The 111,245-nt window shown below is 69.2% G+C and carries 105 protein-coding genes (2 of these 105 only partly in view); 70 read left to right on the forward strand and 35 right to left on the reverse strand.

All coding sequences use genetic code 11. The features are described from left to right. From L632_RS0107670 to L632_RS0107715, 10 genes are all read left to right on the forward strand, one after another. On the forward strand, positions 1–646 hold the 3' portion of the coding sequence (locus L632_RS0107670) for a TRAP transporter large permease (protein ID WP_028716574.1). It extends 659 nt beyond the left edge of the window; 646 of the gene's 1,305 nt are visible here — the last part of the coding sequence; the start codon falls outside the window, past its left edge; the stop codon is at positions 644–646. A 179-nt stretch (positions 647–825) separates the two neighbouring features. Further along, positions 826–2,229, forward strand: coding sequence for an NADP-dependent phosphogluconate dehydrogenase (gene gndA, locus L632_RS0107675; RefSeq protein WP_028716575.1), 1,404 nt, complete (start codon positions 826–828; stop codon positions 2,227–2,229). Positions 2,230–2,685: 456 nt separating this feature from the next. After that, positions 2,686–3,828 carry an ABC transporter substrate-binding protein gene (locus L632_RS0107680; protein ID WP_028716576.1) on the forward strand — a complete coding sequence of 381 codons (1,143 nt, stop codon included), beginning with the start codon at positions 2,686–2,688 and terminating at the stop codon, positions 3,826–3,828. A gap of 64 nt (positions 3,829–3,892) precedes the next feature. Further along, positions 3,893–4,804: a branched-chain amino acid ABC transporter permease gene (locus L632_RS0107685; protein ID WP_028716577.1), complete on the forward strand. Its 912-nt coding sequence runs from the start codon at positions 3,893–3,895 to the stop codon at positions 4,802–4,804. Between the two features lie 3 nt (positions 4,805–4,807). Continuing rightward, positions 4,808–5,800, forward strand: a complete 993-nt coding sequence (locus L632_RS0107690) for a branched-chain amino acid ABC transporter permease (RefSeq protein WP_084648068.1) — start codon at positions 4,808–4,810, stop codon at positions 5,798–5,800. After that, complete coding sequence (locus L632_RS0107695) at positions 5,793–6,557, forward strand: ABC transporter ATP-binding protein (protein ID WP_028716579.1); 765 nt, start codon at positions 5,793–5,795, stop codon at positions 6,555–6,557. The genes L632_RS0107690 and L632_RS0107695 overlap by 8 nt, the downstream gene beginning before the upstream one ends. Continuing rightward, a complete protein-coding gene (locus tag L632_RS0107700; protein WP_028716580.1) occupies positions 6,554–7,243 on the forward strand; it encodes an ABC transporter ATP-binding protein in 690 nt (229 codons plus the stop codon). The genes L632_RS0107695 and L632_RS0107700 overlap by 4 nt, the downstream gene beginning before the upstream one ends. After that, entirely contained in the window at positions 7,244–8,071 is an 828-nt protein-coding gene (locus tag L632_RS0107705) for an alpha/beta hydrolase (RefSeq protein WP_036697608.1), read from the forward strand. 110 nt (positions 8,072–8,181) lie between these two features. Then, entirely contained in the window at positions 8,182–8,796 is a 615-nt protein-coding gene (locus L632_RS0107710; protein WP_028716582.1) for a hypothetical protein, read from the forward strand. A gap of 3 nt (positions 8,797–8,799) precedes the next feature. Then, on the forward strand, positions 8,800–10,044 hold the full coding sequence (locus L632_RS0107715; protein WP_028716583.1) for a hypothetical protein: 1,245 nt from the start codon (positions 8,800–8,802) through the stop codon (positions 10,042–10,044). Between the two features lie 66 nt (positions 10,045–10,110). Here L632_RS0107715 and L632_RS0107720 read toward each other — a convergent pair whose 3' ends face one another. Then, positions 10,111–11,172: a substrate-binding domain-containing protein gene (locus tag L632_RS0107720; RefSeq protein ID WP_371255969.1), complete on the reverse strand. Its 1,062-nt coding sequence runs from the start codon at positions 11,170–11,172 to the stop codon at positions 10,111–10,113. A 96-nt stretch (positions 11,173–11,268) separates the two neighbouring features. On the opposite strand from L632_RS0107720, the gene L632_RS0107725 reads away from it, so the two are divergent. The 4 genes from L632_RS0107725 (at position 11,269) to L632_RS0107740 (ending at position 16,241) form a co-directional block, all read left to right on the forward strand. Beyond that, positions 11,269–12,618: a uracil-xanthine permease family protein gene (locus L632_RS0107725; RefSeq protein ID WP_028713029.1), complete on the forward strand. Its 1,350-nt coding sequence runs from the start codon at positions 11,269–11,271 to the stop codon at positions 12,616–12,618. Next, entirely contained in the window at positions 12,618–14,015 is a 1,398-nt protein-coding gene (locus L632_RS0107730) for an amidohydrolase family protein (RefSeq protein WP_028713028.1), read from the forward strand. The genes L632_RS0107725 and L632_RS0107730 overlap by 1 nt, the downstream gene beginning before the upstream one ends. Beyond that, positions 14,012–14,722 carry a sulfite exporter TauE/SafE family protein gene (locus tag L632_RS0107735; RefSeq protein ID WP_028716585.1) on the forward strand — a complete coding sequence of 237 codons (711 nt, stop codon included), beginning with the start codon at positions 14,012–14,014 and terminating at the stop codon, positions 14,720–14,722. Before L632_RS0107730 ends, L632_RS0107735 begins: the two co-directional genes overlap by 4 nt. A 103-nt stretch (positions 14,723–14,825) precedes the next feature. Next, complete coding sequence (locus L632_RS0107740; RefSeq protein WP_028713026.1) at positions 14,826–16,241, forward strand: amidase; 1,416 nt, start codon at positions 14,826–14,828, stop codon at positions 16,239–16,241. 263 nt (positions 16,242–16,504) lie between these two features. Here L632_RS0107740 and L632_RS0107745 read toward each other — a convergent pair whose 3' ends face one another. Next, entirely contained in the window at positions 16,505–17,569 is a 1,065-nt protein-coding gene (locus L632_RS0107745; RefSeq protein WP_028713025.1) for a 3-deoxy-7-phosphoheptulonate synthase, read from the reverse strand. A 733-nt stretch (positions 17,570–18,302) separates the two neighbouring features. Here L632_RS0107745 and L632_RS22200 point away from each other — a divergent pair. Together L632_RS22200 and L632_RS0107755 are read left to right on the forward strand one after the other, a co-directional pair. Continuing rightward, a complete protein-coding gene (locus L632_RS22200; RefSeq protein WP_036697611.1) occupies positions 18,303–18,989 on the forward strand; it encodes a 5-formyltetrahydrofolate cyclo-ligase in 687 nt (228 codons plus the stop codon). A gap of 134 nt (positions 18,990–19,123) precedes the next feature. Continuing rightward, the gene (locus tag L632_RS0107755; RefSeq protein WP_028716586.1) at positions 19,124–20,557 is read left to right on the forward strand and encodes an NAD-dependent succinate-semialdehyde dehydrogenase; all 1,434 of its coding nucleotides are present in this window, start codon (positions 19,124–19,126) and stop codon (positions 20,555–20,557) included. A gap of 10 nt (positions 20,558–20,567) precedes the next feature. Here the strand turns inward: L632_RS0107755 and L632_RS0107760 are convergent, their stop codons facing one another. Beyond that, positions 20,568–21,146: a cupin domain-containing protein gene (locus L632_RS0107760; RefSeq protein ID WP_028713022.1), complete on the reverse strand. Its 579-nt coding sequence runs from the start codon at positions 21,144–21,146 to the stop codon at positions 20,568–20,570. Positions 21,147–21,289: 143 nt separating this feature from the next. Here L632_RS0107760 and gabT point away from each other — a divergent pair, with 143 nt between their 5' ends. Next, positions 21,290–22,570 carry a 4-aminobutyrate--2-oxoglutarate transaminase gene (gene gabT, locus L632_RS0107765; protein WP_028716587.1) on the forward strand — a complete coding sequence of 427 codons (1,281 nt, stop codon included), beginning with the start codon at positions 21,290–21,292 and terminating at the stop codon, positions 22,568–22,570. A gap of 14 nt (positions 22,571–22,584) precedes the next feature. Here gabT and L632_RS0107770 read toward each other — a convergent pair whose 3' ends face one another. Beyond that, a complete protein-coding gene (locus L632_RS0107770; RefSeq protein WP_198021803.1) occupies positions 22,585–23,493 on the reverse strand; it encodes a LysR family transcriptional regulator in 909 nt (302 codons plus the stop codon). A gap of 84 nt (positions 23,494–23,577) precedes the next feature. Between L632_RS0107770 and L632_RS0107775 the strand changes: the two genes are divergently transcribed. Together L632_RS0107775 and L632_RS0107780 are read left to right on the forward strand one after the other, a co-directional pair. Further along, positions 23,578–24,789 (forward strand): acyl-CoA dehydrogenase, encoded by a 1,212-nt coding sequence (locus tag L632_RS0107775; RefSeq protein ID WP_028716589.1) that lies wholly within the window; start codon positions 23,578–23,580, stop codon positions 24,787–24,789. Beyond that, on the forward strand, positions 24,789–25,934 hold the full coding sequence (locus L632_RS0107780; RefSeq protein WP_028716590.1) for a CaiB/BaiF CoA-transferase family protein: 1,146 nt from the start codon (positions 24,789–24,791) through the stop codon (positions 25,932–25,934). Before L632_RS0107775 ends, L632_RS0107780 begins: the two co-directional genes overlap by 1 nt. Positions 25,935–25,937: 3 nt before the next feature. Here L632_RS0107780 and L632_RS0107785 read toward each other — a convergent pair whose 3' ends face one another. Beyond that, positions 25,938–26,894 carry a helix-turn-helix domain-containing protein gene (locus L632_RS0107785; RefSeq protein WP_028716591.1) on the reverse strand — a complete coding sequence of 319 codons (957 nt, stop codon included), beginning with the start codon at positions 26,892–26,894 and terminating at the stop codon, positions 25,938–25,940. 294 nt (positions 26,895–27,188) lie between these two features. Between L632_RS0107785 and L632_RS0107790 the strand changes: the two genes are divergently transcribed. From L632_RS0107790 to L632_RS0107830, 9 genes are all read left to right on the forward strand, one after another. Beyond that, positions 27,189–28,937, forward strand: a complete 1,749-nt coding sequence (locus L632_RS0107790) for a hydantoinase B/oxoprolinase family protein (protein WP_028716592.1) — start codon at positions 27,189–27,191, stop codon at positions 28,935–28,937. A 94-nt stretch (positions 28,938–29,031) separates the two neighbouring features. Further along, the gene (locus L632_RS22205) at positions 29,032–31,155 is read left to right on the forward strand and encodes a hydantoinase/oxoprolinase family protein (protein ID WP_028713015.1); all 2,124 of its coding nucleotides are present in this window, start codon (positions 29,032–29,034) and stop codon (positions 31,153–31,155) included. Between the two features lie 86 nt (positions 31,156–31,241). Beyond that, entirely contained in the window at positions 31,242–32,564 is a 1,323-nt protein-coding gene (locus L632_RS0107800) for a cytosine permease (protein WP_028716593.1), read from the forward strand. Positions 32,565–32,655: 91 nt separating this feature from the next. Beyond that, positions 32,656–34,515 (forward strand): ATP-binding protein, encoded by a 1,860-nt coding sequence (locus L632_RS0107805; RefSeq protein ID WP_156933632.1) that lies wholly within the window; start codon positions 32,656–32,658, stop codon positions 34,513–34,515. Beyond that, positions 34,512–35,858 (forward strand): sigma-54 dependent transcriptional regulator, encoded by a 1,347-nt coding sequence (locus tag L632_RS0107810; protein ID WP_028716595.1) that lies wholly within the window; start codon positions 34,512–34,514, stop codon positions 35,856–35,858. The genes L632_RS0107805 and L632_RS0107810 overlap by 4 nt, the downstream gene beginning before the upstream one ends. Positions 35,859–36,054: 196 nt before the next feature. Beyond that, entirely contained in the window at positions 36,055–37,029 is a 975-nt protein-coding gene (locus L632_RS0107815; RefSeq protein ID WP_028713011.1) for a tripartite tricarboxylate transporter substrate-binding protein, read from the forward strand. 63 nt (positions 37,030–37,092) lie between these two features. Next, positions 37,093–37,557 carry a tripartite tricarboxylate transporter TctB family protein gene (locus L632_RS0107820; RefSeq protein ID WP_028713010.1) on the forward strand — a complete coding sequence of 155 codons (465 nt, stop codon included), beginning with the start codon at positions 37,093–37,095 and terminating at the stop codon, positions 37,555–37,557. Between the two features lie 12 nt (positions 37,558–37,569). Then, positions 37,570–39,078 carry a tripartite tricarboxylate transporter permease gene (locus tag L632_RS0107825; RefSeq protein WP_028716596.1) on the forward strand — a complete coding sequence of 503 codons (1,509 nt, stop codon included), beginning with the start codon at positions 37,570–37,572 and terminating at the stop codon, positions 39,076–39,078. A gap of 22 nt (positions 39,079–39,100) precedes the next feature. Further along, on the forward strand, positions 39,101–40,066 hold the full coding sequence (locus L632_RS0107830; protein ID WP_028713008.1) for a tripartite tricarboxylate transporter substrate binding protein: 966 nt from the start codon (positions 39,101–39,103) through the stop codon (positions 40,064–40,066). A 58-nt stretch (positions 40,067–40,124) separates the two neighbouring features. Here the strand turns inward: L632_RS0107830 and L632_RS0107835 are convergent, their stop codons facing one another. Continuing rightward, the gene (locus tag L632_RS0107835) at positions 40,125–40,946 is read right to left on the reverse strand and encodes a FadR/GntR family transcriptional regulator (RefSeq protein WP_028713007.1); all 822 of its coding nucleotides are present in this window, start codon (positions 40,944–40,946) and stop codon (positions 40,125–40,127) included. A 164-nt stretch (positions 40,947–41,110) separates the two neighbouring features. Between L632_RS0107835 and L632_RS0107840 the strand changes: the two genes are divergently transcribed. The 4 genes from L632_RS0107840 to L632_RS0107855 all read left to right on the forward strand — a co-directional run bounded on the left by L632_RS0107840 (position 41,111) and on the right by L632_RS0107855 (position 45,938). Beyond that, the gene (locus tag L632_RS0107840) at positions 41,111–42,550 is read left to right on the forward strand and encodes an FAD-linked oxidase C-terminal domain-containing protein (protein WP_371255970.1); all 1,440 of its coding nucleotides are present in this window, start codon (positions 41,111–41,113) and stop codon (positions 42,548–42,550) included. Then, complete coding sequence (locus tag L632_RS0107845) at positions 42,547–43,680, forward strand: FAD-binding protein (RefSeq protein ID WP_028713005.1); 1,134 nt, start codon at positions 42,547–42,549, stop codon at positions 43,678–43,680. Before L632_RS0107840 ends, L632_RS0107845 begins: the two co-directional genes overlap by 4 nt. 1 nt (position 43,681) lies before the next feature. Next, entirely contained in the window at positions 43,682–44,986 is a 1,305-nt protein-coding gene (gene glcF / locus L632_RS0107850) for a glycolate oxidase subunit GlcF (RefSeq protein ID WP_028713004.1), read from the forward strand. 409 nt (positions 44,987–45,395) lie between these two features. Then, positions 45,396–45,938, forward strand: coding sequence for an NADPH-dependent FMN reductase (locus L632_RS0107855; RefSeq protein ID WP_028713003.1), 543 nt, complete (start codon positions 45,396–45,398; stop codon positions 45,936–45,938). Positions 45,939–46,087: 149 nt separating this feature from the next. On the opposite strand, the gene L632_RS0107860 is transcribed toward L632_RS0107855, so the two are convergent. Beyond that, entirely contained in the window at positions 46,088–46,390 is a 303-nt protein-coding gene (locus L632_RS0107860) for a GNAT family N-acetyltransferase (protein ID WP_028713002.1), read from the reverse strand. A 690-nt stretch (positions 46,391–47,080) separates the two neighbouring features. Between L632_RS0107860 and L632_RS0107865 the strand changes: the two genes are divergently transcribed. Genes L632_RS0107865 through L632_RS0107880 form a run of 4 tightly spaced genes read left to right on the forward strand, consistent with a single transcriptional unit; the run spans position 47,081 to position 51,663 of the window. Continuing rightward, positions 47,081–47,575: a spore coat U domain-containing protein gene (locus L632_RS0107865; protein WP_198019345.1), complete on the forward strand. Its 495-nt coding sequence runs from the start codon at positions 47,081–47,083 to the stop codon at positions 47,573–47,575. Between the two features lie 14 nt (positions 47,576–47,589). Continuing rightward, entirely contained in the window at positions 47,590–48,300 is a 711-nt protein-coding gene (locus L632_RS0107870) for a molecular chaperone (protein ID WP_036697653.1), read from the forward strand. Then, a complete protein-coding gene (locus L632_RS0107875) occupies positions 48,278–50,680 on the forward strand; it encodes a fimbria/pilus outer membrane usher protein (RefSeq protein ID WP_051416234.1) in 2,403 nt (800 codons plus the stop codon). Before L632_RS0107870 ends, L632_RS0107875 begins: the two co-directional genes overlap by 23 nt. Further along, positions 50,677–51,663 carry a spore coat U domain-containing protein gene (locus L632_RS0107880; protein ID WP_051476394.1) on the forward strand — a complete coding sequence of 329 codons (987 nt, stop codon included), beginning with the start codon at positions 50,677–50,679 and terminating at the stop codon, positions 51,661–51,663. Before L632_RS0107875 ends, L632_RS0107880 begins: the two co-directional genes overlap by 4 nt. A gap of 33 nt (positions 51,664–51,696) precedes the next feature. On the opposite strand, the gene L632_RS0107885 is transcribed toward L632_RS0107880, so the two are convergent. Then, the gene (locus L632_RS0107885) at positions 51,697–52,170 is read right to left on the reverse strand and encodes an Lrp/AsnC family transcriptional regulator (protein ID WP_028712997.1); all 474 of its coding nucleotides are present in this window, start codon (positions 52,168–52,170) and stop codon (positions 51,697–51,699) included. Between the two features lie 141 nt (positions 52,171–52,311). Between L632_RS0107885 and L632_RS22210 the strand changes: the two genes are divergently transcribed. Further along, positions 52,312–52,578 (forward strand): hypothetical protein, encoded by a 267-nt coding sequence (locus L632_RS22210; protein WP_230378813.1) that lies wholly within the window; start codon positions 52,312–52,314, stop codon positions 52,576–52,578. Further along, complete coding sequence (locus L632_RS0107895; protein ID WP_028712995.1) at positions 52,562–52,882, forward strand: hypothetical protein; 321 nt, start codon at positions 52,562–52,564, stop codon at positions 52,880–52,882. Before L632_RS22210 ends, L632_RS0107895 begins: the two co-directional genes overlap by 17 nt. On the opposite strand, the gene L632_RS22215 is transcribed toward L632_RS0107895, so the two are convergent. The 5 genes from L632_RS22215 to L632_RS0107925 form a co-directional block, all read right to left on the reverse strand. Further along, complete coding sequence (locus L632_RS22215; RefSeq protein ID WP_036697617.1) at positions 52,868–54,307, reverse strand: FAD/NAD(P)-binding protein; 1,440 nt, start codon at positions 54,305–54,307, stop codon at positions 52,868–52,870. The genes L632_RS0107895 and L632_RS22215 overlap by 15 nt on opposite strands. After that, positions 54,304–54,987 carry a 3,4-dihydroxy-2-butanone-4-phosphate synthase gene (gene ribB, locus L632_RS22220; RefSeq protein ID WP_051476395.1) on the reverse strand — a complete coding sequence of 228 codons (684 nt, stop codon included), beginning with the start codon at positions 54,985–54,987 and terminating at the stop codon, positions 54,304–54,306. The genes L632_RS22215 and ribB overlap by 4 nt, the downstream gene beginning before the upstream one ends. A gap of 208 nt (positions 54,988–55,195) precedes the next feature. Beyond that, positions 55,196–56,323, reverse strand: a complete 1,128-nt coding sequence (gene ssuD, locus L632_RS0107915; protein WP_028716598.1) for an FMNH2-dependent alkanesulfonate monooxygenase — start codon at positions 56,321–56,323, stop codon at positions 55,196–55,198. After that, the gene (locus tag L632_RS0107920; RefSeq protein ID WP_028712991.1) at positions 56,320–57,777 is read right to left on the reverse strand and encodes an LLM class flavin-dependent oxidoreductase; all 1,458 of its coding nucleotides are present in this window, start codon (positions 57,775–57,777) and stop codon (positions 56,320–56,322) included. Before L632_RS0107920 ends, ssuD begins: the two co-directional genes overlap by 4 nt. A gap of 15 nt (positions 57,778–57,792) precedes the next feature. Continuing rightward, complete coding sequence (locus L632_RS0107925) at positions 57,793–58,350, reverse strand: NAD(P)H-dependent oxidoreductase (protein ID WP_028712990.1); 558 nt, start codon at positions 58,348–58,350, stop codon at positions 57,793–57,795. Between the two features lie 262 nt (positions 58,351–58,612). Here L632_RS0107925 and L632_RS0107930 point away from each other — a divergent pair, with 262 nt between their 5' ends. From L632_RS0107930 to minE, 4 genes are all read left to right on the forward strand, one after another. Beyond that, on the forward strand, positions 58,613–59,896 hold the full coding sequence (locus tag L632_RS0107930; RefSeq protein WP_028716599.1) for a solute carrier family 23 protein: 1,284 nt from the start codon (positions 58,613–58,615) through the stop codon (positions 59,894–59,896). Positions 59,897–60,101: 205 nt separating this feature from the next. Next, complete coding sequence (minC, locus tag L632_RS0107935) at positions 60,102–60,860, forward strand: septum site-determining protein MinC (protein ID WP_028712988.1); 759 nt, start codon at positions 60,102–60,104, stop codon at positions 60,858–60,860. A 23-nt stretch (positions 60,861–60,883) separates the two neighbouring features. Then, positions 60,884–61,705: a septum site-determining protein MinD gene (gene minD / locus L632_RS0107940; protein WP_084637825.1), complete on the forward strand. Its 822-nt coding sequence runs from the start codon at positions 60,884–60,886 to the stop codon at positions 61,703–61,705. 2 nt (positions 61,706–61,707) lie between these two features. Next, positions 61,708–61,986, forward strand: a complete 279-nt coding sequence (minE, locus tag L632_RS0107945; RefSeq protein ID WP_028712986.1) for a cell division topological specificity factor MinE — start codon at positions 61,708–61,710, stop codon at positions 61,984–61,986. A 57-nt stretch (positions 61,987–62,043) separates the two neighbouring features. Here minE and L632_RS0107950 read toward each other — a convergent pair whose 3' ends face one another. From L632_RS0107950 to L632_RS0107965, 4 genes are all read right to left on the reverse strand, one after another. After that, a complete protein-coding gene (locus L632_RS0107950) occupies positions 62,044–63,624 on the reverse strand; it encodes a GMC family oxidoreductase (protein ID WP_028716600.1) in 1,581 nt (526 codons plus the stop codon). Between the two features lie 12 nt (positions 63,625–63,636). Next, a complete protein-coding gene (locus L632_RS0107955; protein ID WP_028712984.1) occupies positions 63,637–64,179 on the reverse strand; it encodes a twin-arginine translocation pathway signal in 543 nt (180 codons plus the stop codon). Between the two features lie 50 nt (positions 64,180–64,229). Next, positions 64,230–64,625: a VOC family protein gene (locus L632_RS0107960; RefSeq protein WP_028712983.1), complete on the reverse strand. Its 396-nt coding sequence runs from the start codon at positions 64,623–64,625 to the stop codon at positions 64,230–64,232. Between the two features lie 121 nt (positions 64,626–64,746). Further along, complete coding sequence (locus L632_RS0107965) at positions 64,747–65,061, reverse strand: ribbon-helix-helix domain-containing protein (RefSeq protein ID WP_028712982.1); 315 nt, start codon at positions 65,059–65,061, stop codon at positions 64,747–64,749. 127 nt (positions 65,062–65,188) lie between these two features. On the opposite strand from L632_RS0107965, the gene L632_RS22225 reads away from it, so the two are divergent. Next, positions 65,189–65,902: an adenosylcobinamide amidohydrolase gene (locus tag L632_RS22225; RefSeq protein WP_051416238.1), complete on the forward strand. Its 714-nt coding sequence runs from the start codon at positions 65,189–65,191 to the stop codon at positions 65,900–65,902. Between the two features lie 136 nt (positions 65,903–66,038). Beyond that, entirely contained in the window at positions 66,039–67,055 is a 1,017-nt protein-coding gene (locus tag L632_RS0107975) for a GSU2403 family nucleotidyltransferase fold protein (protein WP_028712981.1), read from the forward strand. On the opposite strand, the gene L632_RS0107980 is transcribed toward L632_RS0107975, so the two are convergent. Next, entirely contained in the window at positions 67,052–68,398 is a 1,347-nt protein-coding gene (locus L632_RS0107980) for a sigma-54 dependent transcriptional regulator (RefSeq protein WP_028712980.1), read from the reverse strand. The genes L632_RS0107975 and L632_RS0107980 overlap by 4 nt on opposite strands. Further along, positions 68,395–70,080, reverse strand: a complete 1,686-nt coding sequence (locus tag L632_RS0107985; RefSeq protein ID WP_028712979.1) for an ATP-binding protein — start codon at positions 70,078–70,080, stop codon at positions 68,395–68,397. Before L632_RS0107985 ends, L632_RS0107980 begins: the two co-directional genes overlap by 4 nt. Before the next feature lie 204 nt (positions 70,081–70,284). On the opposite strand from L632_RS0107985, the gene L632_RS0107990 reads away from it, so the two are divergent. Beyond that, complete coding sequence (locus L632_RS0107990; protein ID WP_028712978.1) at positions 70,285–71,652, forward strand: dicarboxylate/amino acid:cation symporter; 1,368 nt, start codon at positions 70,285–70,287, stop codon at positions 71,650–71,652. 52 nt (positions 71,653–71,704) lie between these two features. Here the strand turns inward: L632_RS0107990 and L632_RS0107995 are convergent, their stop codons facing one another. Beyond that, the gene (locus tag L632_RS0107995; protein ID WP_028716601.1) at positions 71,705–72,715 is read right to left on the reverse strand and encodes a LacI family DNA-binding transcriptional regulator; all 1,011 of its coding nucleotides are present in this window, start codon (positions 72,713–72,715) and stop codon (positions 71,705–71,707) included. 96 nt (positions 72,716–72,811) lie between these two features. Here L632_RS0107995 and L632_RS0108000 point away from each other — a divergent pair, with 96 nt between their 5' ends. From L632_RS0108000 to L632_RS0108020, 5 genes are read left to right on the forward strand one after another with little or no spacing between them, the layout of a single operon-like run. After that, the gene (locus L632_RS0108000) at positions 72,812–73,864 is read left to right on the forward strand and encodes a sugar phosphate isomerase/epimerase (RefSeq protein WP_028716602.1); all 1,053 of its coding nucleotides are present in this window, start codon (positions 72,812–72,814) and stop codon (positions 73,862–73,864) included. Further along, positions 73,861–74,955, forward strand: coding sequence for a Gfo/Idh/MocA family protein (locus L632_RS0108005; RefSeq protein ID WP_028716603.1), 1,095 nt, complete (start codon positions 73,861–73,863; stop codon positions 74,953–74,955). Before L632_RS0108000 ends, L632_RS0108005 begins: the two co-directional genes overlap by 4 nt. Beyond that, a complete protein-coding gene (locus L632_RS0108010) occupies positions 74,952–76,436 on the forward strand; it encodes a sugar ABC transporter ATP-binding protein (protein ID WP_028712974.1) in 1,485 nt (494 codons plus the stop codon). The genes L632_RS0108005 and L632_RS0108010 overlap by 4 nt, the downstream gene beginning before the upstream one ends. Beyond that, entirely contained in the window at positions 76,433–77,401 is a 969-nt protein-coding gene (locus L632_RS0108015) for an ABC transporter permease (RefSeq protein WP_028712973.1), read from the forward strand. The genes L632_RS0108010 and L632_RS0108015 overlap by 4 nt, the downstream gene beginning before the upstream one ends. 18 nt (positions 77,402–77,419) lie before the next feature. Further along, positions 77,420–78,379, forward strand: coding sequence for an ABC transporter substrate-binding protein (locus tag L632_RS0108020; protein WP_024843906.1), 960 nt, complete (start codon positions 77,420–77,422; stop codon positions 78,377–78,379). Here L632_RS0108020 and L632_RS0108025 read toward each other — a convergent pair. The 3 genes from L632_RS0108025 to L632_RS0108035 all read right to left on the reverse strand — a co-directional run bounded on the left by L632_RS0108025 (position 78,358) and on the right by L632_RS0108035 (position 80,943). Further along, positions 78,358–79,239: a sigma-70 family RNA polymerase sigma factor gene (locus L632_RS0108025; RefSeq protein WP_028712972.1), complete on the reverse strand. Its 882-nt coding sequence runs from the start codon at positions 79,237–79,239 to the stop codon at positions 78,358–78,360. The two genes, L632_RS0108020 and L632_RS0108025, sit on opposite strands and share 22 nt — an antisense overlap. Beyond that, positions 79,229–79,702 (reverse strand): carboxymuconolactone decarboxylase family protein, encoded by a 474-nt coding sequence (locus L632_RS0108030; protein ID WP_028712971.1) that lies wholly within the window; start codon positions 79,700–79,702, stop codon positions 79,229–79,231. The genes L632_RS0108025 and L632_RS0108030 overlap by 11 nt, the downstream gene beginning before the upstream one ends. Positions 79,703–79,800: 98 nt before the next feature. Next, on the reverse strand, positions 79,801–80,943 hold the full coding sequence (locus tag L632_RS0108035) for an alpha-D-ribose 1-methylphosphonate 5-triphosphate diphosphatase (RefSeq protein WP_028716604.1): 1,143 nt from the start codon (positions 80,941–80,943) through the stop codon (positions 79,801–79,803). A 95-nt stretch (positions 80,944–81,038) separates the two neighbouring features. Here L632_RS0108035 and L632_RS0108040 point away from each other — a divergent pair, with 95 nt between their 5' ends. Next, a complete protein-coding gene (locus tag L632_RS0108040) occupies positions 81,039–81,719 on the forward strand; it encodes a DUF1045 domain-containing protein (RefSeq protein ID WP_028716605.1) in 681 nt (226 codons plus the stop codon). Here L632_RS0108040 and phnN read toward each other — a convergent pair. Genes phnN through phnG form a run of 7 tightly spaced genes read right to left on the reverse strand, consistent with a single transcriptional unit; the run spans position 81,701 to position 86,663 of the window. Beyond that, positions 81,701–82,234 (reverse strand): phosphonate metabolism protein/1,5-bisphosphokinase (PRPP-forming) PhnN, encoded by a 534-nt coding sequence (gene phnN, locus L632_RS0108045; RefSeq protein ID WP_028712968.1) that lies wholly within the window; start codon positions 82,232–82,234, stop codon positions 81,701–81,703. The genes L632_RS0108040 and phnN overlap by 19 nt on opposite strands. Beyond that, entirely contained in the window at positions 82,231–82,914 is a 684-nt protein-coding gene (phnL, locus tag L632_RS0108050) for a phosphonate C-P lyase system protein PhnL (RefSeq protein WP_028712967.1), read from the reverse strand. Before phnL ends, phnN begins: the two co-directional genes overlap by 4 nt. Before the next feature lie 3 nt (positions 82,915–82,917). Continuing rightward, complete coding sequence (gene phnK, locus L632_RS0108055) at positions 82,918–83,700, reverse strand: phosphonate C-P lyase system protein PhnK (protein ID WP_028712966.1); 783 nt, start codon at positions 83,698–83,700, stop codon at positions 82,918–82,920. Beyond that, complete coding sequence (locus L632_RS0108060; protein ID WP_028712965.1) at positions 83,697–84,569, reverse strand: alpha-D-ribose 1-methylphosphonate 5-phosphate C-P-lyase PhnJ; 873 nt, start codon at positions 84,567–84,569, stop codon at positions 83,697–83,699. Before L632_RS0108060 ends, phnK begins: the two co-directional genes overlap by 4 nt. Beyond that, the gene (locus L632_RS0108065) at positions 84,566–85,648 is read right to left on the reverse strand and encodes a carbon-phosphorus lyase complex subunit PhnI (protein ID WP_028716606.1); all 1,083 of its coding nucleotides are present in this window, start codon (positions 85,646–85,648) and stop codon (positions 84,566–84,568) included. The genes L632_RS0108060 and L632_RS0108065 overlap by 4 nt, the downstream gene beginning before the upstream one ends. Continuing rightward, positions 85,648–86,214, reverse strand: coding sequence for a phosphonate C-P lyase system protein PhnH (gene phnH, locus L632_RS0108070; protein WP_028712963.1), 567 nt, complete (start codon positions 86,212–86,214; stop codon positions 85,648–85,650). Before phnH ends, L632_RS0108065 begins: the two co-directional genes overlap by 1 nt. Beyond that, positions 86,211–86,663, reverse strand: coding sequence for a phosphonate C-P lyase system protein PhnG (phnG, locus tag L632_RS0108075; protein WP_028712962.1), 453 nt, complete (start codon positions 86,661–86,663; stop codon positions 86,211–86,213). The genes phnH and phnG overlap by 4 nt, the downstream gene beginning before the upstream one ends. A gap of 118 nt (positions 86,664–86,781) precedes the next feature. Between phnG and phnF the strand changes: the two genes are divergently transcribed. The 3 genes from phnF to L632_RS0108095 all read left to right on the forward strand — a co-directional run bounded on the left by phnF (position 86,782) and on the right by L632_RS0108095 (position 90,175). Further along, positions 86,782–87,498, forward strand: a complete 717-nt coding sequence (gene phnF / locus L632_RS0108080) for a phosphonate metabolism transcriptional regulator PhnF (protein ID WP_028712961.1) — start codon at positions 86,782–86,784, stop codon at positions 87,496–87,498. A gap of 349 nt (positions 87,499–87,847) precedes the next feature. Continuing rightward, positions 87,848–89,086 (forward strand): aromatic ring-hydroxylating dioxygenase subunit alpha, encoded by a 1,239-nt coding sequence (locus tag L632_RS0108090; protein WP_028712960.1) that lies wholly within the window; start codon positions 87,848–87,850, stop codon positions 89,084–89,086. 3 nt (positions 89,087–89,089) lie between these two features. After that, positions 89,090–90,175 (forward strand): hybrid-cluster NAD(P)-dependent oxidoreductase, encoded by a 1,086-nt coding sequence (locus L632_RS0108095; protein WP_028712959.1) that lies wholly within the window; start codon positions 89,090–89,092, stop codon positions 90,173–90,175. A gap of 161 nt (positions 90,176–90,336) precedes the next feature. Here L632_RS0108095 and L632_RS24275 read toward each other — a convergent pair whose 3' ends face one another. Together L632_RS24275 and L632_RS0108105 are read right to left on the reverse strand one after the other, a co-directional pair. Next, positions 90,337–90,486 carry a hypothetical protein gene (locus L632_RS24275; protein WP_156929471.1) on the reverse strand — a complete coding sequence of 50 codons (150 nt, stop codon included), beginning with the start codon at positions 90,484–90,486 and terminating at the stop codon, positions 90,337–90,339. Continuing rightward, positions 90,483–91,433 carry a GntR family transcriptional regulator gene (locus L632_RS0108105; protein WP_084637824.1) on the reverse strand — a complete coding sequence of 317 codons (951 nt, stop codon included), beginning with the start codon at positions 91,431–91,433 and terminating at the stop codon, positions 90,483–90,485. Before L632_RS0108105 ends, L632_RS24275 begins: the two co-directional genes overlap by 4 nt. A 5-nt stretch (positions 91,434–91,438) precedes the next feature. Between L632_RS0108105 and L632_RS0108110 the strand changes: the two genes are divergently transcribed. The 15 genes from L632_RS0108110 to L632_RS0108180 all read left to right on the forward strand — a co-directional run bounded on the left by L632_RS0108110 (position 91,439) and on the right by L632_RS0108180 (position 105,672). After that, the gene (locus tag L632_RS0108110; RefSeq protein ID WP_028712957.1) at positions 91,439–92,392 is read left to right on the forward strand and encodes a GlxA family transcriptional regulator; all 954 of its coding nucleotides are present in this window, start codon (positions 91,439–91,441) and stop codon (positions 92,390–92,392) included. Positions 92,393–92,523: 131 nt separating this feature from the next. Next, on the forward strand, positions 92,524–93,105 hold the full coding sequence (locus tag L632_RS22230) for a TetR/AcrR family transcriptional regulator (protein ID WP_051476396.1): 582 nt from the start codon (positions 92,524–92,526) through the stop codon (positions 93,103–93,105). Between the two features lie 13 nt (positions 93,106–93,118). After that, on the forward strand, positions 93,119–94,222 hold the full coding sequence (locus tag L632_RS0108120; protein WP_028712956.1) for a mandelate racemase/muconate lactonizing enzyme family protein: 1,104 nt from the start codon (positions 93,119–93,121) through the stop codon (positions 94,220–94,222). Positions 94,223–94,237: 15 nt separating this feature from the next. Further along, a complete protein-coding gene (locus L632_RS0108125) occupies positions 94,238–94,972 on the forward strand; it encodes an SDR family NAD(P)-dependent oxidoreductase (protein ID WP_028712955.1) in 735 nt (244 codons plus the stop codon). Then, a complete protein-coding gene (locus L632_RS0108130; protein ID WP_028716607.1) occupies positions 94,969–95,703 on the forward strand; it encodes an SDR family NAD(P)-dependent oxidoreductase in 735 nt (244 codons plus the stop codon). The genes L632_RS0108125 and L632_RS0108130 overlap by 4 nt, the downstream gene beginning before the upstream one ends. A 568-nt stretch (positions 95,704–96,271) precedes the next feature. After that, positions 96,272–97,036 (forward strand): GntR family transcriptional regulator, encoded by a 765-nt coding sequence (locus L632_RS0108135; RefSeq protein ID WP_028716608.1) that lies wholly within the window; start codon positions 96,272–96,274, stop codon positions 97,034–97,036. Between the two features lie 62 nt (positions 97,037–97,098). Continuing rightward, positions 97,099–98,274, forward strand: a complete 1,176-nt coding sequence (locus L632_RS0108140; RefSeq protein WP_028713823.1) for an ABC transporter substrate-binding protein — start codon at positions 97,099–97,101, stop codon at positions 98,272–98,274. 84 nt (positions 98,275–98,358) lie between these two features. Then, positions 98,359–99,213 carry a branched-chain amino acid ABC transporter permease gene (locus L632_RS0108145; RefSeq protein ID WP_028713822.1) on the forward strand — a complete coding sequence of 285 codons (855 nt, stop codon included), beginning with the start codon at positions 98,359–98,361 and terminating at the stop codon, positions 99,211–99,213. 12 nt (positions 99,214–99,225) lie between these two features. Then, positions 99,226–100,260 carry a branched-chain amino acid ABC transporter permease gene (locus tag L632_RS22235; RefSeq protein ID WP_051476397.1) on the forward strand — a complete coding sequence of 345 codons (1,035 nt, stop codon included), beginning with the start codon at positions 99,226–99,228 and terminating at the stop codon, positions 100,258–100,260. After that, positions 100,257–101,009 carry an ABC transporter ATP-binding protein gene (locus L632_RS0108155; RefSeq protein ID WP_028713821.1) on the forward strand — a complete coding sequence of 251 codons (753 nt, stop codon included), beginning with the start codon at positions 100,257–100,259 and terminating at the stop codon, positions 101,007–101,009. Before L632_RS22235 ends, L632_RS0108155 begins: the two co-directional genes overlap by 4 nt. Then, the gene (locus tag L632_RS0108160) at positions 101,002–101,721 is read left to right on the forward strand and encodes an ABC transporter ATP-binding protein (RefSeq protein ID WP_028713820.1); all 720 of its coding nucleotides are present in this window, start codon (positions 101,002–101,004) and stop codon (positions 101,719–101,721) included. Before L632_RS0108155 ends, L632_RS0108160 begins: the two co-directional genes overlap by 8 nt. Next, positions 101,718–102,908: a cytochrome P450 gene (locus tag L632_RS0108165; protein WP_028713819.1), complete on the forward strand. Its 1,191-nt coding sequence runs from the start codon at positions 101,718–101,720 to the stop codon at positions 102,906–102,908. Before L632_RS0108160 ends, L632_RS0108165 begins: the two co-directional genes overlap by 4 nt. Positions 102,909–102,917: 9 nt before the next feature. Then, positions 102,918–104,102, forward strand: a complete 1,185-nt coding sequence (locus L632_RS0108170; protein WP_028713818.1) for a cytochrome P450 — start codon at positions 102,918–102,920, stop codon at positions 104,100–104,102. Between the two features lie 28 nt (positions 104,103–104,130). Beyond that, entirely contained in the window at positions 104,131–104,451 is a 321-nt protein-coding gene (locus L632_RS0108175) for a 2Fe-2S iron-sulfur cluster-binding protein (RefSeq protein ID WP_036697625.1), read from the forward strand. A 9-nt stretch (positions 104,452–104,460) separates the two neighbouring features. Further along, positions 104,461–105,672, forward strand: a complete 1,212-nt coding sequence (locus tag L632_RS0108180) for an NAD(P)/FAD-dependent oxidoreductase (RefSeq protein WP_028716609.1) — start codon at positions 104,461–104,463, stop codon at positions 105,670–105,672. Between the two features lie 178 nt (positions 105,673–105,850). Here L632_RS0108180 and L632_RS0108185 read toward each other — a convergent pair whose 3' ends face one another. Continuing rightward, entirely contained in the window at positions 105,851–106,057 is a 207-nt protein-coding gene (locus L632_RS0108185; protein WP_028713815.1) for a hypothetical protein, read from the reverse strand. A gap of 739 nt (positions 106,058–106,796) precedes the next feature. Between L632_RS0108185 and L632_RS0108190 the strand changes: the two genes are divergently transcribed. Next, a complete protein-coding gene (locus L632_RS0108190) occupies positions 106,797–108,356 on the forward strand; it encodes a BCCT family transporter (protein ID WP_028713814.1) in 1,560 nt (519 codons plus the stop codon). A gap of 134 nt (positions 108,357–108,490) precedes the next feature. On the opposite strand, the gene L632_RS0108195 is transcribed toward L632_RS0108190, so the two are convergent. Together L632_RS0108195 and pcaF are read right to left on the reverse strand one after the other, a co-directional pair. Then, positions 108,491–110,536 carry a catalase gene (locus L632_RS0108195; RefSeq protein ID WP_028713813.1) on the reverse strand — a complete coding sequence of 682 codons (2,046 nt, stop codon included), beginning with the start codon at positions 110,534–110,536 and terminating at the stop codon, positions 108,491–108,493. Positions 110,537–110,701: 165 nt separating this feature from the next. Beyond that, positions 110,702–111,245: the end of a 3-oxoadipyl-CoA thiolase gene (pcaF, locus tag L632_RS0108200; RefSeq protein WP_028716610.1), read on the reverse strand. Its footprint extends 656 nt past the window's final position; 544 of the gene's 1,200 nt are visible here — the last part of the coding sequence; its start codon lies beyond the right edge, outside the window — the gene reads right to left on this strand; it ends in the stop codon at positions 110,702–110,704.

Here is a 111,245-nt window from a genome sequence, read left to right on the forward strand (position 1 = left end):
CGCCCTGCGGGATCTCGGCCCGGTCATGTTCCTGATCCTCTGCGTCCTGGGCTCGATGTATGGCGGGTTGGCGACCCCTTCCGAGGCCGCGGCGCTGGGTGTGGTCGGCGCCTTCCTCGTGTCGCTGTCGCAGGGCGCGCTGAACCTGCGGGCGCTGCGCGACATCATCCTGGGGACGGTGCAGACCTGCTCGGTCATGGGCATCATCATCCTTGGCGCATCGGTGCTGGGCAACATCACCTCGACCCTTGGCATCCCTGCCGCGGTTGCAAATGTCGTGACGGACTGGAACCTGTCGCCGATGCTGCTGATCGTGGCGCTGATCGTGCTCTATCTCGTGCTCGGGACCGCGCTCGAGGGCTTTTCGATGATCGCGACCACCCTGCCGGTGGTGCTGCCGCTGGTCGAGGCCGCGGGTTTCGACAAGATCTGGTTCGGCATCTTCATGGTCCTGGTGGTCGAGATGGCGCAGATCACGCCGCCGGTGGCCTTCAACTTCGCCGTGATCCAGAACATCACCGCCCGAAGCACGGCCTATATCGCAAGGGTCACCTTCCCCTTCCTGATGATCATGATCGGCTTTGCGATCATGCTGGCGCTGTTCCCGGGGATCGTCACCTTTCTGCCCGATCTGCTGCTGGGCTGATCCCGCCCGCAGGCGGCGTCCCGGTCCCTTCACGCCGGGGCGCCTTGCGGGACAGGTTTGACTGCCTGTCCCGTTAGCGTTATCAGATGCCTCCGTGCCACGGGTCCGTCGCGCAGCTGCATTTCGATCATCATTCGGCGTCCCTCGCGGGGACGCGTTGTCCAGAGCAAAGAAGAATAATGAACACTGACACTAGGATCGGCCTGATCGGCCTGGGGACGATGGGTGCGGCGCTGGCGCTGAACATCGCCGAGAAGGGCTTTCCCATCGCGGTCTGGAACCGCACGGCCGAAGTCACCCGCCGCTTCCATGCCGAGGCCGGGGCGCTGGCGGAGCGCGTGGTCCCGACCGAAAGCCTGGCCGAACTGGTCGCCGCCATCGCGCCCCCTCGCGCCATCATCCTGATGGTCCCCGCCGGTCAGGCCGTCGACGACCAGATCGCCGCGCTGGCGCCGCTGCTCGGCCCCGAGGATCTGGTGATCGACGCCGGCAACGCCAATTTCCACGACACCAACCGCCGCGCGAATGCCGGCCTGCCGATGCGCTTCCTGGGCATGGGCGTCTCGGGCGGCGAAGAGGGCGCGCGCCACGGCCCCGCCATCATGGGCGGCGGCGCCCGCGCCGACTGGGACCGCGTCGCCCCGGTCATGCAGGCCATCGCCGCCCGGGCCGAGGACGGCACCCCCTGCGCCACCTGGATGGGCGAGGCCGGCGCCGGCCATTTCGTCAAGACCGTGCATAACGGCATCGAATATGCCGACATGCAGATGATCGCCGAGGTCTACGGGCTGATGCGCGACGGGCTCGGCCTGCCCGCCGCCGCCATCGGCGAGACCTTCGCCGGCTGGAACGGGGGGGCGCTGAAATCCTATCTGGTCGAGATCTCGGCCGCCGTCGCCGGGGCCGCCGATCCGCTGACCGGCCAGCCGATGCTGGACGTGATCCTGGACGCCGCCGGGCAGAAGGGCACCGGGCGCTGGACAGCGATCGAGGCGCAGCACCTCGCCGCGCCGATTCCGGTGATCGAGGCGGCGGTGGCGGCGCGCAACGTCTCGGCCCGGCTTGCCGAGCGCAAGGCGGGCGAGGCGCGCTTCGGCGCCGCTCCGCAGGCGCTGGACCTGGCGCTCGGCCAGCTGGAGCAGGCGCTGATCGTCGGCAAGATCCTGTGCTATGCGCAGGGTTTCGCGATGATCGAGGCTGCCGGCCGCGCCTTCGGCTGGCAGCTCGACCTGCCGGGGATCGCGCGGGTCTGGCGGGCGGGCTGCATCATCCGCTCGGCCATGCTGAACGACATGGCCACGGCGCTGGCCGAGGATCCGTCGCGCAACCTGGCGCTGGCGCCCTTCTTCGCCGAAAGGCTCGAGGCCGCGATGCCGGCGCTGCGGGCGGTGGTGGCGCAGGGGATCATGGCCGGCCATGCGCTGCCGGCGCTGGCCTCGGGGCTGAGCTGGTTCGACATGATGCGCACCGGCCGCGGCACCGCCAACATGATCCAGGCACAGCGCGACTTCTTCGGCGCGCATGGTTTCGACCGCCTGGACGGACAGGACCGCCATCACGGGCCATGGGGCAAGCCGGGCTGAGCGGCCTTCAGCCCCGGGCGGTGACCGCGCCGGGCTGCCGGAAGGTCGCCCGGTCCGGCACAAAACCATGCGCCGCGACCTGCCGATGCCGGCGGGGCACATGCGGGCTTGTCCCGAGGGCGATGGGCGGCGCCCGCCGACAATCGCCCGGAGCTGACGCCTCGGGCGCGGAACAGGCATTTCCCGTCACCGCCTCCTGCCGGCCGGCAAGCCAGGCGCAGACCGGCCCCGGACGCCTGGGGGCGGGGTCTGCCCATCGAGTCCGGCCCTGCCGCGCCGGCTGACCCGCCGCTTCCCGGCAGGAGCGGCAAAGCCTCCCCTCCGCCCCCTTTCCGCAGTCCTTGCCGCGCAAAACAGCAGCCGGATCGCCGCCCGATGTGCGAAAGCCGTTGCGGCCCGGCGGCGCATCATCAAAACATGCGCAGGAACGATTGCGCCTCAAACAGGGAGTTTGCCATGAACCCGAAAAGCCTGCTGATTGCCGGCGCCAGCCTTGCCCTTGCCGCGGCCGCGCAGGCCGAAGGCGTCAAGGTCGGGATGATCACCACGCTGTCCGGCGGCGGGGCCGGGCTGGGCGTCGATACACGCGACGGCTTCCTGCTGGCGCTGAAGAACGCGGGCGAGGCGGGCCAGGCGGTCGAGCTGGTGATCGAGGACGACCAGCAGAAACCCGATGTCGCGGTGCAGATCGCCGACAAGATGATCCAGTCCGACAAGGTCGATGTGTTGACCGGCATCGTCTGGTCGAACCTCGCCATGGCGGTGGTGCCGGCGGCGGTGGCGCAGGACAAGTTCTACCTGTCCACCAATGCCGCGCCCTCGCAGCTGGCCGGGGCGGGCTGCAATCCGAAATATTTCTCGGTCTCCTACCAGAACGACAACCTGCACGAGGCGGCGGGCGCCCATGCCACCGAGGCCGGCATCGGCAAGGTCTTCATCATGGCGCCGAACTATCCCGCCGGGCAGGATTCGCTGGCGGGCTTCAAGCGTTACTACAAGGGCGAGGTGGTCGGCGAGATCTATACCCAGGTCGGCCAGACCGATTACGCCGGCGAGATCGCCCAGATCCGCGCCAGCGATGCGGATGCGGTGTTCTTCTTCCTGCCGGGCGGCATGGGCATCGCCTTCATGAAGCAATATGCCGAATCCGGCGTCGGCAAGCCGGTGATCGGCCCGGCCTTCAGCTTCAGCCAGGACATCCTGCCCGCCGTGGGCGATGCCGCGCTGGGGGTCAGGAACACCGCGCAATGGTCCAAGGATCTTAAGAACGATGCGAACGCCGCCTTCGTCGAAACCTTTCAGGCCGAATACGGCCGGCTGCCCTCGCTTTACGCGGCGCAGGCCTATGACACGGCGAACCTGCTCCTCTCGGCCATCGCCAAGGCCGAGGTGGGCGATGCCGACGCCTTCCGCGCGGCGCTGGCCGAGGCGGATTTCCCCAGCGTGCGCGGCAAGTTCCGCTTTGGTCCGAACCAGCACCCGATCCAGGACTATTACGTGCGCGAGGTGGTCAAGGAAGGCGACGTGCTGACCAACAGGATCGTCGGCCCGGCCCTGGCCGACCATGGCGACGCCTATGCCGAGCAGTGCGGCATGTAAGCCGCGCTGATGCGGGCCGGCCGCGACCGGCCCGCATCGGGGCAAACCGGGAGAGAGAACGGTGATGCTTCTGGCCGAGCAGGCGCTGAACGGCCTGCAATACGGGATGATGCTGTTCCTGATGGCGGCCGGGCTGACCCTGGTCTTCGGCGTCATGGGGCTGATCAACCTTGCGCACGGCTCGCTCTACATGACCGGGGCCTTCGCCTGCGCGGCGGTGGCGGCGGCCACCGGCTCGTTCTGGCTGGGGCTGGCGGCCAGCCTCGCGGCCGCCGCCGCGGCCGGCGCGCTGGTCGAGATCGCGGTGATCCGCCGGCTTTACGCCCGCGATCACCTGGACCAGGTGCTGGCGACCTTCGCGCTGATCCTGGTGTTCTCCGAGGGCACGCGCTGGCTCTTCGGCTCGTTCCCGCTTTACCTCAAGCTGCCGCCCTCGCTTTCCGGTGCGGTGGTGCTGCCGGGCGGGCTGCATTATCCGCTGTTCCGGCTGGTGATCATCGGCTTCGGCGCGGCGGTGGCCCTGGGTCTGTGGTGGCTGATCACCCGCACCCGGCTGGGCATCCGCATCCGCGCCGGCGAGGCGGATCGCGAGATGATCGGCGCGCTGGGGGTGGACATCGCGCGGCTCTACACCTTCGTCTTCGCGCTTGGCGCGGCGCTCGCCGGGCTGGCGGGCGCGCTGGTCGGCACCATCCAGTCGGTGCAGGTCGGCATGGGCGAGCCGGTGCTGATCCTGGCCTTCGTCGTGGTGGTGATCGGCGGCATCGGCTCGATCAAGGGTGCCTTCGTCGGCGCGTTGCTGGTCGGCATGACCGACACGCTGGGCAAGGCGCTGCTGCCGGGGTTGTTCGCGCGGGTATGGGACGCCTCCAGCGCCAATACTGTCGGCGCCTCGCTGGCCTCGGTGCTGATCTATGTGCTGATGGCCGTGGTGCTGATCCTGCGGCCGCAGGGGCTGTTCGGGGCAAGGGGCTGAGCGATGCGCGAGATGCTGAACCGCGACACCGCGATCAACCTGGCGATCCTGGCCCTGCTGGTCGCTGCCGCCGTCGCCGCGCATCTGCTGGGCGAGGGCTTTGCCGTCACGCTGGCGACCAAGGCGGCGATCTTCGGCCTGGCCGGGGTGGGGCTGAATCTGGCGCTTGGCTATGGCGGGCTGATCTCGTTCGGCCATGCCGCCTTCTTCGGCATCGGCGGCTACGTGACCGCGATCCTGGCCAGCCATGCCGCAGCGGGCACGCCGGTCGCCACGCTGCCCGTCACCGTCATGGGCAGCAACGAGATGCTGGGCATCTGGCCCATGGCGATGCTGGCGGCGGGGCTGGCGGCGCTGGCCATCGGGGCGCTGTCCTTGCGCACCTCGGGCGTCTATTTCATCATGGTGACGCTGGCCTTTGCGCAGATGCTTTATTACTTCGCCATCAGCTGGCCGCGCTATGGCGGCGAGGACGGGCTGAGCTTCTATGTCCGCAACAGCTTTCCCGGCCTGAACACCTTTGCCCCGATCCAGTATTTCGCCGTCTGCGCCGTGCTGCTGGCCGTGGCGCTGGCCTTTACCGCCGTGGTCACGCAGTCGCGCTTTGGCCTGGCCTTGCAGGCGGCGCGGCAGAACAGCCAGCGCACCGTCGCCGTCGGCATCCGCCCCTATGCCATCCGGCTGACGGCTTTCGTGCTGTCGGGGATAATCGTCGGGCTGGCAGGGTCGCTTTACGCCGATCTGAACCGTTTCGTCAGCCCGGCCATGCTGTCCTGGCACATGTCGGGCGAGATCATGGTCTTCGTCATTCTGGGCGGCGTGGGGCGGCTTTGCGGCCCGGTCGCGGGTGCGGCGATCTTCATCCTGCTGGAGCATGTGCTGGGCGGCATCAGCGATTACTGGCAGGCGCTGCTGGGCCTTCTGCTGCTGGCCATCGTTCTATTCGCGCCGGGCGGGCTGATCGGCATTGTCACGCGAAGGGGCCGCCATGCCTGAGCCGAAGCTCAACGAACCCATCCTGGAGATCCGCGGCCTGCGCAAGTCCTTCGGCGCCTTGCTGGCGACCGACGATGTCAGCCTGGACCTGCGCCCGGGCGAGATCCACGCCCTGATCGGCCCGAACGGCGCCGGCAAGTCCACGCTGATCAAGCAGATCGTCGGCGAGATCCGGCCCGACGCCGGTTCCATCCGCTTCGAGGGGCAGGTGATCGACGGGCTGGACGCGGCGGCGCGGGCGCGGCTGGGGCTGGCGCGCAGCTTCCAGGTGTCCTCGGTGATCCCGGATTTCACGGTGCTGCAGAACGTCATGCTGGCGGTGGCCGGGGCCAGCGGCGCGGTGTTCCGCTTTCACCTGCCGGCGCTGGCCGACCGCAAGCTGACCGAACCCGCCCTGTTCCATATCGAGCAGGCCGGTCTGGCCGGGCGGCATCTGGTCCCCGCTGCGACACTGTCGCATGGCGAGCGCCGCAAGCTGGAAATCGCCATGGCGCTGGCGCTGCGCCCGCGCGCCTTCCTGCTGGACGAGCCGATGGCCGGCATGGGGCTGGAGGGCGGGCGGCAGCTGACCGCGATCCTTTCGGAGCTGCGCGCCGAGGCGCCGATCCTGCTGGTCGAACATGACATGGACGCGGTCTTTGCGCTGGCCGACCGCATCTCGGTGCTGGTCTATGGCCGGATCATCGCCACCGGCAGCGTGGCCGAGATCCGCGCCAATCCCGAGGTGCGGCGCTCCTATCTGGGAGAGGAGGCATGACCCGGCTTCTGGAACTGCGCGACGTGACCGCCTCTTACGGCCCGGTGCAGGCGCTGTTCGGCATCACCCTCGACCTCGATGAGGGCGAGGTGGTGGCGCTGATGGGCCGCAACGGCATGGGCAAGACCACGACGATCCGCTGCATCAGCCGCCTGATGCCGCATTCCGGCGGCAGCCTGCGCCTTGCCGGCTGCGATGTCGCCGGGCTTTCGGCGCCCAAGGTGGCGCGGCTGGGCGTCGGACTGGTGCCCGAGGGGCGGCGCTGCTTCGCGCCGCTGACCGTGGCCGAGAACCTGACCGTCGCCGCCCGGCCCGGTCCCTGGGACATGGCCCGCGTCTGCGCGCTGTTTCCCCGCCTGCAGGAACGCATGGGCCAGGTCGCGCGCACCCTGTCGGGGGGCGAACAGCAGATGCTGGCCATCGGCCGGGCGCTGATGACCAATCCGCGCCTGCTGGTGCTGGACGAGGCGACCGAGGGCCTTGCCCCGGTGGTGCGGCAGGAAATCTGGGCCGGCGTGCGGCGGCTGAAATCCGAGGGGCTGTCGATCCTGCTGGTGGACAAGTCGCTGCGCGAGATTGCCTTGGTCGCCGACCGCGCGGTGATCGTCGAACGCGGCGCGACGGTCTGGCAGGGCGGCATCGCCGGACTGACCGCCGACCTGACCGACCGCTATCTGGGGGTGTGAATGGCGACGGCGATCTATCGCGGCATGACCCGGCAGGAACTGGACACGGCCTACAGCAATACCGGCAGGCTTGCGGATTTCCCGGGGCTGATGCGGGATTTCCGTGCCCGCAGCGATGCCTTCTACGCCGCGCGGGAGGTCCGGCGCGACCTGCGATACGGCCCCGGCGCGCGCCAGACCTATGACTGGTTCCTTTGCGGCCGGTCGGATGCTCCGGTCTTCGTCTTCATCCACGGCGGCTATTGGCAAAGCTGCGTCAAGGAGGATTTCGCCTTCTGCGCCCAGGGTCCCATGGCGCGCGGCCATGACGTGATCCTGGCCGAATACACCCTGGCGCCCGAGGCCTCGATGACGCAGATCGTGGCCGAGATCGGGCGCCTGCTCGACCATCTGGCGGCGGAGCTGGCCGGGCGGCCGCTCTGCCTGGCCGGGCATTCCGCCGGCGGGCATCTGGCGGCCATGCATCGCGGCCACCCGGCCGTGGGCTCGGTGCTGGCGATCAGCGGGCTGTTCGACCTGCTGCCGATCAGCCTCGGGCAGCTGAACGACAAGCTGCAGCTGACCGCGGCCGAGATCGCCGCCCTGAGCCCGATGCGCAACATCGCCCGGGGCGCGCCCATGCTCGTCTCGGTCGGGGCGGAGGAGCTGCCCGAGCTTGTCCGGCAATCGGACGACTATGCCGCGGCCTGCCGGCGGGCGGGCGAGCCCGCGGCGCTGCTGCACGTCCCTGGCTGCGATCATTTCCGGGTGCTGGACGATCTGGCCGATCCCGAAGGGGTGCAGCTGGCCACACTCGCGGGCCCGGTCCTCGGGGCCGGGCCGGGATGAGGCCGGGACAGGCGCATCGACGGCACCGCGCCGCCGTCCTATACCAGCGGCGCTGGCGGTTGCCGCTGCGCGCCTGGGCGGCAGTATCCGGCGGGGAAGGCGGGTAGGGGATGATGCAGGACAGGGGTTCGCAACCGGGAAAGCCCGGTGCCGCAGCGGGGGCGCTGGCCGATCTGGCCTCGATCCATCTGGATCCTTGCGTTGCGCCGCCCGGGCCGCTGTCCGGGCTGACGGCGCGCGGGGCCTGGCGGGCGGCGCTTGCCGAATGCGCCCTTGCCGGCGGCGCGCCGGGGCGGATGACCGCCGAGGGGCTGGAGATGCGCGGCTATATCCTGCGCTGGACCGGCCGCCGCGGCCCCGCGGCCCGCGTCACCCTGCTGGCCGACGCGACGCGCCACGGCGTTCTGGGGACGGGGCGGGCGACGCTGCTTGCGGTCAACCCGCACCTGCCGGTCTGTGCGCTGCTCTTGCAATATGACCGCAGAGGCTTGCGGGTGATCGGACCGGGCGGGCTGCAGATGCTGCTGGCGCCGATCGGCGGCTTCGGCGACCGCCAGACCGTCGGCTGCGAGCTGGACCTGGCCGAGGGCCGGCTGAGCGTCGTCGAGGCGGATGGCGAAACCCGGCAATCGCCGCTGCAGGTCCCGGCCTTCGCGGTGGAGCGCGTCGAGATCGGCCGGGCCTGTCTTGGCGTGCTGCATGCCGCCGCCGTCATCGTGGAGTAGCGGATGCGCCTGCAATCGCTCTGGAGCCAGATGAGCGGCCTTGCCCCCGCCCGGCTTGCGGCCGGAGCGCAGATCGTCATCATCGACGGGCAGTCGCTGGCGCTGGGTTGCAACGCCTCGCCCGAGGAACGCCGCGCGCATTCCCATCACGCCCGGGCGGCGGTTCGGCAGCTGGACGGGCTTTGCCGCCCGGACGGGGTGGCGGTGCGGCTGCACGGCCCCGGCTCGCTGGGCTATGACGCGCGCCATGCGACCGGCCATTCCGCCGCCGTTCCGCTGGCGAACGTTCCGGCCGCCTTCAGCTTCAGCCAGGCGCTGGACCTGTGGCGCAGGCGGCTGGGAATCGCGCGGCACCGCATGTTCGTCGGCTGCCACAGCATCGCCGGCACCTCGATCCACGAATTCGACCGCGACCCGGCCCATGGCCGGCTGGGCACGACGATCCGCGACAACCATGCCCGCTGGCTGCAAGAGGCGCTGCGCATCGCGCCCGGCGCCCGGCCCCTGGTCTATGGCATGATCCAGGGCGAGGCGAATATCGCCATGTCTGGGCCGGCCTATCGCGCCGCGGCCGCCCGGGCCTATGGCGACGCGCTGGACGATATCGAGGCGCTGACCGGCATCCGCCCGCCGCTGATGCTGTGGCAGACCGGCGGCTATGTGAACGCCGCCGCGGCGCGGCCCTATGGGCCGGTGCTGGCGCAGCTGGATCTGGTGCGGGATTTCGACGCCATCTTTGCCGGGCCGCTTTACCCGGTGCTGACCTTCGACAACGCGGTGCATCCCGATCTGCCGTCGCAGCTGATCCATTGCGAGATCGCCGCCTATGTCTTTGCCCGGCGCGAGCAGGGCCGGAACGTCAACCTGCTGCCCGGCAGGCCGGTCTGGCAGGGCAACACCCTGCGCATCCCCTTCTCGACCGAGGACGGCAAGCCGCTGATCTTCGATCCCGACAGCGAATATCCGGCCTATGGCGGGCTGGCCGATCACGGCGTCGAGGCGGCAGGCGCCCGCATCACCGATGTCGCGCTGGACGGCAATGCGGTGGTGGTGACCTGCGACGGCCCGATGACCCGGGTGCAGATCGCCCTGCAGGCGGCCGACATGTCCGCCCATGCGGACGCCCGGGGCAGGAACCACGGTGCGCATCGCTGCGACATCATCGAGGCGGATCCGCCCGACAGCCTGCTGCTGCCCGGCCGCAAGCTCAAGCGGTTCATCCCCAGCTGCCGGTTCCAGCGTCCCTGACCCCCGCCCGTCCGCGGCCGGGAGGTGCGGCCTTTCCGGCACGGTCCCTGCGGCGGGCCGGGCGGCTCAGGCCCCGGACAGCGAGGACCGCCGGGCGATCAGATCGGGCAGGGCGGCGACCGCGCTTCCCGACCTGCCCTCGATCAGCGCCAGCAGCAGATCGACCGCCGCCTCGGCGATCTGGGGCAGGTGCAGGTCCACCGCCGTCATCGGCGGCTGGGACAGCTTCGCCCGCAAGCCATCGTAGCGAGTGGCGATGCGCAGCCGGTCGGGAACGGCGCGGCCAAGCGCGCGCGCCGCCCGGACCGCACCGCTGGCGAAGGCGTCGACCGAGGCATAGAGCCCGTCGATCGAGGGGTTTTCCGCCAGCAGGCGCAGGGCCTCCTGATAGCCCAGCTCTTCCCCCCCGGCCTCGTCCAGATGCAGCAGCACCGGCGCCATGCCGTGCCGCGCCGCGAAATCCAGATAGGCCTGTCCGGTCTCGGCATGGCTGGTGCGCGGGCTGGCGCCGGTCAGCACCGCGATATGCCGGCTGCCCTGCGCGGCCAGATGGTCCAGCAGCAGAAAGGCCGTCTCGCGCGAGCGCAGGTCGACCGCGGCGATGTCCGGGCGGCCCGGGACGGTCCCGATCGAGACGATGGGCGTCTTGCGCGATTCGAAATGCGCGACCAGCGGATCGTCGCGCGTCGGCTCGACCAGGATCACGCCGTCGAATCCCGCCCGACCATGGCCCTGTCCCGAGGGATGCGGCGGAATCAGGCACAGCGCGATGTCGCGGGTCAGCGCTGACATGGCGGCCGAGGCGGCGATCTCCATCAGGAAGCCCAGCCGCGAGGGACCGGCCGCGACCGCGAAGGGCATCGAGGAGGCCAGCGCGATGATCCCGGTCCGGCCGCTGCGCAGCCCCTGGGCCAGGCTGCTGGGGTGATAGCCGATCTCGCGCGCCAGCCGGTGGATGCGCTCGCGCGTTTCGGGGTCCACGTGCCGCCGGCCGCTGAAGGCATGCGACACCGTCGTCGGGGAAACCCCGGCGGCTTTGGCCAGGTCTGAAATCGTCGGTCTGCCCAAGGTCTTGCTCGTCCATGCAGGATGCCCCGGCAGCTTAGCGCGTTCCGACCACCGTTGCAAAACGATTTGCAAGAATCGGAATCGGTGCTATTCAGGAAGCTGGCAAAACGATTTGCATAAAAGCAAACACCCCTTTCACCAACAGGGAACACGAGGATGAACCATCAAGAATCAAGGATAGATCCGGTCGACGAGGTGCTGCCGCTGAAAAGCCTGGTGCTTTACGGGATGCAGCACGTGCTGGTGATGGCGGCCTCGCCGATCACCGCGGTGTTTCTGGTCGCCCAGACGCTGGGCTTCGACATGGCGCTGACCGTGGCGATCATCAGCGCGACCTTTCTGGTCTGCGGGCTCGGCTCGATCCTGCAAAGCTTCGGGCCGGGCGGATTCGGGGCGCGGCTGCCCTTCATCATGGTCCCGGGCGGTGCGCCCATCGCCATCTTCCTGGCCATCGCCGTCCAGACCGATGTGCAGACCGCGGTCGGCGCCGTGCTGCTGACCTCGGTGTTCTATTTCCTGGCGCTGCCGGTGTTCAGCCGGCTGCTGCGCTTTTTCCCGCCCATCGTCGTCGGCACCATGCTGCTTCTGGTCGCGGTCAACCTGGTCAAGATCTATGGCGGCACCATCACCGGCAAGCCGGGGTCCGAGCATTTCGCCGATCCGGTCAATGTCGGGCTGGCGCTGGCGACCATCGCGCTGACGGTGCTGTTCTCGCGCATCTTCACCGGCACCTTGCAGCGCATCTCGGTGATGCTGGGTCTGATCGCTGGCACGGCGCTGGCGGCGGCGCTGGGGCGGCTTGACCTGACCGGGGTGATGACCGGGCCGCTGATCGCGGTGCCGCAGCCCTTTCCCTTCGGCATGCCGAAATTCGACCTCATCGCCTCGCTGCCGCTGATCGTCTTCTCGGTGATCTCGATGGCCGAGGCCACCGGCCAGACCATCGCCACCGCCGAGATCGTCGGCCGCAAGGGCGATGCCCATCCCATCGTGCCGCGCACCATCCGCGGCGACGCGGTGGCCTCGCTGCTTGGCGGCATGCTGGGCACCTCGCTGATCATCACCTCGGGCGAGAATGTCGGCATCGTGCGCGCCACCGGCGTCCGCTCGCGCCATGTCACCGCCATGGCCGGGGTGATCCTGGTGCTGATCGCGCTGATCGCCCCGGTGTCGCGGCTGGCCAGCGTCCTGCCCGGCCCGGTCGTGGGCGGCACCGCGGTCATCGTCTTTTCCATCATCGGCGTCATCGGCATCCATGTGCTTTCCCGCGTCGATCTGCGCCAGCACAGCGCCATGTTCACCCTGGCCTCGGGGCTGGCGATGGGGCTGATGCCGATCCTGGTGCCGGGGGTCTACAGCCAGTTCCCGCAATGGTCGCAGATGATCCTGGGCAACGGGCTGGCCATGGGCACGATCACCGCCGCGCTGGTCAACGCCCTGTTCCAGGTCCGCGCCGCGCCCGCCGACCCCGCCGCCAAACCCACCCCGCAAGAGGAACATGCCTGATGACCGACCTGCGCCAGACCTTCGCCGATGCCGAGCGGCTGATCGTCGCCCCCGGGCGCCTGCTGCTGGGCAACGGCCCGCAACCGGGCAAGGCCGTGCTGCTGCAGGGCGGCCGCTTTGCCGAGATCGACGAGGTGGGCGCGCTATGCGCCCGCCATCCCGGCCTGCGGCGGGTCGACCTGCCGCATCACCTGATGATGCCCGGCTTCATCGACACCCATACGCATCTGACCCAGTCGCTGGGCAAGTCGCTGGTCTTTGGCGAACCCTCCGAGATCTTCCGGCGCATCTGGGTGCCGCTCGAGGGCAGCCTGGACGAGCATATGGTCTATCTGTCCTCGAAGCTGGCGGCGCTGGAATGCCTGCGCGGCGGCTTCACCGCGGCGGTGGATGCCGGCACGCGCTCGGCCGGGCATATCGGCCGGCTGGTCGATGCGGCCCGCGAAACCGGACTGCGGCTGGTGGTGGCGCAGATCTGCAACGATCTGGGCGGCGCGGCCCAGGTCCCCGAGGCCGACGAGATCCTGCGCCGCGCCGCCGCGCATCTCGCGGCCTATCAGGGCGACGCGCTGATCCATCCCTCGCTTGCCATCTCGATCCCCGAGGCGGCGACGGACGGGATGCTGCAGCGCATCTCGGCCCTGGCGGCCGAGGCGGGGGCGGTGTTCCAGACCCATGTCAACGAGCATCTGGTCGCGGTCGAGCGTTCGCTGGTCGCGCATGGCCGGCGCCCGCTGCAGCACCTGGCCCATATCGGGGCGCTGGGGCCGCAGGCGCTGATCGCCCATTCCACGCTGATCACCCCCGAAGAGCTGATGATCCTGCGCGATACCGGCACGGCGGTGGCCTATAATCCCGTCGCCTCGGTCTGGAAGGGGAACGCCATCGTGCCGGCCCTGCAGATGCAGGCCCTGGGCATCCGCTTCGGCCTTGGCACCGACGGCACCCGCTCGGACGGGTTCCGCCTGATGGACGCGGCGGAATCGCTGCAGCGCGCCGGCTACGGGCTGGCCTCGGGTGACAGTTCCTGCGGCGGCGGCTGGCTGTGGCTGGAGGCGGCGACCGGCATGGCGGCCGAGGCCAGCGGGCTGGGCCGGCTGACCGGGCGGATCGCGCCCGGGCTGGCCGCCGACTTCCTGCTGGTCGATCTGGACCGGCCCGAATTCACCCCCTCGCACGATCTCAGCTGGGAGTTGGTGCGCTATGGCAACCGCGACCAGATCGACGCGGTCTTCACCGGCGGCCGGCTGCGGCTGGTGCAGGGCTGGCCGGTCGACTGGGACGCCCGCGCCCTGCTGGCCGAGATCCGCGAGCTGACCGCCCCGGCCATCGCCGCGGCGCCGATCCAGCGCATCCATGCCACCGCGGACAGCGCCCTTGCCATGAGGCCGGCGTGAGTCTCGCCGCCTTTCTTCTGCTGTCGCTGGCGGTGCTGGGCTCGGCCTTCGTGCAGGGTGCGGTCGGCATCGGCTTTGCGCTGATCATGGCGCCGATCTTCGGGCTGGTGGACGCGGCCTATCTGCCGGTGACCCTGCTGATCCTGATGCTGCCGCTGAACTTCCACGTCGCCTGGCGCGAGCGCCAGACCATCGACCGCCGCGGCGCCAGCTGGATCACCCTGGGGCGGTTCTTCGGCACCTTCCTGGGCATGGCGGTGCTGATCGCGCTGTCCGTCCGCCAGCTTGAGATCGCAGTCGGCCTGTTCACGGTGCTGGCGGCGGGGATCGCGCTGCTGGCGCCGCCCTTTTCGCCGGGCCGCTCGGCCTCGCTGGGGGTGGGGCTGTTCACCGGCGTCACCGAGACGGCGACCGGAATCGGCGGCCCGCCGCTGGCGCTGCTTTACCAGCATGCGCCGGGCCCGGTGCTGCGCGCGACCGTCGCCACCTGCTTCCTGGTCGGAGAGGTGATCTCGCTGATCCTGCTGGCGGTGGCGGGGCGGCTGCATGTCGACCAGATGCTGGCGGCGCTGTATCTGGCGCCGGCGGTGGTGATCGGCACGGGCCTGTCGCGCCTTGCCCATGCCCATGTCAACGGGCCGGCGCTGCGCCTGGCGGTGCTGGGCTTCTCGATCGCCAGCGGGCTGTTCCTGATGCTGCGGGGCTGAGCGTCCGCCGCGCCGTCCCCCGCCGGCGGCTCTGGACTTTGCCCGAGGATGCGGCACTCTGCCCCGGACGAGGACCGCAGGGACGACAAGGGAAGGGGGCCGCATGAACGATCCGACCGCGATGACGGCGCAGGGGCTGGCGCAGGCCATGGCCGCAGGACGGCTCAGCGCCGAGGCGGTGATGGCCGCGCATCTCGACCGGATCGAGGCGCTGAACCCGGCGATCAACGCCATCGTCAGCCTGCGCCCGCGCGACGCCCTGCTGGCCGAGGCGCGCGCCGCCGACCGCGCCCCGCGCAAGGGCTGGCTGCACGGCCTGCCGGTGGCGGTCAAGGATCTGGCGGCGGTGCGCGGGCTGCGCACCACCTGGGGCTCGCCCCTGTTTCGCGACCATGTGCCCCCGGCCGACGACCTCGTGGTGGCGCGGATGCGCGCGGCGGGCGCGATCTTCATCGGCAAGACCAACACGCCGGAATGGGGCCTGGGCTCGCACAGCTTCAACGAGGTTTTCGGCGTCACCCGCAATCCCTATGACCGCAGCCGCAGCGCCGGCGGCTCGTCGGGCGGGGCGGCGGCGGCCCTGGCGGCGCGGCTGGTGCCGGTCGCGGACGGCTCGGACATGATGGGCAGCCTGCGCAACCCGGCGGCCTTCTGCAATGTCTACGGCTTTCGCCCCAGCTGGGGGCTGGTGCCGGGCGATCCGGTCGGCGACGGCTTCATGGCGACCCTGTCCACGCTGGGACCGATGGCGCGCTGCCCCGAGGATCTGGCGCATCTGCTGGCCGTCATGGCCGGTCCGGACCCGGCCGTGCCCTTCGGCCGCCCTGCCGAGGATTTCGCCGCCGGCCTTGCCGGTCCGGTGGCGGGCACGCGCATCGGCTGGCTGGGCGATTGGGGCGGCGCCTATCCCTGCGAGCCGGGCATCCTGCCGCTGGCCGAGGCGGCGCTGGCGCAGCTGGCCGATCTGGGCTGCGAGATCGTGCCCCTGCCGCCGCCCTTCCCGGCCGGGCGGCTCTGGCGGGCCTGGACGGTGCTGCGGGCCTTTCTGAACGCGGGCGCGCGGCGCGGGCTTTACGACGACCCCGCCGCCCGCGCGCAGCTGAAGCCCGAGGCGGTCTGGGAGATCGAGCAGGGCCTGGGCCTGCCGGCGCAGGAGGTCTACGAGGCCAGCGTGATCCGCAGCGAATGGTATCGCCGGCTGGCGCGGCTGTTCCGGCAGCTCGATGCCATCGCGCTGCCCTCGGCGCAGGTCTGGCCCTTTCCGGCGGAATGGCGCTGGCCCCGGCAGGTCGGCGGGCGCGAGGCGGACAGCTATCACCGCTGGATGGAGATCGTGGTGCCGGTCAGCCTGGCCGGGCTGCCCTGCCTGTCGGTCCCCATCGGCTTCGGCGCGCAGGGCTTGCCGATGGGCCTGCAGCTGGCCGGTCCGGTCGGCGGCGATGCGGCGATCCTGCGGCTGGGGCAGGCATGGCACGAGGCGACGGATTGGCCGGGCCGGCGACCGCCGCCGCCGGCCTGAGGGCGACGGCGGAAAGGACCGGCGGAGGGGCTGCGTGACCGGGACGAAAGACGGCCCGACATGGCGGCGGCGGGCGCCCCCGCCGGCCCCAAGCTCTCGCAGCGCACAGGGGCGGGGCCGCTTGGGGCGGCCGGGGCGATGCCCGGCACCACCGGCCCATGCGCCTTGCGCAGGGGTCCGGCGGCTGCGGAATCGCGGGCCCCGCCCAAAAGCCGCCGAACCCCGGGCCAGGGACGGTTGCCCTATCCCGGCCCGGCGCGCGTTCAGGCGGCGAGGCGCTGCCGGCTCGCGGCGGTCTCGGCCAGGTCCAGCAGCAAGACGCGGGTGTTCTCCCAGCCGAGGCAGCCGTCGGTGATGCTCTGGCCATAGGTCGGCAGCCGACCGGGAACCAGATCCTGCCGGCCGGCGACCAGGTTGCTTTCCAGCATGACGCCGCGGATGCGCGCCTCGCCCGCGCGTATGCGCGCCGCGATATCGGCGATGACCGCCGGCTGGCGGGCCGGGTCCTTGCCGCAATTGGCATGGCTCGCGTCGATGACGATGCCGGGATCGATGCCGGCCCGCGCCGCCGCTTCGGCCAGCGCATCGACATGGCGGGCGCCGTAGTTCGGCCCGCCATGGCCGCCGCGCAGCACCACGTGGCAGGCGTCGTTGCCGGTCGTGGTGGCGATGGCCGCACGCCCGTCGGCGGTGATCGCCGGGAAGCTGTGCGACCCGGCGGCCGAGCGGATGGCGTCCAGCGCCACCTGCACCCCGCCATCGGTGCCGTTCTTGAACCCGACCGGGCAGGACAGGCCCGAGGCCAGCTGCCGGTGGATCTGGCTTTCCGTGGTGCGCGCCCCGATGGCGCCCCAGGCGATCAGGTCGGCGAAATATTGCGGCAGGATCGGGTCCAGGAACTCGGTCGCCGCCGGCAGGCCCATGCGGTTGATTTCCAGAAGCAGGCGGCGGGCCAGCGGCAGCCCGTCCTCGATGCGGTCCGAGCCGTCCAGATGCGGGTCGTTGATCAGCCCCTTCCAGCCCACGGTGGTGCGGGGCTTTTCGAAATAGACCCGCATAACGATCTCCAGCCGGTCGGCAAGGCTCCGGCGCAGCTCGGCCAGCCGCGCGGCGTAATCCAGCGCCGCCTGCGCGTCGTGGATCGAGCAGGGGCCGGCGATCACCAGCAGCCGGTCGTCGCGGCCGGCAAGGATGGCGCGGATGGCGGTGCGGCTGTCCGCCACGATGCGCGAGATGGCCTCGTCGCGCGGCAGGCTGGCGGCCAGCGCGGCGGGGGCGGGCAGGGGGCGGAGCGTGTCGATATGCAGGTTCTCGGTCTGGGTCAGCATGGCTCTTGCTTTCTGGAAGAGGCCGGACCGGACGCGCATCGCAAGAAAAAAGCCGCCGGTCTGGCCAGCGGCTTCGGGGATCGCTATCGCGCCTATGCGCTACACGGCAACCCGGTCCCGCTGGATGCAGCGGAACCAATAAAACGAGGCAGTGTAGAACATCTGTTGCGACATGCGCCCTGCATAGCGGCTGCGGCGGCGCTTGTCACCCGGATTCTTGCGCCGGCGGCGAATGGGTGCGCGATTGGCCAGAGTGCTGCGGACTTGCCGCCGTTGCCGTCCTTGCCCTGCGCCTCCGTAAGCGCCGGCGAACGGGCTTGCGCGGTGCGTCCGGCTGTTCGACGCCGGAGGCATGGACGTTTGCGCGCCGCAATCGGCGAACGGCTTGCCGCGGATTGGCATGGCTCGCCGGGCGGTCTAGGCTGTCAGGCAGGCCCGACGCCGGCGCCGTTCGGACCTGCGGCGGGGGCGGGACGAGGCAAGGAAAGGCCGGAAAGATGAGCGAAACGCAGCTTGCCGGGGCGCCCTCGGCGCGGATCGGACGGTGCCGGGCCTGGGCGCCCGGACGGTTGCGGGACGTCGGGGCCGCGCGGCGGATCGCCATGGCGTCCCCGGCGCGATGCCTTCGGCGCATCGGCGGCGATGTCGCGGGCGCCTTCGCGCAGATCATGACGGCGGCTCGGATTGCGGTCCGGCCCGGCGCTTCCCCGGCGCAGGGCGGGGGGTGCGGCGTATGAGCGGCAAGGACAGCCCGGCCTCTCCGCCCTGCCTGGCGGCCGAGATCGCGCCGGATTATTTCGACCCGCTCGCCGTCGAGCCGCAGCAGGCCCGCGACGTGGCGCGCTGGCGCAAGGCGCGGCGCGAGGAGTTGCTGGGCCGCCGCGCGGCGCTGAGCGTCGCCCAGCGGCAGGCAGTGGCCGAGGCCATCGGCGGCGCGCTGGACGCGCTGCTGGCCGCGCGGCTGCCGGAGCTGCGCGGCCGGGTGGTCGCCGGCTATTGGCCGATCCGGTCCGAGCCGGATCTGCGCCCCTGGCTGGCCCGCCTGCACGACCGCGGCGCCGTGCTGGCCCTGCCGGTGGTCGAGCGCCCTGCCAGCCCGCTGGCCTTTCACCGCTGGAGCCCCGGGGCGCCGATGCGCCGCGGCCATTGGAACATTCCGGTCCCCGCCTCGGCCGAGACGGTGGAGCCGGACGTGGTGCTGGCCCCGCTGGTGGGCTGGGACGGCCGGGGCTATCGGCTGGGCTATGGCGGCGGCTATTTCGACCGGACGCTGGCGGCGCGGCGGCCGCTGGCGGTCGGCACCGGCCTGCAATCCGCCCGCCTGGCGACGATCTATCCGCAGCCCCATGACATCCCGCTGGCGGCCATCGTCACCGAAACCGGCCTGCAATACGACGGCGCTGCCCCGGCGGGCCGCTGACCGCCAAATCGCAAAAGGTCTTGTTCAGGATATTGAGCAAGGCCGATTGAAAACCCCGCTGCCTTGCCCTATGGCTTTCCGGGCCGGCCGCAACAGCGGCGCAGCACCGGCGCAACTCCAGCAGGTGGGACAAGATGAGCTATCCGGATACGCAGCTTTTGATCGACGGAATCTGGCGCCCGGCGCGGGACGGGCGCAGCCTGCCGGTGCTGAACCCGGCCACCGGGGCCGAGATCGGCCGTGTCGCCCATGCCGGTATCGCCGATCTGGACGAGGCGCTGGCCGCCGCCGGCCGCGCCTTCGCGGATTGGAAGCGCAGCTCTCCGCTGCATCGCTCGGACCTGATGCGCAAGGCCGCGGCGCTGCTGCGCGAGCGGGCCGAGCCCATCGCCGCGCTGATGGTGGCCGAACAGGGCAAGCCGCTGGCGCAGGCGCGGATCGAGACCCTGGCCGGGGCCGAGATCATCGAGTGGTTCGCCGAAGAGGCGCGCCGCACCTATGGCCAGGTCATCCCGCCCCGCGTGCCGGGCGTCACCCAGCTGACCGTCAAGGAACCGCTGGGCCCGGTCGCCGCCTTCACCCCGTGGAATTTCCCGATCAATCAGGCGGTTCGCAAGGTTTCCGCCGCGCTGGCGGCAGGCTGCACCATCATCGTCAAGGCGCCCAAGGAAACCCCGGCCTCGCCGGCCGAACTGATCCGCTGCTTTGCCGATGCCGGCCTGCCGGCGGGGGTGGTGAACCTGGTCTATGGCGATCCGGCCGAAATCTCGGGCTACCTGATTCCGCATCCGGTGATCCGCAAGGTGTCCTTCACCGGCTCGACGGCGGTGGGCAAGCAGCTGGCGGCGCTGGCGGGGCTGCACATGAAGCCGGCGACCATGGAGCTGGGCGGCCACGCGCCGGTGCTGGTCTTCGACGATGCCGATGTCGATGCGGCGGTGGCGGCCATGGCGGCCGCGAAACTGCGCAATGCCGGGCAGGTCTGCATCTCGCCCACCCGCTTCCTGGTGCAAGAGGCGGTGGCGGACCGCTTCACCGAAGGTTTCACCGCCGCACTGGCAGCCGCCAAGGTAGGGCCGGGCATGGACTCGGACAGCGCCATGGGGCCGCTGGCCAACGAGCGCCGAATCCCCGCCATCGAGCGGCTGATCCGCGACGCGCTGGACCGCGGCGCGCGACTGGCGACCGGCGGGGCGCGGATCGGCAACGAGGGCTGGTTCTTTGCCCCGACCGTGCTGACCGATGTGTCGGCGGATGCGGCGGTGATGAACGAGGAACCCTTCGGCCCCATCGCCGTGGTCAACCGGTTCCGCAGCGACGACGAAGCCTTTGCCGAGGCGAACCGGCTGCCCTATGGCCTGGCCGCCTATGCCTGGACCGGCAGCTCGGCCCGGGTGCAGCGGTTGCAGGACGAGATCCAGGCCGGGATGCTGACCATCAACCATATCGGCCTGTCGCTGCCGGAATTGCCCTTCGGCGGCATCGGCGATTCCGGCATGGGGACCGAGGGCGGCTCCGAGGCGATCGGCGCCTATCTGCAGACCCGCTTCGTCACCCGCAGGGGTTAGAAATCAGGGGCTAGAGATAGGGCGGCGTGCAGGCCGAGACCACCACCGCCTCGCGGTCCGAGATGTTGCGGAAGCGATGCGGCTGGGTCGAGGCGAAAAGATAGCTGTCGCCGGCCTTCAGCACCCGGCTCTGGTCGGCCACGGTCAGCTCGATCTCGCCGGCGATGACGATGCCGCCCTCGCTGCCGTGATGGGCCAGCATGGTCTCGCCGGTATCGGCGCCCGGCTCATAGCGTTCGTGCAGGATCTGCAGGTTGTGCAGCCGCGCGTCGCCGACCTGGCGCAGGGTCATGCGCCCGACCGGCCCCTGCGCGGCGGAATAAAGCCGCGAGGTCAGGTCGCGCAGCTCGGCCGGGGTGAAAAAGGGTTGCGGGCTTTGCGGCAGGTCCGGCTCGAAGAACTCGGACATGGTGACGCCCAGCCCGCCAAGGATCTTGCGCAGCGAGGCGACCGAGGGGCTGGAGCGCCCGGTCTCGATCATCGAGATCTGGCCATGCGGCACGCCCGAAGCCTCGGCCAGCTGCCGCTGCGACATGTTTGCCGCGCTGCGCAGCTCTTTCAGCCGCGCGCCCACGTCGAAATCGCTCATCCTTGCCCCGATGCCGTTTTGCGGCAGGTTATCAGGGCCGGGGGTTGCGCACCAGTTCCGCATCCTGCCGCAGATCGAAGAAAGTCATTGCTCAATATATTGAGCATCGTGTAAGCCGATTCCATCAGCATGGAGGTCTGCACATGGAATCGAAGCAGTTGATCGAGCGGCGCAAGGCGGCGGTGGCGCGGGGTGTCGGCACGCGGGACATCTATGCCGTCCGGGCCGAGAATGCCGAGCTCTGGACCGCCGAGGGCCGGCGGATGCTGGATTTCGCCGCCGGCATCGCGGTGAACAATACCGGCCATCGCCATCCCCGGGTGATCGAGGCGGTGCAGCGCCAGATGCAGGACTTCACCCATACCTGCTTCCATGTCGCGCCCTATGAATCCTATGTCGCCCTGGCCGAGCGGCTGAACGCGCTGACCCCGGGCGATTTCGCGAAAAAGACCATGTTCGCCACCACCGGCGCCGAGGCGGTGGAAAATGCGGTGAAGATGGCGCGGGCCTTTACCGGGCGCTCGGGCGTGATCGCCTTCAACGGCGCTTTCCATGGCCGCACGCTTCTGGGCATGGCGCTGACCGGCAAGGTGGCGCCCTACAAGGCCGGTTTCGGCGCCATGCCGCCCGAGATCCACCACGCGATCTTCCCCAACGCCATGGCCGGCGTGTCGGTCGCGCAGGCGATTGCGCATCTGGAGACGCTGCTGGCCTCGTCCATCGACCCCCGGCGGGTGGCGGCGATCGTCGTCGAGCCGGTGCAGGGCGAGGGCGGCTTCAACGTCGCCCCGCCCGAATTCCTGGCCGCGCTGCGCCGCATCTGCGACAGCCACGGCATCGTGCTGATCGGCGACGAGATCCAGGCCGGCATGGCCCGCACCGGCCGCATGTTCGGGTTCCAGCATTCCGGCGTCGCGCCCGACCTGGTGACCATGGCCAAGGGGCTGGCCGGGGGCTTTCCGCTGTCCGCCGTCACCGGCCGGGCCGAGATCGTGGACGCGCCCGCGCCGGGCGGGCTGGGCGGCACCTATGCCGGCAACCCGCTGGCCATCGCCGCCGCGCTGGCGGTGCTGGAGGTGATCGAGGACGAAGACCTTTGCGCCCGCGCCGAGGAAATCGGCTCGGCCATCCGCGCGCGCCTGCAAAAGCTGGCGGGGAGCTTCCCGGCCATCGGCGATGTGCGCGGCCTTGGCGCGATGAATGCCTTCGAGCTGGTGCAGGCCGGCGACCGCAGCCAGCCCGACGCGCAACTGACCGCCGCCATCGTGGCCGAGGCCGAGGCGCGCGGGCTGATCCTGCTGTCCTGCGGCACGCGCTACAACGTCATCCGCCTGCTGCCGCCGCTGACCATTCCCGACGCGCAGCTGTCCGAGGCGCTGGAGATTCTGGAAGCGGCCATCGAGGCGGCGCTGGTCCCGGCCTGAAGGCGGGACGGCCCCTATCCCATGCCGTCCTGCGCCATGCGGGCGGCGAGCCAGTCGCAAAAGGCGGCCAGCGGCTTCAGCCCGGCCTTGCGCGCCGGCCAGGCCAGCCAATAGGCGCCGCTGCCCGGCACGCCCTGCCGCAGCACCGGCGCCAGCCGGCCCTCGGCGATCTCGACCCGGGCCAGGTAATCGGGCAGAAGCGCGATCCCCAGCCCCGAGATCGCCGCCTGGATCATCATCGAGAACTGGTCCATCATCATCCCGTCCAGCGGCGCCGGCGGCTCGGCCCCTTGTCCCCGGAACCATGCCTGCCAGGCGTCCGGGCGGGTCGGCAATTGAAGCAGCACCATTCCCGCCAGATCGGCGGGCGCCGTTACAGGCCGCCGGGCCAGAAGATCGGGCGAAGCGCAGGCGGTGAGGCGTTCATCGAACAGCTTCAGGTGCTCGGCCCCCGGCCAGTCGTCCCGGCCGTAAAAGATCATCGCGTCAAAGGGTTCCTCGTCGAAGCTGAAGCGGCGGAAGCGGGTGGTCAGGTTGATCGACACCCCCGGATGGGCCGACAGGAAATCCGGCAGCCGCGGCGCCAGCCAGCGCGTGGCAAAGGTCGGCAGCACGGCCAGGTCCAGGCTGCCGCCGTCGGGATTGGCGATCAGCGACATGCTGCCGCGCTGGATCAGGTCGAGCGCGGCGGAAATGTCGCGGAAATACCGCTCGGCCGCCTCGGTCGGGGTCAGGCGCTTCTTGTGGCGGATGAACAGTTCCTGCCCCAGCTGCGCCTCCAGGCTTTGCAGCAGCCGGCTGACCGTGCTTTGCGTCAGCCCCAGGTCCTGCGCCGCGCCGGTGACCGAGCCGGTGCGCATCACCGCGTCGAAGGCCAGCAGCAGGCTGAGGTTCGGAAGAAAGCGCCTGTGCCGCAAGAACATTCACCCCGTGCATGAAGTAATGAGGATTATCCATTTTCCGGCCTGGTTTGAAAGCGGTAATGAATGATCCGACAGCATCAGCGCATGAGGCATAACGTGACGACGAAATCGCACAAGGGCAGCCCTTTCTCGTGGTCCGACCCGTTCCTGCTTGAGGATCAGCTGACCGAGGAAGAGCGGATGATCCGCGACACCGCCGCGGCCTTCGCCGCCGACCGGCTGGCGCCGCGCGTCGAGGCCGCCTATCTGAACGAGGAAACCGATCCCGAGATATTCCGCGAAATGGGCGCCTCGGGCCTGCTGGGCGTCACCGTGGACGAGGCCTATGGCGGCGTCGGTGCCTCTTACGTCGCCTATGGCCTGGTCGCGCGCGAGATCGAGCGCATCGATTCGGGCTATCGCTCGATGGCCTCGGTGCAAAGCTCGCTGGTGATGTTCCCGATCGAGGCTTATGGCAGCGAAGAGCAGAAGCAGAAATACCTGCCGAAACTGGCCTCGGGCGAGTTCATCGGCTGCTTCGGCCTGACCGAGCCCGACGCGGGCTCCGACCCCGGCGGCATGCGCACCGTGGCCCGCAAGACCGGGGGCGGCTATGTGCTGAACGGGTCCAAGATGTGGATCTCGAACGCGCCCATCGCCGATGTCTTCGTGGTCTGGGCCAAGTCCGAGGCGCATGGCGGCAAGGTGCGCGGCTTCGTGCTGGACAAGGGCACGCCCGGCCTTTCGGCGCCCAAGATCGAGGGCAAGCTGAGCCTGCGCGCCTCGATCACCGGCGAGATCGTGATGGAGAATGTCGAGGTCGGCGAGGAGGCGCTGCTTCCGAACATCGAGGGCATGGGCGGTCCCTTCGGCTGCCTGAACCGCGCGCGCTACGGCATCAGCTGGGGCGCCATGGGCGCGGCCGAGGATTGCTGGTTCCGCGCCCGGCAATACGGGCTGGATCGCCACCAGTTCAACCGCCCGCTGGCCGCGACGCAGCTTTACCAGAAGAAGCTCGCCGACATGCAGACCGAGATCGCCCTGGGCCTGCAAGCCAGCCTGCGCGTCGGGCGGCTTTTCGACGAGGGCAAGTTCGCGCCCGAGATGATCTCCATCGTCAAGCGCAACAATTGCGGTAAGGCGCTGGACATCGCCCGCCAGGCCCGCGACATGCATGGCGGCAACGGCATCCAGATCGGCTATCACGTCATGCGGCACGCGCAGAACCTGGAGACGGTGAACACCTATGAGGGCACGCATGACGTGCATGCGCTGATCCTCGGCCGGGCGCAGACCGGCATCCAGGCGTTCGCGTGATGGATCAGCCGGCGCTGAAGGGGCTGCGCGTCGTCGAACTGGCGCGCATCCTTGCCGGGCCGTGGATCGGCCAGACGCTGGCCGATCTGGGCGCCGAGGTGATCAAGGTCGAGGCGCCCGAGGGCGACGACACCCGCCGCTGGGGCCCGCCCTTCATCGAGCGGCCGCGTGCAGACGGCACCACCGAACGGGTCGCGGCCTATTTCCACGCCGCCAATCGCGGCAAGCGTTCCGTCACCTGCGACTTCAATGACCCCGCCGACCTGGAGCGGCTGCGGGCGCTGATCGACCAGGCCGATGTGGTGATCGAGAATTTCAAGCTGGGGGGGCTGCGCAAGTTCGGGCTGGACTACCAGACGCTTTCGGCGCGCAATCCGCGGCTGGTCTATGCCTCGATCACCGGCTTCGGGCAGGACGGGCCGCGCGCGGCGCAGCCGGGCTATGATTTCCTGATCCAGGGCATGTCGGGCATCATGGACCTGACCGGCGATCCGCAGGGCGAGCCGCAAAAGGTCGGCGTGGCCTGGATCGACATCTTCACCGGCCTTTACGGGGTGATCGCCGTGCAGGCCGCGCTGGCCGAGCGGGCGCGGTCGGGTCTGGGCCAGCATCTGGACCTGTCGCTTCTGGATTGCGGGGTGGCGGTGCTGGCCAATCAGGCAACGAATTACCTGCTGGGCGGCGCGGTGCCGCATCGGCTGGGCAATGCGCATCCGAATATCGTGCCCTATCAGCTTTTCCCGGCCTCGGACGGGCATCTGATCGTCGCCTGCGGCAATGACCGGCAATTCGCGGCGCTGTGCCGGGTGCTGGAAATGCCCGAGCTGGCGGCAGAGCCGGATTTTGCCACCAACCCCGCCCGGGTGGCGAACCGCGCGCGGCTGGTGCCGCTGCTGGCGCAGGCCACGCGCCGCTTTACCCGCGCCGCGCTGATCGCTGCGCTGGAAGGGGCGGGGGTGCCCGCGGGCCCGGTCAACGACGTGGCCGAAGCCCTGGCCGAACCGCAGGTGCAGGCGCGCGGCCTGCGCATCGCGCCCGAGGGCATCGCCGGGCTGCGCAGCCCGCTGCGCTTCTCGCGCAGCCCACTGGTGACGGAACGCGCCGCCCCGGCGCTTGGCGAGGGCGACTGGCGCTTTCAGGGCTGAACCCTAGCCCTGCCGCCCCGCGCGGCAGGCGGCGCGATAGCCGCTGGGGGTCTGGCCGAACATGGCCCGGAACAGCCGCGAGAACTGCGCCTGGTCGCTGAAGCCGAAGCGATAGGCGACGGCGGCCAGCGACAGGTCGCCCGGCATCTGCAGCATGTCCCGCGCCGCCTTCAGCCGCGCCTCGCGGATGAATTGCGCCACCGTGGTCCCGGTATCGCCGAACAGGTCGTGCAGATAGCGTTTCGAGATGCCGCAGGCCGCCGCGACCGTCTCGGGCGACAGGGCCGGATCGGTCAGGTTGCGTAGGATCGCGTCCTGCGCGCGCTTCAGATGCGCGGCGCGGACCGCCGTGGCGGCGCCGCCGTCGGTTTCCGCCTGCCGGTCCAGCGCCAGAGCCAGCAACTCGATCAGGTGCCGGCCCAGCACGTCTGCCGCTGCGGAATCGGCGGGCATGGCATGGGCGCGGCGCACCGTCTCGGCGAACAGACCGCCCAAGCCCTCGCGCCCGTCGAAGACCGTGGCGCAAAGCCGGTCCGGCTGGCGCAGCCTTTCGGCCAGCGCGCTGCGGGCGATCTTCATCACCAGCAGGTCGTTGCGCGCCTGATAGGCGAAGCGATAGGGCTCGTCGCCGCGCTCGATGAGGAAGCCGCCGGGGGCGCAGGTGATGTCGCGGCCCAGCTGGCGGAACAGCACCGGCGCGAGGCTGGGAATGGTGACCAGGTATTCCTCGGCCTCGCCCTGCCGGATCAGCCCGGGCACCCGTTCATAGCGCGCCGGTTCGGTGCGCAGCCGCGACAGCGACACCGGCCCGGCGCTGCGCCGCTCCAGCCGGCCCTGGAAGGTGGCGGGATCGCGATAGCTCAGCTGCAGCGGGAAATAGGTATCCGCGATGATGGCCGACCAATGCGCCGCGCGTTCGGGCGGCGCGGTCGCGGCGGTGCTGTAGCTTTCCAGGGTCATGATGCGCCTCCCCGCATCGCTTGGGCGATTCGTAGCCTGCCGCGAGCAATCGGGCAAAAGAAAACTGGCGCGAAGGCCGGCGGGCGCCAGATCCTGCCGCGCGGATCGGCAAGCCTGCACGGAACGACAAGTTTCTCCGCACCCAGCGCCAAGACCGGGCGCCGCTGCCGCCGCACCATGGTCCGACCGAAAAGATGCCGCGCCAGGCGGCACGCCGCAGGGAGAAGACCATGACCAGCCGATTCCCGGCTGCCCTGCTGCGCGCGCCCATGCGGCCCAGACAGGGAAAGAGCCATGACCAGACCCAAACCCGACCCCATCACGCTTTCGGTGGTGCGCGGCGTGCTCGAGACCACGCAGCGCGAGATGACGCTGACGCTGGAACAGACCGCCCGCAGCTCGGTCTTCAACCTCGCGCATGATTATTCGACCGCGCTCTTCAATCACACGCCCGAGATGATCCTGCAGGGCCAGGACATCCCCATCCACCTCGGCAGCCTGATCCCGGCGATGAAATCGGTCGCGAGCTTCTTTCAGGGCGACATCCACGAGGGCGACCTGATCCTGCACAACGACCCGGCCTATGGCGGCAGCCATATCATCGATACCTGCATGTATTACCCGGTCTTCTACCAGGGCGAGCTGGTGTTCTGGACCGTCTGCAAGGGCCACCTGACCGATGTCGGCGGCCCGGTCCCCGCCGGCTACAACCCCAACGCGACCGAGATCTATGCCGAGGGGCTGCGCATCCCGCCGGTCAAGCTCTGGGACCGCGGCAAGCCGCGCCACGACGTGATGAACCTGCTGCTGACCAACATGCGCGCGCGCCGCGATCAAGAGGGCGACTTCAACGCCCTGATCGGCGCCTGCCAGGTCGGCGCCCGCAACCTGGTCCGCCTGATGGACAAATACGGCAAGCAGGTGGTGCAGGACTGCATCGCCGAACTGCTGGACATGGCCGAGGCGCATATGCGCAAGCTCATCGCGCAGGTCCCGGACGGCACCTATACCGGAACGGCGGTGCTCGAGGATGCTGGCCACGGCTTCGGCGACATGGACATCACCGCCACGGTGACGATCCGGGGCGACGGCTGCCACATCGCCATCAGCTCGCCGCCGCAGGTGCCCTATTTCATCAACAGCTACGAAGGCAACAGCCATTCCGGCGTCTATCTGGGCCTGATGATGTTCGCGCAATTGCCGCCGCCCTATAACGAGGGGCTCTATCGCTGCGTGACCACCGACATGGGCCCCAAGGGCACGCTCTGCAACGCGAAATCGCCCGCGCCGCACATGAACTGCACCACCACGCCGATGGAGACGCTGACCGACGCGGTACGGCTGGCCTTCGAACAGGCGGCGCCGGCCAAGGTCTCGGCCAGCTGGGGCCATGCCAATGGCTGCAACATCGCCGGCTGGGACAAGCGCCATGACGAGGAATATGTGACCATGGTGCTGGCCTCGATCATCTCGGGGGCGGGGGCCACGGCCAGCCAGGACGGCTGGCATGCCTGCGGGCCGGAATGCTGCTTCGGCGCGCTGACCTCGGGCGATATCGAGATGCTGGAGCACAGCTATCCGATCATCATCCACCGCTATTCCCTGATGCAGGATTCGGGCGGCGCCGGCCAGTTCCGCGGCGGCTCGGGCACCTGCTGGGAGGTCGAGCCGCTGGACAGCCCGATGACGCTCGTCACCTTCGGCGAGGGCCGCCGCATCCCGGCCATGGGCGCGGCCGGCGCCCGCTCGACCCTGATCCCGCCCAAGGTCGGCCGGCTGGAAGTGACGCGGGGCGGCGAGACGCAGGTCATCACCGAAAACGTCATTGAGACCATCCAGCCCGGCGAGCGCGCCGCGAACCGCAATCCCGGCGGCGGCGGCTACGGCGACCCCTATGCCCGCCCGGTCGAAAAGGTGGTCGAGGATGTCCGAAACGGCCTTGTCAGCCTCGAGGGCGCGCGGCTCGACTATGGCGTCGTCATCGCCGATGCCGCGACCCTCGCCGTCGATCACGCCGCCACCGCCGCCCTGCGCGCCGCATAAGCCCTTCTCTGTTTTCCAAATACCCCGCGGGGGTCCGGGGGCGCGAAGCCCCCGGCGCCGGACCCGCGAACCGCAGCCAAAGATGGAACCCGCCATGAAACACCAATATCGCCTTGGCATCGACGCCGGCGGCACCTTCACCGATTTCATCCTCGCCGACCGCGAGGGGGGCTTGCGCATCTTCAAGGCGCTTTCCACCCCGCAGGACCCGACCCTGGCCATCAGGAACGGCCTGGCCGTGATCGAGGAGGAGACGGGCATCGGCCCGCGCGACCTCGTCTCGAACGCCGACCTGTGCATCAACGGCACCACGGTCGGGCTCAATGCGCTGATTACCCATAGCGGCGCCAGGACCGGGCTGATCGCCACCAAGGGCCACGAGGACAGCATCGAGATCCGCCTCGGCCACAAGGAGGACGGCTATCGCTACGACCCGGACTATCCGCCCGCGACCATGCTGGTGCCGCGCTACCTGCGGCGCGGGATCAGCGAACGGGTGATCTCGACCGGCGCCGTCCACACGCCGCTGAACGAGGACGAAGTGCGCGAGGCCTGCCGGCATTTCCTGCGCGAGGGCGTCGAATCGGTGGCCATCAGCTTCGTCTGGTCGGTGCTGCACCCCGATCACGAACTCCGCGCCGCCGAGATCGTGCGCGAGATGATGCCCGAGGCGCGCCTGACCGTCGGCAGCCAGCTCTATCCGCAGGTGCGCGAATATACCCGCACCTCGACCGCCATCGTGAACGCCTATCTGGCGCCGATCCTGTCGCGCTACGTGCAGGCGGTGGACGGCTATTTCCAAGGCCTCGGCGCGCGTCAGCCGGTGCGCTATTTCCAGTCGAACGGCGGGCTGGCGCTGGGGTCGGTGGTCTCGGACCAGTCGGTCTATGCGATCAATTCCGGCCCCGCCTCGGCGCCGCGCGCGGCGCTCTATCTGGGCGAACCCTACGGGCTTTCGGACATCATCACCGTGGACATGGGCGGGACCAGCTTCGACATCACCCTGACCCGCGACGGGCAGGCCAATGTGTCAAAGAACATCGACTTTCTGCGCTATCGCATTGGTATCCCGATGATTCAGGTGGAAACCCTGGGCGCGGGCGGCGGATCGATCGGCTGGATCGACTCGATGGGGCTGATGCAGATGGGGCCGCAATCGGCGGGCTCGGAACCCGGTCCGGCCTGCTATGGCAAGGGCGGCGAAAGGCCGACCACGACCGACGCGAACCTGGTGCTGGGCTACCTGAATCCCGAGGGCCTGGTCGGCGGCCGCCTGCCGCTCAGCGTCGAGAAGGCGCGCGAGGCGATCCGCAAGCACCTGGCCGAGCCCCTGGGCATCAGCGTCGAGACCGCGGCCTACGGCATGTTCACCATCGTCAACAACAACATGGTGAATGCGATCCGCAGGGTTTCAGTCGAGCGGGGCTACGATCCGCGCGACTTCGTGCTGAACTGCGCCGGCGGCGCCACGGGCGCGCATATCACGGCGCTGGCGCGCGAGATGGGCATCGGCAAGGTGCTGGTCTCCAAGCTCGCCTCGGGGCTTTGCGCCTTCGGGCAGATCATCTCGGACGTGAAATACAACTACATGGCCCCCATCGCCGCGCGGCTGGAAGGGGCCGAGGCGGCCAGGCGGCTGGACGAGACCTTCGCCCGGCTGGAGGAGAAGGGCCGCGCCGACCTGCTGGCCGACGATTTCGCGCCCGACCGGATCGGCATCCGCCGCAGCCTGGACATGCGCTATGTCGGGCAGGTGCATGAATGCACGGTCAGCGTCGATCCCTTCCCGATCGACGAGGCGGCGCTGGAACGCCTCAAGGCCGCCTTCCACGCCCGCCACGAGGAGCTTTACACCTATGCCGAGCCGCACAGCCCGGTCGAGGTGGTGAACGTGGAAAGCGCCATTTCGGGCGCGGTCGAGCGGCCGGCGCGGATGCGCATCGCGCAGGGCGCAGGCGCCCATGCGGCGCTGTCCGGCACGCGCGAGATGATCTTCGACGCCTCGGGCCGCAAGCATGAGACCCCGGTCTATGACGGCGCGAAGCTGGGCGCGGGCGACGTCGTCACCGGCCCGGCGGTCATCCAGGAGGTGACGACCACCATCGTCATCGAGCCGGGCTGGGTCGCAGAACTGGACGGCAACGGCGTCTATGTCGTGACCGTGGCCAGCGCCGCCGGCGCTGCGCCCGAAAGGGCCGCGGCATTGACCGAGGCCTGACCAAGGCCTGACTAAGGCCGCGGCGGGGCCGCGCGAGGCCCCGCCCATCCCAACCAATCACAAGAACCAAACAGGGAGCTTCAGCCATGGCTGGATCTTTGGACAATTCGGAAGACCTGGAATTCTCGGACCGGCCGGTGCCGCGCGACCGGCGCATGGGCCGGCTGCCGCTGACCATGGCCTGGTGGTCGGTCTGCTCGGCCATGTTCTACCTGGTCATCGCCGCCTCGCTGGCGCTGGCCTATGGCACAAGGAACGCCATCATCGGGCTGGTGCTGTCGGTCCTTGCCTATGCGGCGGTGAACGCGGTGCTGGTGCGGCACGCGATCCGCACCGGGCTCAGCGTCTCGCTGTTCTCGCGCCTCCTTCTGGGCCGCAGCGGGGCGGCGGTGGCGACGCTGATCTTCTTTGCCACCGCCATCTATTACGCGGTGTTCGAGGGCTCGGTCATCGCCGTCGCCCTGCGGGAATATGCCGGCATCTCCTATCCGCTGGCGGCGCTGGTGGTGGCGGTCTATTCGGTGGCGCTGATCTTCGGCTCGATCCAGAACTGGCTGGATAAGTTCAACGGCGTGCTGCTGCCCTTCTACCTGCTGGGGCTGGTTGCCGCGGTGGTGCTGGCGGTGGCGGAATACGGCTATTCGGACGCCTGGCTGAACCTTGGCCCCGAGGGCGGCACGCCCGCCGGCGGCTGGTGGGACTGCTTCACCGCCTATATGGGCGTCTGGATCCTGATGATGTTCACCTATGACTATGCCCGCTTCGGCCGGCCCGAGGATGCGCGCTTCCACGCCATTATCAACTTCGGCGCGCCCTTCTATGCCGTGGCCTTCCTGCTCAACGGCCTTGTCGGCATCTTTCTGGCTGCCAGCTTGCCGACCGAGGGCGGGGTCTCCGAGGTCTCGGTCGTCTTCGCGCTGGTGCAGCTGATGGGCGTGGCGGGCCTCGCCTTCGTCTGGATCTCGCAGACCCGGATCAACACCGCGAACTATTACCTCGCCGCGGTGAACATGGAGAGCTTTGCCGAGACCGCCTTCCGCCTGCACCTGCCGAAATGGGTCTGGGCCTGCGTGGTCGGCGCCATCGCCTATGCGCTGATGCTGGCCGATGTCTTTGCCTATATCCTGCAGGCGCTGGCCTATCAGGGCATCTTCGTCGTGGCCTGGGTCGGCATCGCGCTGGTCCATATCGCGACGGATCGCGGCGCGGGCGACGCCGATCCGGCGCAGGCGCGGGCGGTCAATCCGGCGGGGCTGGGGGCCTGGCTGCTGGCCTCGGGCGCGGGGCTGGCGCTGCATTTCGCCGGCGGCACCGCGGCCTCGCTTTCCGCACCGGCGACCTTCCTGGTCGCGGGCGCCGCCTATGGCGCGCTGGCCGGCCGGGTGGCGGCGCGCCGGGCGCTGTCCTGACGGGGGCACGGGCCGGTTGCGCGCAGCCGGCCTTGCTGTCAGATTCCGCACCAGAGGATGGCGCAAGGGGCAGCGGGATGCGGGGGGCCAGATGCGGATAGAGCCGGCGGCGCACCGGCCGGGGATGGATCGCTGGCGGCTGGCTGCCGGTCTGGCCTGCGTGGCGGCCGTCCTGTGGCTGGGCGCGCAACTCGCCTATCAGCATTATTTCCGCGAGGGCCATGCCCGCGCTGCCACCGCGCTGCGGCTGACGGTGAACGCGCTCAACGCCGATCTGGCGCGCTACGAGGTGGTGCCGCAGCTGGTCGGCGATCTGGACCTGATCCACCAGCTTGCCGCCGATCCCGGCAACGCCGCCCTGCGGCAGGAAACCAACCAGTGGCTGGCCGAGCAGAACGAGGCGGTGCAGGCCTCGGACATCTACCTGATCCTGCCGGACGGCGAGACCATCGCCCATTCCGGCTATCTTGGTCCCTCCAGCTTTGTCGGGCAGAATTTCAGCTATCGGCCCTATGTCATCGACGCCATGGCGGGCCGGCAGGGGCGGTTCTACGGCATCGGCACCACTTCGGGAGTGCGGGGTTATTTCTTCTCGGCCCCGGTGCAGGACGATGCGGGCCGCATCACCGCCGTCGTCGCGGTCAAGATCGGCGTGGACCGGATCGAGGCCTCCTGGCGCGGCAACCAGTATCGCGTGCTGGTGACCGACCCCGAGGGCGCGGCTTTCCTGTCCTCGGAACCGAGCTGGCTTTACCACAGCATCCGGCCGCTGACGCCGGAACGGCTGGCGCGGACCGAATCCTCGCGCCGCTATGCCGGCACGCCGCTGGCCGAGTTTCCGATGCAGCGGCTGGAGCTGCACGGCGTGCCGGTCTTTCGCCTGCCGCCGGCGCTTGGCGACGAGGCCGGGGGCGGCCACGATTATATCGTCGCCTCGGAAGAGATGCCGGGCGCGGGCTGGACCGTGCATGTGCTGCTGGACAGCGCCGAGCTGCGGGCCGAGGCGCGGCTGGCGGTGCTGAGCCTCGCGCTGCTCTTGTCGGTCGCGGGCTTCGGGCTGATGATGTGGCGCCAGCGTCGCGCGCAGGCGGCCGAGCGGCTGGCCATGCAGCAATTCGCCACCGCCGAGCTGGAGCGCCGCGTGGTCGAGCGCACCGCCGATCTGGCGCGGGTGAACGATCAGCTGGAACAGGAAATCGCCGAGCGCCGCGCCACCGAGGCCGAGCTGCGGGCCGCGCAGGCCAGCCTGGTGCAGGTCGGCAAGCTGGCGGCGCTGGGACAGATGTCCGCCTCGCTCTCGCATGAGATCAACCAGCCGCTGGCGGCGGCGCGCAACTATGCCGACAGCGCGGCAATCCTGATCGAGCGCGGCGAACACGCCCGCGCGCGCGAGAACATCGCCCAGATCCTGCTGCTGGTGGACCGGATGGCCGCCATCGGCAAGCATCTGCGGCACGCGGCAAGAAAGCCCGACGATGTGCTGGGCGCGGTGGCGCTGGCCGGGCTGCTGGAGGAGACGCGCACCATCGCCGCCGCCCGGCTGGCCAGCAGCGGCGCGACGCTCGAACTGGACGTGCCCGCCGACCTGCCGCCGCTGCGGGCGGGGCCGACGCGCTTGCAGCAGGTGCTGGTGAACCTGATCACCAATGCCGCCGACGCGGTCGAGGGCGGCGCGGATCGCCGCATCACGCTTTCGGCGCGGGCCGAGGGCGGGCGCATCGCCATCCGGGTGCGCGACCGCGGGCCGGGCGTGCCCGATGCCATCGCCGCGCGCATCTTCGACCCGTTCTATACCACCAAGGGCATGGGGGCGGGGCTGGGGCTCGGCCTGTCGATCACCGCCAATATCGTGCGCGATTTCGGCGGCGAGATCGCCTGCCGCAACATGGACCCCGGCGTCGAGTTCCGCGTGATCCTGCCCGCCGCCGGCGCCGCCGAGGCCGCCGCATGACCCCGCGCGTGCTTCTGGTCGAGGATGACGAGCAGATGCGCAGCTCGACCGCGCAGGCGCTGGAACTGGCGGGCTTCACCGTCGAGGCGCTGGCCTCGGGCGAGGAGGCGCTGGCGCTGGCCGGTTCGGGCTTTGCCGGCGCGGTGGTCAGCGACATCCGCATGCCGGGCATGGACGGGATGACGCTTCTGGGCCGGCTGCACGAGGTCGATCCCGAGATCCCGGTGATCCTGGTCACCGGCCATGCCGAGGTGCCGCTGGCGGTCGAGGCGATCCGCGGCGGCGCCTATGACTTCATCGAAAAGCCCTTCGTCGTGCAGGAACTGGCCACGGTGATCCGCCGCGCCATCGACCACCGCGGGCTGGTGCTGGAAAACCGCCGGCTGCGCGCCGTCGCCGGCAAGCGCGACGATGTCGAGGCGCGGCTGCCGGGCCGCACCCAGGTCATGGTCGACCTGCGCTATCGGCTGCGTGCCATCGGCGCCTCGGATGCCGATACGCTGATCATCGGCCCGACCGGCGCCGGGAAAGAGGTGGTGGCGCGCACGCTGCACGACATCTCGGCCCGCGCCGGCCGGCCCTTCATCGCCATCAACTGCGCCGCCCTGCCCGAGGCGCTGATCGAATCCGAGCTGTTCGGCCATGAGCCGGGCGCCTTTCCCGGCGCGCTGCGGCCGCGATACGGCAAGTTCGAACATGCGCGCGGCGGCACCGTGCTGCTGGACGAGATCGGCTCGATGCCGCCGGATCTGCAGGCCAAGCTGCTGCGGGTGCTGCAGGAGCGGACGATCACCCGGCTCGGCTCGAACGACCCGGTGGCCCTTGACGTGCGCTTCGTCGCCGTCAGCAAGGTCGATCTGGAGGAGCTGGTCGCGCAGGGCCGTTTCCGCGAGGACCTGTTCTGGCGGCTGAACGTCGCGGTGCTGCATGTCCCGCCGCTTTCGGCCCGGCGCGAGGACATTCCGCTGCTGTTCCTGCAATTGCTGCGCGAGGCGGCCGCGCGCCACAACATCCCCGAGCGCGAGGCGCCCGCCGCCTTCCTGTCGGGCCTTGCCGCCAAGGAATGGCCGGGCAATGTGCGCGAGCTGCGCAACCTGGCCGAGCGTTTCGTGCTGGGGCTGGAAGGGGCCGAGATCGGTCCCGCGCAGGGCGCGCGCCTGTCCGACCGGGTGGCCGAGTTCGAGCGCAGCCTGATCGCCGGCACCATCGCCGCCCATGGCGGCAAGCTGCGCCCGGTCTACGAGACGCTGGGCATCTCGCGCAAGACGCTCTACGAGAAGATGCAGAAATACGGGCTGGACCGCCGCCTGATCCTGGACACCGCCGAGGACGATGCCGGTTGAACGGGCATATGGGTGGAAATCTACCCATCATTCGCGCGCCATGTTACCTTTTCCACCCATTTTTGACCCATCCGTGCGATTATCGCGAGGTGCGGTTCGTTTTTGATTTGTGCCAGAGGCGCAAGCGATCGCACCTTTTGTCCAGTGGCCGCGTCGAGGAGGACGTCGGCCGAAGTCAGAATTCTTGGGAGGGGATATGGCTTATCCAAAGCTTCTCGGCGCGCTTTGCGCCACGACGATGCTGATCGCGCCGGCCTTTGCGCAGGACTGGCCGCAGCGCCAGATCACCATGGTGGTGCCTTTCGCCGCCGGCGGGCCGACCGATACGGTGGCGCGCATGGTGGCCGAGCGCATGTCGGCCGACCTGGGCCAGCAGATCATCGTCGAGAATATCGGCGGCGCCGGCGGCACGCTGGGCGCCGGCAACGTCGCCAAGGCCGATCCGGACGGCTATACGGTGCTGCTGCACCATATCGGCATGGCGACCTCGGCCACGCTTTACCGCAACCTGGCCTATGACACGCTGAACGCCTTCGACTATGTCGGCCTTGTCACCGAGGTGCCGATGGTCGTCGTCGCCCGCAAGGATTTCGAGCCGGACGACTTCACCGCCTTCATCTCTTACGTCAAAGACAATGCCGACAACCTGACGCTGGCCAATGCCGGCATCGGCTCGGCCTCGCATCTGTGCGGCATGATGCTGATGTCGGCGCTGGAGGCGCCGCTGGTGACGGTCCCCTACAAGGGCACCGGCCCGGCGATGACCGACCTGCTGGGCGGGCAGACCGACATCATGTGCGACCAGACCACCAACACCACGCAGCAGATCAAGGGCGGCACGATCAAGGCCTATGCCGTGACCACGCCCGAGCGGCTGGAGCTGTTCCCGGACCTGCCCACGGCGATGGAAAGCGGGCTTGAAGGCTTCGACGTCTCGATCTGGCACGGCATCTATACCCCCAAGGGGACGCCGGCCGAGGTGAACGAGCGGCTGTCGCAATCGCTGCAATCGGCGCTGGCCGACGAGGGGGTCGTGAAGGCCATGGCCGACCTGGGCACGTCGCCCTCGCCGGCCGAGGATGCGACGCCCGCGGCGCTTCAGGCCAAGCTTGAGGCCGAGATCGCCCGCTGGAAGCCGGTGATCGAGGCCGCGGGCGTCTACGCCGACTGAACCGGCGCGCGCCCCGCCGCCCGCGATGCGCGGCGGGGCCTGCTGCAAGCAGGGGGGAAACACATGTCCACGAAACCCAAGGACGGGACCGATATCGCCGCCGGGCTGCTCTTGATGGCGGCGGCGGGGTTCTTCGGCTGGCAGACGACGGGGCTGGAGATCGGCACATCGCTGCGCATGGGACCCGGCTATTTCCCGATGGTGCTGTCGGGGATCCTGTTCCTCTTGGGGCTGATCGTCTTTCTGCGCGCCTTCGGCCGCGAGGATGACGAGCCCTTCGGCAAGGTCGCCTGGCGCGGCATCCTGTTCATCCTGCCGGCGCCGATCTTCTTCGGCCTGACCGTGCGCGGCCTGGGCTTCGTGCCGGCGCTGTTCCTGACCACGCTGATCGCCTCGCAGGCCTCGGTGCGGATGCGGCCGCTGGCGGCGCTGATCCTGGCGGTGGCGGTGACACTCCTGTCCACGCTGATCTTCAGCTACGGGCTCGGCCTGCCGTTCCGGCGCTTCGGCCCCTGGGTCCAGTTCTAGAAAGGGGGCGGCATGGATCTTCTCAGCAATCTCGCGCTCGGCTTCTCGGTCGCCTCGTCGCTGGCGAACCTGGCCTTCTGCCTGATCGGCGTGCTGCTGGGCACGCTGATCGGGGTGCTGCCGGGCATCGGCGCCACGGCGACCATCGCCATGCTTTTGCCGATCACCTTCCAGCTTGAGCCGGTCAGCTCGCTCATCATGCTGGCGGGGATCTATTACGGCGCGCAATACGGCGGCTCGACCACGGCGATCCTGATCAACATGCCGGGCGAAAGCTCGTCCGCCGTGACCGCCATCGACGGCTACCAGATGGCGCGCAAGGGCCGCGCCGGCACGGCGCTGGCCACGGCGGCGCTGGGGTCGTTCTTTGCCGGGACCGTCGCGACCTTCCTGGTCGCGATCTTCGCCCCGCCGCTGACCGCGGTGGCGCTGAAATTCGGCGCGGCCGAGTATTTCAGCCTGATGGTCATGGGCCTGGTCATGTCGGTGGCGCTGGCGCATGGCTCGGTCCTGAAGGCGCTGGCCATGGTGGTGCTGGGTCTGCTTCTGGGCATCGTCGGCACCGACATCTATACCGGCGCGCCGCGCTTCACCCTGGGCATCACGCAATATGCCGACGGGCTGAACTTTGTCGCCGTCGCGGTGGGCGTCTTCGGCATCGCCGAGATCCTGCGCAACCTCGAGGACGAGCATGACCGCGAGGTGATGACCAAGAACATCAGCCGCCTGTTCCCCACCCGCGAGGAGTTCAGGCAGATGATCGGCCCGGTCCTGCGCGGCACCGGTGTCGGCTCGGTCCTGGGCATCCTGCCGGGCGGCGGCGCGATCCTGGCCAGCTTCGCCTCATACACGATCGAGAAGAAGGTCTCGGCCCGCCCCAAGGAGTTCGGCAAGGGCGCGCTGGCCGGCGTCGCCGGCCCGGAAAGCGCCAACAATGCCGGGGCGCAGACCTCGTTCATCCCGCTGCTGACGCTGGGCATTCCGGCGAACCCGGTCATGGCGCTGATGATCGGCGCCATGATCATCCAGGGCATCGTGCCGGGGCCGAACGTGGTCAGCGAACAGCCGGCGCTGTTCTGGGGGATCATCGCCAGCATGTGGATCGGCAACCTGATGCTGGTGATCCTGAACCTGCCGCTGATCGGGCTGTGGGTCAGGCTGCTGACCGTGCCTTATTATGTGCTGTTCCCGATCATCATGGCAATGTGCTCGATCGGGGTCTATTCGGTGGCCTCGAACACCTATGACCTCTATGCCGTCGCCTTCTTCGGGCTTCTGGGCTATGTCATGTCCAAGCTGCGCTGCGAGCCGGCGCCCCTGCTGCTGGGCTTCGTCCTGGGCCCGCTGCTGGAAGAGAACCTGCGCCGGGCGATGATCCTGTCGCGGGGCGATCCCATGACCTTCCTGACCCGTCCGATCAGCGCCACCCTGCTTGGCCTGTCGCTGGTCGTGCTGGTGCTGGTCTTCCTGCCGCAGATCCGCAAGCGCCGGGACGAGGTCTTTACCGAAAGCGATGCGTAAGACATTCAACAGAGAGGAAACCATGACCGCATCCATCACCCGCCGCCTGCTGCTGGGCGCCGCCATGGCGCTTGGCCTCGCAGGTGCCGCCGCCGCCGAATACCCCGAGCGGCCGATCACCCTGGTGATCCCCTTCGCCGCCGGCGGCTCGACCGACGTGGTCGGCCGCATCGTCGCCGACCGCATGAGCCAGGAACTGGGCCAGCAGGTCATCGTGCAGAACGTCGGCGGCGCCGGCGGCAGCCTGGGCGCCGCCCAGGTCGCCAAGGCCGACCCGGACGGCTATACGATCCTGATGGCGACGGTCGCCACCCATGCGCTGAACCCGCTGATCCTGAAGCAGAAACCCTATGACCCGGTCGCGGACTTCGCGCCGGTCTCGCTGCTGGTGCTGGTGCCGAACGTGCTGGCGGTGAACCCCGAACTGCCGGTCAATACCGTGCAGGAGCTGATCGACCTGTCCAAGACCGAGCCGCTGGCCTATGCCTCGTCCGGCAACGGCACGCCGCTGCACCTGTCGGGCGAACTGTTCAAGGCCATGGCCGGGATCGAGCTGACGCATATCCCCTACAAGGGCTCGGGTCCGGCGCTGACCGACGTGCTGGGCAACCAGGTGCCGATCATCTTCGACAACCTGCCCTCGGCCTCCGGCCATATCGCCAGCGGCAAGCTGCGGGCGCTTGGCGTGACCACGGCGGAACGCGCGCCCAGCTTCCCCGACATCCCGGCCATTGCCGAGACCCTGCCGGGATACGAGACCTATACCTGGAACGCGCTTTTCGCCCCTGCCGGCACGCCGCCCGAGGCCATCGAGGCGCTGAACAAGGCCGCGCTGGCCGCCATGGCCGACCCGGCCGTGGCCGAGCGGATGAAGGAGTTTTCCGCCACCATCGTCGCCTCGACGCCCGAGGAACTGGCCGAGCACGTCACGGCCGAGATGGCGAAATGGGAGCCGGTGGTGCGCGATGCCAATGTAACCCTGGACTGACGGACCATCGAAAAGGGGATCAAAAGGCCGGGCCGCGACCCGGCCTTTTTCGCGCGGCCTAGCTGCCCGCTGCGGGTGCGGATTTCCGTACGCCCGCCGCGCCGGCCGCCCGCGTGCCGGCGCCGCCGCCGTTCAGCCGGCGCAGCGACAGGTCCAGCCGCGCCTCGGCCTCGCGGATCTCGCGGCTGGCCTGGCGCAGATAGCCGATATGCTCCTCGGCTGCCCGCCGCGCCGCGCCGGCATCCCGGGCGATGATGGCTTCGGCAATGGCGCGGTGCTGCCGGCGCAGCAGCTCGCGGATGGCCGGCACCGCGAACAGCCGGCTGCGGTTCTGCATCACGTCCGAACGCAGCACCCCCGCCAGCGCCTGCATGATCTGGAGCAGCGTCAGGTTGTGGCTGGCCTCGTAGATCAGCAGATGCAGCTCGGCATCCGCCTCGGCCTCTTCCTCGGCATCGGCGCGGGCATGGGCGTGGTCCATGCGGTCGAGGCAGTCGCGGATGCGCGCCAGCTCCACCTCGGTGGCGCGCCCTGCCGCCAGTGCCGCGGCGGCGCTTTCGACGATGCCGCGGAACTCAAGGTAATCGTCGGCGGTCTCGGCATGGCGGGCCAGCATGGCGATCAGCGGATCGGCGATCGCCACCGCGCCAAGCTGTGCCACCTTGGTGCCACGCCCGCCGGCGCTGGTCAGAAGCCCGCGTTCCTCCAGGATCTTCAGCCCGTCGCGCAGGGTCGAGCGCGAGACGTTCAGCCGCTCGGCCAGCTCGCGCTCGGGCAAGAGCCGCTCCTCGGGACGCAGCGACCCTTCGAGGATCAGCGATTCGATATGCTGGGCCACGGCCTCGGCGGCGCGTTGGGATTTCACGGAAGCGTCGGTCATGGGCGCTCATGCGGTTGTCGGACTTGCGCCATGTAAGCATAGGGCAGGCTGTCGGTCCAGAAAAATACCGATTGACGAATATGGTCTGAAAATTATACCAAGAAGAAGAGGCAGGCCCCGCGCCTGCCGCCTGACCAAGGGAGGAGAGCTTGTCCGGTATCGCCATGCCCCAGCCCGATGCGGGCATCATTGCGCGCGCGCCGCAGATCGTCGCGGCCCTGCGCGAGGTGCTGCCCGCGGATGCCGTGATCTGGGACCCCGAGGAGACGCGCGCCTATGAATGCGACGCGCTGACCGCCTATCGCTGTCCGCCTTTGGCGGTGGTGCTGCCGCGCACGACCGAAGAGGTCGCTGCCGCCATGCGCATCTGCCACGAAATGCGCGTGCCGGTGGTGCCGCGCGGCGCGGGAACCTCGCTGGCCGGGGGGGCGCTGCCCACGGCGGATTCGGTCATCATCGCCACTCTGCGCCTGCGCGAGGTGCTGGAGATCGACACCGCGAACCGCTTCATCCGCGTGCAGACCGGCGTGACCAACCTGTCGGTCAGCGCCGAGCTGGAGCCGCAGGGCTTCTTCTATGCGCCCGACCCGTCCTCGCAGCTGGCCTGCACCATTGCGGGCAATATCGCGATGAACTCGGGCGGGGCGCATTGCCTGAAATACGGCGTCACCACCAACAACCTGATGGGCGCCACGGTGGTGCTGCCGACCGGCGAGGTGGTCGAGCTGGGCGGGCCGGAAATGGGGCCGACGGGCCTGGACCTGATGGGGCTTCTGTGTGGTTCGGAAGGCCAGCTCGGCATCGTGACCGAGGCCACCTTGCGTATCCTGCCGCGGCCCGAGGGCGCGCGCCCGGTGCTGATCGGCTTCGACGGCGCCGAGGTGGCGGGGGAATGCGTGGCGCGGATCATCCGCTCGGGCGTGCTGCCGGTCGCCATCGAATACATGGACGATGTCTGCCTGCGCGCGGTCGAGGCCTTTGCCCATGCCGGCTATCCCGATTGCGCCGCGGTGCTGATCGTCGAGGTCGAGGGCTCGCCCGCCGAGATCGACCACCAGATCGCCCGCATCCGCGAGATCGCGGGTGCCCTGAACCCGGTCGAGTTCCGCGAAAGCCGCAATGCCGACGAGGCCATGGCGATCTGGAAGGGCCGCAAATCGGCCTTTGGCGCCATGGGCCGGCTGGGCGACTATATCTGCCTGGACGGCACCGTGCCGGTCGGGCAGCTGCCCTATACGCTGAAGATGATCGGGGAACTCTCGCGCCAGCACGGGCTGGAGGTCGCGAATGTCTTTCACGCCGGCGATGGCAACATGCACCCGCTGATCCTGTTCAACGCCAACAAGCCCGGCGACCTGGAACGCGCCGAGGCTTTCGGCAACGACATCCTGCGGCTTTGCGTCGATGTCGGCGGCTGCCTGACCGGCGAGCATGGCGTGGGCATCGAAAAGCGCGACCTGATGGGCAAGCAATATGACGACCCCGACCTGGAGATCCAGATGGCGGTCAAGGACGTTTTCGACCCGCGCTGGCTGCTCAATCCGGCCAAGGTCTTCCCGCTGGATGCAAGCCGGCCCTGGCGCGAGGAGGCAGCCACCCGATGATCCCCGAGACCCCCAGCCGCGCGGGGCTGAACCCCGCCAGCGAGGCCGAGCTTGGCGCCCTGATTGCCGAGCGTTTCGCCGCCCGCCAGCCGCTGCGCCTTGCCGGCGGCGGCACGCGGGTCGAAACCGGGCATCTGCCGGGCGACACCCTCTCGACCGCCGCGATCTCGGGCGTCGTGACCTATGAGCCGGGCGAGATGACGCTGATCGCCCGCGCCGGCACGCCCTTGGACCAGATCGAGGCGATGCTGGCCGCCGAGGGCCAGGCGCTGGCCTTCGAGCCCGCCGACATGCGCGGCGTGCTGGGCTGCAATGGCACGCCGACCATCGGCGGCGTGGTCGCGGCCAATGCCAGCGGGCCGCGCCGGATGCTGGCCGGGGCCTGCCGCGACCACCTTCTGGGCCTGCGCTTCGTCGACGGGCAGGGCAGGGTGCTGAAGAACGGCGGCAGGGTGATGAAGAACGTCACCGGCCTCGATCTGGGCAAGCTCTTTTGCGGCGCGCATGGCACGCTGGGCGTGCTGACCGAAGTGGCGCTGAAGACCCTGCCGCATCTGCCCGACCGCTGCACGCTGGGCTTGCACGGCGTCACGGTCGAGGAGGCGGTGGCGATCTTCTCGGCCGCGCTGGCGACCCCTTTCGAGGTCTCGGGCGCGGCCTTCCGCGACGGCACCGCCTGGCTGCGGGTCGAGGGGCTGGGGCCGCAGATGGATTATCGCCGCGACCGGCTGCTGGCGCTGCTGGCACCGCGCGAGACCGAGCTGCTGGATGCCGAGGCCACCCTGGCCCTGTGGCGCGACCTGCGCGATCTGGCGCACTTCGCCGGCTCGGACGCGCCGCTCTGGCGGGTGCTGGTCAAGCCCACCGACGCACCGGCGACAGTGCGGGCCCTGCAGGCGCTTGGCGGCGAGGCGTCGCTGGACTGGGGCGGCGGGCTGGTCTGGTATTGCGGGCCCGGCGGCGCGCAGGCGGTGCGGCAGGTCGCCCCCCATGCCACGCTGGTGCGGCGCGGCGGGCTCACCGGCCCGGCCTTCCCGCCCGAGGCCCCGGCCGTCGCCCGGCTTTCGGCCGGGCTGCGCCAGAGGTTCGACCCCGCCGGCATCCTCAATCCCGGCCTGATGGATCAGTGACATGCAGACCAATTTCACCGCAGAGCAACTGGCCGATCCCGGCACCGCCCGCGCCAACGAGATCCTGCGCAGCTGCGTCCATTGCGGCTTTTGCACCGCGACCTGCCCGACCTACAAGGTGCTGGGCGACGAGCTGGACAGCCCGCGCGGCCGCATCTACCTGATCAAGGACATGCTGGAGAACGGCAAGGTTCCCGACGCCAAGACCGTCGGCCATATCGACCGTTGCCTGTCCTGTCTGTCCTGCATGACCACCTGCCCCTCGGGCGTGCATTACATGCATCTGGTCGATCACGCCCGCGAATATATCGAGAAGACCTATCGCCGTCCCCTGGGCGAGCGGGCGCTGCGCTGGCTTCTGGCGCGCATCCTGCCCTATCCGGGCCGCTTCCGGCTGGCGCTGATGGGCGCGAAGCTCGCGCGGCCGTTTCGCCGGCTGGTGCCGGATGCGCGGCTGCGGGCCATGCTGGACATGGCGCCCCGCGACATCCCGCCGCCCAGCCTGAACGACCGCCCGCAGGTCTTTGCCGCCGAGGGGCCGCGCCGCAAGCGGGTGGCGCTGCTGATCGGCTGCGCGCAAAGGGCGCTGAACACCGACATCAACGACGCCACCATCCGCCTGCTGCGCCGGCACGGCTGCGAGGTGGTGATCCCGCGCGGCCTGGGCTGCTGCGGCGCGCTGACCCATCACATGGGCAAGACCGACGAAAGCCACGCCATGGCCGCCGCCAATATCCGCGCGCTGATGGCCGAGGTGGCGGGCGAGGGGCTGGACGCCGTGGTCATCAACACCTCGGGCTGCGGCACCACGATCAAGGATTACGGGCATATGTTCGCGCATGACCCGCTGGCGGCCGATGCCGCGCAGGTCGCGGCCTTGGCCAGGGACATCACCGAGGTCATGGCCGATCTGGGCCTGCGCGAGCCCGGCCATGCCGAGCCCTTGCGCGTCGGCTATCACGCCGCCTGTTCGCTGCAGCACGGCCAGCAGATCCGCGCGACGCCGAAGGAGCTGCTGGCCGCCGCCGGCTTCACCGTGCTGGAGCCCAGGGACGCGCATATCTGCTGCGGCTCGGCCGGCACCTACAACCTGATGCAACCGGCGATCTCGGCCGAGTTGAAGCGCCGCAAGGTCGAGACGCTGGAGGCGCTGACCCCCCAGGTCATCAGCGCCGGCAATATCGGCTGCATGATGCAGATCGGCTCGGGCACCGGCGTGCCGGTGGTTCATACGGCCGAGCTGCTCGACTGGGCGACCGGCGGGCCCAAGCCGCGGGCGCTGCAGGACCGGGACGGGGGCGCCTAGCGCAGCGCCTCGACCACCGGCGCTTGCAGCAACAGGTCCGACAGGCAGAGCTGCATGGCCTTCTCCGAGCCCGATGGCCCGGAGGGGGGACGAATTGTCCGGCCTCCAAACGGCGCCTGGCAGGTCAAGCAGTGCGAGGGCGAGGATGCCTTGCCGCCGCTCTGGCGAGCCGGTCTCATAGCGCAGCTCGCGGATGGCGACGGTCGTGCCTTCGCTAGCGGATGTCGCGCAGGCGGAGACAGCTGAAGAAGCCGGTCCGAACCGGCTGGCGACGCGGATCAGACCGGTATGGCCCTTACCTCGGCCGGCTGCCGCATATAGGCCGCCGAAAAATATTCCCCGCCGGGGCGACGATCCGCGGCCCGGCGGCGTTGAGCGGCTGACCGCATCACCTGGGAAAGGAAAAGCGATGACCAAGACCATTCTGGGCCTCGGCGGCAGCCTGCGGCGCGCCTCGTTCAATGCCGGCCTGTTGCGCGCCGCGGCCGAGCTTGCGCCCGAGGGGGTGGAGATCCCGATCGGCGCGATCCGCGACGTGCCGCTTTACGACGGCGACCTGGAGGCCGCATCGGGCCTGCCCGGGCCGGTCCGCGCCCTGCAATCGCAGCTTGCGGCGGCGGACGGGCTGTTGCTGGTCACGCCGGAATACAACAACGGCGTGCCGGGCGTGCTCAAGAACGTCATCGACTGGATGTCGCGCGGCGAGGGGCTGGCGATGTTCGTCGGCAAGCCGGTGGCGGTGATCGGCGCCTCGCCGGGCGGCTTCGGCACCATCCTGGCGCAGAACCACTGGCTGCCGGTGCTGCGGACGCTCAAGACCGAGCTGTGGACCGCCGGGCGGCTGATGGTGTCGCGCGCGGAATCGGTCTTCGACGATCAGGGCAACCTGACCGACGACAAGACCCGCGGACAGCTGCGCAAATTCCTTGCAGGCTTCGCGGCGGAACTGTAGGCGGATCAGCCGAGCCTGCCCTCGCGCATCAGCGCGGCACGGCGCGGGAAATATCATTGCTGCACCTTGCGGAACCGCTGCGCGCCCCTGCGCATCAGCTCCGAGCCGAGCTGGATCGGTTCGGGCTGGTCTTGGCCATGGTCTCCTCCTCAGGGGTCTTCGCCGGGCGCGGTGGTGAACAGTTCGGCCCATTCGGGATGGCGAGCATATTGGCCGCGCACATAGCGGCAGAGCGGGATGATGCGGAAACCGTTCTGCCGCGCGTCCTCGAGCATGAACTCCAGCAGGGCACTGGCCACGCCACGGCCGGCCATGGCTTCGGGAACGCCGGTATGGTCGGCGCTGATCACGCCGGGGCCGCGGCGGGTGAAGGTGATCTCTCCCTCGGCAGCGATGCCGGGGAGGCGGGCGACATAGCGGTCGTTCTCTTTGGTCACGGCGATCTTGGTCATCGGGCGCTTCCTCTGCGAAGCCGGCCGCCGGTCCGGGCCGGTCCCGACGAGGATGCCTGCCGCCGCCGGTTCTGTCCAGACGGCGGATTGCGCGATACGGCGTTCGGAAAATCAGAACGGATGATGCCGGGCGGGGTGGGTCCGGAGGGCGACGGCTCTCGGCGGTGGGCTGGCCTTGGGGTGCAGCCTGCTGCGACTGGAGGGCGAGGGGGTATTTGCAGACAAATGCGTCTTATTTTCGATCAGATTCGCGGGCGAAGGTCTCATGTTGTTTTTCGATCATCTTCCGAAGGCGGTATAATATGGGCCAAGAGCGCGGAGAATGCCGCGAGAGCAGTTAAAAACCTTACAACCAAACAGACATAAAGACATGAGCAGGTCCCGAGCCAAAGCTTCCGCCAAGGGTTTGCCCAAAGGAAGGCATTTGCCCGGGGATTTTCCCGCAACATATTGGTGTATAAGAAATATATTCGGATATATGCATATTGTCGCAAGCGAGGCGTTAAAGACAAATTGGATATAATCGCCAACCTGCGTTCAAATACCGCATCCCATGCAATATTTTTCTGTTGACGCTAATGGTGCGCGTTAATAGGTATTAACAACTGCAGGTTTAGTGCAATAAGCACGTGATGCCCAAGATTGTGCGGCCTGTTTTCAGGAATATTTCTATCCGGACGGATAATTGCCATGATTGGAACAAAGATGCGCGCGGCTCTTGCGGGATGCATGGTGCTGGTGCCCTTGGGGGCCTGGGCGCAGACCGCCACGGACAGTTTCGACGTCCGCATCACCATTACCGAGGAATGCCAGGTCATCTCGACCGAGACGCTGGATTTCGGCAATGCGGGCGTGCTGACCGGCAATGTCGACGCCACCGCCTCACTGCAGGTCGCCTGCACCAGCTCGACGCCTTATGACATCGGCCTGGGCGCAGGCGAGGGGGCGGGTGCGACCACCACCACCCGGCAGATGAGCTCGGCCAGCCTGGACACGATCAGCTATCAGCTGTTCCGCGACAGCGGCCGCACCGCCAACTGGGGCGACACGGTGGGCACCGATACCCAGGCCGGGACCGGAACCGGCGCGGCGCAAAGCTTCACCATCTATGGCCGGGTCATCCCCCAGACCACGCCCGCGCCGGGCAGCTATAGCGACAATGTGACGGTGACGGTCACCTATTGAACGGAATGCCGAACATGCTCGACCTGCTTCGTCGCGGCCTTCTGGCCGCCTCGCTGGCGCTTGCGCCCTGCCTTGCCGCCGCCGAGGGGCTGCGGGTGTCCCCCGTGATGCTCGAGGTGCCCGCGCCCGGGGCGGCGACCACGCTGACCCTGCGCAACGAGGGGCGCGAGACGATCACCGTCCAGGCCCGGGCCTTCCGCTGGACGCAATCCGGCGGGCAGGAGCAGCTGCGCCGCGGCGGCGAGGTGGTGGTCAGCCCGCCCGCGACCCGGCTGCCGCCCGGCGCCACCCAGACCATCCGCGTGGTGCGCACCGCAAAATCCCCGGTCAAGGGCGAGGAAGCCTGGCGCATCATCATCAACGAGGTGCCCGACCAGAGCCGCCGCCGCAGCGGCGCGGTCGCCTTCGCCACCGAGCTGCGCATCCCCGTCTTCTTCACCGGCCGCGGGGCCCGCAGCCCCGAGGTCGCCTGGTCGCTGCGCAATTCCGGCGGCGCTACCTTCCTTGTGGCGCAGAACCGCGGCGACACCCGGCTGCGGCTGGCCGATCTGCGCCTGACCGGCGCCAGCGGCGCCTCGGTCTCGCGTCCGGGTCTGGTGGGCTATGTGCTGGGCGGTTCGACCATGCAATGGCCGGTGGCGCAGGCCGGCCGGCTGGGCGGCGGCGCCCGGCTGAGGGCGGCGACCAATCTCGGGGCGCTGGATGCCCGGGTCCCGGCGCGGTAGCCCCGGCAGGGGACACCCGCTGACCCGCAGACTTCTTGTCCTTGCGCTTTGCGCCCTGCTGGCCGGTCCGCTTTCCGCGCAGCAGACGGAGGAAACCGGGCGCGACCTTTATCTGGAGGTCTTCGTCAACGGCCGGCCGATGAACCTGATCACCCGGTTCACCGACCTGGGCGGCGGGGCGCTGTCGGCCGATGCCGACGAGCTGCGCAACAGCGGCGTCCTGCCCGATGCCGCGGCCGTGCGGGGCGAGGTGCGGCTGGACCAGATCCCCGGCCTTGGCTGGCGGCTGGTCGAGCCGGAGCAGACCATCCGCTTCGTCGTTCCCGACGCTCTGCTGGCCCCGCATGTGCTGAGCGCCGCCCCCGATGCCGCGCCGGAAGAAGAGAAAGAGGCCGCGGCCCCGCCGGTCGATCACGGCTACGGGCTGGTGCTGAACTACGGGCTGAACCTCGACGCCTGGCGGGGCGCGCAGGGCCTGGCGGATCGCAGCGTCTCGGGCGGTTTCGACGCGCGGCTGTTCATGCCGCTGGGCGTGCTGACCCACGGTTTCGCCATGGCCGAGGACGAGGCGGGCACGCTGCGCCACCGCCGGCTCGACAGTTACTGGCGCAGCTCCTTTCCCGGTCGTGCGGTGCAGGTGCAGCTGGGCGACATCGCCACGCGCGGTCCCGGCTGGTCCCGGCCGGTGCGGCTGGGCGGGCTGATGGTCGAGCGCAATTTCGGCCTGCGCCCCGATCTGGTCACCCTGCCGCTGCCGGGATTCGAGGGCAGCGCGGCCTTGCCCTCGACGGTCGAGGTCTTTGCCGATTCCATCCGCGCCTATGCCGCCGAGGTTCCGGCCGGCCCGTTCCGCATCGACGACCTGCCGCTGGCCGGCGGCGCGGGCATGGCGCGGGTCGTGGTGCGCGATGTCACCGGGCGCGAGACGCAGATCGACCTGCCCTTCCTGGTCTCGGACGAGCTGCTGCGCCGGGGCATGGCCGATTTCGCGCTGGCCGCGGGCCGGCCGCGGCTGGGCATCGGCACCGGCACCGACCGCTATGCCGAGGGTGTCTTCGGGGCGGCGACGCTGCGCTACGGCCTGACCGACGGACTGACGCTGATGGCCCATGCCGAGGGCGGCGGCGGGCTGGCCATGGGCGGCCTCGGCGCGACCTTCCGCATCGCGCATCTGGGCACCGCCAGCCTGAGCCTGGCGCATAGCCGCTCGGACCGGGGGCAGGGCAGCCTGCTGGACCTTTCGACCCGGCTGAGCTTTGGCCGGACGCAGGTCTCGGGGCGGGTCATGCGGACCAGCGGCGGCTTTGCTGATATCGCCGCGCTGACCGCCGATCCCGACCTGATCGAGCCGGGGCTGGCCGGGTTTCCCCGGCGATTGGCGCAGCTGGCCTTTTCCATGCCCCTGGGGCGGGAACGGGGCAGCGCGGCCAGCCTGTTCCTGTCCGACCTGCGCCATGCGGACGGGCCGGACGAGACCAGCATCGGCGCCTCCTACAACCGGCAGGTCTGGGGCGATGCCAGCCTGACCCTGACCGCGCTGGCGCAGCGCGGCGCGCAGGACGACCGGGTGATCGGCGCGCAGCTGCATGTGCCGCTGGGCGCGCGCCGCGATATCGGGACGATGATCGAGCATCGCCGCGAAGGCTGGCGGCAATACGCCACCGCCAGCGGCCGCAGCGAGAGCCGGGTGCCGGGATGGAGCTGGCGCCTGCAGGCCGACCGGGGCGAGCGCCTTGCCCTGCAGGGCAGCGCCGCGCGCGAAGGCCGGCTGGGCCGCGCGGAAGTCGGCGCCCGCGTGTCGCAGCATGGCCGCGGGCTGGGGCTGCGGCTGGACGGCTCGGTCGTGGTGGCGGGCGGCGGGGTGTTTCTGTCGCGGCGCATCGACGACGCCTTCGCGGTGGTCGATGCCGGCGCGCCGGGCGTCGAGGTCAGCGCCGAGAATCGCCCCGTGGGCCGGACCGGCCGCTCGGGCAAGATCCTGGTGCCGGACCTGCGCGCCTATGAGGCGAACAGCGTCACGATCGACCCGGCCGCCCTGCCGCTGGATGCGGCGGTGGGGGTGACGAAGCAGACGGTGCGTCCCGCCCATCGCGCCGGGGCCCGGGTGGATTTCGGTGTCGAGGCCAGCGCGCGCGAGGCGCTGATCGCTCTGGTCGGCGGTGACGGCCGCCCGCTGGAGGTGGGCGGCCGCGTGGTGCTGAACGGCGCGGATGACGGCGAATTGCTGGTCGGCTTCGACGGCGAGGTCTTTGCGCTGGGACTGCGCGACCGCAACGAGATCCGGATTTCCTATCCCGACGGCCGCAGCTGCGCCGCACAGTTCGACTATGCCGACCAGCCCGGAACCCTGACCGAAATCCGAGGAGTGCCCTGCCTGTGACCCCGCCGCGACTGGCGCCGATGCTGCGCCCGATGCTGTTCGCCCTGCTGCTTCTGCTGGCCTCGGCCGGTCTGGTCCGGGCGCAGAGCTGCAGCTTTTCCGCCACCGATGTCGTGCTGGGTCCGGTCGACGTGCTTGGCGGCGGCCCGACCGATGCGACGGGCAATATCGCCATCAACTGCTCGGCCTTCCTGGGACTCTTGTCCTCGATCGACATGCGCATCCATCTGGGCGAGGGGCTGGGCGGGCTTGGCGGCGGGATGCGGCGCATGACCAGCGCCACCACCTCGACCGGGCTGGGCTACCAGCTGTATCAGGATGCGGCCCGCAGCGTGGTCTTTGGCGGCAGTTACGGCAGCCATGGCGGGCAGCCGCTGCGGCTGACGGGCGCCAGCGTGCTGACGCTGCTGACCGGATCGGGCATGAACGTGCCGGTCCATGCCCGCGTGCCGGGCGGGCAGGGCGGGGTGATGCCGGGCAGCTATGCCTCGGCTTTCTCCCGCAACCCGCTGGACGTGCGGGTGGATTACCGGACCTGCAACATCATCCTGCTTTGCACCGACCGGACGGCGACCTTCAGCTTTACCGTGCGGGCGCAGGTGGTGCCGGACTGCCGGGTCGAGGCGGATGATCTGGATTTCGGCTCGGCCGGGCTGCTGGACCAGCCGGTCGACGCCACCAGCCAGATCCGCGTCACCTGCACAGCCGGGTCGAGCTATCAGCTGGGGCTGGGCTACGGGCTGCAGGGCAATGGCGTGAACGACCGGCAGATGCGCGATCTGGCGGGGAACCGGATCGGCTATCAGCTTTATCGCGACCCCGGCCGGACGCTGGGCTGGGGCCAGCTGGCGGACGGGCTGGCGATGACCGCGGCGGGTTCGGGGGCGGCGCAGGGCTTCACGGTTTTCGGCCGGGTCCCGGCCCAGCCCACGCCGCCGCCCGGCAGCTATTCCGACACGGTGGTGGTGACGGTGACCTATTGAACCGCGCCCGCCGCGCCACGGAGGGCGGGCCGGTCAGCGGTTGCGGCTGTCCACCGGGTAGGCGGTGGTGTAGCGGATGCGCTCCATCGAGAAATGCGAGGTCACGTTCTTGATCGGCACCGCGTCGGTCAGCCGCTTGTAGAACAGGTCGAAGGCCTCCATGCTGGGCACCGCGACGCGCAGCAGGTAGTCCATCTGCCCGGCCATGCGATAGGCCTCCATGATCTCGGGCAGGCCCTCGACGGCGCGGGTGAATTCCTCGCGCCATTCCACGGAATGGTTGGGCGCCTCGATCTCGACGAAGACGATGATGCCGAAGCCCAGCTTGTCCGGGTCGGCCAGCGCCACGCGGCCGGTCAGCACGCCGCTGGCCTCCAGCTTCTGGATGCGCTTCCAGCACGGGGTCTGCGACAGGCCGACCTTGTCGGCGATCTGCGCGATGGGCAGGGTCGCATCCTGCATCAGTTCGGCCACGATCTTGCGGTCGATCAGGTCCAGGTCAGCCATGTTTCCTTCCCTTGTGCAGCCGGCAGAGAGTTCATGCGTTCCTTATGCCGAAGATAAACGATATTGTCTATGTGTTAGATCGTGTATACTGTTGACTTGCGACAGGCAGGCTTTGGCGATTCTTCGACAGGAGGGCCCCGCATGACCATGATCCAGTTTTCCGGCGCCGGGCTGCTGGCCCCGCGGAAGGAAGGCGACCAGCTGTTCGAGGTGCGGCTGATCGACCGCCGCACCGGAGAGGTGCCCCGGGTGAACGGCAAGCCGCTGAGTTTCCTGACCCATGCGCCGCGGCATGCGGCCGCCGAATTGCTGCGCGGCCGCGACCGGACGCTGTGGCGGACCCATGTCGAGCCGGTCGAGCCCCCGCGGCGCGACGGCAGAGGGCCGGGCGATGGCAGGCCCGGCTGAGCGCATCCTCGACCGGGTTTTCCTGCTGACCACCAGCAGGCGGCGGCATCCCGCGCCGGTCGGCGGCGAGTGGTCGGTGCGCGAGGCCGGGCCGCGCTGGTTTGCGCTCTGGTCCGGCGATGCGGCGCGCCTGCGCCGGCTGCGGGTGCTGCTGCTTCCGGCGGATTGGTTGGGGCTGACCGCCGAACAGGACCTGGCGCTGCTGCAGGCCCAGCTGGGGCAGGGTCCATGGCCGGGACAATCGGGCCGGGCGCTGCGCGAGGCGCGTCTGGCCTTGCGCAGGGCGCTTTCACGCGGGGTCTGACCGCCGGGCGGGCGCCGCCGCGGGCAGGCTTTCGGCCAGCCGGGCCGCGACGGCCTCGGCATGGGCGGTGACTTCGGGGATGCCCATCAGCTCGCCGACATGGCTGCGCGCCAGCGGTCCGGCGACCAGCAGGCCGGGCACCGGCCGGCCGTCGCCGCCGACGGCCCGGCAATGATCGGTTACCTCCAGCCCCAGACCCAGCGGGTCGGGGCGGATCAGCCCGGCCCGGGCCATGGCGTCGAGCAGGGCCGAGCTTTGCAGGATGTCGCCATGCGCCGGGCCGGTGGTCAGGATCACCGCGTCGAAAAGCTCGCTCTGCGGCGCGACGCGGCGGGCGTGCCAGTCCACCTCGATGCCGCCCGGCGCCTCATGCGCGGCTAGCAGCCGCCCGGCGACGATCCGCAGCCGGTCCTGGGCGACCAGCCGGTCCAGCACCTCCTCGACCTGGGGCGCGATGCGGAAGCGGTGAACGTCCCACCAGACGCGCAGCCAGCGCAGCAGCTTGCCGCGCTCGGCCTGGGGCAGGGCGGCCCAGATCGCTTGGCCGTCGCGGCGCACCTGGTCCAGCGCCGCCTGCCAGGGCAGGCCGGCATCGCTGTCGCGCCGCACCGCCTCGCGGATGCGGCGCAGCAGCTCCAGCGCGCTGCGCGCCGGCTTTTCGGCGAAATCCACCGTCGATTCCGGATAGTCGAAGGCATGCCCGCGCGAGCGCAGGCCGCGCCGCGACAGCGCCAGGATGCGGCCGGCAAAGCCCTGCCGGTCGAGGCTGGCGATCACGTCGGCCGAGGTCAGCCCGGTGCCGACCACCAGCACCCGGCGCGCCGATTGCGCCACCGCTGCCAGCTGCCGGCCTTGTCCCGAGGGATCGGCGATCAGCCGCGGCGAATCGCGCAGCGCGGCAAGGGCGCGGGGAATGCCGGGCGGCGGATGGCTGGTCGCGATGACCACGCGGTCGGCGGCCAGCTCGCTGCCATCGTCCAGCCGGATGCGGAACCCCGCCTTGCGGACGACCTCGATGGCGCGGGCGCGCAGATGGCGGATGCGCCCGGTCGCCAGATAGGGCTGCAGGTTGGCGTTCACGTAATCGGCCACCAGCCGGCGCTGCGGGAACAGCGCCCCGTTCGCGGCCCGGCTGCCCGGGGAAAGCCCGGCGCCGCTGGTCTCGATCCAGTGCTGGAGGCCGCCCTCCTCGGCGCAGTCCATGGTCATGCGCGCGGCGGGGACATTGATGCGATGGCTGGGATCGGCGGTCGAATAGGCCAGGCCCTCGCCCAGCCGGGGACGCGGCTCGATCACCAGGATCGCGGCGGGCGCCGACAGGGCGCGCGCCAGATGCCAGGCGACCGTCGCGCCGCTGAAGCCGCCGCCGATGATCGCCACGACCGGCATGGCCGCGGCCGGCTGGTTCGGGCCCAGATCCTTCATGCGACCTCATCCATCATCGGGTCCGGGACGGCCTGGCTTGCGAGAGGCGCGGCGCCTTCGCCGGCCAGCCGCCAGGCGATCAGCTCGGTGATCGCCAGCTGCCGCAGGCCGTGGCGGCTGGCGAAGGCCTGCAGCGCCGGGCCGCGCATCATGCTGCCGTCGTCGTTGACCAGTTCGGCCAGCACGCCGACGCCGGGCAGGCCCGCGCGGTTGGCCAGCTCCCAGGCGGCCTCGGTGTGGCCGGGCCGGGCCAGCACGCCGCCGGGCTGCGCGCGCAGCGGGAACATGTGGCCGGGCCGGCGGAGGGCCGCCGGATCAGGGTGCCCGGCAAGCGTGCGCAGGGTCAGAAGCCGGTCCTGGGCCGAGACGCCGGTGCCGCAGGCCGCCGCGTCGCAGCTGACGGTATAGGCGGTGCCGTTCGGGTCCTGGTTGCCCTGCACCATCGGCGGCAGGTCGAAGCCGGCGCAGCGTGCCGGGTCCATGGCCGCGCAGAGGATGCCGGTGGTGTGGCGCACCATGAAGGCCACCTCGGCCCGCCCCATGGCCGCGGCGGCGCCGATCAGGTCGCCCTCGTTCTCGCGGTCCTCGTCATCGGTGACGATGACCAGCCGCCCGGCGGCGATATCGGCGATAGCGGCCCGTACATGCGCGTCAAGCCGTTCCGGGGTTTTCACGGTCATGGAGACCTCCTGCCTTCGGTTTCGCCAAGGTCCAGCCGCCTTGGCGCATTGTCGTGGAAAAACCCTGCCTGCATGGCGCGGGGCAGGGCGGCATCCCGGATTTCGTCCGGAAAGCCTTGGGGCTTGGCCGGGTGGGCGAGGTGTTCGCCGCTGTCCCGCGGGCCGGCGCGGCCGCCCATGCCGATGAGGGGAAAGCCCATGGCATTGCTCAGGAGGCGGCGCGGGCGCGAATGTCGAAGGCGCCGCCGGTCTGGCTGCTGCCGCGCAGCGTCACCGCCCGCTTGCCCAGCAGCGGGAAGACCAGTTCGGCAAAGCGGATCGATTCTTCCAGATGCGGATAGCCGGACATGATGAAGGTCTCGATGCCCAGCTCCTGGTATTCGCGCATCCGCGCCGCGACCGTCTCGGGGTCGCCGACCAGGGCCGTGCCGGCGCCACCACGCACCAGCCCGACCCCGGCCCAGAGATTCGGCGCGATCTCCAGCTTGTCGCGGCTCCCCCCGTGCAGCGCGGCCATGCGGCGCTGCCCGACCGAATCCATGGTCGCGTAATTCGCCTGCGCCCGGGCGATGTCGTCATCGGTCAGGCGGCTGATCAGGCGCTCGGCCTCGGCCCAGGCCTCGGCCTCGGTCTCGCGCACGATGGCGTGCAGGCGGATGCCGAAGCGGACCTTGCGGCCATGTTTCGCGGCGCGGGCCCGCACATCGGCGATCTTCGCGGCCACGGCGGGGCGCGGCTCGCCCCAGGTCAGATAGGCATCGACATGCTTGCCGGCCAACTCGTGCGCCGCCTCGGAAGAGCCGCCGAAATACAGCGGCGGATAGGGTGCCTGCGGGCCGGGATGGAAGTTCCTCGCCCCCTCGACGCGGATGTGCTTGCCGTGGAAATCCACCGTTTCGCCCTGCATCAGCCGCTTACAGACCGTCAGGAACTCCTCGGCGTTCTCATAGCGGCCGTCATGGCTGAAGAAGGCGCCGTCGGCGGCCAGTTCGCGCGGGTCGCCGCCCGGCACCACGTTCAGCAGCAGCCGCCCGCCAAGCGCCTCGTCCAGCGAGGCCGCCTGCCGCGCCGCGGCGGTCGGGCCGCTGATCGAGGTGCGCAGCGCCACCAGCAGCTTGACCCGCTGCGTCACGGGCGCCAGCGCCGCCGCCGCCACCCAGGGATCGAGGCAGCTTGCCCCGGTCGGGATCAGCATGCCGTCATAGCCCAGCCGGTCCACCGTGGTGCCGATGTCGCGCAGATAGGCGGTGCTGGGCGCGCGGCCGAAATCCGAGATGCCCAGATAGCGCGTGTCGCCCGAACTGGGCAGGAACCAGAAAACCTCCGGCGTGGTCATTCCGCAGCCTCCGTGTAACGCGGGTCCGTTCCCTCGAATGCCGAGGGGCGGCTGGCATCGGCGACGCTTTCGCGGCCGATGTAGTGCCGGCGCCATTGTGCGGCGGGATGGCTGTCGCGCACCCGGCCGCCCGGGTCGCCCAGCAGCTTTTCGCGCAGCGTGCCGGGCGCGTATTCCGTCTGCGCCCGGCCGCGCTTGCGCAGCTCGGGCACCACGAAGTCGATGAAATCCGTGGTCGAGGCCGGGGTGACGGCATAGGCCAGGTTGAACCCGTCCACGCCGCCCTCGTCGACCCATTTCTCCAGCGCGTCGGCCACGGTCTGCGGCCCGCCGACCAGCACCGGGCCAAGCCCGCCGATCGAGCGCCTGCGGATCACGTCGCGCACCGTCCAGGCTTCGCCGTCGGCCGCCAGCGATTCCAGCGTGGTGCGCAGGCTATCGTTCTCCACCGCCGCCAGCGGCTGGTCGGGGTCGAGCGTCGAGAAGTCCAGCCCGGTCCAGCCGCCGTAAAGCGCCAGCGCCCCCTCGGCGCTGGCATAATCCAGGTATTCCTCATACTTGCGCCGCGCGGCCTCGTCGGTCGGGCCGGTGACGACGGTCAGCAGGGCGAAGATCTTCAGGCTGTCCGGTTCGCGTCCGGCCCCGGCCACCTCGGCGCGGATGGCATCGGTCAGCTTCCGCGCCGTCCCGGGGCTGGTCGCCAGCACGAACATGGCCTCGGCATGGCGCGCCGCGAACTGCCGGCCGCGCGAACTGGCCCCGGCCTGGAAGATCACCGGCGTGCGCTGCGGCGAGGGCTCGCAGAGATGGAAGCCGGGAACCTTGAAATACTCGCCCTCGTGCCGGATCGGATGGACCTTGCGCGCGTCGGTGAAGATGCCCCTTTCCTTGTCGCGCAGGACGGCGCCGTCTTCCCAGCTGCCCTCCCACAGCTTGTAGGCGACTTCCATGTATTCCTCGGCCAGGTCGTAGCGGGCGTCATGGGCGATCTGGCGCTCCATGCCGATATTCCTCGCGGCGCTGTCCAGGTAAGAGGAGACCACGTTCCAGGCCACCCGGCCCTTGCTCAGGTGGTCCAGCGTCGAAAGCCGGCGCGCCAGCAGATAGGGATGCTCGAAGGTCACCGCTGCGGTGATGCCGAAGCCGAGATCCCGCGTCACCGCCGCCATGGCCGAGATCGCCCCGAACGGATCGTTCACCGGCACCTGCGCCGCGTCGTGCAGCGCCGCCTCGGCCGAGCCGCGATAGACGTCGTAGACGCCGACCACATCGGCGATGAACAGCGTGTCGAAGCAGCCGCGCTCAAGCTCGACGGCGAGGTTGGTCCAGTATTCCAGATCGTTGTAGCGCCAGGCCTGGCTGGAGGGATGCCGCCACGTCCCCGCCGCCTGATGGCCGACGCAGGTCATGTCGAAGGCGTTGAGGATGATGCGCTTTTTCGCTGGAATGGTCATGATCGCCCCGACAATTCAGCCCGCTGCGCGCAGGGGCGCCGCCTGCCGGCTGGGAAGATGCGCGGCGAACTGCGCCACCGCCCGATCCAGCCGCTGCGAGGCGGATCCGGAAGCCAGCGCCTCGCCGTCGAAATCCGAGGACGAGACATAGAGCCCCGTCGCCAGCGTATGGGCCTCGAAAAAGCCGAAGACCGGCCGGAGCTGGTGTTCGATCACCAGCGCATGACGGTCGCCGCCGCCGGTCGCCGCCAGCAGAACCGGCTTGCCGGCCAATGCGGCCGGGTCCAGCAGATCGATGAAATGCTTGAACAATCCGGTATAGCTGCCCTTGTGGACCGGGCTGGCGACGATCAGCGCATCGGCCTGCAGAAAGGCGTCCAGATGCGGGCGCAGCCCGGAACCATGCGGCTGGCGCAGCGTGCCGAAATCCGCCCCCAGATCGCCGATGTCGAAGACATGCGCGCTGCCGCCGAAACGGGCGACGGCGCGATCTGCGGCCTCGGCCACCAGCAGGCGGGTTTTCGAGGGGCGGCTCCAGGAGCCGGCGAAGGCGACGAAACGGGGTCCAGGCACGGGCATTTCCCTAAAAGACGACTTGGTTGGTAGTGAAAACATAGGCCCGCGCCCCCAGCCCGGCCATTCCAAACTCGGGCGCCGCCGGAGACGGGGCTTGTCGCGGGGGCCGGCCGGCAGAGAAGATCGTTCCTCCGCGCCCGGCCCGCGGCCCTGGGCGGGGCGGTCGCGGGGGCGGCGGGATCACGCAGGGTTGCCACTGGCCTTTTCCGGCAAAGCCCCGCATTAGCCTGGGCACGCAACCGAATCCCCGAGGGACGTGATGGGCTATTTTCCTGACTGGCGCCCGGCCGCCGGCGCCACGGTGCTACCCGATGAAAAGCTGCCGCTGGCCCAGGCCCTGCCGATGAGCCTGCAGCACCTGCTGGCGATGTCCGGCTCGACCATTCTGGCGCCGCTGATCATGGGTTTCGACCCCAATGTCGCGGTGTTCTTTTCCAGCATCGGCACGCTGCTGTTCTTCCTGGTCACCGGCGGGCGCGTGCCCAGCTATCTGGGCTCGTCCTTCGCCTTCATCGCGGTCATCATGGCGGCGACCGGCTTTGCCGGGCAGGGCGCGAACCCCAACATCGCCGTGGCGCTTGGCGGCATCGTCGCCGCCGGCCTCGTCTATGCGCTGATCGGCCTGATCGTCATGGCCATCGGCTCGGCCTGGGTCGAGCGGCTGATGCCGCCGGCGGTGACCGGGGCCATCGGCATGTCCATCGGCCTGAACCTGGCGCCGGTGGCGGTCCGGCAGCTGACCGGCAGCCACGCGCATCTGGCCATCGCCGCGGCGACGGTGCTGTGCATGGCGCTGGTCTCGGTCTACGGCCGGCAGGCGACGCGCAGGATCGCGGTGCTGATCGCGCTGCTGTTCGGCTATGGGCTGGTCCTGGTTTGCGGCAACGGGCTGGGGCTGGTGCCGGGCATCGATTTCGCCGCCGTCGCCGCCGCGCCCTGGTTCGGCGTGCCGAATTTCACCGCGCCGCGCTTCGAATGGTCGGCGATCACCCTGATCGCCCCGGTCGCCATCGTGCTGGTGGCCGAGAACCTGGGCCATATCAAGGCCCTGGGCGCGATCACCGGGCAGAACATGGACCGCTATATCGGCCGGGGCTTTCTGGGCGACGGGCTGGCCACCATGCTGGCCGGCGCGGGCGGCGGCACCGGCGTCACCACCTATGCCGAGAATATCGGCGTGATGGCGATGACCCGGGTCTATTCGACGCTGATCTTTCCCATGGCGGCCGCCATCGCGATCCTGCTGGGCCTGTCGCCAAAATTCGGCGCCATCCTGCAGACCATCCCGGCGCCGGTGCTGGCCGGGCTTGCGGTCTGCGTCTTCGGCCTGATCGCCTCGGCCATGGCGCGGATCTGGGTGGACAACCGGGTCGATTTCTCGGATCCGCGCAACCTGTTCACGGTGGGCGTGGCGCTGATCTTCGGCGCCGGCGACTTCACCGTCACCATCGGCAGCTTCGCGCTGGGGGGCATCGGCACCTCGACCTTCGCGGCGCTGCTGCTTTACCAGCTGCTGGGCATCCGCCGCCGGGCCGAGGGCTGATTCGCGCCCGCCCGCGCCCAGCGGCCGGCGCGGGCGACGGATTCCTGCGCAAATTCGCCTTTTGCGCCGGCATGGTTCCGCTGAATCCGCGCGCGGCGCCAGTTGCCAATGGACGCTGGCGCCCGGACGTATTAGGAAGACCGGCAAAAGCGCGGGCGCGCCCGCCCGCGTCACACGCAAGAACAGAGCAGAACCGAGCACAGTGATGCAATCCGGCAAAAGCGCGGCCCAGACCGTCGCGACCGTGAAGCCTTTACAGATCCGCGGCCGCACCTTCACGGCCATCGCGCTGCATCTGACCGGCCGGCCGGACCGGGCCTTCTTCGAGGCGCTGGAGGCACGGCTGAACCAGACGCCGCTGTTCTTCGACAACGCGCCCCTGGTGGTGGACCTGGAACAGGCCCAGGGGCTGGACAGCGCCGCCGAGCTGATTCAGCTGACCGCCGAGCTGCGCCGGCGCAAGCTGTCGGTCTTTGGCGTCCAGAGCGGCACGGCCGCGCAGGCCCGGGCGGCGGCCGAGGCCGGGCTGATCTCGTTGCCCGGCGGCCGCGACATCGCGCTGGAGCGCGTCTCGCGCCAGGGCAGCCGCCCCGAACCCGTGCGCGACCCCGCCCCGGCCCCGGCGGCGAAGGAGCCCGCGAACCGCATGGTCACCCAGCCGGTGCGCTCGGGCCAGACGGTCTTTGCCGATCGCGGCGACCTGATCGTCGTGGGCTCGGTCGGCTCGGGGGCCGAGGTGATCGCGGCGGGCAACATCCATATCTACGGCCGGCTGCGCGGCCGGGCGCTGGCCGGGGTGCATGGCGATGCCTCGGCGCGGATCTTCTGCCATGCGCTGGATGCCGAGCTGCTGGCCATCGCCGGCCTCTACCGCACCAGCGAGAATCTGGGGCCCGACACGCCGCGGCAGCATGTGCAGGTCTATCTTCAGGGCGAGGTGCTGCGCATCGAGTCCCTCACATGACCCATGATCGAAAGGAAACGCTCGTGAGCAAGGTTATCGTAGTCACCTCTGGCAAGGGCGGCGTCGGCAAGACCACCTCCTCGGCGGCCATCGGCGCGGGGCTGGCCATGCGCGGCCACAAGACGGTCGTCATCGACTTCGACGTGGGCCTGCGCAACCTGGACATGATCATGGGCTGCGAGCGGCGCGTGGTCTTCGATTTCATCAACGTCATCCAGGGCGATGCCAAGCTGAAGCAGGCGCTGATCAAGGACCGCCGGCTTGAGAACCTGCATGTCCTGCCGACCTCGCAGACCCGCGACAAGGACGCGCTGACGCAAGAGGGCGTCAAGAAGGTGCTGGACGAGCTGCGCGAGGATTTCGACTATATCGTCTGCGACAGCCCCGCCGGGATCGAGCGCGGCGCGCATCTGGCGATGTATTTCGCCGACGAGGCGGTGGTGGTGACCAACCCCGAGGTTTCCTCGGTCCGCGACAGCGACCGGGTGCTGGGGCTGTTGAACAGCAAGACGGCGCTGGCCGAAAAGGGCGACGGCAGCGCGGTCAAGGCGCAGCTGCTGCTGACCCGCTTCGACCAGAACCGCTCGGCCAGCGGCGAGATGATGAGCGTGCAGGACGTGCTGGAGATCCTGGCCATCCCGCTGCTGGGCATCATCCCGGAAAGCACCTCGGTGCTGAAGGCTTCGAACGAGGGCACGCCGGTGTCGCTGGACGAGAAATCGCCGGCCGGCAAGGCCTATATGGACGCCGTCGGCCGGCTGGTCGGCGAGCAGATCGAGATGCGGGTGAACCCCGGCGAGCAGCGCCGCGGCTTCTTCCAGCGGCTTCTGGGACGGACGGCCTGACCATGTTCGGTTTCTCATTCCGCCAGCGAAAGCCCAGTTCGGCGCAGACCGCCAAGGAGCGCCTGCAGATCCTGCTTGCGCATGAGCGTTCCAGCGGTGGGTCCAATCCGGATTTCCTGCCCCTGCTGCAGCGCGACATCCTGGAAGTGGTGCGCAGGCACATGGAGATCGACAGCGACGCCGTGGATGTCAAGCTGGAGCGCAGCGACGATCTGTCGAGCCTGGAGATCAACATCGAGCTGCCCTATGCCAAACAGCTGAAGGCGCGGACGGCCAGCTAGGGCCGCGCCCGTCCCCGCACGGACGGCCCGCCCGGGCAAGGGCGGGCCGCTTCTTGGTCAAAGCGCGCCTTTCTCCATCTCGGCGGCGATATGCTCGGCCTGGCGGATCGCCAGCGCGACGATGGTCAGCGTCGGATTCTCGGCCGCCGAGGTGGTGAAGACCGAACCGTCCGACACGAACAGGTTCGGGACGTCATGCGCCTGGCCCCATTTGTTCACCACCCCGTCGCGCGGATTGTCCGACATGCGGTTGGTGCCGAGGTTATGCGTGGACGGGTAGGGCGGCGTCGGCAGGATGCGCGTCGCCCCGGCCGCGCGATAGATCCGCTCGCCCGCGGCATAGGCATGGTTGCGCATGGCGATGTCGTTGGGATGGTCGTCGTAATGCACGTTCGGCACCGGCAGGCCGAAACGGTCCTTTTCGCTGCGGTTCAGGGTGATGCGGTTCGTCTCTTGCGGCAAGTCCTCGCCCACGATCCACAGGCCGGCCATGTTCTCGTAGCTGTCCAGCGCCGTGGTGAACTCACGCCCCCAGCCGCCGGGGTCCATGAAGGCCGCCATGAAGGGGATGCCCAGGGCCAGAGTCTCCAGTTCATAGCCGCCGACGAAGCCGCGCGAGGGGTCGTGATGCGCCTCGTCCTGCACGATGCCGGCCATGGTGGTGCCGCGCCACATCCGCACCGGGCGCTCGAAGATCGCATAGACCGAGCCGGTGGTGTGGCGCGTGTAGTTGCGGCCGACCTGGCCCGAACTGTTCGCCAGCCCGTCCGGGAAGCGGTCCGAGGCCGAGGCCAGCAGCAGCCGCGGGCTTTCGATGGAATTGCCGGCCAGCGCGACGATGCGGGCGCGCTGGAACTGCTCGGTTCCGTCCCTGTCGATATAGCGCACGCCGGTGACCTTGCCGTCCTCGTCATGCTCGATGCGGGTGGCGTGGCTATGGTCGCGCACTTCCAGATTGCCGGTCGCCTCGCCGCGCGGGATGTCGGTATAGGCCGCCGACCATTTCGCGCCCCATTTGCAGCCCTGGAAGCAGAAGCCGGTCTGCTGGCAGGCCATGCGGTCGTCGTTCTCGACCGAATTGATCGCCATGCGCCCGGTCGAGACCTTGCTGTAGCCCGCGGCCTTGGCGCCCTTTTCAAGCACCAGGTAGTTGTTGTTCCCCGGCAGGCCGGGCAGGTCGTTGGTGCGGGTCACGCCCAGCTTCTTCTCGGCCAGATCGTAATAGGGTTCCAGCTCGGCCAGGGTGATCGGCCAGTCCAGCAGGTTCGCGCCGTCGACCGGGCCATAGGTCGACAGCGCCTTGAACTCGTGTTCCTGAAAGCGCAGCGAGGCCCCGGCCCAGTGGATCGAGGTGCCGCCGACCGCCTTGACGATCCAGGCCGGCAGGTTGGCGAAGTCCCGCGCCACCCGCCAGTCGCCCGAGGTGGTGCGCATGTCGCCCCAGCTCAGCTGTGCGAAGCTGTCCCATTCGTCGTTGATGTAATCCTCGGGCAGGTAGCGCCCGCCCGCCTCCAGCGCCACGACCTTGACGCCCCTTTGCGCCAGCTCGTTGGTCAGCACGCCGCCGCCCGAGCCGGTGCCGATCACGACCACGACCGAGGCGTCGTCATGCCCGAATTTCGCCACATTGTCAGCCATGTCCGCCTCCCCTCACAGCCAGTCGATGTCGTTGAAGCCGCGCTCGATATAGCCGCCCTGCGAGAAGCTTTCGCCCTCGTAGCCGAAGACCGGCCAGACCTCTTTCTGGTTGTAGAGCCCGGTCACCAGCCCGGCGCGCACGGTCTGGAAAAAGGGCGTGTGCTCGATCAGGCGCAGCATGGCGACGCGGTCCTTTTCCCAGCCCGCGGCCAGGTAGCCGTCGAAGCCCTGCGCCTGCGCGACGAGGTTCAGCCCGGCCACGCCCTCCTCGATCATCTGCGCCTGTTCGGGATTGTCATGCGCCTTGACGGCGATGGCATAGAAGCGGTCCGCGATGCGGTCATGCGGATAGATGTCGCGGGCCATCTGGATCAGCACCGCCATGGTCTCGGGCTTCAGCGCCGCGGTCTCGACCGCCCAGGCCGCATCGCGGGCGGCGACGAAGCCCGAGCCGACCACGAAGGTCGCCCCCGCCGCCATGGCGCGCGCCAGCAGGCCGCGCCGGGTCAGCCCCCTGACATCGCTGCCAGAGGGGGATATGTGGGTGACAGTCATCTCACTCCTCCCTGAGTTGGTTGGCCCGCCCCTCCCGGCGGGCTGCCTGCCTAGAGGTAACGGCCTGCGCGCTGCAGCACCTCGATCTCGTATCCGTCCGGGTCCTTGATGAAGAAAAAGCGGGCGATGACCTCGCCGCCGGGGGCGAAATCCACCAGCTTGCGCGGGGCCAGACCCAGATCGGTCAGCCGCCGGTGCTCGGCCGCGACATCCTCGACCGAGACGGCCAGATGGCCGTAGCCGTCGCCCAGCTCATAGGGCTGCTCGCGGCCCTTGTTGATGGTCAGCTCCAGCTCGAACGTGCTTTCGGCATTGGCCAGATAGACCAGCGTGAAGCTGTCGAAATCCAGCCGCTCGACCGGCTCCAGCCCGAAGGCCGCCTTGTAGAAGGCCAGCGAGCGCGCCTCGTCCGTCACGCGGATCATCGAATGAATCATCTTGGCCATGCGGACCCCTTTTTCCGATCTTTGCACCAGTATCGGAAGCGCCGGGGTCCTGCGGGTAGCATCATGCTACCACGTGGCGGTTTTTCGGGCATTTTCTTCCTTGGCGCCGGCCGGGCGGGGATCAGGCCGCCTGCGCCACCCGCTGCGCCGCCTTGCGGAAATCCTGCGCGCCGCGGCCGCGCAGCTCCAGCTGCACCAGGCAGGCGCAGCGCAGGAGCGAGGTGAAATTCACCGGCTCGCCGCCCAGCTGCAGCACCTCGGATTGCAGCGTGGACAGGAAGGCGGGCGTGGCCATGCCCTCGCCGGCGGCGATCTCGTCGATGATGTCCCAGAAGGCCTGTTCCAGCCGGATCGAGGTGCTTTGCCCGTTCAGCCGCAGCTTGCGGGTCACCGGCTGATAGCGGCGCGGGTCCTGGCGCGAGAAGACTTCACACATGACATGGTTCCCAGACTGGCAGGCGGGTTCGGCCGATCATAGCACGCGCCGCGGCATTTGCTACGCGCGCTTGATCGCCGCCGCGCGATGGCGCAAACCGGGCCGGAACCGGCGGCGGGGGGACGGGATGACGGCGGCAGGAACGGCTTTGCGGGTCAGGCTGACCCCGCCCTGGCTTCTGGCCGATCTGGGGCGGCAGCGGCGGGTTCTGTCCTTTGCCCCGCACCGCCCCGGCTTCGAGGCGGCGCGGCATATCCTGCTGCGCCAGGTCCGCGACGCCGAACTGGGCCCCGAACTGGACGCGACCCGCTGGCTGGCGGCCGAGATGGCGCGGATCGGTCATGCCGGGGCGGTGGGCATGATGACCTCGCGCGCGCTGCGCCATCACCGGCTGGCCTGTGCCGGCCCGGTGGCCTGCCTTGCCACCGTGGGGCTGGGCAATGCCGAGCGGGTCGGCCGCCGCCGCATGGTGCCGCCGCGCGGCCATGGCACGATCAACATCGTCCTGCTAGTCGAGGAGGGGCTGACCGATGCCGCGATGATCGAGGCGCTGAGCATCGTCGCCGAGGCCCGCACCGCCGCCATCCTGAGCGCCGGAATCGAGCTGCCGACCGGGCGCGCTACCGGCACCGGCACCGATTGCATCGCTGTGGCCTGCGATGCCGGCGGCACGGCCTTCGCCGGGCTGCACACCGCCCTGGGCGAGGCGATCGGCGCCGCGGTGCACGATGCGGTGCTGGCCGGGGCGCTGGCCTGGATGGCCGAGCACGGCAGCCGCCCGCCCCCGACCGCGCCGGACCTTTGCCATCCGCAGCCGGCGCCCGGCTGCGCCGATCCCTGACGGTTTGCGCGGCGACGTTCGGGCGCGGCGCGGCCCGGCTTCTGCGGAGGAGCCACTTACCCCACAATTATTTCATTGTGGGGTAGCGGCGCTTCCGCTATCCTGCCCCACAGGAAAAAATCCGTGGGGTAGGGGTATGGCACAGCATCTTTCCGCGGTGGCGGTGGCGGCCTGGACCGATCTGCTGCGGCATCTCAAGGATGCCGCGGTCAGCGAGCTGCGCGGCACGCCGCGGCTGAAGAAGGTCGGGCAGAAGGGCTATTGGTACGACCATTTCCGCATCGGCGACAAGACCGTCGACCGCTATATCGGCGAGGACGGCGAGGAACTGCGCGCCCGTCTTGCCCGGCAGGAGGCGCTGCGCGAGGCCGAACGGCAGAGCCAGCGCGAACGCTCGCGGCTGATGCGCATCCTGCGGGCCGAGGGCTGCCTGATGACCGACCGCGGCTCGGGCCAGGTGATCTCGGCCATGGCGCGGGCGGGGGTGTTCCGCCTGGGCGGCACGCTGGTCGGCACCCAAGCGTTCCGCTGCTACGAGGGCGAGCTGGGCATCCGCATCGGCTTCGACCAGACCGCAATGACCGACGACATCGACATCGCCAGTTTCGAGCGGCTGTCGCTGGTGCTGGGGGACCAGGTGACCGAGCCGCTGGCCGAGGTGTTCCGCGACCTGCGCTTCGACCCCTTGCCCTCGCTCGAAGGGCAGCGGGTCTGGCGCTGGCGCCAGGGCGAGCAGCAGACGCTGGTCGAGTTCCTGACCCCCTGTTTCGACGGCACCGAGGGGCTGCGCGACCTGCCGGCGCTTGGCGTCTCGGCGCAGAGCCTGCATTACCTGAACTTCCTGATCGCCCAGCCGATCCGGGTGCCGCTGCTTTACCGCGCCGGCTTCCTGATCCAGGTGCCGCGGCCCGAGCGTTACGCCATCCACAAGCTGATCGTCGCCGACCGCCGGCGCGAGGGGCCCGATGCGCTGAAGGCGCGCAAGGACCGCGCGCAGGCCGAGTTCCTGATCGAGGCGCTGGCCGAGGAACGCCCCGAGGACCTGCGCGACGCCTATGAGACGGCGATGGGGCAGGGCCCGTCCTGGCGTGCGCGGCTGGCCGCGACGCTGGCGCGGATGCCGCATTTGCGCGACCGGCTGCAGGCGCTTTAGCCGGGGCGGAAATCGGCGGGCTTGATGCCGTGGCGCGCCAGCTTGTCGTAGAAGGTCTTGCGCGGCAGGCGCAGCCGGGTCATGGCCTGGGTCGCATTGCCTTGGGCCAGCCGCAGCGCCTCGCGGATCAGCCCGGCCTCGTATTCCGCGACCAGATCGGCAAGGCCCGGCGCCTCCCCGCCCTCCTGCGGCGGATCGAAGGGCGTCAGTCCCAGCGCATGGCTTTCGGCGAATTGCTGCAATTCGCGCAGGTTGCCGGGCCAGCCATGGCCGGCCAGCCGCGCCTTGACCGCGCCGGTGACCGGCGCCACCGGCAGGTTCAGCCGCGCCGCCGCCGCCAGCAGGAAATGCCTAAACAGCGCGGGAATGTCCTCGCGCCGCTCGGCCAGCGGCGGCAGGGTCAGGGTCACGCCCGAGAGCCGGTAATAAAGGTCGCTGCGAAACGCCCCCTCCTGCATCAGCCGTTCCAGGTCGGCGCGGCTTGAGGCGATGACGCGCAGGTCCAGCGGCCGGGGCGCGGCACTGCCGGGCGGCTGGATCTCGCGCGCCTCGATCAGCGCCAGCAGGCGGGCCTGCAGGGCCGGGGCCAGCGCGTCGATCTCGTCCAGATACAGCGTGCCGCGATGGGCGGCCTCCAGCCGTCCGGGGACGCGGGGGGCGCGGCCCTGCGGCTCGGCGCCCAGCATCTCGGTCTCGAAGCGCGCCTCGTCCAGCGCGGCGCAGGCGACATGGACGAAGGCGCGGGCGCGGCGCGGGCTTTGGCGATGGATGGCGCGCGCCACGGTTTCCTTGCCCGAGCCGCCGGGGCCGAGGATCAGCACGTCGCCGCCGGTCTCGGCCACCCGGGCGACGGTCTCGCGCAGATGCTGCATGAAGGGGCTTTGCCCGACCAGCCGGGTCTCGCGCGCGGCGCTGTCCTGTTGCTGGCGGCGCAGCGCGCGGTTTTCGAGCACCAGCGCCCGGCTGGAGGCCGCCCGCGCCAGCGCCGCCGCCAGCGTGCCGCCGCCGACCGGCTTGGTCAGGAAGTCGTAGACGCCCTGCTTCAGCGCGGCGACCGCCATCGGCACGTCGCCGTGCCCGGTCAGCAGGATCACCGGCAGGTCGGGGTCCAGCGCATGGATGCGCTCGAACAGCTGGAAGCCGTCCATGCCCGGCATGCGCACATCCGACAGCACCACGCCCGGCCAGTCGGGGCCAAGGCCGCCAAGCGCCTCGGCCGGGTCGGTGAAGGTTTCGGCGCGGAACCCGGCCAATTGCAGCGCCTGCAGCTGCGCCTCCAGAAGGTCGGGATCGTCATCGACAAGGCGGACAAGGCGGGCGTCGGGGGCGGGTGCGTCGGTCATGCGGCTTTCGGCAGGTCGAGATGGAAGGTCGCGCCTTCGCCGGCGCGCGGCGGCTCGGCCGCGAGGCTGCCGCCGAAATCCCGCGCGATCTCTTGCGAGATCACCAGCCCAAGGCCCAGCCCCTCGGGCTTGCTGGTGGCGAAGGGGGTGAAAAGCCCGGCGGCGATCCCCGGCGAAAGGCCCGGGCCGTTGTCCGAGACGCTGAGCCGCAGCACCGGCCCGTCCTCTTGCAGGGTAAGGCGGATTTCCGGGTCGGCCCGGCCCTCCAGCGCCTCCTGCGCGTTCTGGATCAGGTTGACGAGGATCTGCTCCAGCCGCACCGTCTCGGCCATGACCCGCAGGTCGGGCGGGATCTCGGGCAGGATCAGCCGGATGTCCTGCGCCCGGCGCCGGCTGGCGGTCAGAAGCAGCGCCGCGTCCAGCGCGTCCTTCAGCGGAACCGGGCCCAGCTCGCCCGTGGCCTTGCGGGCAAAGCCGCGCAGCTCGGTGGTGATCTGGGCGATGCGGTCGGTCATGCGCAGGATCTGGCCCAGGTTGCGATCCAGATCGGGCGCGCCCTCGGGCAGCATATGGCGGCCGTTCTCGGCCAGCAGGCGGATGGTGGCCAGGGGCGTGTTCACCTCATGCGCGACGCCGGCGGTGATCTGGCCCAGCGTCGCCAGCTTGTTGGCCTGCACCATCTCGCCCTGCAGCTGCGCCAGGCGCTGTTCGGCGGCGCGGCGCTCGCGCATCTCGTCGGACAGATCGCGGGTGCGCGCCTCGACCGCCCGTTCCAGATCGGCGCGATAGCGGCGCTCGGTCTCGGCGCGGCGGGCGGCGCGGGTGCGGGCGCGCAACCCCCAGAGCCCGCCGCCCAGCAGCAGCGTGAACAGGAAGCCGACCGTCCCCGCCGCCAGCAGCGCCGCCCGCGCCGCCTCGGCCGAAGAGGCGCGGACCCACAGCACCCAGCCCGCCCCCGGCACCTCGCGCCGGGCCGAGACCTGTCCGGCCGCGGCCGGCGGCAGCGGCGCGAAGCGCAGCCCGGGGGCACTTGCCAGGATCACCTGCCCGGCGGCGTCGCTGACCAGCGTGGTCTCGGCCGCCCGGGCCCAGCCCTGCTCCATGGCGTCGAATTCCACCTTCACCACGATGACGCCCAGCGGCGCGTCCCCGACGGGCACGTCATGCGACAGATAAAGCCCCGGCCGCCTGCTGACCGTGCCAAGCGCGAATTGCGTCGCCTCGCCCTGCAGCAGGGCCTCGCTGAAATAGCTGCGGAAACTGTAATCCGAACCGACGAAACTGTCGGGATCGTGCCAGTTCGAGGCGGCGATCGCCACGCCGTCGCGATTCAGCAGATAGATCACCGCGCTGCTGGTCTGTTCCTGCAACCGTTCCAGCTTTTCCGACACGCGCGAGACATTGGCCTGCGACGGCTGGGCCAGCGCCTGGCGCACGGCGGCGTCGTCGGACAGCACCGTGGCCACGGCCCGCTGCTTGGCCAGCACGCTTTCCAGCGTCTGCACCCGGCTCTGCGCGCTGACCGCCAGCCGCTCGGTCAGGGCCCGGGCGGCGCTTTCATGCGCGATGCGGAAGGTCAGCGCCAAAAGTCCCAGCAGCGCCAGCGCCACGGCAGCCGCGACCAACAGCCGGCCCGGAGTGAGGCGGCGGCCCTCGCCTTGCGAATCGATGGTGGCGGCCATGGTTTCCTTTGCGCTGCGCTTGTGCGGATTTCCACACTAGCAGATCCGCCCTGTGTGGAAAACCACACGGATTTGACCGGTAATGCGCGACAAAAAGCCATGATTACAACGCATTGCTGTCATGCGCCGGGTTTTTGGGCGCCCGGGCCCGGGAATTTATCATGGCCGTCACATCGTCGTCATACGCAGGTCGGAGGAGGCCCCATGCACATCGACACCACGGCCGAGCCGGTCGCTCACGCAGCGCGGCCCTTTTACAGGCATCTTTATTTCCAGGTTCTTTGCGCCATCGTCGCCGGCGCGCTGATCGGGCATTTCTATCCCGAGACCGGCGAGGCGCTGAAGCCCCTGGGCGATGCCTTCATCAAGCTGGTCAAGATGATCATCGCGCCCGTCATCTTCCTGACCATCGTCACCGGGCTGGCCGGGATGGGCACGCTGAAGGGCGTGGGCTCGGTCGTCGGCAAGGCCTTCGGCTATTTCCTGACCTTCTCGACCCTGGCGCTGATCGTCGGGCTGGTCACTGCCAATGTCATCCGCCCCGGCGCCGGCATGAATATCGACCCGGCGACGCTGGATGCCAGCAAGGTCTCGGATTACGCCGCCAAGGCGCATGAATCCTCGCTGACCGGCTTTGTCATGGACATCATCCCGTCCACGATGACCTCGGCCTTCGTCGAGGGCAACATCCTGCAGGTGCTGTTCATCGCCATCCTGTTCGGCATCGGCCTGATCCTGATCGGCGACAAGGGCAAGCCGGTCGTGGCGCTGTTCGAGGCGATCAGCCATGCCGTGTTCCGCATGGTGGACATCCTGATGAAGGCCGCGCCCATCGGCGCCTTCGGCGCCTTCGCCTTCACCATCGGCAAATACGGCATCGCCTCGGTGGTGAACCTGGCGACGCTGGTCGGCACCTTCTACCTGACCTCGGCCCTGTTCGTCATCGTGATCCTGGGCACGGTCTGCATGCTCAACGGCTTCTCGATCTTCCGGCTGATCTCCTATCTCAAGGCCGAGATCCTGCTGGTGCTGGGCACCTCGTCCTCGGAATCGGCGCTGCCCTCGCTGATGGAGAAGATGGAGAAGGCCGGCTGCAAGCGTTCCGTGGTCGGGCTGGTCGTGCCGACCGGCTACAGCTTCAATCTGGACGGCACCAATATCTACATGACGCTGGCGGCGCTGTTCATCGCCCAGGCCACCAATACCGACCTGACGCTGCAACAGCAGATCCTGCTGCTGCTGGTCGCCATGCTGTCGTCGAAGGGCGCGGCGGGCGTCACCGGGGCGGGCTTCATCACCCTGGCCGCGACGCTGTCGGTGGTGCCCACGGTGCCGGTCGCCGGCATGGCGCTGATCCTGGGCGTGGACCGCTTCATGTCGGAATGCCGCTCGATCACCAACTTCATCGGCAATGCGGTGGCCACGGTCGTCGTCAGCCGCTGGGAAGGCGCGCTGGACCGCGAGCAGTTCGACCGCGTGCTGGCCGGCGAGGCCGGGGGCGAGGCCGCGCCGATCCACGACCTGCACGGCGCCCCGGCCGGGCTGCGCCTGAACGAGGCCAGCGCCGACTGAACCGGCCCATATCGCAGCAAGGGGGCGTCCGCAGGGGCGCCCCTTTTTCCGTTCAGGGCGGCGGCGCCGTCGTCTCGCGCGCCATCATCAGCGGCGCCAGCAGCGTCACGGCCGGGATGTCGCGCCCGGCGATGCGGTCCAGCACGATCCGCGCCGCCTTGCGGCCGATCTCGCGCTTGGGCTGGCGGATCGTGGTCAGCGCCGGGGCCAGGTGGGACACCAGCTCGATATCGTCGAAGCCGACGATCGAGACATCGCGCGGCACATGATGCCCGGCGCGCTGAAGGCCCGACATGAAGGCGCAGGCCATCTCGTCGGAAAAGGCGAAAATGCCGGTCGGGCGGTCCGAGACCGGCAGGGCCTGCCAGGCCAGCGCCGCCTGCTGCCCCGATTGCAGGGTGAAGTCGCCGGGAAATTCGGTGATCCGCGCATCGCCCGCCGCCTCCATCGCGCCCTCGCGCCGGGCCTTGTGCAGCACGTTGCCGGGCGGGCCGCCGATCAGGCCGATATGCGCGTGGCCAAGCGCACGCAGATGCGCCACGGCCAGCCGCCCGCCCTCGCGATTGTCCAGCATGACCCGGGGCAGGTCCGCGCCCTCGATCCATTCGCAGGCCGTGACCACCGGCGGCAGGTCCGCCCGCCCCGCCAGGTCGCCAAAGGGCGCCAGCCCGTCCAGCAGGATGATCCCGTCCGCCCGCGAGGGGTCGAGGAACCGGTCCAGCCGCCTATGCCGCCCGCTATCCTCCAGCGTGTCGGCGACCAGCAGGTCATAGCCGGCCCCGGCCAGTTCGCGGCCCATGCCGTCCAGGATCTTGGCAAAGAACGGATTGCCCAGATTGGGCACCAGCGCCACGACGCAGCCGGTCCGCTGCTTGCGCAGGTTCCGCGCGGCGTGGTTCATGCGATAGCCGGTCTCGGCCACGGCCTGCATCACCGCCTCGCGCGTGGCCTTCGCCACCACCCCCGGATTGGACAGCACCCGGCTGACGGTCGAGGCCGACACGCCCGCGCGCTGCGCGACATCCGACAATCTGGCCCGTCCGGGCGGGGTCCGGCTTTCCATCGCCCAAGGTTACGCGCGCCGCGAGGGGCGGCGCAAGAAAATGTTGCAATCGATTGCAGACCAGTGCAGCCTGACCCTGGGGGAGAGAGGGAAACCATGCGGACCATCAAGGGACCGGCGCTGTTCCTGGCGCAGTTCATCGGCGAGACGGCGCCCTTCGACAGCTGGGACGGCATCACCCGCTGGGCCGCCGATTGCGGCTATCGGGGCGTGCAGGTGCCGACCGGCGACCCGCGCATCCTGGATCTGAAGCGTGCCGGGGACTCGCAGGACTATCGCGACGAATTCCTGGGCATCGCCCGGCAGAACGGCGTCGAGGTGACCGAGCTTTCCACCCATCTGCAAGGCCAGCTTGTCGCCGTGCATCCGGCCTATGACGCCGGTTTCGACGCCTTTGCGCCGCCCGCCCTGCGCGGCAATCCCGGCGCGCGGCAGGAATGGGCGGTCGATCAGGTCGCCCGCGCGATCCGCGTCAGCCGGCTGCTGGGGCTGGACCGGATGGCGACGTTTTCGGGGGCCCTGGCCTGGCCCTATCTTTACCCCTGGCCGCAACGCGCGCCGGGGCTGGTCGAGGCCGCCTTCGACACGCTGGCCGCGCGCTGGCGCCCGCTGCTGGACCTGGCCGAAGAGCACGGGGTGGATCTCTGCTATGAGATCCATCCGGGCGAGGATCTGCATGACGGCGTGACATTCGAGATGTTCCTTGACCGCGTGGACGGGCACCGCCGGGCGAACATGCTTTACGATCCTTCGCACTATCTCCTGCAACAGCTTGATTACCTTCAGAACATCGACATCTATCACGACCGCATCCGCATGTTCCACGTCAAGGATGCCGAATTCCGCCCGACCGGCCGGCAGGGGGTCTATGGCGGCTATCAGGGTTGGGCCGAACGCGCGGGCCGCTTCCGCAGTCCCGGCGACGGTCAGGTGGATTTCGGCGCGGTATTCTCGAAACTGACGCAATACGGTTTCGACGGCTGGGCGGTGGTCGAATGGGAATGCGCGCTGAAGCATCCCGAGGACGGCGCGCGCGAGGGTGCGCGTTTCGTGCGCGACCACATCATCCGGGTCACGCCGCACGCCTTCGACGATTTCGCCGCCAGCCGCGTCGACCGAGCGGCCATCGACAGGGCGCTGGGGCTATGAGACCGGTTCGCCTGGGCATGGTCGGCGGCGGCAGCGGCGCCTTCATCGGCGCCATCCATCGCATCGCGGCGCGCATGGACGGGCGGTTTGTGCTGGTCGCGGGGGCGCTGTCCTCGGACCCCGCGCGTGCCGCGGCCAGCGCCGCCGAACTGGGCATCCGCGGCTATGGCGACTTCGCCGAGATGGCGCGGGCCGAGGCGGCGCGCGAGGACGGGATCGAGGCGGTCAGCATCGTCACTCCGAACCACCTGCACGCCGCCCCCGCTGCGGCCTTCCTGCGCGCGGGCATCCATGTGATCTGCGACAAGCCGCTGGCCGCGACGCCCGAGCAGGCGCGCGAGATCGCCGAGGCAGCGCGGGCCAGCGGCGCGCGGTTCTTCCTGACCCACAACTATTGCGCCATGCCCATGGTGCGCGAGGCCCGCGCGCTGGTGGCCGAGGGCGCGCTGGGGGAGATCCGGCTGGTGCAGGCCGAATATCTGCAAGGCTGGCTCGCCGACCGCGCCGAGGGCAAGCAGGCGGAATGGCGCACCGACCCCGCCCGCGCCGGGGCCGGGGCCATCGGCGATATCGGCACCCATGCCTGGCAATTGGCGCAATTCGTGACCGGCCAGACACCCGCCTCCCTGTCGGCCGATCTGTCCAGCATGGTGCCGGGCCGCGCGGTCGATGACGATGCGCGGATCGCGCTGCGCTATGCCTCGGGCGCCAAGGGCGGCATCTGGGTCAGCCAGGTCGCCGTGGGGCAGGAGAACGGGCTGTCGCTGCGGGTCTTTGGCACCAAGGCGGCGCTGGAATGGCGCCTGCCCGAGCCCGAGCGGCTGATCCTGTCGCCCAAGGACGGCCCGGCCCGCATCCTGACCCGGGCGCAGGACCGCAGCGCCTCGTCGCGCACCCCGCCGGGACATCCCGAGGGGTATCTTGAAGGTTTTGCAAATATTTACCGGGATATAGAGAGTATTATTCGAGGAGATTCCAGCTTGCTGGATCGCGTGCCGGGTCTGGAGGCCGGGCTGTCCGGCATGGCGTTCATCGCTGCCGCTCAGGCTTCCTCGGCGCGCGGCGGCACCTGGATCGAGGTCGGGCCATGACCGTGCTGGCGCTCGACAACGTCTCGAAACGCTTCGGCCCGATCGAAGTGCTGCACGGGGTCGATCTGGCGCTGGAACCGGGCGAGGTCCATGCCCTGATCGGCGAGAACGGTGCCGGCAAGTCCACGATCATGAAGATCCTGGGCGGGTTCCTGGACCCGACATCGGGCCAGATCCTGCTGGACGGCCAGCCCCTCCGGTTCGCCAGCGGGCCCGAGGCCGAGGCGCAGGGCATCGTGGTCATCCACCAGGAATTCAACCTCGCCTCCGACCTTACGGTGGCAGCGAATGTGTTCCTGGGCCGCGAGATCGGCGGCTGGCGGCTGGACCATGCCGCCATGCGGGACGCGACCGCCGCGCTGCTCAAGCGGCTGGACACCCGCATCGACCCCGAGGCGCGCATCCGCGACCTGTCGGTGCCCGACCGCCAGATGGTCGAGATCGCCAAGGCCCTGTCGCGCAAGGCCCGCGTCCTCATCATGGACGAACCCAGCGCCGTCTTGACCCATCGCGAGGTCGGTGCGCTTTACGCCCAGATCGACCGGCTGCGGGCCGAGGGGGTGGCGATCCTTTACTGCTCGCACCGGCTGGACGAGGTGGCGCATCTGGCCGACCGCATCACCGTGCTGCGCGACGGCCGCGTGGTGCGCCAGGCGCTGCGCGGCGAGCTGACCGAGGACGGCATGGCCACCGCCATGGTCGGCCGCGAATTGCAGGATTTCTACCCGCCCAAGGGCCAGCCGGGCGACGCGCCTGCGCTGGAGGTCCGGGGCCTGACCGTGCCGGGCCGGGTCCGCGACGTCGGCTTCACCCTGCGCCGGGGCGAGGTGCTGGGCATCGCCGGCCTTGTCGGGTCCGGCCGCACCGAACTGGCCGAGGGGCTGGTCGGGCTGCGTCCCTCGACCGGCGAGATCCGGGTCGAGGGCCGGCCCGTCGCCATCCGCAGCCTGCGCGACGCCTTTTCCGCCGGCCTCGCCTATCTGACCGAGGACCGCAAGGAGGCGGGGCTGCTGCTCGACAAGGGGCTGCGCGAGAACCTGACGCTGGCGACGCTGGAACGCTTCGGCGGCTGGCGGCTGGACACCAAGGCCGAGGATGCCGCGCTGGACAGCGCGACGCGGGAATTCGACATCCGCGCCCCGCGCCGCGACATGCCGGCCGGAAAGCTGTCGGGAGGAAACCAGCAGAAACTGTTGCTGGCCAAGGTGATGCTTCCTGATCCTCGAATCATTCTCATCGACGAGCCGACGCGCGGCATCGACGTGGGCACCAAGCGGCAGATCTATGCCTTCATCCGCAAGCTTGCCGCCGAAGGCCGCAGCCTGATCGTCATCAGCAGCGAGATGACCGAGGTGATCGGCCTGGCCGACCGCGTGCTGGTGATGCGCGAGGGGCGGCTGGCCGGCGAACTGGCCGGAGAGGACATGACCGAGGACCGCATCGTCCGCCTTGCCATGGGCGTGACCGGAGAAGCCGCATGAAGATCGACCTGCATACCCTTGGCCCGCTTGTCGCTTTGGTCGCCCTGGTGATCCTGGGCGCGGCGCTGAACAGCGCCTTCCTGGCGCCGGCGAACATCACCAATGTGCTGGCGCGCTCGGCCTTCATCGGGCTGATCGCGGTCGGCATGACCTTCGTCATCACCGCGGGCGGGCTGGACCTGTCGGTGGGGTCCATGGCCGCCTTTCTGGCCGGCATCGCCATCATCGCCATGAACGCCGCCCTGCCGACGACCGGCCTGAACTGGGGAACGGTCCTGATCGGCATGGGCGTGGCGATCCTTGGCGGCGTCGCCGCCGGATACCTGAACGGCGCGCTGGTCACCAAGGCGCGGATCGAGCCCTTCATCGTCACGCTGGGCACCATGGGCATCTTCCGCTCGCTGGTCACGTGGCTGGCCGATGGCGGCACGCTGTCGCTGGATTACGGGCTGCGCACGCTTTACCGGCCGGTCTATTACAGCGGGATCGGCTGGATCACCTGGCCGATCATCGTCTTTGCCATCGTCGCGGTCCTTGGCGAATGGACCATGCGCCATTCCCGCTTCGGCCGCCATGTCGAGGCCATCGGCTCGAACGACCGGGTCGCGCGCTATTCGGCCATCGACGTGAACCGGATGCGGCTTCTGACCTATGTGCTTTTGGGCGTGCTGGTCGGGCTGGCGGTGGTGCTTTACGTGCCGCGGCTCGGCTCGGCCTCGGGCTCGACCGGGGTTCTGTGGGAGCTTGAGGCCATCGCCGCCGTCATCATCGGCGGCACCGCGCTGAAGGGCGGGCGCGGCCGGGTCTGGGGCACGGTGGTCGGTGTGCTGATCCTGTCGCTGATCGACAACATCCTGAATCTGGCCGATCTGGTCAGCCCCTATCTGAACGGGGCGATCCAGGGGGTCATCATCGTTCTTGCTGTCGTCTTGCAGCGGGAAAAACGCACCGCCGAGGAGCGGTGACTGGGGAGGAAGCAACAAATGAAACGCAGAAGCCTGATGAAAGCCGCGGCCCTGATGGCGGCGATGGGGATCGCCGCCCCTGCCGTCGCGCAGGAGGCCGAGAAGAAGATCATCGGCGTGTCGATCCCGTCCGCCACGCATGGGTTCATGGGCGGGCTGAACTGGCACGCGCAGGACACGATCAAGCGGCTGGGTGCCGCCTATCCCAACCTTGAATTCGTGCTCTCCACCGCCGGCGACCCGGCCAAGCAGGTCAACGACATCGAGGACATGATGGCCACGCGCAACATCGACGCGCTGGTGGTGCTGCCCTTCGAATCCGAGCCGCTGACCGCGCCGGTCAAGGCGGTCAAGGATGCGGGCAAGTTCGTGACCGTGGTGGATCGCGGGCTGAGCCAGGAGGGGATCGAGGATCTTTACGTCGCCGGCGACAACACCGCCTTCGGCCGCGTCGCGGGGGAATATTTCAAGGAGAACCTTGAGCCCGGCGCCAAGGTCGTGGTGCTGCGCGGCATCCCGACCACGCTGGACAACGAGCGCGTCGATGCGTTCCGGGCGGCGCTGGAGGGGTCCGAGGTCGAGATCCTCGACATGCAGCACGGCAACTGGAACCGCGACGACGCCTTTGCGGTGATGCAGGACTATCTGGCGAAATATCCGCAGATCGATGCGGTCTGGGCGGCCGACGACGACATGGCCATCGGCGTGCTCGAAGCGATCTCGGCCGCGAACCGGCAGGACGAGATGTGGGTGATCGGCGGCGCCGGCATGAAGGAAATCGTCAAGCGCATCATGGAGGGCGATAAGCAGCTGCCGGTGAACGTGACCTATCCGCCGGCGCTGATCTCCTCGGCCATCGAGATGACGGCGCTGAACTTCGTGTCGAATGCGCCGATGACCGGGCGCTTCATCATCAGCAGCCAGCTCATCACCCCCGAGAACGCCGAGCAGTTCTACTATCCCGACAGCCCGTTCTGAACGGCCGGCCGCAGCCCCGCCAGCTTGTCGGGGTTGCGGGTGATGAAGATGGCGGCGACGCGGCCTTCCTCGATCTGCAGGGCGGTGGTCTGCAGATGGCCGCCGACGCGGCTGAGAAAGCCGGGCAGGCCGTCGATGGTGACGGCGCCCAAGAACTCGGGCGGGGGGCCGGGCTTGCGCGCCAGCCCGGCATAGAGCCGGGCGACGCGCTCGGCCCCCGCGATCACGTTGAGGAAGGCCACCACCTTGCCGCCGCCGTCGGAATAGATCCGCACGTCGCGGGCAAGGATCCGGCCCAGCACCGCCGGATCGCCTTGCCGGCAAGCCTCGAAGAAGGCGCGGGCCAGCGCCTCGCCGGTCTCTTTCGGAACGGCATGGCGGGGCCGGTCGACGCGCACATGCGCGCGGGCCCGTGCGGCCAGCTGCCGCGTCGCGGCCGGGCTGCGGCCGATGGTTTCCGCGACCTCGTCCAGCCTTTCGCCAAAGACGTCGTGCAGCAGGAAGGCGGCGCGTTCCAGCGGCGTCAGCCGCTCCAGCGCCATCATCAGGGTCAGCGTCAGGTTGTCGGCGCGCAGGCTGTCGTCCTGGGGCTCGATCAGCGGCTCGGGCAGCCAGGTGCCGGGATAGGACTCGCGCCGGGCGCGGGCGGATTTCATCTGGTCGAGGCACAGGCGCGAGACCACCCGCGTCAGCCATGCCGCCGGCTCGGCGATCGCCGTCCGGTCGCTGCGGTCCCAGCGCAGCCAGGCCTCCTGCAGGATGTCCTCGGCCTCGGCATGGCTGCCGAGCATGCGATAGGCCAGGCGCAGCAGCCGGGGCCGCTGCGCCTGAAAGGTTTGCGTGGCGCGGTCAGGCCGCATCGGCCCGTTCCGCCGGCAGGCCCATCGCATGGCGGGCACGCAAGCCGACCTGCACGCGGTTCCACAGGTTGATCGCGCCGATGGCCAGTGTCAGCCAGGCGCGCTCGTCCGGGGAAAAGGCCGCCTCGACCGCCTGCCAATCCGCGTCCGGCGCCCCGGTCTGGGCGATCAGCGTCAGCGCCTCGGTCCAGGCCAGCGCGGCGCGCTCGCGGTCGGAAAACAGCGGGCTGTCGCGCCAGCCGGCGACCATGTGCAGGCGCAGATGGGTCTCGCCGTCCTGCAACGCCTCGGCCGTGTGCATCTGGATGCAGAAGGCGCAGCCATTGATCTGCGAGGCGCGCAGCTTGACCAGATGCAGCAGTTTCGGCTCCAGCGGTCCGGCCTGCAGCGCGGCCTCGAAGCCTGTCAGCGCGCGATAGCCGGTCCTGGTGCGGTCGAAATGATCGGTCATGCGGGGTGTCATCGGGTTGCTCCGTTCTGTTGCACCGACTTGACGAGGCAGCGCCCGGAAATGTGACATCCCTCCGCAAGAAAATCCACGGCCGCCGCCGGTCCACCCGGTCAGGCCACGCGCTTGCCCTGCACCCAGGCGCCGCGCAGCGCCCCCGCCTCGCCGATGCGGGCGACGCGGATCACGTCGGCGCGCGCCCCGGCCGCAAGCCGGCCGCGATCCCCGAGCCCCGTCGCCTCGGCCGGGGCCTGGGTCACGGTGGCGATGCCGCGCGCCATGTCGCCCCACAGATCGCCCAGAAGCAGCGCCGCCGACAGCAGCGACGAGGGCACGTAATCCGAGGACAGGATGTCCAGAAGCCCCGCCTCGGCCAGATCCGCCGCCGCGACATTGCCGGAATGGCTGCCGCCGCGGATCAGGTTCGGCGCCCCCATCATCACCCGGATGCCGTGGTCGCGGCAGGCGCGCGCCGCCTCGGCCGTGGTCGGGAATTCGGCGAAATGCGCGCCGTGCCCGGCCGAAACCGCGACCTGCGCCGCCGTGGTGTCGTCATGGCTGGCCAGCACCGCGCCATAGCGCCGCGCCTCGGCCACCGCGGTGGCTTCGTGCAGCGCGCCCAGCCTTTCGCGCAGGGCGCGCTGGCTGGCGACGTGATCGGCGAAGCCTTCATCCGACAGGCCGTGCTTGCCGCAGACATAGTCCTTGAGCTTCGAGAGGTCGCGGAACTGCCGCTCTCCGGGCGTGTGGTCCATCAGGCTGACGATGCCGATGCGGTCCCGGGGGCCGAATTTCGCCATCTCGGCCACCAGGGTTTCGGAACAGACCTCGGCCCGCAGGTGCAGGAAATGGCTGATCTTCAACGCGCCCCTGTCCCGCAGATCCAGGATCTCGTCGGCCAGCGCCCGGGCATATTCGCCATAGTTCGCCTTGCCGTCCGACACGACCGAGCCGACGCGCAGCGCGTCGAAGACCGTGGTGATGCCCACGCTGGCCAGTTCGCCGTCATGGGCCAGGATCGCCGCCTGATGCGGCCAATGCACCCGGGGGCGGGGCTGGATGTGCCGCTCCAGATTGTCGGTATGCAGTTCGATCAGGCCCGGCAGCACCAGATCGCCCTCGCAATCCAGCGCGCCCGTCGGCACCATCCGGCCCGGATCGATGGCGGCGATGCGGCCATCGGCCATGCGCAGCGCGCCGGGGATCACCTCGTCGGGCAGGATAAGCGTGGCATTGGCAAGGATCGTCTCGGTCATTTCGTGCTGTCCTGTCTTGCGTCTGGCTCCATGGGCGGGCTGAATGCCAGCGCCGTGTCACAAGCCTGTGACACGCCAGCGATAAGAGCCTGCGCATGGAAATCATGAAGCGTTACGCCGTCTATTACGCCCCGCCCGAGGGGGAATTCGCCCGCTGCGCCGATGCATGGCTGGGCTGGGATGCCACCACGGGCCAGCCGCTGACCCCGCCGGAACTGGGCCTGCCGGCCGAGGAGATCACCCGCGACCCGCGCCGATACGGCTTTCACGGCACGCTGAAGCCGCCCTTCCGGCTGGCCGAGGACCGGGATGCCGAAGCATTGCACCGGGCGGTCGAGGCTCTCGCGGCGCGGCTTTCGCCGGTCGTCCTGCCCGGGCTGCGGCTGGCGAGCCTGGGCGGCTTTCTGGCCTTGGTGCCCGAAGGCGACACGGCGCCGCTGCAAACCCTGGCCGCGACGGTGGTGGCGGCGCTGGACGGCTTTCGCGCGCCCCTGACCGAGGCCGAGATCGCCCGCCGCCGCCCCGAGCAGCTGACGCCGCGGCAGCGCGAGCTGCTGGAGCTCTGGGGCTATCCCTATGTGATGGAGGAATTCCGCTTCCACCTGACCCTGACCGACCGGCTGGAGGAACCGCTGGCCGCCGAGGCGACGCGGATCCTGGAGGCGCATTTCGCCCCGGTCCTGCCCCGGCCCTTCAAGGTCTCGGACCTGTGCCTGTTCGGCGAGGCGGGGGACGGGCGTTTTCACCTGCTGCATCGCTATACCCTTTCCGGCTGAAGCGCGGCGAGGAAGCGCGCAAGCCCCTGATCGGGCGTGCCGTCGTTCATCACCACGCGCGGCGCGAGACCGGGCGGCAGCGGAAAGCCCGCCCGAGCCAGCCGCGCCGCCTGATCGGCGCCGCTTTCGCGCCCCCGCCCGGCCAGCCGCCGCGCCAGCACCTCGGGCGGCGCCGTCACCAGCAGCACCGTCAGGTCCGGGAACCGCGCCTGCGCCTCGGCCAGCACGGCGCGGCTGGCATTGATGAGCAGCGTGCCTTCGCCCGCCAGCGCGTCGGCCGGGATGCCATAGCCCAGCCCATGCGCGCGCCAATGCAGGGCGAAGGCGCCGGCCCGCTCGCGCGCGGCGAATTCGGCCTCGGTGACGGGCTCGAAATCCTCGCCGCCGGCCTCGGCCGGACGGGTGACGACGCGGCGGGCGGCGCGGATGTCGGGCCGCGCGGCGCAGGCCAGCGCCATCAGCGTGTCCTTGCCCGCGCCCGAGGGGCCGACCACGGCGACCAGCCGCCGGCTCATGCCGCCAGCCCCGGCGTAAAGCCGGTCACGTCGACCAGCCGGTCGCAGACCCGGTCCCGCGCCCCCTCGTCGTGGAAGATGCCGAGGATCGCGGCGCCGCGGGCCTTGGCCTCCTCGATCAGGCGCAGCACCACCTCGCGGTTCTGCGCGTCGAGGCTGGCGGTCGGCTCGTCCAGCAGCAGCGCCGGATAGTCATGGGCGAAGCCGCGGGCGATGTTGACCCGCTGCTGCTCGCCGCCCGAGAAGGTGGTGGGCGACAGCCGCCAGAGCCGTTCCGGGATGTTCAGCCGCGCCAGCAGTTCGGCGGCGCGGGCGCGGGCCTCGGGGGCAGGGGTGCCCAGCCGCAGCAGCGGCTCGGCCACCACCTCCAGCGTCGGCACGCGCGGCACCACGCGCAGGAACTGGCTGACATGGCCCAGCACCGCGCGGCGCAAGGCCAGGATCTGCCGCGGCTCGGCCGTGACCACATCGACCTCGCCGATGCGGATCGAGCCGGCCTCGGCCAGGTAATTGCCATAGACCATGCGCATCAGCGTCGATTTGCCGGCGCCGGACCGGCCGACCAGCCCGACGCATTCGCCGCCGGCCACGCGCAGATGCGCCCCCGCCATCACCGGGATCGCCACGCCGCCCTGATTGTGCAGGGTAAAGCTTTTCGAAAGGTTCCGGATCTCGATCATGGGCTACACCTGAAGGACAGAGGACACGAGAAGCTGGGTATAGGCATGCTGCGGATCGTCCAGCACCTGATCGGTCAGCCCGCATTCCACCACCCGGCCCGATTTCATCACCATCAGCCGGTCGGCGAGCAGCCGCACCACGGCAAGGTCATGGGTCACGATCACCACAGACAGGCCAAGGTCACGCACCAGCCCGCGCAGCAGGTCCAGAAGCCGCGCCTGCACGCTGACGTCGAGCCCGCCGGTCGGTTCGTCCATGAACACCAGCCGCGGCCCCGTCACCAGGTTGCGCGCGATCTGCAGCCGCTGCTGCATGCCGCCCGAAAAGACCGAGGGGCGGTCGTCGATCCGGTCCGCCGCGATCTCGACCCGGCCCAGCCAGTCGGTGGCGGTCTCGCGGATGGCGGCATAGTTGCGTGCGCCCACCGCCATCAGCCGCTCGCCGACATTGCCGCCGGCCGAGACGCCCATGCGCAGCCCGTCGCGCGGGTTCTGGTGGACATAGGCCCAGTCGCCGCGCAGCAGCCGGCGCCGCTCGGCCTCGGAAAAGGCCAGCACGTCGGCGCCGTCGAACAGGATCCGTCCCTCGTCCGGGCGCTGGTGGCCGGCAAGGCAGGACAGCAGCGTCGATTTCCCTGAACCGCTTTCGCCGACGATGCCCAGCACCTCGCCGGGATAAAGGTCGAAGCCGACGCCCATGCAGCCGATCCGGGCGCCGTAGCGTTTCGTCAGGCCCTGCACCGACAGCAGCGGTGCGGCGGTGATGGCGTTCTGCATCAGGGTCATGGCGTGGCTCCTTGCGGCGACAGGCGGCCGCGATGCCCCTGCGCCTGGCGCGAGGCACAGAAATCGGTGTCGGAACAGACAAACATGCGCGTGCCCCGGTCGTCGGTGATCACCTCGTCCAGATAGCTGCCGGCCGAGCCGCAGAGGTCGCATGCGTGATCGGCCTTCGAGGCGATGAAGGGATGGTCCTCGAAATCCAGACTCACGACGTCGGAATACGGCGGTACGGCATAGATGCGCGCCTCGCGCCCGGCGCCGAAAAGCTGGATCGCCGGGTTGCCGGCCAGCTTCGGATTGTCGAATTTCGGGATCGGCGAGGGGTCCATGACATAGCGCCCCTCGACCCTGACCGGATAGGCATAGGCGGTCGCGATCTCGCCATGCCGGGCGATGTCCTCGTAAAGCTTGACATGCATCAGCCCGTATTCCTCAAGCTCGTGCATCTTGCGGGTCTCGGTCTCGCGCGGCTCCAGAAAGCGCAGGGGCTCGGGGATCGGCACCTGATAGACCAGTATCTGGCCTTCGCTCAGCGGTTGCTCGGGGATGCGGTGGCGGGTCTGGATCACCGTGGCCTCCGCAGTGCGCTCGGTGGTCTCGACCCCCGCCGTGCGCTGGAAGAAGCGGCGGATGGACACGGCATTGGTGGTGTCGTCCGCGCCCTGGTCGATGACCTTTAGCCGGTCGTCCGGGGTCAGGCAGGCCGCCGTCACCTGAACGCCGCCGGTGCCCCAGCCATAGGGCATGGGCATCTCGCGGCTGGCGAAGGGCACCTGATAGCCGGGGATTGCCAGCGCCTTCAGCAGCGCGCGGCGGATCATCCGCTTGGTCTGTTCGTCCAGATAGGCGAAATTATAGGCTTGGTCGGTCATTCCGCCGCCTCCTGCATCTGCACGGCCTCGCGCCGCATGCGCCGGACCAGTTCCAGTTCCGCCTGAAAATCGACGTAATGCGGCAGCTTGATATGTTCGAGGAAACCCGTCGATTGGATGTTGTCGCAATGGCTTAGCACGAACTCCTCATCCTGTGCGGGGGCGCCGATGAAATCCTCGCCCAGCTCTTGCCAGCGCAGGGCGCGGTCGACCAGCGACATGGAAATCGCCTTGCGCTCGGACTGGCCCATGACCAGGCCATAGCCGCGGGTGAATTGCGGCGGCTCGGTCTTCGAGCCCTTGAACTGGTTCACCGTGTCGCATTCGGTCAGCTCGACCTCGCCGATCTCGACGGCGAAGCCCAGCTCGGGCAGTTCCACCTCGACCGCGACGCGGCCGATGCGCAATTCGCCCACGAAGGCATGGGTGCGGCCATAGCCGCGCTGCGTGGAATAGGCCAGCGACAGGGTGAAGCCCTCGTCCGCCCGCGCCAGCGCCTGCAGGCGCAGCGCGCGCGAGGCCGGCAGTTCCAGCGGCTGGCGCGTCAGGTCGGGGGCGGGCGTGTCCTCGGCCGGCTGCTGCTCGATCAGCCCGTCGCGGTCCAGCAGGCCGGTGACATGCGGCACCGGCTCGTCCGAGGCAGGCGCCATGGGGGCGGGCGGCGGCGTGCCTTCGGCGGCCAGCGCGAAGTCCAGCAGGCGGTGGGTATAATCGAAGGTCGGGCCCAGCACCTGCCCGCCCGGCAGATCCTTGAAGGTGGCCGAGACGCGGCGATCGACCGCCATCGCCGCCGTATCGACCGGGCGCGAGACGCCGAAGCGCGGCAATGTGGTGCGATAGGCGCGGATCAGGAACACCGCCTCGATCAGGTCGCCGCGCGCCTGCTTGATCGCCAGCGCGGCAAGGTCGGGATCATAGAGCGAGCCCTCGGCCATCACCCGGTTCACCGCCAGCGCCATCTGCTCGCGGATCTGGGCCACGGTCAGCTCGGGGACCGCGGGATCGCCGCGGCGTTCCTCGGCCAGCCAGGCATGGGCGGCGTCGATGGCGCGCTCGCCCCCTTTGACGGCGACATACATCAGGCGTCCTCCACATGGGTGCTGCGGGGCAGGGCGGCCAGCCGGTCGCCGCAGGTCAGGATGCAATCGAAGCCCAGCGGGAACAGCGCCCGGTTGGCGCGAAAGGCGGCGGTCTCGGGCAGCGAAAGCCGCACCTCGGCCTCGATGCCGGGGCCGGTCAGGCGGGCGCCCTCGGGCTCCAGCCGGTCCAGCTCGACGATCAGCGTGACCGAGCGGTCGGGATAGGGCGGCTCGCCGATGCGGAAACGGCTGACGGGTTGCAGCGCATCCCAGCGGCCAAGCGCGAATTGCGCCTGTTCGGCCGCAACCAGCGGCGCGCCGGTGTGAAAGCCGATCCAGCCGCGCAGCGCCTCGCAATCCGCGGCGCCGGCCAGATGCAGCGGCGTGGTGGCGTCGGTCAGCGTCAGCAGCGCCACCCCCGCCGCGACCGAGATCGGGGCAGGCGGCTGCGCGCCAGCGACGGCGAAGATGCGGCCGGGCCGGGCCATGGCCTCCAGCAGCGCGCGAAAGGCATGGGCGGATTGGGTGGAAGGGTCGGCGAAACCCCCGGTCAGGATGGCGTTCATGCGTCCTCTCCGCGCAGCATGGTGAAGAATTCGACCCGGGTCGCGGCGGCCTTGGCGGCACGGCTGGCGCGCGCTTCGGCGGCCTCGGCCCGAAGGGGGGTCAGCACCTTCGCCTCGATCCGCGGCGCGGCCTCGGTCTGCATCAGCGCATCGGCGATGGCGGCGCGGGCGGCATGGGCCTTGTCGCGGCCCTGCACGCAGGCATGGCCCACCGCACCGCCCGGCAGCCGGACCGAGCAGCGGGTCACGGTCATCTCGCCCAGGTTGAAGGGCGCGCCTGTGCCGCCGATACGGCCCTGCACCATCACGGTGCCGATCTCGGGCGCGCGCAGCAGCTCATGCGCGGGCAGGTCGGGCAGCAGCGCCGCCAGCCGCCCTGGCGGCGCCTTGGCCAGCGCCGAGATCCAGTCGCGGCGCGCAGCGGTTTCGGAAGGGGAAGAGTGGGACATTCCGGGCCTCGACAAGCTTGCGGGTTTGTCTAGATTCCTATACAACTAGACAAGTGATAGCCTGCCCGCCGATTCGGCTCAAGGGCAGTCTTGTGAATTTTCGGTGACAGGGGGGTGCATGGCGCGCAGCGCGATCTGGAAATCCATCGCCGACACGCTGGCGGCCGAGATCGCCGGCGGGCATTACCACCCCGGCGACAAGCTGCCCTCCGAGGCGGTGCTGGCGGCGCGTTTCGGGGTGAACCGCCATACCGTGCGCCACGCGCTGGCCGCGCTGGCCGAGGCGGGGACGCTGCGCTCGCGCCGCGGTGCGGGGGTCTTTGTCGCGGCGCGGCCGACCGATTATCCGCTGGGCCGCCGGGTGCGGTTTCATCGCAACATCGTCGCCTCGGGCCGCACGCCCTCGCGCCGGCTGACGCTGACCGAGACGCGCGCCGCCAATGCCGAGGAGGCCGAGGCGCTGCGCCTTGCCGCCGGCAGCCCGGTGCATGTGGTCGAGGGCGTGTCGCTGGTCGATGGCCAGCCTGTGGCGGTGTTCCGCTCGGTCTTCGATGCCGGGCGCTTTCCCGACCTGTTGCGGCATGTGGTCGAGATCCCCTCGGTCACCGCGGCGCTGGCGGAATGCGGGCTGAAGGACTATACCCGCGCCTCGACCCGGCTGACGGCCGAGCTGGCGCCGGCGGTGATGGCGCTGACGCTGGAACTGCCCGAGGGGGCGCCGGTGCTGCGCTCGGTCTCGGTGAACGTGGACGGTGCGGGCGTGCCGGTCGAATACGGCACCACCTGGTTCGCCGGCGACCGCGTCACGCTGACCCTGCGCCCCGAGGACGTTTAGGCCCGGACATCGGGAACCGCGCCGTGTCCGCGGTGCGAAGGCGGAGGCGGTGAGGCGGTGCACGGCCCGGGGGCGAGAGCAGGGCCACGGACAAAAGAGCCGCGCCGCCGGACCTGCGGCTCCAGCTCCAGCTGGTCCGGCCGCGGCAAGGCGCCGAATGCCACCGGCATGACGCGAGGCGGCCGCGCGTCGCACCGCCGGCCGTCCGTGTCGCAAATTGCGAAGTGCGTCGGGCTCGATTCGTGCTGAATCACAGAAAGAAGGGCGGTGGGCCGGGTGGATCCGCCACGCTTTCATGAAAAACGACCCCGGGTTCGCACCCGTCGAACCCTTTTACAGGAGCCAAGTCATGTTGCGCGAATCGGATGTTCTGTCGATGCTTCTGCGCCGCAAGCCAGCCCATTCCCTTGCGCAGGAGCTGTATTGCGATCCCGGCGTCTTCCAGGTCGATCTGGAAAACATCTGGTATCGCGAATGGCTTTTCGCCATCCCGTCCTGCGAGATCCCGAAAGCCGGCGACTATGTCGTCCATGAGGTGGGCGTCTATTCGGTGGTGATCGTGCGCGGCACCGATGGCCAGATCCGCGCCTTCCACAATGCCTGCCGTCACCGCGGCTCGGTCCTGTGCAAGAGCAAGAAGGGCCGCAACCCGAAGATCGTCTGCCCCTATCATCAATGGACCTACGACCTGGACGGCCGGCTGATCTGGGCGCGCGACATGGGCCCCGAATTCGATCCGTCGCGGCATGGCCTCAAGCAGGTGCATTGCCGCAACCTGTCGGGGATGGTCTATATCTGCGTCGCCGACGTGGCCCCGGATATCGAGGAACTGGCGGCCGAGACGGCGCGCTACCTGGCGCCGCACGACCTGGAGAACTCCAGGATCGCCTATGAGAGCACCATCATCGAGAAGGGCAACTGGAAGCTGGTCTGGGAAAACAACCGCGAATGCTATCACTGCGCGGGCAACCATCCCTCGCTGTGCCGCACCTTCCCCGAGGACCCGCGCGCCATCGGCAACAACGACGACGGGGTCCTGGCCTCGGATCTCGACAAGCATGTCGCGCGCTGCGAAGCCATCGGCGCGCCCTCGGCCTTCAGGATCGCGGAACTGGGCGAATGGCGCTTCGTGCGCACCCCGCTGCTTGAGGGCGCCGAAAGCTACACCATGGACGGCAAGGTCGCCTCGACCAGGCCGAACTCGGGGATTCCGTTCCGGGATGCGGGCGCGCTGCTGAAATTCCGCTATCCGGGCACCTGGAACCATTTCCTGTCCGATCACAGCATCCTGTTCCGGGTGACGCCGATCAGCCCGACCGAAACCGAGGTCTGCACCAAGTGGCTGGTCCACAAGGATGCGGTCGAGGGCCAGGACTACGACCTGAAGCGGCTGACCGAAGTCTGGATCGCCACCAATGACGAGGATCGCGAGGTCGTCGAGAACAACCAGCGCGGCATCCTGACCCCGGCCTATGAGCCCGGCCCCTATTCGGAAATCCACGAGGGCGGGCTGATCCAGTTCACCGACTGGTATGCCAGCACGCTGGTTCGCGCGATCACCGGCCCCAAGACGATGGCGGCGGAGTAAGGAATGACGGTTCACAGCAACCTGGTCGTTTCCGACAGCAATGACATCTGGCGCGACACCGAGGAGCTGGTTTGCTGCTCGGTGGTGCCCGAGGCGCCCGATGTCGCGACCATCAGCTTCGTTTCCCCCAGCGGCGCGCTGTTCAAGTTCGAGCCGGGCCAGTTCCTGACCCTGGAACTGCCCGTGCCCGGCGAGACGGTCTGGCGGACCTACACCATCTCCTCCTCGCCCTCGCGGCCCTTGTCGATCTCGGTGACGGTCAAGGCGCAGGCGGGCAGCATCGGCACGCGCTGGATGCTGGACCACCTGCGCCCGGGGATGCGGATCAAGGCGACGGGTCCGCTGGGCGTCTTCACCATGCCGAGGAACGAAAAGAAGAAATATCTCTTCATCTCGGCGGGTTCGGGGATCACGCCCTCGCTGGCGATGACCACCTATCTGTTCGACCGGGCGACCGATATCGACGTGACCCTGGTGAACTGCGCCCGGCGGCCCTCCGAAATCATCGCGCGCAAGCAATTCGAGCACATGGCCGCGCGGGTGCCGTCGATCAAGCTCTATTTCATCGTCGAGGAGGACGATCCCTATCAGGTCTGGACCGGCTTCCGCGGCCGGCTGAACCAGATCATGCTGGGCCTGATCGCCGGCGACTACATGGAGCGCGAGGTTTACTGCTGCGGGCCCGAGCCCTTCATGGATGCCGTGCGCGAAATGCTCATCGCGCTTGGCTACGACATGGAGCACTATCACCAGGAAAGCTTCGCCAAGCCCATCGAGACCGTCGAGGATATCGAAGAGCATGACGACGTGGTCCCGGACGACCACGCCGCGGCCAAGATCACCTTCGCGGCCTCCAGCGTGGACGCCCTGTGCACCGAAACCGACACCGTTCTGGCCGTGGCCAAGCGGTCGGGCCTGAACATCCCCTCGGGCTGCACCTTCGGCGTTTGCGGCACCTGCAAGATCCGCAAGCTCTCGGGTCAGGTGCATATGGTGCATAGCGGCGGCATCTCGGACGACGATATCGAGGAAGGCTATATCCTGGCCTGCTGCTCGAAGCCGATCGGCCATGTCGAGGTCGAGGTCTGACGTCGGTTTCGGCGGACCAATCCCGGCGGGACCGGAAGCCGGTCCCGCATCCAGGACCGCGCCCCGGTTTTCGCAGGCTTCGGCCTGCCGGCTGCCGGTTCCTGATCGATGGCAGACTCCGGCATCGCCTTAACGGCAGCGGCGGCAGCCCGGAACGCCCTTCAGCGCATGTCGGTATTCGCGCCGATCTGCTGGACCGCCTGCGGCAGCAGCCGGGTCGGTCGACCCTTGGTGCCGAAAAGGCCGTCGTCCCATTGCCGCATGACCGCAGGGGGAAACATCTGCATCGGCGCCCCGCCCCCGAATGTCATGTGGCTTCATCCCCGTTCAGGACGGCAGGGACGCGACCAAGCGGGATCCGCATGCCGGAAGGGGTGACGAAGCTTTCGATCTCGGCCCGGGACAGCTCCCAATGCGCAACGGCAAGCTCTGCGGCGGCATCGGCATCGCCACGCTCGATGAGTGCGATGAATTGGTCATGCTGGTCGGCGGCGACCCGGCGCTGCTCGGCCAGAGCTTCGGCGCGCGGACTGTAGAAGGTCATCGCGATGCGCGTGTGATCGATCAGCAGCCGCCGCAGGCTGGGCATGAGATATTCATTGTCGGCCATCTCGCCGATGATCGCATGAAACCGCTGGTTCATCAGCGCGCGCCCGGCCACATCGCGATTGCGAATCGCCGCGCGGAACAGAAGCTGCGTATCCTTCAGCCGCATGATCTGGGCAGGCCTGGCATGTTCCGCGGCAAGCCGGCTCACCGCCGCGTAGATCATCGGCGCTGCCACGAAGAAATTCCGCAGCGTCTTGTGAGACATGGGGGCCACCTGCGCCCCGCGATTCTTGTGCAGGACCACATATTCCTCTCCTGCCAGCTGGTTCAGGACCTCCCTCAGGGGCGGGCGAGAAATCTCGTATCTTTCAGAGAGCTGGACCTCATCCAGATAGGCACCGGGCTCCAACTCCTGGGTCAGGATGCGCCGGCGCAGATCCTCCAGGCATTTCACCTTCTTGCTGGTCTGTCCTTCGCTCACTGCGTGCCTCCCACCCTGAGCACGACCCGTATTCAGGGCAAGCCAAGGCCTCTCAAGCACTGTAGCGAGAAGAAAGACATGTTGTCTACAATGGAAATCTGTGCTTTTTCCTCTTGGCGGAGGATCACATGAGACCGCCGGCGCTGGATCGAAGGCCGGAATATAAACGAGGTCTCGCAGCAGGAATTGCGCCGGCAGGGCCGCGGGCCCTTTCTTGGAGATGCGCATAGAAGATGTCAAAACCGCAACATTTTGTCTTCGCGCTTGTCGAGGACTATACGCATCTTGCCTTTGCATGCGCCGTCGATCCCCTCCGGATCGCCAATCTGATCAGCGGCAAGGAACTGTATCGCTGGTCCTATGCTTCCCTGGACGGGGAAACCGCCATCAGCTCGGACGGCACCGCAATTGTCGTTCAGCACAAGTTCGAAAGCATTCCCCCGTGCGACCGGGTATTCGTCCTTTCGGGCATCAACATGCGGCACAAGGATTTCCGCAACCTGATCGCCAGCCTTCGCACCCTGGATCGAGGCGGAAGAACGAAAATCGGAGCCCTGTGTTCCGGTGCCTATGTTCTGGCAAAAGCCGGATTCCTGAACGGCAAGCAGGCCGCCATTCATTGGGAATACCACGACAGTTTCATGGAGGAGTTTCCGGAAGTCAACCTGGTGCGGAACGTCTTCGTCGCCGACGAGAAATATATCACCGCGTCCGGCGGAACGGCCACCGCGGACCTGATGTTGAACCTGATAGAACAGGAACATGGCTACGACCTTTCCGTCGCGGTTTCCGACCAGATGGTCTATAATGCGGTTCGCGGCTCATCTTCCGCCCAGAAGGTCTCGTTGCAATCCCGAAGCGGAATGCGAAATTCTCATCTTGTTCGCGCTATCGAGATCATGCGCGAACGTCTGGACGATCCGATCCCTCCATCGGCGATCGCTCGCAAGATCGGAATTTCGACGCGGCAGCTGGAACGGCTGTTCGGAAAATATCTGAATACGGCGCCAAAGAAATATTTCATGGAAATGCGCCTGGAGAAGGCCAGGCATCTCCTTCTCCAGACCGAAATGTCGGTCACCGATATCGCCTTGTCGTGCGGCTTCGACAACCCTGGCAACTTCTCACGCGTCTACCGGACCGCTTTCGGAGTAACGCCCATGATGCAACGAGGGAAGCTGGGGTAGGGGGCCGAGCACTGGACCCTTACACAGCCGCCAGCCGCAAGTTTGCGGCCAGCCCGGAAGATGTCGCTGTTCACATGAAGAACGTCGCTTTTTGCGATGTCGAGGTAGAGTGATCGCTCTACCTTCGCTTCATGAGGAGCACGAAACTGAGAATCGCGAGGAATCTTGATCGGCAATTCGCCGAAATGGGTTTCGCAACCCAGGGGGTGGAGGCATTGCGCGAGGGCGCGGATGTGTCGCTCAGAACGCTTTACAAGTATTTTCCCAGCCGTGAGGAAATGGTCGTGGGGGCTCTGGAATATCGCGATGCCGCTTATTTCGACTGGATTTCCGGGGGGCCGGCGGATGGCATCGATCACGTGCTTTATCCCCTGAAGCGATTGGGCGACTGGCTTGAGGAGGTTGCGAATACCGGCTGTCTGTTCATGAATGCGCTGGCCGCCTATCCGGAAAGCCCTGCGATTCGCGAGACGGTCCTTTCCCATAAATCCCGCTTGGAGAATGCATTCCGCGAGCGACTGCACCATGTCGCACCGGATCGAGATACCGGGGAACTGGCCCAATCGCTGTTCCTGCTGCACGAAGGACTGACCGAGACCGCTCGATTGCGCGGCCCCGCCAGGGCCACCGCGACCGCCATTCGCGCCGCGCGCGCGCTGTTGGCTTCGGAAGGTCTCCTCCCGGCAAAAGACGACCCTGCCCTTGAAGGATGAGGCAAAACAAGAAATGCGCCTGCGTGAGATCCATATCTACAAGCATGATCTGCCGGTCAGGAACGGCCCCTATACGATGGCGAACGCCAAGGTCTGGTCGCTGGACACGACCCTGGTCCGCCTGGTGGCCGAGGACGGAACCGAAGGCTGGGGCGAGACCTGCCCGGTCGGTCCGACCTATGCCGAGGCCCATGCTCAGGGTGCCCGCGCCGCGCTGACGGCGATGGCGCCGGGCCTGATCGGGGCGGACCTCTGGCCGCTTGCGCTGCAGCGCAAGATGAACAGCCTTCTGAACGGGCACAACTACGCGAAGGCCGCAATCGACATCGCGGCCCATGACCTGATCGGCAGGAAGCTCGGCATCAGCGTCGCCGACCTGCTGGGCGGCGCGGTCACGGATCGGGTGCCCAGCTATTACTCGACCATCGTCGGCGACCCGGACGAGACCGCCCGCATCGCCGCCGAGGTGCGCGACGAGGGCTATCCCCGCATCCAGGTCAAGGTCGGCGGGCGCCCGGTCGAAATCGACATCGAGGCCATCCGCAAGGTCTGGGAGGTCATCCGGGGCAGCGGCATGCGCATGGCGGTCGATGCCAATCGCGGCTGGACCACCCGCGACGCGCTGCGCGTCAGCCGCGAATGTCCCGAGATTCCCTTCATCATGGAACAGCCCTGCAACACGATCGAGGATCTGCGCAAGATCCGGCCGCAGGTGGCGCATGGCATCTACATGGACGAAAACAGCCTCGACCTGAACACGGTCATCACCGCGGCAGGCACGGGGCTGGTCGACGGCTTCGGCATGAAGGTCACGCGCATCGGCGGGCTGCATAACATGCGCGCCTTCCGCGATATCTGCGAGGCTCGCAACCTGCCGCATACCTGCGACGACGCCTGGGGAGGCGATGTGATCGCGGCCGCCTGCGCCCAGGTCGCCGCCACCATGCGCCCCGATCTTTGCGAGGGCGCCTGGGTCGCCGCCTCCTATATCGACGGCAATTTCGATCCCCAGAACGGCATTCGCATCGAGGACGGCCATATCAACCGGCCGACCGGGCCGGGTCTGGGCGTTACGCCCGATGCGGCGCTTCTGGGCGCACCTATCGCCAGTTTCTGAAGCACGAGGAACGAGATGAGCTTCTCAGGAAAAACCGCCCTGGTGACCGGGGCGGCTGGCGGGATCGGCGCCGCGATCGTGGCCGGCCTGCGCGCGCAGGGCGCCCGGGTTGCGGTCGCCGACCGTGACGTCTCGGGGATCGAGGCAGAGCTACGGCTGCCCGGCGACCTGCTGGACGAGGATTATGTCGACGGGCTGGCGCAGGCGGCCCATGACGCCCTTGGCCGGCTGGACATCGTCGTGAACAACGCGGGCGTGATTACCCGCGGTCCGGTGACCGAAACCACGGATGCGGACTGGGTCCTGTCCATGGGCGTCAATGTCGAGGCGCCCTTCCGCATCTGCCGCGCCGCGATCCCGCTGATGGCCGGGCAGGGCGGTGGCGTCATCATCAACACCTCGTCCTGCTGGGGCGGCAAGGCGCCGGGACCGAACCATGCGCTTTACTGCATGACCAAGGCGGCCATCGCATCGCTGACGCAATGCATGGGCATGGACCATGCCCATCAGGGCATCCGCATCAACGCCGTCTGCCCCAACGAGGTGAACACGCCGATGCTGCGCAGCGGCTTCGCCAGGCGCGGTTTCGATCCCGACCGGGCGGTTGCCGAACTGGGCAAGACCGTCCCCCTTGGCCGCATCGCCGAGCCCGAGGATATCGCGGATGTGGTGCTGTTCCTGGCCTCGGATGCGGCGCGCTACATCTGCGGCGCCCTGATCGAAATCAACGGCGGGAAACCGGTGGCATGATGCGGTTCAAGGACAAGGTGGCGCTGGTCACCGGCGGACGGTCGGGCATCGGCCAGGCCATCGCCCGCCGGCTGAGGGACGAGGGCGCCCGCGTCTTTACCGCGCAGCGCGGGCAGGACGCGGAATTCGAAAGCCTTCCGGCCGATTTCACCGATCCGGCAAGCCCGGCGCAGGTTCTGGCCGAGCTGATCGCGCGCGCCGCTCGGCTGGACGTCCTGGTCAACAATGCCGGGATGATGCAGGAATCCTCGATCGAGGCGATGAGCCTCGGCGACTGGCAGCGCAATCTGATGGTCAACCTGACCGCGCCGTTCCTGATGATCCAGGCCGCGCTGCCGCATCTGCGCCGGACGCGGGGCAGCATCGTGAATGTCGGCTCGGTCGAGGGGCTGGGATCGAACCCGTCGCATGCCGCCTATTGCGCCTCGAAGGCGGGGCTGCACGGGCTGACGCGGGCGGTGGCAGTGGATCACGGGGCCGAGGGCATCCGCTGCAATGCCGTGGCGCCCGGCTGGATCGACACGGAGCTGAACGTGGATTTCATCGAGAGCAGGCCCGATCCGGCAGCTTTCCGTCGCGACATCGGCCGAATTCATCCGGTGGCGCGCACCGGAAAGCCGGAAGAGGTCGCCGCGCTGGTCGCCTTCCTGGCCGCGGAAGAGGCAGGTTTCTGCACCGGCCAGGTCTACACCGTCGATGGCGGCCGGATGGCGAAACTGAGCCTTCCGTAGTTCTGGTCCTGACCCGATTGCCGGCAATCCCCTTGCGCGCCGGGCCGCCTTGGCGCGTGTCTTGGCACATGCGTGAAGAGGATCAGATCAGGATAATCCGACTTATGTAATCTAATCTTCATCCATCGCGCCACCTGTCGCGGATCGTTTGCACTGGATGCCGCGTCTGCTGCTGCGCCGCTTGCCCGCAGAAACGACCAGCGCGCGGATCTTGAGTGCTGACCCGTTCGCGCCTCGACTCGCCATGATGCAGCCACCCTTGCCGCCGCTTCGCCTGCCGAGCCGGTGCGAACAGTCAAAGCCGCTTGCCGATTAGAAATGCCCGCCTGCGCATGTGTCCATCCATGCGCTGCCGCATCGGGAATCATGCGAGCAGTCCGGCTGTGGAACGGCATGGCAGGAGTGGTTCAGGAGCGCCTCAATGTATACATCGCGGTGCTCCGCATGTTGATATGTATACATCATTATCGCTTTTAAGCAAAAATAATACGACTTTGGTGGCATATATGCCAAGAATATTTGCCGGCTGCAGTTATTGATGTATACAAACATGCAGGGAGAACGCGCAATGAACAGCAGAGAATCGCTCAGGACCGGCACCACGCAGACGGTGCGCGCCGCCATGACGCTGCGCGACATGATCATCGGCGGCCGGCTGGAGCCCGATCAGCGCTATACCGAGACCCAGCTGGCCGAGATGCTGTCGATGTCGCGCACGCCCATCCGCGCCGCGCTGCAGCGCCTGACCGACGAAGGCCTGCTCAGCCCGATCGCCGCGGGCGGCTACATGGTGCGCCAGTTCCTGCCCAGCGAGATCTCGGAGGCGATCGAGCTGCGCGGCATGATCGAGGGCTTCTGCGTGCGGCTGCTGGCCGAGCGCGGCACCGCTGCCGACGCCATCGACCGCATCGCCGGCATCTCGGACCGCATCGCCGCCCTGCTGGCCAAGGAGGACTTCGCCCGCACCGACCTGCCGATCTATGAGCGGCTGAACGCCGAATTTCATCAGGGGCTGGTCAACGCCACTGAAAGCAGCCTGCTGATCCAGGAGGCGGCGCGCGCCAACGGCCGGCCCTTCGCCTCGGCCAGCGCGCTGGTCGGGATGTATGAAAGCGACCGCGCGGCAAGGCAGCATCTGCTGATCGGCCAGGACCACCACCGCATCGTGGTCGAGGCGATCCGCCAGCGCCAGGGCGCGCGCGCCGAGGCCATCATGCGCGAGCATGCCCGCCTGTCGCAGCACAACCTGTCCCGCGCCATGGCGACCAGCGGCACGCTGGACCAGATCCGGGGCGCCGCGCTGATCCGTCAGCCGGACGAGGCGACAGGCTGACCCGCCAAACGAGTCAACGGCAGCAGAGGAACTGCCGCAAGCCAGAAAGGGAGGAAAACCATATGCAAAGACGAAGCCTGCTGCTGGGCGCTGTCCTGGCGGCCTCGACCGCGCTTGCCGGTCTGCCGGCCATGGCCCAGGCCGAGCCGTTCAAGGTCGGGCTGATCCTGCCCATGACCGGGCCCTTCGCCTCGACCGGGCGGCAGATCGAGGCGGCGGCAAAGCTGTATATCGCCGAGCATGGCGACGAGGTCGCGGGCCGCAGGATCGAGCTGATCGTCAAGGACGATGCCTCGGTCGCGGACACCACCAAGCGGCTCGCGCAAGAGCTGATCGTGCGCGACAAGGTCGGCGCGCTGGCCGGGTTCGGCCTGACGCCGCTGGCCATGGCGACCGCGCCGCTGTCCACCCGCGCCAAGGTGCCGACCGTGGTGATGGCGGCGGCGACCTCGTCGATCACCGAAACCTCGCCCTATGTGGTGCGCACCAGCTACACCACGCCGCAAGTCACCTCGAAGATCGCGGAATGGGCCGCCACGGAGGGGATGAAACGCGTCGTCACCGTGGTCTCGGACTATGGCCCGGGCATCGATGCCGAAAAGACCTTCACCGAGGTCTTCACCGCCGCCGGCGGCACGGTCGAGAACCTGCGCGTGCCGCTGCAGAACCCGGATTTCTCGCCCTTCCTGCAGAAGGTCGCCGACAGCAAGCCCGACGCGATCTTCGCCTTCGCGCCTTCGGGCGTGGGCGCGCAGTTCATGAAGCAGTTCGTCGAGCGCGGGCTGGACAAGTCCGGCATCCGGCTGCTGGCCGATGGCGGCATCACCGACGACGACATCCTGGACGGGATGGGCGATCCGGCCCTGGTCGCGATAACCGGCTTTCACTATTCGGCCGCGCATGACAGCCCGGCGAACAGTGCCTTTGTCGAGGCGTTCCAGAAGGCCAATAACGGCATGCGGCCGAATTTCATGGCGGTCGGCGGCTATGACGGCATGCACGCGATCTATGCGGCGCTGGAAAAGACCGGCGGCGAGGGTTCCGGCGACGCCATGATCGAAGCGATGAAGGGCCTGTCCTGGGAAAGCCCGCGCGGCCCGGTCAGCATCGATCCCGAGACCCGCGACATCGTCCAGAACGTCTATCTGCGCCGCGTCGAGCGCCGGGACGGCCAGCTCTGGAACGTCGAGTTCGAGACCTTCGAGGCGGTGAAGGACCCGGCCAAAGCCGCGCCCTGACGCAGACCTCCCCTTTCGCGGACCCGTTTCCGCCGCGCCGGCCCTCGGCGCGGCCCGGGGATCCGCATGCCAAGGAAACGCGCCATGTCAACCATCCTGATAGACGGGATCGCCTACGGAATGCTGCTCTTCGTCATGGCCTCGGGACTGGCCGTCACGCTGGGGCTGATGAATTTCGTGAACCTTGCCCATGGCGCCTTCGCCATGATCGGCGGCTATGTCACCGCGCTTGCCATGAACCGGCTGGGCGTGCCGTTCCTGCTGACGCTGCCCCTGGCCTTCCTGGTGCCGGCGCTGATCGGGGCGGTGGCCGAGCGCACGCTCTATGCCCGGCTCTACCGGCGCAGCCATCTGGACCAGGTGCTGTTCTCGATCGCGCTGGTGTTCATGGCGATGACGGCGGCGGACTGGCTTCTGGGCTCCAGCCAGATGCTCATCACCCTGCCCGGATGGTTGCAGGGCCGGTTCGAGATCGCCGGCATCGGCGTCGGCCGCTACCGCGCCTTCCTGATCGTCCTCTGCGCCGTGCTGGTCGTGGCGCTGCAACTGGTGCTGGCCCGCACCCGCTTCGGCGCCAGGCTGCGCGCGGCGGTGGACGACCAGCGCGCCGCGCGCGGGCTTGGCATCAATGTCGGCGGCATCTTCGCCGCGACCTTCGCCGTGGGATCGGGCCTTGCCGGGCTTGGCGGCGCGCTGGGGATCGAGATCATGGGGCTGGACCCGACCTTCCCGCTGAAGATCATGGTCTATGTGCTGATCGTGGTCACCATCGGCGGCACCGCCAGCCTGACCGGCCCCTTCCTCGCCGCGCTGATCATCGGCACCGCCGATGTGGCCGGGAAATACTACATCCCCGAGCTCGGCGCCTTCCTGATCTACCTGCTGATGATCGTGCTTCTGATCCTGCGCCCGCAGGGCCTGATCGCCCCGGCCCGCTAAAGGACGACCCCGATGACCGACACCACCTTCGCCACCCCGCTCCGTGCCGAGCCGGCCGGAATCGAGCGGCGCGCCGCCCGCGACCTGCTGCGCCGCAGCCGCTGCAAGCCGGCCGAGATCCTGTTCTGGCTCGCCGCCGCCGCCAGCTTCTTCCTGCTGCCCGACCGCCACCTGCTTCTGTCCGAGATCGCCATCCTGGGGCTCTTCGCGCTCTCGCTGGACCTGATCATCGGCTATGCGGGCGTGGTCTCGCTGGGGCACGGCGCCTTCTTCGGGCTGGGCGCCTATGTCGCCGGGCTGACCTCGATCCACCTGACCGGAGAGCCGCTGGCCGGGCTTGCCCTGGCCGCGCTGGCCGCCGGGCTGCTGGGACTGCTGACCGGGCCCCTGCTGCTGCTGCGCGCCTCGGACCTGACGCGGCTGATGGTGACGCTGGGTATCGCCATGCTGCTGCTGGAGGCGGCGAACCGCGCCGCCTGGCTGACCGGCGGCGCCGACGGGCTGCAGGGGGTGATGATCGACCCGCTGCTCGGGTGTTTCGAATTCGACCTGTTCGGCACCACGGCCTATGCCTATTGCCTGATCGTTACCTTCGTGCTGTTCCTGATCGCCCGGCGCGTGGTGACCTCGCCCTATGGGCTGTCGCTGCGGGCGATCCGCGACAATGCGCTGCGCGCCCGCAGCATGGGCATCCCGGTCGGGCCGCGCCTCCTGGCGATCTATGCCTTCTCGGCGGTGATCGCCGGCATCGCCGGGGCGCTGCTGACGCAGACGACCATGTTCGTGTCGCTGGACGTGCTGGCCTTCCACCGCTCGGCCGACGTGTTGCTGGTGCTGGTGCTGGGCGGGGTCGGCTATCTTTACGGCGGGCTGATCGGCGCCATCGCCTTCAAGCTGCTGCAGGACGGGTTCTCGGCCCTCACCCCGCAATACTGGATGTTCTGGATGGGGCTGGTCCTGCTGGTCATCGTGCTGATCGGCCGCGACCGCATCGACGCCCTGCCCCGCGCCATCCTGCGCCGCATCCGCAAGGAGGGCCGGGTATGAGCGCCGCCTTGCAGACCATCGCGCTAGAGAAACGCTTCGGCGGGCTGACGGCCACCGACAAGGTCTCGCTGACGTTGCGGCACGGCGCGCGCCATGCGCTGATCGGGCCGAACGGCGCCGGCAAGACCACCTTCGTCAACCTGCTGACCGGGGTGCTGCCGGCGAATGGCGGGCAGATCCTGCTTGACGGGCAGGACGTCACCCGCAAGGGCCAGATCGAGCGGGCCCGGCTGGGCATGGGCCGCACCTTCCAGATCAACCAGCTTTTCGGCGCCATGACGCCGGTGGAATCCATCGGCCTCGCGGTGTCCGAGCGCATGGGTGGCGGCAGCGATTTCTGGCGGCGCGTCGGCACCCGCAGCGACATCCTGAACGAGATCGCCGAGCTGGTCGAACGCTTCCGCCTGACCGAGGTGATGGACCAGCCGACGCGGCTGCTGCCTTATGGCAAGCAGCGCCTGCTGGAGATCGCCCTGGCGCTGGCCTCGAACCCGCGCGTGCTGCTGCTGGACGAACCGGCGGCGGGTGTCCCCGAGGCCGAGCGCGCCGAGCTGCTGGAAACGCTGGGCGAATTGCCGCGCGACGTGTCGATCCTGCTGATCGAGCACGACATGGACCTGGTCTTTGCCTTCGCCGACCGGATCACCGTTCTGGTGAACGGCGCGCTGTTCGCCGAGGGCAGCGTGGCCGAGATCATGGCGGATCGCCGCGTCCAGGAGGTCTATCTGGGGAGCGAGGAGCATGCCTGACATCCTGACCATCGAGAAGCTGCGCGCCGGCCATGGCGAGGCCGTGGTGATCCCGGCGCTGGACCTGCGGCTGGCCGAGGGCGAGGCGCTGGCGGTGCTGGGCCGCAACGGCGTGGGCAAGACCACGCTTCTGGACAGCATCATCGGCGTCACCCGCCGCTTCGGCGGCCGGGTGGTCCTGGCCGGGCGCGACATCTCGGCGCTGTCGCCCGAGGCGCGCGCCCAGGCCGGCATCGGCTGGGTCCCGCAAGAGCGCAACATCTTCCGCTCGCTGACGGTCGAGGAGAACCTGACCGCCACGGCGCGGCCCGGCAAATGGGACCTCGCCCGCATCTACGAGATGTTTCCCCGGCTGCAAGAGCGGCGCGCGAACATGGGCAACCAGCTTTCGGGCGGCGAGCAGCAGATGCTGGCAGTCGGCCGGGCGCTGATGCTGAATCCCCGCGTGCTGCTGCTGGACGAGCCGACCGAGGGGCTGGCCCCGATCATCGTCGAGCAGCTGCTGGCCTCGATCCGCCGCATCATCCGCGACGAGGGCGTGGCCACGATCATCGTCGAACAGCACGCCCGCAAGATCCTGAAGGTCACCGACCGCGCAGTGATCCTCGACCGCGGGGAAATCGTCCACCAGGCCGCCAGCGCCGCGCTGCTGGCCGACCCGACGCCTCTGGAAAGCCATCTGGGCGTCATCGCGAAAGGAGCCGCAGCATGAGCCTCGACACGCCGGTCCTGCCCCGTTCCGGGCTCGATCCGTTCGGCATCGATTTCTTCGACGACCCCTATCCCGAGCACGAGAAGCTGCGCGAGGCCGGGCCCGTGGTCTGGCTGGAACGCTATGGCGTCCATGGCATCGCCCGCTATGCCGAAGTGCATCGGGTCCTGAACGACTGGGCCGCCTTCTGCTCGTCCCGCGGGGTCGGGCTGCAGGATTTCAGACGCGAAACGCCCTGGCGCCCGCCCAGCCTGGTGCTGGAAACCGACCCGCCCGAACATGACCGCGCCCGCAAGGTGCTGGCCCGGGTGCTGTCGCCGCTGACCATGCGCGAGCTGCGCGACGGCTTCGCCGAGGCCGCCGACGCGCTGATCGCCGGCCTCGTGGGGCGCGAGATCGACGGCATCGGCGATCTGGCCGAGGCCTTCCCGCTGTCGGTCTTTCCCGACCGCATCGGTCTTGCCCGCGAAGGGCGCGAACATCTGCTGCCCTATGCCGGGCTTGCCTTCAACGCCTTCGGCCCGGACAACGCGCTGCGCCGCGAGGCGATGGCGCGCGCCGCCCCCCATGTCGCCTGGGTGACCGAACAGTGCCGGCGCGAAAACCTGTCGCCCGACGGACTGGGCGCCCGCATCCATGCCGCCGCCGACAGCGGCGAGGTGACGCCGGACGAGGCGGTGCTTCTGGTCCGCTCGCTGCTGACGGCCGGGATCGACACCACGGTGAACGGCATCGGCGCGGCGCTTTACTGCCTTGCGCGCTTTCCCGACCAGTTCCAGGCCCTGCGCGCCGATCCGAAGCGGGCGCGCAACGCCTTCGAGGAGGCGGTGCGCTTCGAAAGCCCGGTGCAGACCTTCTTCCGCACCACCACCCGCGCGGTCGAGCTGGGCGGCGCCACCATCCCCGAAGGATCAAAGGTGCTGATGTTCCTGGCCTCGGCCAATCGCGACCCGCGCCGCTGGGACCGGCCCGACCAATACGACATCGCCCGCAAGACCTCGGGCCATGTCGGCTTCGGCTCGGGCATCCACATGTGCGTGGGCCAGCTTGTCGCCCGGCTGGAGGGCGAGGTGGTGCTGGAGGCCCTGGCCCGCCACGCCGACGCCATCGAGATCGCCGGACCCCCGGTCCGGTCCTACAACAACACGCTGCGCGGGCTGGCACGCCTGCCGCTGCGCATCCGCTGAGAGGTTGCCATGCTTGACCTGCCCATCGCGCCGCTGGACGAGACCATCACCATCGACCAGCTCACCCTCGCGCCCTATCCGATCTACAAGCGCCTGCGCGCCGAAGCGCCGGTGCTGCGGGTGAAATCCGTGGGCCGCACGTTCCTGACCAAGGCGGCCGACTGCAAGTTCGTCAAGGACACGCCCGCGATCTTTTCCTCGGACGATCCGAACACGCCGATGAAACGCGCCTTCCAGGCGCATACGCTGATGCGCAAGGACGGGCCCGAGCACATGGCCGAGCGCATGGCCATGGCCCCCGCGCTGATGCCCAAGACCATCCAGGAGGTCTGGGCGCCGCTTTACCGCAAGCTGGCCGACGACTATCTCGACCGGCTGCCGCGCGGCGAGGTGGTCGATCTGCACAAGGCGCTGTCGGCCCCCATCGCCGCCCGCATCCTGGCCCATATCCTGGGCATTCCCGAGGCCACGGACGAGCAGATGATCTTCTGGTCGCAGGCGCTGATCGACGGGGCGGGCAATTTCGGCTGGCTGCCCGAGCCCTTCATGATCTCGGACCATGCCAATCTGGAAATGGACGCGCTGCTGGCCAGGGCGGTCGAGCGGGTGCGCGCCGAACCCGACCGCTCGGCGCTGTCGGTGATGGTGAACGCGGAAAACCCGATCCCGATGAGCCAGATCGTCGCCAATATCAAGATCGCCATCGGCGGCGGCATCAACGAGCCGCGCGACGCGCTCTCGACCATCGTCTACGGGCTGCTGACCGAGCCGGAACAGCTGGAGGAGCTGCGGCGCACCGGCAAATGGGGCGCCGCCTTCGAAGAGGGGGTGCGCTGGGTTGCGCCGATCCAGGCCTCGTCCCGGCTGGTGCTGGAGGATGTCGAAATCCGCGGCTTCTACATCCCCAGGGGCGACACGGTGATGACGATCCAGGCCTCGGCCAATCACGACGAGGAGCTTTTCGACCACCCCGAGCGGTTCGACGCGTTCCGCGCCAGGAATCCGCACCAGTCCTTCGGCTCGGGGCCGCATCATTGCGGCGGCGCCCATGTCGCGCGGCGCACCGTGGGCGCGATCATGCTCGAGGCGCTGTTCGAGCGTTTCCCGAACATGGCGCTGCCCGATCCCGAAATCGTCATGTGGCGGGGCTTCGGCTTCCGCGGGCCGATCAACCTGCCCGTGGCTCTGGGCTGACCCCGGCAAATCGCAAGGAGAAATCACCATGAAGATCACCTTTATCGCCGCGGACGGCAGCGAAACCCGGGTCGATGCCGCCGAAGGCGAAAGCGTCATGCAGGCCGCCGTGCAGAACGACGTGGACGGCATCATCGGCGAATGCGGCGGCTCGATGATGTGCGCGACCTGCCATTGCTATGTCGACGACGGCTGGACCGAGGCCGTCGGCGGGCAGCAGGACGGCGAGAGCGACCTGCTCGATTGCGCCGCCTCCGAGGTCAGGCCGAGCAGCCGGCTGTCCTGCCAGATCCGTATGCGGGCCGAGTTGGACGGCGTCGTCATCCACCTGCCGGAATCGCAGCTTTAAGGAGAGGCCATGCAGCGCATCGTCATCATCGGCACCGGACAGGGCGGCCAGCAGATGGCCGCCAGCCTGCGCCAGGAGGGATTCCAGGGCGAAATCCTGATGCTGGGCGAGGAACCCGGCCTGCCCTATCAGCGCCCGCCGCTTTCCAAGGCCTATATGGCGAACGGCAATGCCGCGGCGCTGCTGCTGAAACCGGCAAGCTTCTACGAACGCTCGGCCATCGTGCTGCGGGACGGGGTCCGCGTGGCGGCGATCGACCGCGCGGCGCGCGAGGTGGTGACCGGGGACGCCGCGCGCCACCCCTACGACCATCTGGTCATCGCCACCGGGGCACGGAACGCCCCGCCGCCGATCCCGGGCCTCGATGCGCCGGGCGTGGTCGAGCTGCGCAGTCTGGCCGATGCCGAACGCATCCGCCGCCGTCTGGCCGCGACCCGTCACGCCGTGGTGGTGGGCGGCGGCTTCATCGGGCTGGAATTCGCCGCCATGGCCCGCGCCGCCGGCGTGGCTGTCACCGTGGTCGAGGCGGCGCCGCGGCTGATGTCGCGGGCGCTGTCGCCCGAGATGGCGGACTGGTTCCTGACGCTGCACCGCGAGATGGGCAGCCAGGTTCTGCTGGACGCGCCCGTTGCCGGCGTGCTGGCGGGCGCGGACGGCCGGGCCTCGGGCGTCGTGCTGGCTGACGGGCGCGAGGTTTCCGGCGATCTGGTGCTGATGGCGACCGGCGTGCGGCCCAACAGCGAACTGGCCGAGGCGGCAGGGCTGGCCTGCGCCAACGGCATCCTTGTCGATGCCACGCTGGCGACCGCGGATCCGGCGATCTCGGCCCTGGGCGACGTGGCGGCCTTTCCCGGACCGCTGGGCCGGCCTCTGCGGCTGGAATCGGTGCAGGCGGCGGTCGACCATGCCCGCCACATCGCGCGCCGGCTGGTCGGCGGGGCCAGCGCCCCCTATGCGGCGGTCCCGTGGTTCTGGTCCGATCAGGGCAAGGCCAAGCTGCAGATCGCCGGCCTGCTGACGGGTGCCGACCGCACCGTCGTCCTGCCGCAGCCCGAGGCCGCGCCCGTGGTGCTGCTGTTTCGCGGCGGCCATCTGGCGGCGGTCGAGACGGTGAACGCAGCAGGCATCCACATGGCCGCGCGTCGGATGATCGGCTGCCCCCTCGCGCAGCTCGAGGCGCATGGCTTCGACTTGCGCGCCGCGATGAAGGCCGCGGCCTAGCGCCTGGCGCGGGCGGCCGTTCCGGGTTTCCCGCCGCGGCTTATCCGGGATGACCGCCGCGCCGCCGGCCGGGTCGGGCGGCCGGGCAGCACCGATCAGGCCCAGCCGGCCGGTGAAGCCGGTGAACCGCCGCGCGGCTGCCGGCATAGCCGGCCGGCCGTGCTGCGGGTGCCCGGCTTCATTTGCGGGCGCTCGCGCCGTCCCAGAGCACCCATAGCCAGAACAGGCCGTGCAGCACCGCGCCGATGCAGGCGCCCCGCTCGGCCTGGCCGAAGACCCAGCCGACCAGCGCGCCGATCTCGATGCCGAGCGCCAGCGACATGACGAACCAGATCAGCCCGCCCAGCAGCCTCGTCAGCCAGTCGCGATCGTGATCCAGCGTCATCCGGGCCGCCCCTCCCGACATGCCGCCGCCGCGGCCGGCCGGCCGGTGCCGGGATCGGCCGCCCCGGCCCGCGGCGCGCAGGGCGTTCTGTGCCGCCCGTCCGCGGCAAGGGTCGTGCTGGTCATGGTCGCGTCCTGTCCGTCCTGAAAACAGGATGCCTCACATTCGGCCCGGCGCACGCGGATTTTTGTATGAAGTTGTTGCCGGGGCGGCGGGATGCGGGCCAATGCCGCAATTCCGGCGGCCGGCAAACCCCCGGACGCGCATCGAACCGGCGCGGGGATCAATCCGAAGTTGTAGCCGGGGACAAGGAAGCGGCCCCCGGTCCTGCTCCGGCACGCGCCATGATTCGCGGCTGGCAGGCATGGGCCGCGCCCGGGGCGATCCGACCGGAGGGGCGGCGACCCCCGCCTCGTCTGCCCCGGCGCAGGGCTGGCCGGGGGCGGCGCGCAGCCACGCGGCCCGAGGACGCTTTTGCCGCGCAACATGTCGGTTGAGTGCGCTTTGCCCGGGGGCGGATGTCCCATCCTCGGGTCCGAAGGCACGCGCCCCGGCCGGCAAGCCGTGCGGGATGCCGATGCGCGGGGCGCCGGCGACCGGCAAGCATGGGGCCGCATCCGGCCGGCGGCCGCGGGCATCGCCCTGCGGCCCGTGACGCGCGGGCCCATCGCCCCGGGACAGCGGCCGAAACGGCCGCAGCCCCGGCGCGTCCTGGAGGAGACTGCGGAGGAGATCGCATATGCAGACAAGGCCCGAAAGGGGCATCAACCCCGGCGTCTTCTGGCCCGCCATCGCCATTGCGGGGGGCTTCGTGATGTGGGGCGTCCTGGCGCCGGACAGCCTGGCCGCCCGCGCCACCGCCGCGCTGAACTGGATCATCCGGGTCTTCGGATGGAGCTTCGTCATCTCGACGGCGTTCTTCCTGGCATTCGCCCTGTTTCTGGCCTTCAGCCGCTTCGGCAGGATCAAGCTGGGCCATGACGACGAAAGCCCGGAATTCTCGACCCGGTCCTGGATCTGCATGATGTTCAGCGTCGGCATGGGGATCGGGCTGATGTTCTGGGGCGTGGCCGAACCGATCAGCCATTACGGCACCCCGCCGCACGGCCTGGCCGAGCCCGGGTCGCGCGACGCGGCGCTGCTGGCGATGCAATACGCCTATTTCCACTGGGCGCTGCATCCCTGGGCGATCTATGCCATGGCCGGGCTGGCGATGGCCTATTTCAGCTATCGCCGCGACCTGCCGATGCTGGTCTCAAGCGCCTTCCACCCGCTCTTGGGCGACCGCGTTCACGGACCCATCGGGCGCACCATCGACGTGCTGGCGATCATCGCCACGCTGTTCGGCACCGCGACCTCGCTGGGACTGGGTGCGCAGCAGATCAACAGCGGCCTGAACTACCTGTGGCAGACCGGGGAATCGGCGACCATCGCGCTGGCCATCATCTCCGCACTCTCGGTGCTGTTCATCCTGTCGGCGGTGTCGGGCGTGGGCCGGGGCATCCAGTTCCTCAGCAACATCAACATGGTCGTCGCCGTGCTGCTGCTGCTGTTCCTGGCGCTGCTGGGCCCGACCGTCTTCATCCTCGACACGCTGATCGAGGCGATGGGCTATTACTTCGGCGACCTGGTGTCGATGTCCTTCCGCACCTCGGCCTTCAGCGACAGCAAATGGCTGGCCAGCTGGACGATCTTCTACTGGGCCTGGTGGATTTCCTGGGCGCCTTTCGTCGGCGTGTTCATCGCCCGCATCTCGCGCGGGCGCACCATCCGGGAATTCGTCGTGGGCGTGCTGATGATCCCCAGCGCCGTGACCTTCATCTGGTTCTCGGTCATGGGCGGCAGCGCGCTGTTTTCCGAGCTTGCCGGCGCCGGCGGGCTGGTCGAGGCCGTCGCGCGGCAGGGCGAGGCGGTGTCGCTGTTCGCGCTGCTCGAACAATATCCGCTGGCGGGGCTGACCTCGACCGTGGCGATGTTCCTGGTGGCGATCTTCTTCGTCTCGGGGGCGGATGCGGCCTCGGTGGTGATGGGGATGCTGTCCTCCTACGGCACGACGCATCCGCGCGCGGGCGTGGTGGTGCTCTGGGGCCTGCTGGCGGGCGCCTCGGCCTCGGTGCTTTTGGTGATGGGCGGGCTGAACGGGCTGCAGACCGCCTCGATCATCGCGGCGGCGCCGTTCCTGGTGGTGATGGTGGGGCTTTGCGCCTCGCTGTGGAAGGGGCTGCTGGACGATATCGAGGTCCATGGCCATTTCGAGGAGATCGACCCCCATACCGGCGGCATCAAGGACCATCCCTGACCGGCCCCGCGCCTGCCCCCGCCAGGGCGCCGGTGCCGTCGCCCCGGCCCCGGCCGCACCCGTTCCGTCGGCGGACGGTGGGGGGCGCCCCCGCCCCCTCGCCCTTCTGGTAGAGGGGGCGAGCACCGGCAAGGTCAGGCCAGGTCGCGCAGCGTCGCCTCGCGCGCCCAATAGCGGCGCTTCGCGGTCTCGGGCAGCCGGTCATAGGGCACGACGCCCTCGTCCGGCGCGATTCCGGCGCGGTCCAGGATGACCTGCGATCCCTTGCAATGCCCGATGGCCTTCAGATGGGCATAGGCGTCCATGACGAAGCCGATGGCCGCGGCATCGCGGGCCAGCTTCTGCGCCGCCTCGGGCGCCAGGATCATCCCAACGGCATCGAACAGCACCGAGGGCGAGCCGGCGAGCTGGCCGTCCGCCTGCATCTCGCCGCCCTGCAGCTTCAGCGGGCCCAGCTTGGGGGCGATGGTGAAGACGCTGCCGCCCTCGGCCCGGATCGCGGCGATCAGCCCGTCGATCCCGTCCTTGTCCGAGCCTTCGTCGAAAAGCAGGCCGACCTTGCGGCCCTTGAGGGTCTCGTTCCAGTTCTTCTGGATCGACAGCGCATCCGAGGGGTCGAGGTCCAGCGGCGCGCGGAAGGGCTTGGCGGCCTCCGGCAGCGCCATTCCCAGCCCCTTGGCCACCCGTTCCGCCAGCACTTCATCGATGTTGCGCAGCTGGCTGACGACGCGCCGCCGCACATGCTCCAGCTCCACCTTGGACAACTCGAAGACCAGGGCCGAGGCGATATGCGCCTGCTCGTTCTCGGTCTGCGAGCGCCAGAACAGCCGCGGCTGGCTGTAATGGTCGCCGAAGCTCTCGGCCCGGATGCGCAGCTTGTCGCCCTGCACCCCGGCCGGGGCGGTGGCGAAGCCCTCGGCGCTGGCGCGGGGGCCGGGGTCCTCGCCGGCCTCGTCCAGGCTGTTCGGCTCGTAATTGGCGCGGCCGCTGGGCACCCGGGTCTGCATCATCCCGTCGCGCATCATGTTGGCATAGGGGCATTTCGGCGCATTCACCGGGATCTGGTGGAAATTCGTCGTGCCCAGCCGGGATTTCTGCGTGTCGAGATAGGAAAACAGCCGGCCCTGCAGCAGCGGATCGTCGCTGAACTCGATGCCCGGCACGATGTTCGAGGGCAGGAAGGCGACCTGCTCGGTCTCGGCGAAGAAATTGTCCGGGTTGCGATCCAGCACCAGCCGGCCGACCACCCGCAGCGGCACGATCTCTTCGGGGATGATCTTGGTGGCGTCCAGCACGTCATAGGGCAGGCTGTCGGCCAGCGCCTGGTCGAAGATCTGCAGGCCCAGATCCCATTCGGGGTGATCGCCCGCGGCGATCGCCTCGTAGAGGTCGCGGCGGTGATAATCGTTGTCGGCGCCCTGCAGCTTGGCGCTTTCGTCCCAGACCAGCGACTGCATGCCCAGCCGCGGACGCCAGTGGAACTTGACGAAATGCTCCTCGCCCTTTTCGTTGACCAGCTTGAAGCTGTGCACGCCGAAGCCCTGCATCATCCGGTAGCTGCGCGGGATGGCGCGGTCGGACATCGCCCACATCACCATATGCAGGCTTTCCGGCATCAGCGAGACGAAATCCCAGAAGGTGGCATGCGCGGTCGCGGCCTGCGGATAGCCGCGGTCGGCCTCCATCTTGACCGCATGCACCAGGTCCGGAAACTTGATCGCGTCCTGGATGAAGAAAACCGGGATGTTGTTGCCGACCAGATCCCAGTTGCCGGCTTCGGTATAGAACTTCACCGCAAAGCCGCGCACGTCGCGCGGCGTATCGACCGAGCCCGCGCCGCCCGCGACGGTCGAGAAGCGGACGAAGACCGGGGTCTTCTTGCCCTTCTCGGCGAAGAGGCCGGCGCGGGTCAGCTCGGGGATCGGGTCGGTGCATTCGAAATAGCCATGCGCCGCCGAGCCGCGGGCATGCACGATGCGCTCGGGGATGCGCTCGTGGTCGAAGTGGAAGATTTTTTCCCGCAGCAGGAAATCCTCCAGCAGCGTCGGGCCGCGATGGCCCGCGCGCAGGCTGTTCTGGTTGTCCGAGATCGGGATGCCGTGATTGGTGGTCAGCGTCTCGCCGCCGCGCTGCTGCGTTTCGCCGGCATTGCCGCGTTCCGTCTGGTAAGAGCGTGCCATCTTTCCTGCCTTCTTCCGAGGTGGGGGCGGCGGGAAGGCTGGGCCGCCCGCCGCGGGCTCGGGGGGCCAACGTCACGGCAGGGCGCGGGTTCCATGCAGCCCGCATCGGCACGCCACGGGATCCTTGGGCTTTCGCGGCATCCGGCGGTTTCGGAGGGAGCGCGCCTAGACCCTCTCCAGCGCCACGGCGATGCCCTGGCCGACGCCGATGCACATGGTCGAGAGCGAGCGCCGCCCGCCGGTCCGGGCCAGTTCCAGCGCCGCCGTGCCGGTGATGCGGGCGCCCGACATGCCCAGCGGATGCCCCAGCGCGATGGCACCGCCGTTCGGGTTCACCCGTGGGTCGTCCTCGGCGATGCCCAGCTGGCGCAGCGTGGCGATACCCTGCGCGGCGAAGGCTTCGTTCAGCTCGATCACGTCGAAATCGGCCGGGATCAGGCCCAGCCGCGCCATCAGCTTCTGCGACGCCGGCGCCGGGCCGATGCCCATGATGCGCGGCGGCACGCCGGCCGTCGCCCCGCCCAGCACCCGGGCGATGGGCGTCAGGCCGTGCTTCCGGGCCGCCGCCTCCGAGGCCAGGATCAGCGCCGCCGCCCCGTCGTTCACCCCCGAGGCATTGCCCGCCGTGACCGAGCCGTTCGGAAACAGCGGCCGCAGCTTGGCCAGCGCCTCGGCCGTGGTGGCGCGGGGATGCTCGTCGGTATCGACC

It is taken from the genome of Paracoccus sp. J39 (assembly GCF_000518925.1).
In the GTDB taxonomy this organism is placed as follows: domain Bacteria; phylum Pseudomonadota; class Alphaproteobacteria; order Rhodobacterales; family Rhodobacteraceae; genus Paracoccus.

What these genes read in the sequence shown, in the direction of transcription:
- L632_RS0107840 (WP_371255970.1), top strand. Translation starts at nt 41,111, where the DNA reads ATGCCCCAGCCCGATGCGGGCATCATTGCGCGCGCGCCGCAGATCGTC.
- L632_RS0108125 (WP_028712955.1), top strand. Translation starts at nt 94,238, where the DNA reads ATGAGCTTCTCAGGAAAAACCGCCCTGGTGACCGGGGCGGCTGGCGGG.
- L632_RS0107730 (WP_028713028.1), top strand. Translation starts at nt 12,618, where the DNA reads ATGACCGACCTGCGCCAGACCTTCGCCGATGCCGAGCGGCTGATCGTC.
- L632_RS0107830 (WP_028713008.1), top strand. Translation starts at nt 39,101, where the DNA reads ATGACCGCATCCATCACCCGCCGCCTGCTGCTGGGCGCCGCCATGGCG.
- L632_RS0108105 (WP_084637824.1), bottom strand. Translation starts at nt 91,433, where the DNA reads ATGCGCATCTCCAAGAAAGGGCCCGCGGCCCTGCCGGCGCAATTCCTG.
- phnK (WP_028712966.1), bottom strand. Translation starts at nt 83,700, where the DNA reads ATGACCCTGATGCAGAACGCCATCACCGCCGCACCGCTGCTGTCGGTG.
- L632_RS0107845 (WP_028713005.1), top strand. Translation starts at nt 42,547, where the DNA reads ATGATCCCCGAGACCCCCAGCCGCGCGGGGCTGAACCCCGCCAGCGAG.
- minE (WP_028712986.1), top strand. Translation starts at nt 61,708, where the DNA reads ATGTTCGGTTTCTCATTCCGCCAGCGAAAGCCCAGTTCGGCGCAGACC.
- L632_RS0108110 (WP_028712957.1), top strand. Translation starts at nt 91,439, where the DNA reads ATGTCAAAACCGCAACATTTTGTCTTCGCGCTTGTCGAGGACTATACG.
- L632_RS0108190 (WP_028713814.1), top strand. Translation starts at nt 106,797, where the DNA reads ATGCAGACAAGGCCCGAAAGGGGCATCAACCCCGGCGTCTTCTGGCCC.
- L632_RS0107760 (WP_028713022.1), bottom strand. Translation starts at nt 21,146, where the DNA reads ATGAGCGATTTCGACGTGGGCGCGCGGCTGAAAGAGCTGCGCAGCGCG.
- phnH (WP_028712963.1), bottom strand. Translation starts at nt 86,214, where the DNA reads ATGAACGCCATCCTGACCGGGGGTTTCGCCGACCCTTCCACCCAATCC.
- glcF (WP_028713004.1), top strand. Translation starts at nt 43,682, where the DNA reads ATGCAGACCAATTTCACCGCAGAGCAACTGGCCGATCCCGGCACCGCC.
- L632_RS0107770 (WP_198021803.1), bottom strand. Translation starts at nt 23,493, where the DNA reads ATGTTCTTGCGGCACAGGCGCTTTCTTCCGAACCTCAGCCTGCTGCTG.
- L632_RS0107810 (WP_028716595.1), top strand. Translation starts at nt 34,512, where the DNA reads ATGACCCCGCGCGTGCTTCTGGTCGAGGATGACGAGCAGATGCGCAGC.
- ribB (WP_051476395.1), bottom strand. Translation starts at nt 54,987, where the DNA reads ATGACCGTGAAAACCCCGGAACGGCTTGACGCGCATGTACGGGCCGCT.
- L632_RS0107780 (WP_028716590.1), top strand. Translation starts at nt 24,789, where the DNA reads ATGGATCAGCCGGCGCTGAAGGGGCTGCGCGTCGTCGAACTGGCGCGC.
- L632_RS0108165 (WP_028713819.1), top strand. Translation starts at nt 101,718, where the DNA reads ATGAGCCTCGACACGCCGGTCCTGCCCCGTTCCGGGCTCGATCCGTTC.
- L632_RS0108095 (WP_028712959.1), top strand. Translation starts at nt 89,090, where the DNA reads ATGACGGTTCACAGCAACCTGGTCGTTTCCGACAGCAATGACATCTGG.
- ssuD (WP_028716598.1), bottom strand. Translation starts at nt 56,323, where the DNA reads ATGACCACGCCGGAGGTTTTCTGGTTCCTGCCCAGTTCGGGCGACACG.
- L632_RS0107680 (WP_028716576.1), top strand. Translation starts at nt 2,686, where the DNA reads ATGAACCCGAAAAGCCTGCTGATTGCCGGCGCCAGCCTTGCCCTTGCC.
- L632_RS0108130 (WP_028716607.1), top strand. Translation starts at nt 94,969, where the DNA reads ATGATGCGGTTCAAGGACAAGGTGGCGCTGGTCACCGGCGGACGGTCG.
- L632_RS0108060 (WP_028712965.1), bottom strand. Translation starts at nt 84,569, where the DNA reads ATGACCGACCAAGCCTATAATTTCGCCTATCTGGACGAACAGACCAAG.
- L632_RS0107815 (WP_028713011.1), top strand. Translation starts at nt 36,055, where the DNA reads ATGGCTTATCCAAAGCTTCTCGGCGCGCTTTGCGCCACGACGATGCTG.
- L632_RS22205 (WP_028713015.1), top strand. Translation starts at nt 29,032, where the DNA reads ATGAAACACCAATATCGCCTTGGCATCGACGCCGGCGGCACCTTCACC.
- L632_RS0107785 (WP_028716591.1), bottom strand. Translation starts at nt 26,894, where the DNA reads ATGACCCTGGAAAGCTACAGCACCGCCGCGACCGCGCCGCCCGAACGC.
- L632_RS0107895 (WP_028712995.1), top strand. Translation starts at nt 52,562, where the DNA reads ATGGCAGGCCCGGCTGAGCGCATCCTCGACCGGGTTTTCCTGCTGACC.
- L632_RS0108195 (WP_028713813.1), bottom strand. Translation starts at nt 110,536, where the DNA reads ATGGCACGCTCTTACCAGACGGAACGCGGCAATGCCGGCGAAACGCAG.
- L632_RS22235 (WP_051476397.1), top strand. Translation starts at nt 99,226, where the DNA reads ATGACCGACACCACCTTCGCCACCCCGCTCCGTGCCGAGCCGGCCGGA.
- L632_RS24275 (WP_156929471.1), bottom strand. Translation starts at nt 90,486, where the DNA reads ATGACATTCGGGGGCGGGGCGCCGATGCAGATGTTTCCCCCTGCGGTC.
- L632_RS0108145 (WP_028713822.1), top strand. Translation starts at nt 98,359, where the DNA reads ATGTCAACCATCCTGATAGACGGGATCGCCTACGGAATGCTGCTCTTC.
- L632_RS0108065 (WP_028716606.1), bottom strand. Translation starts at nt 85,648, where the DNA reads ATGTATGTCGCCGTCAAAGGGGGCGAGCGCGCCATCGACGCCGCCCAT.
- L632_RS22230 (WP_051476396.1), top strand. Translation starts at nt 92,524, where the DNA reads ATGAGGAGCACGAAACTGAGAATCGCGAGGAATCTTGATCGGCAATTC.
- L632_RS0107950 (WP_028716600.1), bottom strand. Translation starts at nt 63,624, where the DNA reads ATGGCTGACAATGTGGCGAAATTCGGGCATGACGACGCCTCGGTCGTG.
- L632_RS0108170 (WP_028713818.1), top strand. Translation starts at nt 102,918, where the DNA reads ATGCTTGACCTGCCCATCGCGCCGCTGGACGAGACCATCACCATCGAC.
- L632_RS0107820 (WP_028713010.1), top strand. Translation starts at nt 37,093, where the DNA reads ATGTCCACGAAACCCAAGGACGGGACCGATATCGCCGCCGGGCTGCTC.
- L632_RS0107920 (WP_028712991.1), bottom strand. Translation starts at nt 57,777, where the DNA reads ATGACCATTCCAGCGAAAAAGCGCATCATCCTCAACGCCTTCGACATG.
- L632_RS0108020 (WP_024843906.1), top strand. Translation starts at nt 77,420, where the DNA reads ATGAAACGCAGAAGCCTGATGAAAGCCGCGGCCCTGATGGCGGCGATG.
- L632_RS0108035 (WP_028716604.1), bottom strand. Translation starts at nt 80,943, where the DNA reads ATGACCGAGACGATCCTTGCCAATGCCACGCTTATCCTGCCCGACGAG.
- L632_RS0108000 (WP_028716602.1), top strand. Translation starts at nt 72,812, where the DNA reads ATGCGGACCATCAAGGGACCGGCGCTGTTCCTGGCGCAGTTCATCGGC.
- L632_RS0107725 (WP_028713029.1), top strand. Translation starts at nt 11,269, where the DNA reads ATGAACCATCAAGAATCAAGGATAGATCCGGTCGACGAGGTGCTGCCG.
- L632_RS0108015 (WP_028712973.1), top strand. Translation starts at nt 76,433, where the DNA reads ATGAAGATCGACCTGCATACCCTTGGCCCGCTTGTCGCTTTGGTCGCC.
- L632_RS0108140 (WP_028713823.1), top strand. Translation starts at nt 97,099, where the DNA reads ATGCAAAGACGAAGCCTGCTGCTGGGCGCTGTCCTGGCGGCCTCGACC.
- L632_RS0107775 (WP_028716589.1), top strand. Translation starts at nt 23,578, where the DNA reads ATGAGGCATAACGTGACGACGAAATCGCACAAGGGCAGCCCTTTCTCG.
- L632_RS0107990 (WP_028712978.1), top strand. Translation starts at nt 70,285, where the DNA reads ATGCACATCGACACCACGGCCGAGCCGGTCGCTCACGCAGCGCGGCCC.
- L632_RS0108180 (WP_028716609.1), top strand. Translation starts at nt 104,461, where the DNA reads ATGCAGCGCATCGTCATCATCGGCACCGGACAGGGCGGCCAGCAGATG.
- L632_RS0107685 (WP_028716577.1), top strand. Translation starts at nt 3,893, where the DNA reads ATGCTTCTGGCCGAGCAGGCGCTGAACGGCCTGCAATACGGGATGATG.
- L632_RS0108120 (WP_028712956.1), top strand. Translation starts at nt 93,119, where the DNA reads ATGCGCCTGCGTGAGATCCATATCTACAAGCATGATCTGCCGGTCAGG.
- gabT (WP_028716587.1), top strand. Translation starts at nt 21,290, where the DNA reads ATGGAATCGAAGCAGTTGATCGAGCGGCGCAAGGCGGCGGTGGCGCGG.
- minC (WP_028712988.1), top strand. Translation starts at nt 60,102, where the DNA reads ATGCAATCCGGCAAAAGCGCGGCCCAGACCGTCGCGACCGTGAAGCCT.
- L632_RS0108005 (WP_028716603.1), top strand. Translation starts at nt 73,861, where the DNA reads ATGAGACCGGTTCGCCTGGGCATGGTCGGCGGCGGCAGCGGCGCCTTC.
- L632_RS0107825 (WP_028716596.1), top strand. Translation starts at nt 37,570, where the DNA reads ATGGATCTTCTCAGCAATCTCGCGCTCGGCTTCTCGGTCGCCTCGTCG.
- L632_RS0107860 (WP_028713002.1), bottom strand. Translation starts at nt 46,390, where the DNA reads ATGACCAAGATCGCCGTGACCAAAGAGAACGACCGCTATGTCGCCCGC.
- L632_RS0108040 (WP_028716605.1), top strand. Translation starts at nt 81,039, where the DNA reads ATGGAAATCATGAAGCGTTACGCCGTCTATTACGCCCCGCCCGAGGGG.
- L632_RS0107885 (WP_028712997.1), bottom strand. Translation starts at nt 52,170, where the DNA reads ATGGCTGACCTGGACCTGATCGACCGCAAGATCGTGGCCGAACTGATG.
- L632_RS0107790 (WP_028716592.1), top strand. Translation starts at nt 27,189, where the DNA reads ATGACCAGACCCAAACCCGACCCCATCACGCTTTCGGTGGTGCGCGGC.
- phnN (WP_028712968.1), bottom strand. Translation starts at nt 82,234, where the DNA reads ATGAGCCGGCGGCTGGTCGCCGTGGTCGGCCCCTCGGGCGCGGGCAAG.
- L632_RS0107705 (WP_036697608.1), top strand. Translation starts at nt 7,244, where the DNA reads ATGGCGACGGCGATCTATCGCGGCATGACCCGGCAGGAACTGGACACG.
- L632_RS0107690 (WP_084648068.1), top strand. Translation starts at nt 4,808, where the DNA reads ATGCGCGAGATGCTGAACCGCGACACCGCGATCAACCTGGCGATCCTG.
- L632_RS22225 (WP_051416238.1), top strand. Translation starts at nt 65,189, where the DNA reads ATGACGGCGGCAGGAACGGCTTTGCGGGTCAGGCTGACCCCGCCCTGG.
- L632_RS22200 (WP_036697611.1), top strand. Translation starts at nt 18,303, where the DNA reads ATGAGCGGCAAGGACAGCCCGGCCTCTCCGCCCTGCCTGGCGGCCGAG.
- L632_RS0107800 (WP_028716593.1), top strand. Translation starts at nt 31,242, where the DNA reads ATGGCTGGATCTTTGGACAATTCGGAAGACCTGGAATTCTCGGACCGG.
- L632_RS0107700 (WP_028716580.1), top strand. Translation starts at nt 6,554, where the DNA reads ATGACCCGGCTTCTGGAACTGCGCGACGTGACCGCCTCTTACGGCCCG.
- L632_RS0107980 (WP_028712980.1), bottom strand. Translation starts at nt 68,398, where the DNA reads ATGACCGACGCACCCGCCCCCGACGCCCGCCTTGTCCGCCTTGTCGAT.
- L632_RS0108025 (WP_028712972.1), bottom strand. Translation starts at nt 79,239, where the DNA reads ATGCGGCCTGACCGCGCCACGCAAACCTTTCAGGCGCAGCGGCCCCGG.
- L632_RS0108135 (WP_028716608.1), top strand. Translation starts at nt 96,272, where the DNA reads ATGAACAGCAGAGAATCGCTCAGGACCGGCACCACGCAGACGGTGCGC.
- L632_RS0107745 (WP_028713025.1), bottom strand. Translation starts at nt 17,569, where the DNA reads ATGCTGACCCAGACCGAGAACCTGCATATCGACACGCTCCGCCCCCTG.
- L632_RS0107865 (WP_198019345.1), top strand. Translation starts at nt 47,081, where the DNA reads ATGATTGGAACAAAGATGCGCGCGGCTCTTGCGGGATGCATGGTGCTG.
- L632_RS0107955 (WP_028712984.1), bottom strand. Translation starts at nt 64,179, where the DNA reads ATGACTGTCACCCACATATCCCCCTCTGGCAGCGATGTCAGGGGGCTG.
- L632_RS0107975 (WP_028712981.1), top strand. Translation starts at nt 66,039, where the DNA reads ATGGCACAGCATCTTTCCGCGGTGGCGGTGGCGGCCTGGACCGATCTG.
- phnL (WP_028712967.1), bottom strand. Translation starts at nt 82,914, where the DNA reads ATGATCGAGATCCGGAACCTTTCGAAAAGCTTTACCCTGCACAATCAG.
- L632_RS0108030 (WP_028712971.1), bottom strand. Translation starts at nt 79,702, where the DNA reads ATGACACCCCGCATGACCGATCATTTCGACCGCACCAGGACCGGCTAT.
- L632_RS0108160 (WP_028713820.1), top strand. Translation starts at nt 101,002, where the DNA reads ATGCCTGACATCCTGACCATCGAGAAGCTGCGCGCCGGCCATGGCGAG.
- L632_RS0108175 (WP_036697625.1), top strand. Translation starts at nt 104,131, where the DNA reads ATGAAGATCACCTTTATCGCCGCGGACGGCAGCGAAACCCGGGTCGAT.
- phnG (WP_028712962.1), bottom strand. Translation starts at nt 86,663, where the DNA reads ATGTCCCACTCTTCCCCTTCCGAAACCGCTGCGCGCCGCGACTGGATC.
- L632_RS0108010 (WP_028712974.1), top strand. Translation starts at nt 74,952, where the DNA reads ATGACCGTGCTGGCGCTCGACAACGTCTCGAAACGCTTCGGCCCGATC.
- L632_RS0107870 (WP_036697653.1), top strand. Translation starts at nt 47,590, where the DNA reads ATGCTCGACCTGCTTCGTCGCGGCCTTCTGGCCGCCTCGCTGGCGCTT.
- L632_RS0107875 (WP_051416234.1), top strand. Translation starts at nt 48,278, where the DNA reads ATGCCCGGGTCCCGGCGCGGTAGCCCCGGCAGGGGACACCCGCTGACC.
- L632_RS0107695 (WP_028716579.1), top strand. Translation starts at nt 5,793, where the DNA reads ATGCCTGAGCCGAAGCTCAACGAACCCATCCTGGAGATCCGCGGCCTG.
- L632_RS0107995 (WP_028716601.1), bottom strand. Translation starts at nt 72,715, where the DNA reads ATGGAAAGCCGGACCCCGCCCGGACGGGCCAGATTGTCGGATGTCGCG.
- L632_RS0107965 (WP_028712982.1), bottom strand. Translation starts at nt 65,061, where the DNA reads ATGTGTGAAGTCTTCTCGCGCCAGGACCCGCGCCGCTATCAGCCGGTG.
- L632_RS0107930 (WP_028716599.1), top strand. Translation starts at nt 58,613, where the DNA reads ATGGGCTATTTTCCTGACTGGCGCCCGGCCGCCGGCGCCACGGTGCTA.
- L632_RS0107805 (WP_156933632.1), top strand. Translation starts at nt 32,656, where the DNA reads ATGCGGATAGAGCCGGCGGCGCACCGGCCGGGGATGGATCGCTGGCGG.
- L632_RS22210 (WP_230378813.1), top strand. Translation starts at nt 52,312, where the DNA reads ATGACCATGATCCAGTTTTCCGGCGCCGGGCTGCTGGCCCCGCGGAAG.
- L632_RS0107855 (WP_028713003.1), top strand. Translation starts at nt 45,396, where the DNA reads ATGACCAAGACCATTCTGGGCCTCGGCGGCAGCCTGCGGCGCGCCTCG.
- L632_RS0107835 (WP_028713007.1), bottom strand. Translation starts at nt 40,946, where the DNA reads ATGACCGACGCTTCCGTGAAATCCCAACGCGCCGCCGAGGCCGTGGCC.
- L632_RS0107740 (WP_028713026.1), top strand. Translation starts at nt 14,826, where the DNA reads ATGAACGATCCGACCGCGATGACGGCGCAGGGGCTGGCGCAGGCCATG.
- L632_RS0108155 (WP_028713821.1), top strand. Translation starts at nt 100,257, where the DNA reads ATGAGCGCCGCCTTGCAGACCATCGCGCTAGAGAAACGCTTCGGCGGG.
- L632_RS0108185 (WP_028713815.1), bottom strand. Translation starts at nt 106,057, where the DNA reads ATGACGCTGGATCACGATCGCGACTGGCTGACGAGGCTGCTGGGCGGG.
- L632_RS0107710 (WP_028716582.1), top strand. Translation starts at nt 8,182, where the DNA reads ATGATGCAGGACAGGGGTTCGCAACCGGGAAAGCCCGGTGCCGCAGCG.
- L632_RS0107755 (WP_028716586.1), top strand. Translation starts at nt 19,124, where the DNA reads ATGAGCTATCCGGATACGCAGCTTTTGATCGACGGAATCTGGCGCCCG.
- L632_RS22215 (WP_036697617.1), bottom strand. Translation starts at nt 54,307, where the DNA reads ATGAAGGATCTGGGCCCGAACCAGCCGGCCGCGGCCATGCCGGTCGTG.
- phnF (WP_028712961.1), top strand. Translation starts at nt 86,782, where the DNA reads ATGGCGCGCAGCGCGATCTGGAAATCCATCGCCGACACGCTGGCGGCC.
- L632_RS0107985 (WP_028712979.1), bottom strand. Translation starts at nt 70,080, where the DNA reads ATGGCCGCCACCATCGATTCGCAAGGCGAGGGCCGCCGCCTCACTCCG.
- gndA (WP_028716575.1), top strand. Translation starts at nt 826, where the DNA reads ATGAACACTGACACTAGGATCGGCCTGATCGGCCTGGGGACGATGGGT.
- L632_RS0108090 (WP_028712960.1), top strand. Translation starts at nt 87,848, where the DNA reads ATGTTGCGCGAATCGGATGTTCTGTCGATGCTTCTGCGCCGCAAGCCA.
- L632_RS0107715 (WP_028716583.1), top strand. Translation starts at nt 8,800, where the DNA reads ATGCGCCTGCAATCGCTCTGGAGCCAGATGAGCGGCCTTGCCCCCGCC.
- L632_RS0107960 (WP_028712983.1), bottom strand. Translation starts at nt 64,625, where the DNA reads ATGGCCAAGATGATTCATTCGATGATCCGCGTGACGGACGAGGCGCGC.